Source organism: Pseudomonas sp. TE12234 (assembly GCF_054061835.1).
This window is the reverse complement of record NZ_JBSSEP010000006.1, coordinates 56,350-169,469: the sequence shown is the minus strand read 5'-3', so window position 1 is coordinate 169,469 and position 113,120 is coordinate 56,350. Positions and strand designations below refer to the sequence as shown.

Annotated in this window: 107 protein-coding genes (1 of these 107 running past the window's edge); 55 read left to right on the top strand and 52 right to left on the bottom strand. The window is 59.6% G+C overall.

The window, feature by feature from the left end; genetic code table 11:
• Positions 1-122: 122 nt before the first annotated feature.
• Complete coding sequence (locus ACVWYU_RS12205) at positions 123-512, top strand: hypothetical protein (RefSeq protein WP_457372773.1); 390 nt, start codon at positions 123-125, stop codon at positions 510-512.
• Here ACVWYU_RS12205 and ACVWYU_RS12200 read toward each other — a convergent pair whose 3' ends face one another.
• Both ACVWYU_RS12200 and cra read right to left on the bottom strand, forming a co-directional pair.
• Positions 513-1,289, bottom strand: a complete 777-nt coding sequence (locus tag ACVWYU_RS12200) for a TatD family hydrolase (protein WP_247257596.1) — start codon at positions 1,287-1,289, stop codon at positions 513-515.
• Positions 1,290-1,292: 3 nt separating this feature from the next.
• Positions 1,293-2,288: a catabolite repressor/activator gene (gene cra / locus ACVWYU_RS12195; protein WP_247257595.1), complete on the bottom strand. Its 996-nt coding sequence runs from the start codon at positions 2,286-2,288 to the stop codon at positions 1,293-1,295.
• A 293-nt stretch (positions 2,289-2,581) separates the two neighbouring features.
• On the opposite strand from cra, the gene ptsP reads away from it, so the two are divergent.
• From ptsP to ACVWYU_RS12180, 3 genes are read left to right on the top strand one after another with little or no spacing between them, the layout of a single operon-like run.
• Complete coding sequence (gene ptsP / locus ACVWYU_RS12190) at positions 2,582-5,443, top strand: phosphoenolpyruvate--protein phosphotransferase (protein ID WP_457372772.1); 2,862 nt, start codon at positions 2,582-2,584, stop codon at positions 5,441-5,443.
• On the top strand, positions 5,443-6,384 hold the full coding sequence (gene pfkB, locus ACVWYU_RS12185; protein ID WP_090315981.1) for a 1-phosphofructokinase: 942 nt from the start codon (positions 5,443-5,445) through the stop codon (positions 6,382-6,384). The genes ptsP and pfkB overlap by 1 nt, the downstream gene beginning before the upstream one ends.
• A gap of 11 nt (positions 6,385-6,395) precedes the next feature.
• Positions 6,396-8,135: a PTS fructose-like transporter subunit IIB gene (locus ACVWYU_RS12180; RefSeq protein ID WP_090315984.1), complete on the top strand. Its 1,740-nt coding sequence runs from the start codon at positions 6,396-6,398 to the stop codon at positions 8,133-8,135.
• A 123-nt stretch (positions 8,136-8,258) separates the two neighbouring features.
• Here the strand turns inward: ACVWYU_RS12180 and ACVWYU_RS12175 are convergent, their stop codons facing one another.
• Both ACVWYU_RS12175 and ACVWYU_RS12170 read right to left on the bottom strand, forming a co-directional pair.
• Complete coding sequence (locus ACVWYU_RS12175; RefSeq protein WP_457372771.1) at positions 8,259-10,787, bottom strand: PepSY domain-containing protein; 2,529 nt, start codon at positions 10,785-10,787, stop codon at positions 8,259-8,261.
• Positions 10,788-11,046: 259 nt separating this feature from the next.
• Entirely contained in the window at positions 11,047-13,365 is a 2,319-nt protein-coding gene (locus ACVWYU_RS12170) for a TonB-dependent receptor (RefSeq protein ID WP_457372770.1), read from the bottom strand.
• Between the two features lie 207 nt (positions 13,366-13,572).
• Here ACVWYU_RS12170 and ACVWYU_RS12165 point away from each other — a divergent pair, with 207 nt between their 5' ends.
• Complete coding sequence (locus ACVWYU_RS12165; protein ID WP_248914318.1) at positions 13,573-14,253, top strand: Fe2+-dependent dioxygenase; 681 nt, start codon at positions 13,573-13,575, stop codon at positions 14,251-14,253.
• A gap of 57 nt (positions 14,254-14,310) precedes the next feature.
• A complete protein-coding gene (locus ACVWYU_RS12160) occupies positions 14,311-15,009 on the top strand; it encodes a tetratricopeptide repeat protein (protein WP_457372838.1) in 699 nt (232 codons plus the stop codon).
• Between the two features lie 206 nt (positions 15,010-15,215).
• On the opposite strand, the gene ACVWYU_RS12155 is transcribed toward ACVWYU_RS12160, so the two are convergent.
• Positions 15,216-16,379, bottom strand: a complete 1,164-nt coding sequence (locus tag ACVWYU_RS12155; protein ID WP_090315995.1) for a type III PLP-dependent enzyme — start codon at positions 16,377-16,379, stop codon at positions 15,216-15,218.
• On the opposite strand from ACVWYU_RS12155, the gene ACVWYU_RS12150 reads away from it, so the two are divergent.
• Positions 16,378-16,941, top strand: coding sequence for a hypothetical protein (locus ACVWYU_RS12150; protein WP_139213639.1), 564 nt, complete (start codon positions 16,378-16,380; stop codon positions 16,939-16,941). The genes ACVWYU_RS12155 and ACVWYU_RS12150 overlap by 2 nt on opposite strands.
• An 88-nt stretch (positions 16,942-17,029) precedes the next feature.
• Here ACVWYU_RS12150 and ACVWYU_RS12145 read toward each other — a convergent pair whose 3' ends face one another.
• Genes ACVWYU_RS12145 through ACVWYU_RS12130 form a run of 4 tightly spaced genes read right to left on the bottom strand, consistent with a single transcriptional unit; the run spans position 17,030 to position 20,481 of the window.
• Positions 17,030-18,187, bottom strand: coding sequence for an osmoprotectant ABC transporter ATP-binding protein OsmV (locus ACVWYU_RS12145; protein WP_248914320.1), 1,158 nt, complete (start codon positions 18,185-18,187; stop codon positions 17,030-17,032).
• Positions 18,184-18,837, bottom strand: coding sequence for an ABC transporter permease (locus tag ACVWYU_RS12140; protein ID WP_090316001.1), 654 nt, complete (start codon positions 18,835-18,837; stop codon positions 18,184-18,186). The genes ACVWYU_RS12145 and ACVWYU_RS12140 overlap by 4 nt, the downstream gene beginning before the upstream one ends.
• 13 nt (positions 18,838-18,850) lie before the next feature.
• On the bottom strand, positions 18,851-19,744 hold the full coding sequence (locus ACVWYU_RS12135) for a glycine betaine ABC transporter substrate-binding protein (RefSeq protein WP_390958707.1): 894 nt from the start codon (positions 19,742-19,744) through the stop codon (positions 18,851-18,853).
• A gap of 20 nt (positions 19,745-19,764) precedes the next feature.
• A complete protein-coding gene (locus tag ACVWYU_RS12130) occupies positions 19,765-20,481 on the bottom strand; it encodes an ABC transporter permease (protein WP_457372769.1) in 717 nt (238 codons plus the stop codon).
• Between the two features lie 469 nt (positions 20,482-20,950).
• On the opposite strand from ACVWYU_RS12130, the gene ACVWYU_RS12125 reads away from it, so the two are divergent.
• Positions 20,951-22,534: a peptide chain release factor 3 gene (locus ACVWYU_RS12125; protein WP_090316009.1), complete on the top strand. Its 1,584-nt coding sequence runs from the start codon at positions 20,951-20,953 to the stop codon at positions 22,532-22,534.
• A 180-nt stretch (positions 22,535-22,714) separates the two neighbouring features.
• Here ACVWYU_RS12125 and ACVWYU_RS12120 read toward each other — a convergent pair whose 3' ends face one another.
• Positions 22,715-23,080 (bottom strand): nuclear transport factor 2 family protein, encoded by a 366-nt coding sequence (locus ACVWYU_RS12120; RefSeq protein WP_457372768.1) that lies wholly within the window; start codon positions 23,078-23,080, stop codon positions 22,715-22,717.
• A gap of 229 nt (positions 23,081-23,309) precedes the next feature.
• On the opposite strand from ACVWYU_RS12120, the gene ACVWYU_RS12115 reads away from it, so the two are divergent.
• Positions 23,310-23,567, top strand: a complete 258-nt coding sequence (locus ACVWYU_RS12115) for a hypothetical protein (RefSeq protein ID WP_090316014.1) — start codon at positions 23,310-23,312, stop codon at positions 23,565-23,567.
• A 189-nt stretch (positions 23,568-23,756) separates the two neighbouring features.
• On the opposite strand, the gene ACVWYU_RS12110 is transcribed toward ACVWYU_RS12115, so the two are convergent.
• From ACVWYU_RS12110 to ACVWYU_RS12070, 9 genes are all read right to left on the bottom strand, one after another.
• Positions 23,757-24,737 carry a peptide ABC transporter ATP-binding protein gene (locus ACVWYU_RS12110; RefSeq protein ID WP_247256019.1) on the bottom strand — a complete coding sequence of 327 codons (981 nt, stop codon included), beginning with the start codon at positions 24,735-24,737 and terminating at the stop codon, positions 23,757-23,759.
• A complete protein-coding gene (locus tag ACVWYU_RS12105) occupies positions 24,737-25,705 on the bottom strand; it encodes an ABC transporter ATP-binding protein (protein WP_047537600.1) in 969 nt (322 codons plus the stop codon). The genes ACVWYU_RS12110 and ACVWYU_RS12105 overlap by 1 nt, the downstream gene beginning before the upstream one ends.
• A gap of 10 nt (positions 25,706-25,715) precedes the next feature.
• Positions 25,716-26,642 carry an ABC transporter permease subunit gene (locus tag ACVWYU_RS12100; protein WP_090316022.1) on the bottom strand — a complete coding sequence of 309 codons (927 nt, stop codon included), beginning with the start codon at positions 26,640-26,642 and terminating at the stop codon, positions 25,716-25,718.
• 11 nt (positions 26,643-26,653) lie between these two features.
• A complete protein-coding gene (locus ACVWYU_RS12095) occupies positions 26,654-27,664 on the bottom strand; it encodes an ABC transporter permease subunit (protein ID WP_090316025.1) in 1,011 nt (336 codons plus the stop codon).
• Positions 27,665-27,737: 73 nt separating this feature from the next.
• Entirely contained in the window at positions 27,738-29,333 is a 1,596-nt protein-coding gene (locus ACVWYU_RS12090; RefSeq protein ID WP_457372767.1) for an ABC transporter substrate-binding protein, read from the bottom strand.
• A 77-nt stretch (positions 29,334-29,410) separates the two neighbouring features.
• Positions 29,411-30,844 (bottom strand): OprD family porin, encoded by a 1,434-nt coding sequence (locus tag ACVWYU_RS12085; protein WP_457372766.1) that lies wholly within the window; start codon positions 30,842-30,844, stop codon positions 29,411-29,413.
• Between the two features lie 172 nt (positions 30,845-31,016).
• A complete protein-coding gene (locus tag ACVWYU_RS12080) occupies positions 31,017-32,618 on the bottom strand; it encodes an ABC transporter substrate-binding protein (protein ID WP_457372765.1) in 1,602 nt (533 codons plus the stop codon).
• A gap of 304 nt (positions 32,619-32,922) precedes the next feature.
• Positions 32,923-34,548 carry an ABC transporter substrate-binding protein gene (locus ACVWYU_RS12075; protein WP_090316037.1) on the bottom strand — a complete coding sequence of 542 codons (1,626 nt, stop codon included), beginning with the start codon at positions 34,546-34,548 and terminating at the stop codon, positions 32,923-32,925.
• A gap of 471 nt (positions 34,549-35,019) precedes the next feature.
• The gene (locus ACVWYU_RS12070; RefSeq protein ID WP_247256015.1) at positions 35,020-35,736 is read right to left on the bottom strand and encodes an SIMPL domain-containing protein; all 717 of its coding nucleotides are present in this window, start codon (positions 35,734-35,736) and stop codon (positions 35,020-35,022) included.
• A 305-nt stretch (positions 35,737-36,041) separates the two neighbouring features.
• On the opposite strand from ACVWYU_RS12070, the gene ACVWYU_RS12065 reads away from it, so the two are divergent.
• The 9 genes from ACVWYU_RS12065 (at position 36,042) to ACVWYU_RS12025 (ending at position 47,617) form a co-directional block, all read left to right on the top strand.
• Positions 36,042-37,304, top strand: coding sequence for an ATP-binding protein (locus tag ACVWYU_RS12065; protein WP_090316043.1), 1,263 nt, complete (start codon positions 36,042-36,044; stop codon positions 37,302-37,304).
• Positions 37,297-37,857 (top strand): response regulator transcription factor, encoded by a 561-nt coding sequence (locus ACVWYU_RS12060; protein WP_047537624.1) that lies wholly within the window; start codon positions 37,297-37,299, stop codon positions 37,855-37,857. The genes ACVWYU_RS12065 and ACVWYU_RS12060 overlap by 8 nt, the downstream gene beginning before the upstream one ends.
• Before the next feature lie 97 nt (positions 37,858-37,954).
• Positions 37,955-39,682 (top strand): ABC transporter ATP-binding protein/permease, encoded by a 1,728-nt coding sequence (locus tag ACVWYU_RS12055; RefSeq protein WP_090316046.1) that lies wholly within the window; start codon positions 37,955-37,957, stop codon positions 39,680-39,682.
• 118 nt (positions 39,683-39,800) lie between these two features.
• The gene (locus ACVWYU_RS12050) at positions 39,801-40,550 is read left to right on the top strand and encodes a FadR/GntR family transcriptional regulator (RefSeq protein ID WP_174552465.1); all 750 of its coding nucleotides are present in this window, start codon (positions 39,801-39,803) and stop codon (positions 40,548-40,550) included.
• Between the two features lie 409 nt (positions 40,551-40,959).
• The gene (gene kdgD, locus ACVWYU_RS12045) at positions 40,960-41,871 is read left to right on the top strand and encodes a 5-dehydro-4-deoxyglucarate dehydratase (RefSeq protein WP_247256014.1); all 912 of its coding nucleotides are present in this window, start codon (positions 40,960-40,962) and stop codon (positions 41,869-41,871) included.
• Between the two features lie 75 nt (positions 41,872-41,946).
• On the top strand, positions 41,947-43,392 hold the full coding sequence (locus ACVWYU_RS12040) for an aldehyde dehydrogenase family protein (RefSeq protein ID WP_457372764.1): 1,446 nt from the start codon (positions 41,947-41,949) through the stop codon (positions 43,390-43,392).
• A gap of 165 nt (positions 43,393-43,557) precedes the next feature.
• Positions 43,558-44,925 carry an MFS transporter gene (locus ACVWYU_RS12035; protein ID WP_248914328.1) on the top strand — a complete coding sequence of 456 codons (1,368 nt, stop codon included), beginning with the start codon at positions 43,558-43,560 and terminating at the stop codon, positions 44,923-44,925.
• Between the two features lie 11 nt (positions 44,926-44,936).
• On the top strand, positions 44,937-46,490 hold the full coding sequence (garD, locus tag ACVWYU_RS12030; RefSeq protein WP_090316055.1) for a galactarate dehydratase: 1,554 nt from the start codon (positions 44,937-44,939) through the stop codon (positions 46,488-46,490).
• 185 nt (positions 46,491-46,675) lie between these two features.
• On the top strand, positions 46,676-47,617 hold the full coding sequence (locus tag ACVWYU_RS12025) for an AEC family transporter (protein WP_248914330.1): 942 nt from the start codon (positions 46,676-46,678) through the stop codon (positions 47,615-47,617).
• Between the two features lie 127 nt (positions 47,618-47,744).
• Here ACVWYU_RS12025 and ACVWYU_RS12020 read toward each other — a convergent pair whose 3' ends face one another.
• The 6 genes from ACVWYU_RS12020 to gatC form a co-directional block, all read right to left on the bottom strand.
• Positions 47,745-48,125: a carboxymuconolactone decarboxylase family protein gene (locus ACVWYU_RS12020; RefSeq protein WP_047537646.1), complete on the bottom strand. Its 381-nt coding sequence runs from the start codon at positions 48,123-48,125 to the stop codon at positions 47,745-47,747.
• A complete protein-coding gene (locus ACVWYU_RS12015) occupies positions 48,122-49,183 on the bottom strand; it encodes a calcium/sodium antiporter (RefSeq protein ID WP_457372763.1) in 1,062 nt (353 codons plus the stop codon). The genes ACVWYU_RS12020 and ACVWYU_RS12015 overlap by 4 nt, the downstream gene beginning before the upstream one ends.
• A 50-nt stretch (positions 49,184-49,233) precedes the next feature.
• The gene (locus tag ACVWYU_RS12010) at positions 49,234-49,608 is read right to left on the bottom strand and encodes a septal ring lytic transglycosylase RlpA family protein (RefSeq protein ID WP_090316063.1); all 375 of its coding nucleotides are present in this window, start codon (positions 49,606-49,608) and stop codon (positions 49,234-49,236) included.
• A gap of 191 nt (positions 49,609-49,799) precedes the next feature.
• Positions 49,800-51,245, bottom strand: coding sequence for an Asp-tRNA(Asn)/Glu-tRNA(Gln) amidotransferase subunit GatB (gene gatB / locus ACVWYU_RS12005; RefSeq protein ID WP_090467156.1), 1,446 nt, complete (start codon positions 51,243-51,245; stop codon positions 49,800-49,802).
• 10 nt (positions 51,246-51,255) lie between these two features.
• Positions 51,256-52,707: an Asp-tRNA(Asn)/Glu-tRNA(Gln) amidotransferase subunit GatA gene (gatA, locus tag ACVWYU_RS12000; protein WP_457372762.1), complete on the bottom strand. Its 1,452-nt coding sequence runs from the start codon at positions 52,705-52,707 to the stop codon at positions 51,256-51,258.
• 16 nt (positions 52,708-52,723) lie between these two features.
• Complete coding sequence (gatC, locus tag ACVWYU_RS11995) at positions 52,724-53,011, bottom strand: Asp-tRNA(Asn)/Glu-tRNA(Gln) amidotransferase subunit GatC (RefSeq protein WP_047537661.1); 288 nt, start codon at positions 53,009-53,011, stop codon at positions 52,724-52,726.
• Positions 53,012-53,222: 211 nt separating this feature from the next.
• Here gatC and mreB point away from each other — a divergent pair, with 211 nt between their 5' ends.
• The 8 genes from mreB to tldD all read left to right on the top strand — a co-directional run bounded on the left by mreB (position 53,223) and on the right by tldD (position 64,439).
• Positions 53,223-54,260, top strand: a complete 1,038-nt coding sequence (gene mreB, locus ACVWYU_RS11990; RefSeq protein WP_002555108.1) for a rod shape-determining protein MreB — start codon at positions 53,223-53,225, stop codon at positions 54,258-54,260.
• Between the two features lie 142 nt (positions 54,261-54,402).
• Positions 54,403-55,533 carry a rod shape-determining protein MreC gene (gene mreC, locus ACVWYU_RS11985; RefSeq protein ID WP_090316069.1) on the top strand — a complete coding sequence of 377 codons (1,131 nt, stop codon included), beginning with the start codon at positions 54,403-54,405 and terminating at the stop codon, positions 55,531-55,533.
• Complete coding sequence (gene mreD, locus ACVWYU_RS11980) at positions 55,533-56,024, top strand: rod shape-determining protein MreD (protein ID WP_090316072.1); 492 nt, start codon at positions 55,533-55,535, stop codon at positions 56,022-56,024. Before mreC ends, mreD begins: the two co-directional genes overlap by 1 nt.
• 44 nt (positions 56,025-56,068) lie before the next feature.
• A complete protein-coding gene (locus ACVWYU_RS11975) occupies positions 56,069-56,665 on the top strand; it encodes a Maf family protein (protein WP_457372761.1) in 597 nt (198 codons plus the stop codon).
• Positions 56,666-56,722: 57 nt separating this feature from the next.
• Positions 56,723-58,180, top strand: a complete 1,458-nt coding sequence (gene rng / locus ACVWYU_RS11970; protein ID WP_047537689.1) for a ribonuclease G — start codon at positions 56,723-56,725, stop codon at positions 58,178-58,180.
• Positions 58,181-58,255: 75 nt separating this feature from the next.
• Positions 58,256-62,059, top strand: a complete 3,804-nt coding sequence (locus tag ACVWYU_RS11965; RefSeq protein ID WP_457372760.1) for a YhdP family protein — start codon at positions 58,256-58,258, stop codon at positions 62,057-62,059.
• Between the two features lie 70 nt (positions 62,060-62,129).
• On the top strand, positions 62,130-62,984 hold the full coding sequence (locus ACVWYU_RS11960; protein ID WP_457372759.1) for a carbon-nitrogen hydrolase family protein: 855 nt from the start codon (positions 62,130-62,132) through the stop codon (positions 62,982-62,984).
• A 12-nt stretch (positions 62,985-62,996) separates the two neighbouring features.
• Positions 62,997-64,439: a metalloprotease TldD gene (tldD, locus tag ACVWYU_RS11955; protein WP_247256003.1), complete on the top strand. Its 1,443-nt coding sequence runs from the start codon at positions 62,997-62,999 to the stop codon at positions 64,437-64,439.
• A gap of 48 nt (positions 64,440-64,487) precedes the next feature.
• Here tldD and yjgA read toward each other — a convergent pair whose 3' ends face one another.
• Positions 64,488-65,012: a ribosome biogenesis factor YjgA gene (gene yjgA / locus ACVWYU_RS11950; protein WP_090316091.1), complete on the bottom strand. Its 525-nt coding sequence runs from the start codon at positions 65,010-65,012 to the stop codon at positions 64,488-64,490.
• 108 nt (positions 65,013-65,120) lie between these two features.
• Here yjgA and pmbA point away from each other — a divergent pair, with 108 nt between their 5' ends.
• Positions 65,121-66,467, top strand: coding sequence for a metalloprotease PmbA (pmbA, locus tag ACVWYU_RS11945; RefSeq protein WP_090316094.1), 1,347 nt, complete (start codon positions 65,121-65,123; stop codon positions 66,465-66,467).
• An 89-nt stretch (positions 66,468-66,556) separates the two neighbouring features.
• On the opposite strand, the gene ACVWYU_RS11940 is transcribed toward pmbA, so the two are convergent.
• From ACVWYU_RS11940 to ACVWYU_RS11895, 10 genes are all read right to left on the bottom strand, one after another.
• Complete coding sequence (locus tag ACVWYU_RS11940) at positions 66,557-66,832, bottom strand: HPr family phosphocarrier protein (protein ID WP_248914335.1); 276 nt, start codon at positions 66,830-66,832, stop codon at positions 66,557-66,559.
• Between the two features lie 15 nt (positions 66,833-66,847).
• Positions 66,848-67,705 carry an RNase adapter RapZ gene (gene rapZ / locus ACVWYU_RS11935; protein WP_457372758.1) on the bottom strand — a complete coding sequence of 286 codons (858 nt, stop codon included), beginning with the start codon at positions 67,703-67,705 and terminating at the stop codon, positions 66,848-66,850.
• Positions 67,706-67,707: 2 nt separating this feature from the next.
• Positions 67,708-68,172: a PTS IIA-like nitrogen regulatory protein PtsN gene (ptsN, locus tag ACVWYU_RS11930; protein WP_090316100.1), complete on the bottom strand. Its 465-nt coding sequence runs from the start codon at positions 68,170-68,172 to the stop codon at positions 67,708-67,710.
• Positions 68,173-68,184: 12 nt separating this feature from the next.
• A complete protein-coding gene (gene hpf, locus ACVWYU_RS11925; RefSeq protein WP_007941242.1) occupies positions 68,185-68,493 on the bottom strand; it encodes a ribosome hibernation-promoting factor, HPF/YfiA family in 309 nt (102 codons plus the stop codon).
• Positions 68,494-68,567: 74 nt separating this feature from the next.
• A complete protein-coding gene (locus ACVWYU_RS11920; RefSeq protein ID WP_090316103.1) occupies positions 68,568-70,061 on the bottom strand; it encodes an RNA polymerase factor sigma-54 in 1,494 nt (497 codons plus the stop codon).
• Between the two features lie 183 nt (positions 70,062-70,244).
• Positions 70,245-70,970 (bottom strand): LPS export ABC transporter ATP-binding protein, encoded by a 726-nt coding sequence (gene lptB / locus ACVWYU_RS11915; protein WP_090316106.1) that lies wholly within the window; start codon positions 70,968-70,970, stop codon positions 70,245-70,247.
• Positions 70,970-71,518 (bottom strand): lipopolysaccharide transport periplasmic protein LptA, encoded by a 549-nt coding sequence (gene lptA, locus ACVWYU_RS11910; RefSeq protein ID WP_390958741.1) that lies wholly within the window; start codon positions 71,516-71,518, stop codon positions 70,970-70,972. Before lptA ends, lptB begins: the two co-directional genes overlap by 1 nt.
• The gene (gene lptC / locus ACVWYU_RS11905; protein WP_457372757.1) at positions 71,505-72,077 is read right to left on the bottom strand and encodes an LPS export ABC transporter periplasmic protein LptC; all 573 of its coding nucleotides are present in this window, start codon (positions 72,075-72,077) and stop codon (positions 71,505-71,507) included. Before lptC ends, lptA begins: the two co-directional genes overlap by 14 nt.
• 7 nt (positions 72,078-72,084) lie before the next feature.
• Positions 72,085-72,609: a KdsC family phosphatase gene (locus tag ACVWYU_RS11900; RefSeq protein WP_457372756.1), complete on the bottom strand. Its 525-nt coding sequence runs from the start codon at positions 72,607-72,609 to the stop codon at positions 72,085-72,087.
• Positions 72,609-73,583 carry a KpsF/GutQ family sugar-phosphate isomerase gene (locus ACVWYU_RS11895; RefSeq protein ID WP_390958743.1) on the bottom strand — a complete coding sequence of 325 codons (975 nt, stop codon included), beginning with the start codon at positions 73,581-73,583 and terminating at the stop codon, positions 72,609-72,611. The genes ACVWYU_RS11900 and ACVWYU_RS11895 overlap by 1 nt, the downstream gene beginning before the upstream one ends.
• A 273-nt stretch (positions 73,584-73,856) precedes the next feature.
• Between ACVWYU_RS11895 and ACVWYU_RS11890 the strand changes: the two genes are divergently transcribed.
• The 10 genes from ACVWYU_RS11890 to hisC all read left to right on the top strand — a co-directional run bounded on the left by ACVWYU_RS11890 (position 73,857) and on the right by hisC (position 81,807).
• A complete protein-coding gene (locus ACVWYU_RS11890) occupies positions 73,857-74,666 on the top strand; it encodes an ATP-binding cassette domain-containing protein (RefSeq protein WP_090316124.1) in 810 nt (269 codons plus the stop codon).
• Positions 74,666-75,463, top strand: a complete 798-nt coding sequence (gene mlaE, locus ACVWYU_RS11885) for a lipid asymmetry maintenance ABC transporter permease subunit MlaE (RefSeq protein ID WP_090316126.1) — start codon at positions 74,666-74,668, stop codon at positions 75,461-75,463. Before ACVWYU_RS11890 ends, mlaE begins: the two co-directional genes overlap by 1 nt.
• The gene (gene mlaD, locus ACVWYU_RS11880; protein ID WP_247255999.1) at positions 75,463-75,930 is read left to right on the top strand and encodes an outer membrane lipid asymmetry maintenance protein MlaD; all 468 of its coding nucleotides are present in this window, start codon (positions 75,463-75,465) and stop codon (positions 75,928-75,930) included. Before mlaE ends, mlaD begins: the two co-directional genes overlap by 1 nt.
• An 11-nt stretch (positions 75,931-75,941) precedes the next feature.
• The gene (locus ACVWYU_RS11875; protein WP_247255998.1) at positions 75,942-76,595 is read left to right on the top strand and encodes an MlaC/ttg2D family ABC transporter substrate-binding protein; all 654 of its coding nucleotides are present in this window, start codon (positions 75,942-75,944) and stop codon (positions 76,593-76,595) included.
• Positions 76,592-76,897 carry an STAS domain-containing protein gene (locus tag ACVWYU_RS11870; RefSeq protein WP_090316136.1) on the top strand — a complete coding sequence of 102 codons (306 nt, stop codon included), beginning with the start codon at positions 76,592-76,594 and terminating at the stop codon, positions 76,895-76,897. Before ACVWYU_RS11875 ends, ACVWYU_RS11870 begins: the two co-directional genes overlap by 4 nt.
• Before the next feature lie 114 nt (positions 76,898-77,011).
• Complete coding sequence (locus ACVWYU_RS11865; RefSeq protein WP_047537750.1) at positions 77,012-77,251, top strand: BolA family protein; 240 nt, start codon at positions 77,012-77,014, stop codon at positions 77,249-77,251.
• Between the two features lie 22 nt (positions 77,252-77,273).
• Positions 77,274-78,539 (top strand): UDP-N-acetylglucosamine 1-carboxyvinyltransferase, encoded by a 1,266-nt coding sequence (murA, locus tag ACVWYU_RS11860; protein ID WP_090316138.1) that lies wholly within the window; start codon positions 77,274-77,276, stop codon positions 78,537-78,539.
• A gap of 126 nt (positions 78,540-78,665) precedes the next feature.
• Positions 78,666-79,301, top strand: coding sequence for an ATP phosphoribosyltransferase (gene hisG / locus ACVWYU_RS11855; protein ID WP_008018703.1), 636 nt, complete (start codon positions 78,666-78,668; stop codon positions 79,299-79,301).
• 125 nt (positions 79,302-79,426) lie between these two features.
• Positions 79,427-80,752, top strand: a complete 1,326-nt coding sequence (gene hisD, locus ACVWYU_RS11850) for a histidinol dehydrogenase (protein WP_090316141.1) — start codon at positions 79,427-79,429, stop codon at positions 80,750-80,752.
• Positions 80,753-80,754: 2 nt separating this feature from the next.
• Positions 80,755-81,807, top strand: coding sequence for a histidinol-phosphate transaminase (gene hisC, locus ACVWYU_RS11845; RefSeq protein WP_457372755.1), 1,053 nt, complete (start codon positions 80,755-80,757; stop codon positions 81,805-81,807).
• Positions 81,808-81,919: 112 nt separating this feature from the next.
• Here hisC and algW read toward each other — a convergent pair whose 3' ends face one another.
• Positions 81,920-83,080: a Do family serine endopeptidase AlgW gene (algW, locus tag ACVWYU_RS11840; protein WP_247255995.1), complete on the bottom strand. Its 1,161-nt coding sequence runs from the start codon at positions 83,078-83,080 to the stop codon at positions 81,920-81,922.
• Positions 83,081-83,183: 103 nt separating this feature from the next.
• On the opposite strand from algW, the gene ACVWYU_RS11835 reads away from it, so the two are divergent.
• From ACVWYU_RS11835 to ACVWYU_RS11805, 7 genes are all read left to right on the top strand, one after another.
• A complete protein-coding gene (locus tag ACVWYU_RS11835) occupies positions 83,184-83,942 on the top strand; it encodes a Nif3-like dinuclear metal center hexameric protein (protein WP_090316150.1) in 759 nt (252 codons plus the stop codon).
• A 163-nt stretch (positions 83,943-84,105) separates the two neighbouring features.
• Positions 84,106-85,023: a sulfate adenylyltransferase subunit CysD gene (gene cysD / locus ACVWYU_RS11830; protein ID WP_090316153.1), complete on the top strand. Its 918-nt coding sequence runs from the start codon at positions 84,106-84,108 to the stop codon at positions 85,021-85,023.
• A gap of 9 nt (positions 85,024-85,032) precedes the next feature.
• Positions 85,033-86,931: a sulfate adenylyltransferase subunit CysN gene (gene cysN / locus ACVWYU_RS11825; RefSeq protein WP_457372754.1), complete on the top strand. Its 1,899-nt coding sequence runs from the start codon at positions 85,033-85,035 to the stop codon at positions 86,929-86,931.
• A 396-nt stretch (positions 86,932-87,327) separates the two neighbouring features.
• Positions 87,328-87,870, top strand: coding sequence for a hypothetical protein (locus ACVWYU_RS11820; RefSeq protein WP_457372753.1), 543 nt, complete (start codon positions 87,328-87,330; stop codon positions 87,868-87,870).
• Complete coding sequence (locus tag ACVWYU_RS11815) at positions 87,860-88,414, top strand: 2OG-Fe(II) oxygenase (protein ID WP_457372752.1); 555 nt, start codon at positions 87,860-87,862, stop codon at positions 88,412-88,414. Before ACVWYU_RS11820 ends, ACVWYU_RS11815 begins: the two co-directional genes overlap by 11 nt.
• A gap of 8 nt (positions 88,415-88,422) precedes the next feature.
• Entirely contained in the window at positions 88,423-88,710 is a 288-nt protein-coding gene (locus ACVWYU_RS11810) for a hypothetical protein (protein WP_457372751.1), read from the top strand.
• Between the two features lie 98 nt (positions 88,711-88,808).
• Positions 88,809-89,063, top strand: a complete 255-nt coding sequence (locus ACVWYU_RS11805) for a hypothetical protein (RefSeq protein ID WP_457372750.1) — start codon at positions 88,809-88,811, stop codon at positions 89,061-89,063.
• Between the two features lie 329 nt (positions 89,064-89,392).
• On the opposite strand, the gene ACVWYU_RS11800 is transcribed toward ACVWYU_RS11805, so the two are convergent.
• From ACVWYU_RS11800 to ACVWYU_RS11790, 3 genes are all read right to left on the bottom strand, one after another.
• A complete protein-coding gene (locus ACVWYU_RS11800) occupies positions 89,393-90,298 on the bottom strand; it encodes an acyltransferase (protein WP_457372749.1) in 906 nt (301 codons plus the stop codon).
• Entirely contained in the window at positions 90,299-92,398 is a 2,100-nt protein-coding gene (pta, locus tag ACVWYU_RS11795; protein ID WP_247255989.1) for a phosphate acetyltransferase, read from the bottom strand. It abuts the gene before it with no gap.
• Positions 92,399-92,492: 94 nt separating this feature from the next.
• Positions 92,493-92,819: a DUF3565 domain-containing protein gene (locus tag ACVWYU_RS11790; RefSeq protein WP_090316176.1), complete on the bottom strand. Its 327-nt coding sequence runs from the start codon at positions 92,817-92,819 to the stop codon at positions 92,493-92,495.
• Between ACVWYU_RS11790 and ACVWYU_RS11785 the strand changes: the two genes are divergently transcribed.
• The 3 genes from ACVWYU_RS11785 to ACVWYU_RS11775 all read left to right on the top strand — a co-directional run bounded on the left by ACVWYU_RS11785 (position 92,788) and on the right by ACVWYU_RS11775 (position 95,203).
• Positions 92,788-93,273, top strand: coding sequence for an FKBP-type peptidyl-prolyl cis-trans isomerase (locus ACVWYU_RS11785; protein ID WP_008054392.1), 486 nt, complete (start codon positions 92,788-92,790; stop codon positions 93,271-93,273). The genes ACVWYU_RS11790 and ACVWYU_RS11785 overlap by 32 nt on opposite strands.
• 123 nt (positions 93,274-93,396) lie before the next feature.
• Positions 93,397-93,879 carry a glutathione peroxidase gene (locus ACVWYU_RS11780; protein ID WP_090316182.1) on the top strand — a complete coding sequence of 161 codons (483 nt, stop codon included), beginning with the start codon at positions 93,397-93,399 and terminating at the stop codon, positions 93,877-93,879.
• A gap of 220 nt (positions 93,880-94,099) precedes the next feature.
• Entirely contained in the window at positions 94,100-95,203 is a 1,104-nt protein-coding gene (locus ACVWYU_RS11775) for an NADH:flavin oxidoreductase (protein WP_248914344.1), read from the top strand.
• 68 nt (positions 95,204-95,271) lie between these two features.
• On the opposite strand, the gene ACVWYU_RS11770 is transcribed toward ACVWYU_RS11775, so the two are convergent.
• Together ACVWYU_RS11770 and cysZ are read right to left on the bottom strand one after the other, a co-directional pair.
• Positions 95,272-96,471, bottom strand: a complete 1,200-nt coding sequence (locus ACVWYU_RS11770) for a glycosyltransferase family 4 protein (protein WP_457372748.1) — start codon at positions 96,469-96,471, stop codon at positions 95,272-95,274.
• Between the two features lie 40 nt (positions 96,472-96,511).
• Complete coding sequence (gene cysZ, locus ACVWYU_RS11765) at positions 96,512-97,264, bottom strand: sulfate transporter CysZ (RefSeq protein WP_457372747.1); 753 nt, start codon at positions 97,262-97,264, stop codon at positions 96,512-96,514.
• 315 nt (positions 97,265-97,579) lie between these two features.
• Here cysZ and trxB point away from each other — a divergent pair, with 315 nt between their 5' ends.
• Positions 97,580-98,536 (top strand): thioredoxin-disulfide reductase, encoded by a 957-nt coding sequence (gene trxB / locus ACVWYU_RS11760; RefSeq protein WP_390958769.1) that lies wholly within the window; start codon positions 97,580-97,582, stop codon positions 98,534-98,536.
• Positions 98,537-98,714: 178 nt separating this feature from the next.
• On the opposite strand, the gene ACVWYU_RS11755 is transcribed toward trxB, so the two are convergent.
• The 7 genes from ACVWYU_RS11755 to ACVWYU_RS11725 form a co-directional block, all read right to left on the bottom strand.
• Positions 98,715-99,965 carry a 2-aminoadipate transaminase gene (locus tag ACVWYU_RS11755; RefSeq protein WP_457372746.1) on the bottom strand — a complete coding sequence of 417 codons (1,251 nt, stop codon included), beginning with the start codon at positions 99,963-99,965 and terminating at the stop codon, positions 98,715-98,717.
• 252 nt (positions 99,966-100,217) lie between these two features.
• The gene (locus ACVWYU_RS11750) at positions 100,218-100,556 is read right to left on the bottom strand and encodes a HopJ type III effector protein (RefSeq protein ID WP_090316202.1); all 339 of its coding nucleotides are present in this window, start codon (positions 100,554-100,556) and stop codon (positions 100,218-100,220) included.
• Complete coding sequence (locus tag ACVWYU_RS11745) at positions 100,549-100,845, bottom strand: DUF1244 domain-containing protein (RefSeq protein ID WP_047537806.1); 297 nt, start codon at positions 100,843-100,845, stop codon at positions 100,549-100,551. The genes ACVWYU_RS11750 and ACVWYU_RS11745 overlap by 8 nt, the downstream gene beginning before the upstream one ends.
• A 69-nt stretch (positions 100,846-100,914) precedes the next feature.
• Positions 100,915-101,286, bottom strand: a complete 372-nt coding sequence (gene folX, locus ACVWYU_RS11740) for a dihydroneopterin triphosphate 2'-epimerase (RefSeq protein WP_008026970.1) — start codon at positions 101,284-101,286, stop codon at positions 100,915-100,917.
• 2 nt (positions 101,287-101,288) lie between these two features.
• Positions 101,289-101,864: a GTP cyclohydrolase I FolE gene (gene folE, locus ACVWYU_RS11735; protein WP_090316205.1), complete on the bottom strand. Its 576-nt coding sequence runs from the start codon at positions 101,862-101,864 to the stop codon at positions 101,289-101,291.
• Between the two features lie 20 nt (positions 101,865-101,884).
• Positions 101,885-102,595, bottom strand: a complete 711-nt coding sequence (gene folM / locus ACVWYU_RS11730) for a dihydromonapterin reductase (protein WP_390958774.1) — start codon at positions 102,593-102,595, stop codon at positions 101,885-101,887.
• Positions 102,596-102,777: 182 nt separating this feature from the next.
• Positions 102,778-103,347 carry an antibiotic biosynthesis monooxygenase gene (locus ACVWYU_RS11725; protein WP_457372745.1) on the bottom strand — a complete coding sequence of 190 codons (570 nt, stop codon included), beginning with the start codon at positions 103,345-103,347 and terminating at the stop codon, positions 102,778-102,780.
• Between the two features lie 212 nt (positions 103,348-103,559).
• On the opposite strand from ACVWYU_RS11725, the gene ACVWYU_RS11720 reads away from it, so the two are divergent.
• Entirely contained in the window at positions 103,560-104,519 is a 960-nt protein-coding gene (locus ACVWYU_RS11720; RefSeq protein WP_457372837.1) for a MerR family transcriptional regulator, read from the top strand.
• 2 nt (positions 104,520-104,521) lie between these two features.
• On the opposite strand, the gene ACVWYU_RS11715 is transcribed toward ACVWYU_RS11720, so the two are convergent.
• Positions 104,522-105,127 carry a hypothetical protein gene (locus ACVWYU_RS11715; RefSeq protein ID WP_090316218.1) on the bottom strand — a complete coding sequence of 202 codons (606 nt, stop codon included), beginning with the start codon at positions 105,125-105,127 and terminating at the stop codon, positions 104,522-104,524.
• Positions 105,128-105,199: 72 nt separating this feature from the next.
• A complete protein-coding gene (locus ACVWYU_RS11710; RefSeq protein ID WP_090316220.1) occupies positions 105,200-105,658 on the bottom strand; it encodes a PAS domain-containing protein in 459 nt (152 codons plus the stop codon).
• Between the two features lie 101 nt (positions 105,659-105,759).
• Between ACVWYU_RS11710 and ACVWYU_RS11705 the strand changes: the two genes are divergently transcribed.
• The 4 genes from ACVWYU_RS11705 (at position 105,760) to ACVWYU_RS11690 (ending at position 109,231) form a co-directional block, all read left to right on the top strand.
• Positions 105,760-106,215, top strand: a complete 456-nt coding sequence (locus tag ACVWYU_RS11705) for a flavodoxin (protein ID WP_247255983.1) — start codon at positions 105,760-105,762, stop codon at positions 106,213-106,215.
• Between the two features lie 233 nt (positions 106,216-106,448).
• Positions 106,449-107,231 carry a class II aldolase/adducin family protein gene (locus tag ACVWYU_RS11700; protein WP_090316226.1) on the top strand — a complete coding sequence of 261 codons (783 nt, stop codon included), beginning with the start codon at positions 106,449-106,451 and terminating at the stop codon, positions 107,229-107,231.
• The gene (locus tag ACVWYU_RS11695; protein WP_247255981.1) at positions 107,231-108,133 is read left to right on the top strand and encodes an alpha/beta fold hydrolase; all 903 of its coding nucleotides are present in this window, start codon (positions 107,231-107,233) and stop codon (positions 108,131-108,133) included. The genes ACVWYU_RS11700 and ACVWYU_RS11695 overlap by 1 nt, the downstream gene beginning before the upstream one ends.
• A gap of 186 nt (positions 108,134-108,319) precedes the next feature.
• Positions 108,320-109,231, top strand: coding sequence for an SDR family oxidoreductase (locus tag ACVWYU_RS11690; RefSeq protein ID WP_457372744.1), 912 nt, complete (start codon positions 108,320-108,322; stop codon positions 109,229-109,231).
• A gap of 49 nt (positions 109,232-109,280) precedes the next feature.
• Here ACVWYU_RS11690 and ACVWYU_RS11685 read toward each other — a convergent pair whose 3' ends face one another.
• The gene (locus ACVWYU_RS11685; protein WP_457372743.1) at positions 109,281-110,051 is read right to left on the bottom strand and encodes an N-acetylmuramoyl-L-alanine amidase; all 771 of its coding nucleotides are present in this window, start codon (positions 110,049-110,051) and stop codon (positions 109,281-109,283) included.
• An 839-nt stretch (positions 110,052-110,890) separates the two neighbouring features.
• Between ACVWYU_RS11685 and ACVWYU_RS11680 the strand changes: the two genes are divergently transcribed.
• Entirely contained in the window at positions 110,891-112,684 is a 1,794-nt protein-coding gene (locus ACVWYU_RS11680; RefSeq protein WP_457372742.1) for a DUF1302 domain-containing protein, read from the top strand.
• 23 nt (positions 112,685-112,707) lie between these two features.
• Positions 112,708-113,120, top strand: partial view of a DUF1329 domain-containing protein gene (locus ACVWYU_RS11675; protein ID WP_247255977.1) — the 5' end (the start) only. 955 nt of this gene lie beyond the right edge of the window; the window shows 413 of its 1,368 coding nt (coding positions 1-413); it begins with the start codon at positions 112,708-112,710; the stop codon falls past the right edge of the window.

Below are 113,120 nucleotides of genomic sequence, written 5' to 3'. Positions count from 1 at the left end.
TGAAAACGCTGTAATACCTTTCCCAAATTTCGTCAGGAACCTGCTGTTTTTCAGCATGTTCCTGTTTTTCATCTTCAATGAACGGAGTTTCATTTCAGTGCCCACATGGAGGAGGCCTTTCTATGTCTGTTGCAACACTTGGAATCCAGGGACGCTGCGCCCATTGCCAGCGCACGCTGCTACTTGAGTGCTGGCAGATCAACGCCATCGCAATCAACGAAGCCTTCAGCTGCACACACTGCCGAAAAGCCTTGCAACTGAACGACCCGAAACAGATCAAGCGCTTCAGGTCGCTTGATTCCCTGGCCATGTTGAAGGCCAGTCTGTTGATCATGGTTTGCACCGTATTGATGGTGGCGTTGTTGTTGGAGTGGCTGGGCAGGATCAGCGTTTGGGAGCAGCTCAACTGCTCGCTGCTGGCGATTTTCGTCTACTTCATCTCCGTCCGCTTTGCCCGTCAGCGTCAGCACATGACGTTGACGCTTGAGGCCGCCAAGGCTCACGCCGACTGATTACCAGTTGAACAACTCGCAGGCATTGGCCGTGCTGACAGCCGCCAGTTGCTCGGGGCTGATCGCCATGATGCCAGCCAGTGCTGCACAAATGGCAGGCAGGTGCGCCGGGCTGTTGCGTTGGCCGGGATACATGGCCGGTGCCATGTCGGGCGAGTCGGTCTCCAGGACCACCGATTCGAGCGGCAGCTCGGCGAGGACCCGGTGCATGCGCAATGCCTGGGGCCAGGTGGCGGCACCGCCCAGGCCGAGCTTGAAACCGAGCTTGATGTATTCACGCGCCTCTTCCTTGCTGCCGGCGAAGGCATGGATGATGCCGGCGCGTGGCAGGCGAAAGCGTTTGAGCGTGGCAATGACCGCCGCATGACTGCGTCGCACATGGATCAGCGCCGGCAGATTGAAATCCGCGGCCAGTTGCAGCTGTGCGTCGAACAACACTTGCTGGCGTTCGCGGTCGAGTGTTTCGATGAAGTAATCCAGGCCGATCTCGCCCACTGCGCACAACTGTCGGTGACCGGCCAGACGGCTCAGCCACTCACCGAGCTCGCGTAGATCCTCGGGCCGATGATCGTCCAGATACACGGGATGCAGGCCGAACGCGGCATGCAGGTCGGGATCGCTTTGCACCAGATCCCAGACGCGCTGCCAATTACCCTGATAAACCCCCAGCACCACCATCCTTCGTACCCCGAGGGCGCGGCTTTCGGCCAGCAGCGCCTGACGATCCTGGTCGAAATCGGGAAAGTCCAGATGGGTGTGGCTGTCGATCAGCTCCACGGTTCAGTCCTGGCGGATACGCTGCTTGAAGGTGCGCGGGATGGCCTGCACGCCGGGTTCGTAATCGGACTGCTCGATGGCAGCCAGGGCCAGTGCGAGGGCCTTGTCGGCAATCAGCTGATGTTGCTGGGCCATGGCATTGACCGGCAGAGGCAGGAAGTCCAGCAACTGAGTGTCGCCGAACGTGCCGAGGCGCAACGGGCGGTTTTTCAGCGGGAAGTCGTGCAGGGCATCGAACACGCCCTGCAACAGCACATAAGACGTGGTTACCAGCGCTTCGGGTAAATGCCCCACACGCTGGAGTAACTCTTCCATCAGTTGTTTGCCGCATTCGCGGCTGAACGACTCGCCCTGTTCGATCAGCACCTCGCCGTTAAAGCCCTTCAAGGCCTCTTTGAAACCGGCGGCGCGTTCCTGGCTGATGCTCAGTTCCGGGCGGGCACCGATCAAGGCGATCTGCTTGGGCAGCGGGTCCAGCAGGCTGCGGGTCAATTGCAAACTGGCTTCGCGGTCGTCGCTGATCACCGAACAGAAGTGCTCAGGCTCCATGACCCGGTCGATCGCGATGATGGGAATGCCCTTGGCTTGCAACTGGCGATAGCTGTCATCGCCCGGCGGCAGGCAACTGGCAACGATCAGGGCATCGCAGCGGCGGGCGCGGAACAGTTTCAGCAATTGCCGTTCGCTGTCCGGCGCGTCGTCGGAACTGGCGATCAGCAACTGATAGCCGCGAGCGCGTGCGCCTTGTTCCAGCAGTTTGGCGATTCGTGCGTAACTGGGGTTTTCCAGATCCGGCAAAATGAACCCCAGGGTGCGGGTGTGCCGGCTGCGCAGCCCGGCGGCCTGGGGATTGGGCGTGAAGCCATGTTGTTCGACGACTGCACGTACGCGTTCTACGGTGGCGCTACTGATGCGCTGTTGTTCGGCCTTGCCATTGATGACGTAGCTGGCGGTGGTAACGGACACACCGGCCAACTGGGCAATATCACTGAGTTTCAACCCGGGATTTCCTTGTTTTTTCGAGCTTGCCTCGACATTTTTTGCCAATCCTAACCGATTCGCGCAGGCGATCCCGCCTTCACGCAGCCGACAAGTTGGACTTCAAGGATGGGCCATTATCGAGTAACGTGCCAATCAATCTAGATTAAACGTTTCAGCAAGCGTATTTTCTACGTTATGGGTGCCTTTGGCCGGTTCTGCCACGAAACCGCTGAAGACTGTCGCAGGACAAGCGCCTAAGCTGAATCAATCAAAACAATACCTGGTGCCAACAGGTGCCAAAAGGAGAAAGCATGCTCGAGCTCACCATAGAGCAGATATCCATGGGCCAGTCGGCTGTGGATAAGTCCGCAGCCTTGCAGTTGCTGGCCCGGCATCTGGTTACCGATGGTCTGGTTGCCGATGGTTATCTCGCGGGCTTGCAGGCGCGCGAAGCCCAGGGCTCGACCTTTCTCGGTCAAGGTATCGCCATCCCCCACGGCACCCCGGAGACCCGCGATCAGGTGTTCACCACGGGTGTGCGCCTGATGCAGTTTCCCGATGGCGTTGACTGGGGCGACGGGCAGATCGTCTACCTGGCCATTGGCATCGCCGCCAAATCCGATGAACACCTGCGCCTGCTGCAATTGCTGACCCGCGCCCTCGGCGAGACCGATCTGGGCCAGGCCCTGCGCCGCGCCAGTTCCGCCGAGGCGCTGCTGAAACTGCTGCAAGGCGCGCCGCAGGAATTGGCGTTGGATGCGCAGATGATTGGCCTGGGTGTGGCGGCCGAAGATTTCGAAGAGCTGGTCTGGCGCGGTGCGCGTTTGTTGCGTCAGGCCGACTGCGTCAGCAACGGTTTCTCCGCCGTGTTGCAACAGGTCGAGGCGTTGCCCCTGGGCGATGGGCTGTGGTGGCTGCACAGTGAGCAAACAGTCAAGCGCCCCGGTCTGGCGTTCGTGACCCCGGACAAACCGCTGCGCTACCTCGGTCAGCCGCTGCACGGGTTGTTCTGTCTGGCCAGCCTGGGTGAGGCCCATCAAGCCTTGCTGGAACGACTGTGCGCGTTATTGATTGAAGGTCGCGGCCACGAATTGGGCCGTGCCACCAGTTGCCGCGCGGTGCTTGAAGTCCTCGGCGGTGAACTGCCGGCGGACTGGCCGAATGCTCGGATCGCCCTGGCCAATGCCCACGGTTTGCATGCGCGGCCGGCGAAGATCCTCGCGCAACTGGCAAAGAGTTTTGAAGGTGAAATTCGCATCCGCATCGTCGATGGTCAGGACAGCGCAGTATCGGTCAAGAGCCTGAGCAAGTTGCTCAGCCTCGGCGCCCGTCGTGGTCAGGTGCTGGAAATCATCGCCGAGCCGAGCATCGCCGCCGATGCCCTGCCCGCGTTGTTGGCTGCCATCGAAGAAGGCCTCGGTGAAGAAATCGAGCCGCTGCCACCCGTCAGCCAGCCGCGCGAAGAGTTTGTCGAGACCGCCCAGGTGCTGCTCGCCCCGGCGTCCGGTAGCGTGATTCAAGCCATCGCCGCCGCACCGGGTATCGCCATCGGCCCGGCGCATATTCAAGTGCTGCAAGCCATCGACTACCCGCTGCGAGGTGAGTCCGCCGCCATCGAACGTGATCGTCTCAAGCAGGCGCTGGCAGATGTGCGGCGCGACATCGGTGGTTTGATCGAGCGCAGCAAGGCCAAGGCCATTCGCGAGATTTTCGTCACCCATCAGGAAATGCTCGACGACCCGGAATTGACCGATGAAGTCGACACCCGTCTCAAGCAGGGCGAAAGCGCGGAAGCGGCCTGGATGTCGGTGATCGAAGCGGCGGCCCGGCAGCAGGAAGCGCTGCAGGACGCCTTGTTGGCCGAACGCGCTGCCGATTTGCGTGATATCGGTCGTCGGGTGTTGGCGACGCTCTGCGGGATCGAAACCCCGAGCGAACCCGAGCAACCGTACATTCTGGTGATGGACGAAGTCGGTCCATCCGACGTTGCGCGTCTGGACCCGACTCGCGTGGCAGGCATCCTCACCGCTCGCGGTGGCGCTACTGCCCACAGTGCGATCGTTGCCCGGGCGCTCGGTATTCCGGCATTGGTCGGTGCCGGTCCGGCCGTGTTGCTGCTGGCGCCGGGCACGCCGTTGCTGATCGATGGCCAACGCGGTCGCCTGCATGTGGACGCCGATAGCGCAACGCTGCAACGGGCCACTGAAGAACGCGACACCCGTGAACAACGATTGAAGGTGGCCGCTGAACAGCGCCATCAACCGGCCTTGACCCGCGACGGCCATGCGGTCGAAGTGTTTGCCAACATCGGTGAAAGCGCTGGCGTGACCGGTGCGGTGGAGCAGGGGGCCGAAGGCATTGGCCTGTTGCGCACCGAACTGATTTTCATGGCGCACTCGCAAGCCCCGGACGAGGCGACCCAGGAGGTCGAATACCGGCGTGTCCTCGATGGCCTGGCGGGTCGACCCCTGGTGGTGCGCACCCTTGATGTCGGCGGCGACAAACCGCTGCCCTATTGGCCGATCGCCAAGGAAGAAAACCCGTTCCTCGGTGTTCGTGGCATTCGCCTGACCCTGCAACGGCCGCACATCATGGAAGCGCAGTTGCGCGCCTTGCTGCGAGCAGCGGACAACCGTCCGCTGCGGATCATGTTCCCGATGGTCGGCAGCGTCGATGAGTGGCGCCAGGCCCGGGACATGACCGAACGCCTGCGCCTGGAAATTCCGGTCGCGGACCTGCAACTGGGGATCATGATCGAAGTGCCGTCGGCGGCATTGCTGGCGCCGGTGCTGGCCAAAGAGGTGGACTTCTTCAGCGTCGGCACCAACGACCTGACGCAATACACCCTGGCCATCGACCGTGGACATCCGACCTTGTCGGCCCAGGCCGATGGCCTGCATCCGGCGGTGTTGCAACTGATCGACATCACCGTGCGCGCCGCCCATGCCCATGGCAAGTGGGTCGGTGTCTGCGGCGAACTGGCGGCCGACCCGCTGGCGGTGCCGGTGCTGGTCGGGCTCGGTGTGGACGAGTTGAGCGTATCGGGGCGCAGCATTCCCGAGGTCAAGGCGCGGATCCGTGAACTCAGCCTGAGCCAGACGAAAACCCTTGCCCAAGCGGCGCTCGCCGTGGGCAGCGCCAACGAAGTGCGCGCATTAGTGGAGGCCCTGTAATGGCCAGGATATTAACCCTGACCCTCAACCCGGCGCTGGACCTCACCGTCCAGTTACCGCGTCTGGAACCGGGTCAGGTCAATCGCAGCGATGCGATGCACACCCACGCCGCAGGCAAAGGGTTGAACGTGGCGCAGGTATTGGCAGACCTTGGGCATCAACTCACGGTCAGCGGATTTCTCGGCGAAGACAACCTCCAGGCCTTCGAAACCCTGTTCGCCAAACGCGGCTTTGTCGACGCGTTCATCCGCGTGCCGGGCGAGACCCGCAGCAATATCAAACTGGCGGAAAGCGATGGCCGCATCACCGACATCAATGGCCCGGGGCCTCAGGTCAGTGCGAGCGCACAGCAGGCCTTGCTGGATCGTCTTGACCGGATCGCTCCGGGGCATGACGCCGTCGTCGTCGCCGGCAGCCTGCCACAGGGCGTTAGCCCGCAATGGTTGCAGGCGTTGATTCTGCGCTTGAAAAAACTCGGTTTGAAGGTCGCGCTCGACACCAGCGGCGATGCCTTGCGCGCCGCGCTCAAGGCCGGTCCATGGCTGATCAAGCCGAACACCGAAGAACTGGCTGAAGTGCTGGGTTGCGAGGTGGTTTCTGTCACCGCCCAGGCCGAAGCGGCGAACCGCCTGCACGCGCAGGGTATCGAGCATGTGGTGATTTCCCACGGAGCCGATGGCGTGAACTGGTTCAGTGTCGGTTCGGCGCTGCATGCCACGCCACCTAAAGTCAGCGTCGCCAGTACGGTGGGCGCTGGGGACTCGTTGCTGGCGGGGATGCTCCACGGCCTGGTCAGCGCCGATCTGCCCGAGCAGACCTTGCGCAGCGCCACGGCAATTGCTGCGATGGCCGTCACCCAGATCGGTTTCGGTATCAGCGATGCAGCGCAATTGGCGCGGCTCGAACAGGGTGTGCGCGTGCGCCCCCTGACAGAACAATAAGAGGGTTGGTCATGAAATTAGCCATTGTTACTGCCTGCCCGAACGGCATGGTCACCAGTGTGCTGTGCGCCCGTCTGCTGGATGCAGCGGCCCAGCGTCAGGGCTGGAGCACCAGTGTCGAAGTGAACGATGCGGCGCATCCTGAACGGCAATTGTCGGCGGCGACGATCGCGGCTGCCGAATGGGTATTGCTGGTGACCAGCGCCCCGGTGGACATGTCGCGATTCGTCGGCAAGCGAGTATTCCAGAGTACCCCGGCGCAAGCCCTGCAGGACGTCGAGGCGGTGTTGCGCCGTGGCGCCGAAGAGGCCCGGGTGTACGTCGCGCCTGAAGCCGTCGCAGAACCTGTTGCGGTAAGCAAAAACGCACCGCGCCTGGTCGCGATCACCGCTTGCCCGACCGGCGTCGCCCACACCTTCATGGCTGCCGAAGCCTTGCAGCAAGCAGCCAAGCGCCTGGGGTATGAGCTGCAAGTGGAAACCCAGGGTTCCGTCGGCGCGCGTAATCCGCTGAGTGCGCAAGCGATTGCCGAGGCTGATGTGGTGCTGCTGGCGTGCGATATCGAAGTCGCCACCGAGCGTTTCGCCGGCAAGAGAATTTATCGCTGCGGCACCGGCATTGCCCTCAAGCAGGCCGAAGCCACGCTGAACAAAGCGCTGGCCGAAGGCTCGCAGGAAAGCGTCGCGAGCGGTGCCAGCGGCCCGGTCAAGGCCGAGAAGACCGGCATCTACAAACACCTGCTCACCGGTGTCTCGTTCATGTTGCCGATGGTGGTGGCGGGCGGTCTGATGATTGCCTTGTCGTTTGTATTTGGCATCACTGCGTTCAAGGAGCCCGGCACGTTGGCGGCGGCGTTGATGCAGATCGGCGGCGAGACCGCGTTCAAGTTGATGGTGCCATTGCTGGCGGGCTATATCGCTTACTCCATCGCCGACCGTCCGGGTCTGGCGCCGGGGATGATCGGCGGGCTGCTGGCGAGCTCCCTCGGCGCCGGTTTTATCGGCGGGATCATTGCCGGTTTCCTTGCCGGCTACGCCGCCCAGGCGATCAATCGTTATGCGCGTTTGCCGCAAAGCCTTGAGGCGCTCAAGCCGATCCTGATCATCCCGTTGCTGGCCAGTCTGTTCACGGGCCTGGTGATGATCTACGTGGTCGGCAAACCCGTGGCCGGGATGCTCGAAGGGCTCACGCATTTCCTCGACAGCATGGGCACCACCAATGCGATCCTGCTTGGCGTGTTGCTGGGCGGAATGATGTGCGTCGACCTCGGCGGGCCGATCAACAAGGCCGCTTATGCGTTCTCGGTCGGGCTGCTGGCGTCGCAGAGTTATGCACCGATGGCCGCGACCATGGCGGCCGGCATGGTGCCGCCGATCGGCCTCGGCATCGCCACGTTCATCGCCCGGCGCAAGTTTGCCCAGACTGAACGCGAGGCCGGTAAAGCGGCGCTGGTGTTGGGGTTATGCTTCATCTCCGAAGGGGCGATTCCGTTTGCCGCCAAGGACCCGCTACGGGTGATTCCGGCGAGCATCGCCGGCGGTGCGCTGACCGGTGCGCTGTCGATGTATTTCGGCTGCAAGCTGATGGCGCCCCACGGTGGATTGTTCGTGCTGGCCATCCCGAATGCGATCAACCATGCATTGCTGTATTTGCTGGCGATTGTGGCGGGGAGTTTGTTGACGGCGGTGGTGTATGCGCTGGTCAAGCGGCCTGAGGTGACGGAGTTGGCGATCGAGCCCGTCAGCGCCTGATCCCCCCTGTAGGAGCGAGCCTGCTCGCGATGGACTCAACGGCGCCGCGGGCTATCAGGTGCCCCGCGTTATCGTTGACCACCCTCGCGAGCAGGCTCGCTCCTACAAGGGAAATCTGAGGTGTCAGTAAACGTCGCGGCGGTAGCGGCCCTGTTCGATCAGACGTTCCACTTCGGCGGTGCCGAGCACATCGTTGAGCACTTGATCGACGCCCGAAGCCATGCCCTGCAAGCTGCCGCAGATGTAAATCACGGCCCCTTCGGCCAGCCACTTCTTCAGTTCCTCGGCTGATTCGCGCAGGCGATCCTGAACGTAGACTTTCTCCGCCTGATCCCGCGAGAACGCCAGATCCAGGCGCTGCAGATCACCCGAAATCAACCACTCTTCCAGCTCGTCGCGACATAGATAGTCGTGTTCCCGATTGCGCTCGCCGAACAGCAGCCAGTGACGTTGTTGACCGTCGGCAATCCGCGCCTTGAGCAAGCTGCGCAGTCCGGCCAGCCCGGTGCCGTTACCCAGCAGGATCATCGGCACGGGGTTCGACGGCAGATGGAAACCGCTGTTGCGGCGCACACGCAGACTGATGGTGCTGCCCACCGGCGCATGTTCGGTAAGCCAGCCGGAGCCGACGCCGAGGCTGCCATCGGGGTGCAGTTCCTGGCGAACGATCAGCTCCAGCACGCCGTCGGCGGCAATCGAGGCGATGGAGTATTCGCGCATGGCCAGAGGCACCAGCGCATCCACCAGCGCCTGGGCATGCAGACCGACCAGATGCGCCCGATTCGTCGGCAGCTGGCGGCTGGCGAGTGCTTGCTCGAGCGGCTGCGCCCGGCCATCGAGTTCAATCGTGGCGCGACCGTCAATCCCCAGGCCGTCGAGGAAATGCTCGATTGCCCAGGAGCCATTGCGTGGCAACACTTCCACCAGGTCGCCTGCCAGCCAACTGCTGGTGGTGGGCGGTTTGAGGCCCAGCAAGTACACGGGCGAGCCGCTGCTGTCCGGGTTGAGCAACTCGCGACGAATCAGCGGCCAGTGGTCGTAGCTCGGCGCTTGCCAGGTGTCGACCGGTGCTTGCCCGGTCAGCATGCCCAGTTGTTGCTGCCAGTGACGCAACGCGTAAGGGTCGCCGCTGTCGACTTCCACCGGGGCGAACAGGGGCTTGCCGCCGTGTTCGCCCAGCCAGGTGTGCAAGCGTCGGGCAAAACCGCAGAAGTGTTGATACTGCCGGTCACCGAGACCGAGCACGGCGTAGTTCAAACGCTCCAGGCTCGACGCCCGGCCCAGCACCTTGCATTCAAAACCACGGGCGCCGTCCGGCGCCTGGCCGTCGCCGAAGGTGCTGACCACGAACAGTGCGTTGCTCGAGTTACGCAGGTCCTGCTCGCTGACGGTCGCCAGCGGTTGCACCTTCACCGGCAGGCCGGCCGCCTGTAATTGACCGGCGGTCTGCCAGGCCAGTTGCTCGGCAAAGCCACTCTGGCTGGCGAAGCTGATGAGCCACGCCGGCGCGTCGCTGGCGGGTTGGGCGAGGTCCTTGCGGGCATCCTTGATCTGGCGTTTTTTGCGTCGGCGATCGAGGTACAGCAACCAGCCGGTGACGAAAAACAGCGGCATGCTCAGCGCGGTGATCGTCAGAATGATCCGCCCGACGATGCCGAAGTAGCTGCCGACATGCAGCGCATAGAGACTGGTCAGCAGTTGCGCCTTGAAGCTCTTGTCGCTGTAGCGCTCATGCCGTTTGATATCGCCGGTGACCGGATCGAGGGTGATCTGGTTCAGCGCGCGGTCGTGAGGGGAGTTTTTCAAGAGGTAGAACACGGTCGCCGGTTGACCGGCCACGGGCGGCATGCGCGTGTTGTAGAAGCTCAGGCCGGGGCCGGCGGCGCTATAGATGCTCAGCCACATGGCCGAGTAATCGGCCGTCGGCGCCGGACCATCGGGCGTCGGGCCACGACCACCGCGTACACGCTCGTTCTGCGGTGAGTCGGAGAGCAAACGGGTCAGGCCCTTGTTGTACCACTCGTAGGACCAGGACAACCCGGTCAAGGCGGCAAGGAGGTAAAACACCAGGCACCAGGTGCCGGCGACCGAGTGCAGGTCCCAGTTGAAGCTGCGACCTTTTTTCTTCCAGTCGAGGGTCAGCCAGGCACGCCAGCTTTTCCACTGGCGGGGCCAGCGCAAGTACAGGCCGGAGAGGCAGAAGAACACCAGGATCAGGGTACAGGCACCAGTGATCTGCCGACCGGTATCGCCCATGGCGAGGAAACGGTGCAATTGCAGCATCAGGCCGAAGAAATCCTGGCCAGTGGCGTCGCCCAGCAGCTCGGCGGTGTAAGGATCGAAGTAACGCATCGGTCCGCGCCGCTCGCCCGGTGGCGGGGTGAAAAACACTTTTGCGGCGATTCCGCTGTCGATGTCGACCGAAAGCCCCGTCACTTTTTTGCCCGTGGCCGTTTCGATTTTCTCCACCAGTTCGGCGGGCGGCAGCACACCGGCGGACTGCTTCTGGACCTGAAGCACAGAGGGGTTCAGTGCGTACAGGATTTCATCCTGAAACGATACCGTCGCCCCGGTGATGCCCATCAGGGCCAGGACGAGTCCGGCGCTGATGCCAAAAAACCAGTGCAACTGGAACAGGGTTTTCTTCAACACGTCGCTCGCCTTGTTCGTTCAAAAGTCATCATCACGGCGCGCATTATGCCGTGGGTTGTCGAGAAGCATTCTTTTTTACACGCAAAAACCCCGTTCATCTGGATGAACGGGGCATGGCCCTGTTTCGGCCTTCACCCTTCTGTAGGAGCGAGCCTGCTCGCGATGGTCGTCAACGATAACGCGTAAATCCTGGAACCCCGCGTCGTTCTCAAGTCCATCGCGAGCTCGCTCCTATAGAGGTTGCGATTTCACGTTTCCATCAGAAGTGGAAGTTGGTGCTCAGCAACGCAGTACGCCCCGCCGCCTGGTTGGCGAAGTGAGTCGAGAAGGCCTTGTCGTAGTAGGTTTCATCGGTCAGGTTTTGCACGTTCAGTTGCAGGTCGATGTTTTTGGTCAGCTTGTAGGCCGCCATGGCATCGTAACGAACGTAGGAATCGACCATGGTGGTGTTGGCCACGCTGCCGAACACGTCATCGACATAGAACGCGCCGCCACCGATGGTCAGCTTCGGCGTGACCTGATAGGTCGTCCAGAGGCTGGCGCTGTTTTTCGGCGTGTTCGGCAGCTCGTTGCCGTCGTTGACCGCGCCCAGCGGGCCGCCATCGACCTGTTCGCTGTCCATGTAGGCGTAACCGGCGAAGACCTGCCATTTGTCGGTGATGCGGCCGGTCGCCGACAGTTCGACACCTTGAACGCGGGTTTTGCCGACGTTTTCATAGGACGTGGTGTTGGTCTGTACCCGAGCATTTTCTTTCTCGGTACGGAAGATATCGGCGGTCAACGACAGGCGATCGTTCATCAGGTCCCACTTGGTGCCGATTTCGTAGTTCTTGGTGGTTTCCGGCTCCATGTCGCTGCTCAGCAGATTGCCGTTGCGATCAGGCGTGCCGCCCAGCGGGTTGCCTTCCTGACCGTCGCCGAGGGTATTACCCGGTGGCGTGGCGGAAGTCGCGTACGACGCATAGATGCTGCCGTTCTCCGCCGGTTTGTAGACCACACCGAACTGACCGGTCACGAACTCACTGACGTCGTCACCCTTGGACGTGGTGGCGCCGGCGGCGGTGTAGGTCTTGTAGCGAGTGTCGAAATGGTCGTAACGCAGGCCCATGTTCACCAGCCATTGTTCGGACAGCTCAAGCGTGTCGAACACGTACAAGGCATAGGTATCGGCCTTGGTGTCGGTGCCGGCGTAGTTGCGCGAGATCGCTCCGTTCCACGGATCGCTTGGGGTCGGGTTGGACAACGAGGTGCAGTTGTAGCCGCTCGCCGCGCCGATCAGACCCGGGTTGCAGTTGGTGGTCACCGCCGCTGTCCCCGGGGTGGTGTCGGTGTTGACGTTGTACGAGGATTTTTGATTTTCCTCGTGGGTGAACTCGATACCGGTGGCGAAACTGTTCTTGAAGCCTGCGAGATGGAAATCGCCAAACAGGTCGGTCTGGTTCGTGGTCGTCTCGGTGTTGCTGACGCGGGTGTTGGCACGACGCCAGACGCTGCCGTTGTTGACGTTGCCCTTGCTGTCGTCCGGCTGGGTCAGGATGTAGTCCTGCATGCTGGTGCCGTGGCGCAGGGTGTTCTTGACCGTCAGCGAGTCGTTCAGGTCGTGCTCGATGGCGAAGGTCGCGGTGTCGGTGCGGCCCTTGCGGAAATCGCGGTTATCCAGGCCATAGAAATTGCTGCTGTCGCCGCCGTCGTTCGGCTTGTCCGGGTTGGCCTTGGTACGGGCAGCCGAGCCGGCAGCCGGGATGGAGTAGGGGATACCCGAATCCGGGGTGTCGTTGCTTTCCAGATGGTAGTAATCGAGGTTGACCCGGGTATCGGTGCCCAGGCCAAAGGCCAGCGAAGGAGCGACGCCCCAGCGATCGTAATCGACGCTGTCGCGGCCGGCGACGTTGCTTTCATGGCTCATCAGGTTCAGACGGCCGGCGGCGGTGTCGGAGAACTGATAGTTGCCGTCCATGGTGTAGCGCTGGGTTTGGTCGGAACCCCAGGTAAAGCCGCCGTCGAACGAGTCACCCAGGTGCGCCTTTTTGCTCACCAGGTTGATGCTGCCGCCCGCCGCGCCACGGCCACCGATGGCCGAGTTCGGGCCTTTGCTGACTTCGATCGATTCAACGGCAAAGATCTCGCGGCTCTGCGAACCGGTGTCGCGCACGCCGTCCAGGTAAGTATCGCCCTGGGCATCGAAGCCACGAATGAATGGACGGTCGCCCTGTGGGTTGCCGCCTTCACCGGCACCGAAGGTGATGCCTGGAACGGTGCGCAGGGCGTCCTGCATGTTCAGGGCGCCGGTGTCCTTGAGCACTTGCTGCGGGATCACGGTGATCGAGCGCGGTGTGTCTACCAGCGGCGCGGTGTACTTGGGCGAGGAGGCTTTTTCGACATTGTAGGAAGTCTGGTCCTGTGCTTCGCCAGTGATGGCGGTCGCGCCCAGGGAAATGGTGTTGCCCGGCGCTTTTTCATCGGTCTTTTCAGCCGCGAAAACCATGTGGCCCGCGGAGCCGGCGGTGATCGCCACGCCAATTGCAGAAGCGAGTAAACGCGGTGAGCTGACAGGTAATTGTGGTTGCTGGCGTGACATTTTTATTCCCCTCCCCAAGGATTTGAGGCGGCGGAATATAGGGTAAATAAGTATTCGTATCAATTGCGAAATATTGCTATTCGCACCGAATTTACATTCTTTACAATTTACCCTTACGGTTTTTACCGACTTGTTCGTCTAGCGGGTTTTACATTGTCAATAAGAATCAATACCATTAGCGCCCTTTCTATTTCTGGTGCCATGCCCATGTTGCTGCACATCCCCGGCTTGTTCGAAAAAGAAGAAGTGCGGCGCATTCGCGAGGCTCTGGAGCAGGCCGATTGGGCGGACGGCAAGATCACTGCCGGTTATCAGTCGGCCAGGGCCAAGCACAATCTGCAATTGCCCGAAGGCCATCCGCTGGCCAAGGAGATCGGCGCGGCGATGCTGGAGCGTCTGTGGAAAAATCCGCAGTTCATGTCCGCTGCATTGCCGCACAAGGTCTTTCCTCCGTTGCTGAACTGTTACACGGCCGGTGGCAGTTTTGACTTCCATATCGACAACGCAGTGCGTCAGCCCAAGGGCAGCATTGAACGGGTGCGCACTGATCTGTCGGCAACGCTGTTTTTCAGCGAGCCTGCGGATTACGACGGCGGCGAACTGGAAATCCAGGACACCTACGGCACCCAGCGCGTGAAGCTGCCGGCCGGTGACATGGTGCTGTACCCGGGCACCAGTCTGCACAAGGTCAACGCGGTCACTCGCGGGGCCCGCTACGCCTCTTTTTTCTGGACCCAAAGCCTGGTGCGCGAAGACAGCCAGCGCGCCTTGCTGTTTGAAATGGACGGCGCGATTCGTCAATTGACCCAGGACGTGCCGGACCACCCTTCGCTGATCCGCCTGACCGGCACCTATCACAACCTGTTGCGCCGCTGGGTCGAGGTGTAAGTGGCGGATTTTCGATTGCGCCGCGAAGAAGTCCTCGACGGTGATCGGCTAAAAGCCATGCTCGACGAAAGCCCTGCGCGTGCGGCCCAGGCGATTCTGATGGCCGCCGGCGAAGGCATCCTCGATGCGCAGGCATTGCTCGGGCAGATACTGCTGGACGGGCAGGGCATCGCCCGGGATCAGCTGTTGGCGGTGCGCTGGTTTGAGATCGCTGCACGACGTGGGCATTTGATGGCGCGCAACATGCTCGGTCGCTGCCATGAACATGGTTGGGGTTGCGCTGCCGATGCTGCGGTTGCCGCGCGGCATTATCGAATTGCAGCCGAAGCCGGGCTGGATTGGGCGATGTACAACTACGCCAACCTCCTGGCGACCGGGCGTGGGGTCGTCGAGAATCAAGTGCAGGCTCTGAAGCTTTATCAGGACGCCGCCGAACTTGGACACGCCAAATCGATGAACCTGCTGGGACGTTATCTGGAAGAGGGGCGGGTTTGCCCGAGGGACCTGGTGGCCGCTCGCGACTGGTATCGACGTTCGGCCGAAGGCGGGGACTTTCGCGGACAATTCAGCTTTGCGGCGGTGTTGACCGAAGAGGGAAATATCGACGACGCATTGGTCTGGCTGCGCAAGGCGCTGGCCGGGGGGAATCCGAATTTCCTGCGGGTGGCGAGTGAAGCATTGTCGGCATCGGCCGACCCAAGGGTTCGCGTGCTGGTGGCTGAATATCAGCAGCGAACTCAAGAGTTGAGCCCGTAATAAATGGATCAGCACGGCAACTGTGGCGAGGGAGCTTGCTCCCGCTGGGTCGCGCAGCGGCCCCCAAAAACGGGACTGCTGCGCAGTCCAGCGGGAGCAAACACCCTCGCCACAAGGGGGAGTCGCGGATTGTGGCTCTAAGTTGAATTCCAGGCACAAAAAAGCCCATGACGCGTCATGGGCTTTTTGCTTTCTGCGTGACGTACTTACACGTAGAACGATTTCAGCGGCGGGAAGCCATTGAACTCAACGGCGCTGTAGCTGGTGGTGTAGGCACCGGTCGACAGCCAGTACAGGCGATCGCCGATGGCCAGGTTCAGCGGCAGGCCGTACTTGTAGTTTTCGTACATGATGTCGGCGCTGTCGCAGGTTGGACCAGCGATGACGACTTCTTCCATCTCGCCTTTCTTTTCGGTCCAGATCGGGAACTTGATGGCTTCGTCCATGGTTTCGATCAGGCCGGAGAACTTGCCCACATCCGTGTACACCCAACGCTCTACAGCGGTACGGGATTTACGCGCGACCAATACCACTTCGCTGACCAGGATGCCGGCGTTGGCGATCAGCGAACGGCCTGGTTCCAGGATGATTTCCGGCAGGTCGTCACCGAAGTCTTCCTTGAGGAAGCGGATGATTTCTTCCGCGTAGGTTTCCAGGCTGTTGGTGCGGGTGATGTAGTTGGCCGGGAAGCCACCGCCCATGTTGATCAGCTTCAGTTGAATGCCGTCTTCTTCTTTCAGGCGCTCGAAGATCACTTTGACCTTGGCGATTGCCGCGTCCCAGACGCTGATATCGCGCTGTTGCGAGCCGACGTGGAAGGAGATGCCGTAAGGCACCAGGCCCAGGTCGCGAGCGAGGATCAGCAGGTCCATGGCCATGTCGGTCTGGCAGCCGAATTTACGGGACAGTGGCCAGTCGGCGGTGGTCGAGCCTTCGGTCAGGATGCGCACATAGACTTTCGAACCCGGTGCGGCCTTGGCGATGTTGCGCAGGTCCGCTTCGGAATCGGTTGCGTAAAGACGCACGCCCTTCTCGTAGAAGTAGCGGATGTCCTTGGATTTCTTGATGGTGTTGCCGTAGCTGATCTGGTCGGCGCTGACGCCACGGCTCAGCACTTTGTCCAGCTCATAGATCGAGGCGATGTCGAAGCTCGAGCCTTTTTCCTTGAGCAGGTCGATGATTTCCACGGCCGGGTTGGCCTTGACCGCGTAGTAGACCTTGGCGAATTCGAAACCGGCGCGCAGGTCGTCATAGGCCTGGCTGATCATTGCGGTGTCGATCACCACGAACGGGGTTTCTTGCTTGTCGGCGAACGCTTTCATTTTTTGAAAGGTTTCGCGCGCGAAATAGTCTTCGACCTGGATCGACATGCTGGGAACTCCTACTGGCAAACTAAAATTATCAATGGGTGCAAATGAACGTCCTCCGTATCCCCACTTTGGTTCGCCTACTTCCCAAGGCATGTCGCCGAAAGCAAAAAGGCCATGGGTAGCGTTGCTTCCCTTGGCCTTGCTGTCTCGTCGTCAGTACTTGAGCCGGATGGATCGTTTCCAGCATGGACGTTCGGCGCGAACTTTAGGGCGTGAGGGGCTTGAGATCAACAAAAAATGTCGCGTTTTTGCACTCGTCTGTCGCACGGCAACGGCACAGTCCTTTTTAACTGACACAGATGACAGCCGGATGTTCCGGATGATTTATGAAGTGTTAAAAATACCTGCACGTTCGACGCTTTTGTGCGCCAAGTCGCTAGAAAGTGCAATGTCGTCAACTTCGGCGACGTTGGCTGCGAGAATCTGGACTGAGAGGGAATTTGATTATTTAAGTGTGTGTTTGTGGATGGCTTTTGCAGGCTCTACTGTTGATATTTTTTTCCGGCCTGTGAATCACTCAAAAATCGCACAGAACCTGTGGGAGCCAGCCTGCTGGCGATGACAATTTCATCATCAAAACAGTGTTGACTGGTATTCCCCAATCGCTGGCAGGCTAGCTCCCACAGAGATTTGTGTTTTTTACTCGATTATCAGGCAACCACTGCCTCAGCCGGCGAGACGATATTGGTCTTCATCCCGCGCGAACGCCCCGAACTCAGGTACGCCGCAATCGACTCCTGTGTCACCTCACCCAAGAACACCCGCTCGGCATCCATCACCGGCAACCACGAACGGTTGAACTCGTACATCCGCGACAACAGGATGCGAAGATGTTCGTCGTACGCCGCAGTGGCGTTGAACTCGCGCAAGTATTGCCCGCAGGTGCCGGCCTGACGGTGAAGGTCGCGACGACGAACATAGCCCAGCGCCTTGTTCTCGCCGTCGGTGACCACCACGTAACGCCGGTCATGCTCATCCATCAGTTCCAGCGCGTCGGCCACCGGGGTGTGCGGGCTGACCGACGGCGCGTTGTCCGCCGCATCTTCCGCTTTCACCAACAACAGGCGCTTGAGGGTGCTGTCCTGGCCGACGAAGTTGCTGACAAAGTCATCCACCGGATGGGCGAGCAGGGTGTCCGGGTGGTCGATCTGCAACAGCTTGCCGGCCCGGAAAATCGCGATCTTGTCGCCCAGCTTGATGGCTTCGTCGATGTCGTGGCTGACCATGATCACGGTCTTGTTCAGCGCCCGCTGCATCTCGAAAAACTCGTTCTGGATCATTTCCCGGTTGATCGGGTCGACCGCGCCGAACGGTTCATCCATCAGCAGCAGCGGAGCATCGGCCGCCAGGGCGCGAATCACCCCGATGCGTTGCTGCTGGCCACCGGACAATTCCCGAGGGTAACGATGCAGATACTGCTTGGGCTCAAGCTTGATCATGCTCATCAGTTCACGAGCGCGGTCGTGACATTTCTGTTTGTCCCAACCCAACAGGCGCGGGACCACGGTGATGTTTTCCTCGATGGTCATGTTCGGGAACAGACCGATCTGCTGGATCACATAGCCGATATTGCGGCGCAGGGTCACTTCGTCGAGGGCCGTCGTGTCTTCGCCGTTGATCAGGATCTTGCCCGAGGTCGGTTTGATCAGGCGGTTGATCATTTTCAACGTGGTGCTTTTGCCGCAACCCGACGGCCCGAGGAACACGCAGATTTCGCCTTCATTGACGGTCAGGCTCACCGAATCCACGGCTTTCACATCTTTGCCGTTGCTTTGGAAGGTCTTGCTGAGGTTTTGAAGTTCGATCATTTGAGTAATCCTTTTGGGGTCAGCGAACGTTGCAGCCATTGCAGAAGCAGGTCGGCGAAGATGGCCAGCAGGCTGACCAGCACGGCGCCGACGATCAGCATCGACATGTCGCTGCGGCTGATGGAAGCGAGGATGAGCACGCCGAGGCCGCCGGCGCCGATGGTCGCGGCGATGGTCATGACACCGATGTTCATGACCACGGCAGTGCGTACGCCGGCGAGGATCACCGGCACGGCGATGGGCAGTTCGACCATGCGCAGGCGCTGGCCGAAGGTCATGCCGATACCGCGCGCGGCTTCGCGAATGCCCGGTTCGACGCCGGTCAGGGCCAGGTAGGTGTTACGCATGATCGGCAGCAGCGAGTAGAGAAACACGGCGGTGATCGCCGGCATCGGGCCCAGGCCCTGGCCGAATCTGGAATAGAAGGGCAGCAGCAGGCCGAACAGGGCAATCGACGGCACGGTCAGCAGGACCGTGGCGCTGGCTTGCAAGGGACCGGCCAGCGTCGGGAAGCGGGTCATCAGGATGCCCAGTGGTACGCCCACCAGTATCGCCAGGGTCACGGCGATGCCGACCAGGGTGATGTGCTGCCAGGTCAGGTGCAAAACCTGCGGCCAATCGAGATGGGAAAAGGCGTTCAAGAATTCCATGGCTTTTCCTCGTTCAGTTCAATGGATGCTGGCGCAGGAAATCGGCGGCCACGGCGGAAGGGCTTTCGTGGTCGACATCAACGCGCGCGTTGAGCTGGCGCATGGTGTTGTCGTCGAACAGTTCGGCCAGTGGCTTGAGTTGCTCAGCCAGTTGCGGGTGCGCGTCGAGATACGCCTGACGCACTACCGGGGCGGCGGTGTAGTCGGGGAAGTAGTGCTTGTCGTCTTCGAGCAATTTGAGTTTGAAGGCGTTCAAGCGCCCGTCGGTGGTGTAGACCAGACCGGCAAATACCTGACCGTTGCGCAGCGCGGTGTAAACCAGGCCCGCGTCCATCTGGCGGATGTTTGTACGGGTCAGGTTCATGCCGTACAGCTTGACCATGCCATCGAGGCCGTCGGAACGGTTGGCGAACTCGGTGTCCAAAGCCACCAGGTGGTTGGTCTTGGCCTCGTCCCGCAGCACCCTGTTGAGATCACTGATGGTGGTGATCTGCGGGTACTCATCGGCGACGTTCTTCGGCAGCGCCAGGGCATAGGTATTGCTGAATTTCGACGGTGTCAGCCAGACTAGGCCTTTTTTTCCGTCGAGTTCTTTCACCCGGGCGTAGGACTGTTCGCTGTCGAGTTTTTCAGTCACATGGTTGTAGGCCACCAGCGACACGCCGGTGTATTCCCAGAGCATGTCCAGTTGACCGCTTTCGTGGGCGCTGCGGGCCAGATTACTGCCCAGGCCGCCGGTGACTTGCACGTCATAACCCTTGGTGCGCAGGTATTGGGAGGTGATTTCCGCCAGCAGGGTCTGTTCGGTGAACACGCGGGCGCCGATGCGGATCAGCGGTTTGTCCGCCGCTTGGGCAAATCCTGCGCACAGCAGGACGCAGCCTAATAAAAAGCTTGATGTCTTCATGAGAGTTCCTTTGCCGAGACTTAAGACGGGCGCAAGCCGCGTTCGAGCCAGGTTCGGCTGGCCAGCGTCACCAGACCGTCGAGCAGCAGGGCCAGCAGGGCCGTGCAGGCCGCGCCCAGTAGCAATTGCGGCTGATTGTTCAGGGCGATGCCGGGGAAAATCAGGCTGCCGAGACTGTTGGCGCCGATCAGGAACGCCAGTGGCGCCGTGCCGACATTGATGGCCAGTGCCACGCGCACGCCACCGATGATGATCGGCACGGCGTTGGGCAATTCGACTTTCCACAGCACCTGGCGCGGGGTCATGCCGATGCCGACGGCCGCCTCCTTGAGCGAACCCTGGACGTTTTTCAGGCCTTCATAGGTGTTGCGCACGATCGGCAGCAGCGAGGCGAGGAACAGGGCGAAGATCGCGGGACCGCTGCCTATGCCGAGGATGCCCAGGGCGATGGCCAGCACGGCGAGGGGCGGGACGGTGTTGCCGATGTTGAAGACCTGCATGAAGCGTTCGGCGCGGCCGACCATGGTCGGGCGGCTGAGGTAGATGCCGGCGGGGATGCCCACGACGAGGGCGGCCAGCATGGAAGCGAGGACGAGAATCAGATGAGCTTGCAGGTAAAACAGCAAATCGTCGCGGTAGTGTTCGATCGTGTTGATGCCGATCCAGTGGATCAGCAGGGCCAGAAGGGCGATGACCAGCGCGCCTCCTGTCAGCCCTTTGCCATAGCGAATAGCCACAGGCGGACTCCTTTTTTCAGTCGGCGAACGCAGTCCCGTGTGGCATGCCATTCCTGGCTGCCGGGAAATCAACGTTCGCGAGAAGCAGCTCATGCCGGGCGCATTCCACTGCAGGAGCGAGCTCGCGAAAAACGTCCAGACAACGCGTACATTCAGGTACCCCGCGTTATCGTTGACGTCCATCGCGAGCAGGCTCGCTCCTACAGGCGGAACGCGTACGGCTTATCGAGCCATAAGCGCAGCCTCGTCAGGCTAACTTGCTGATTTTTCAGCCCCTGACGAAAGCCGTAACAGGGGAGTGGACGCCTCCACCTTTTAAAAGGTTCCATAATTGGCAGCCTCTGGCCACCTTTAGTGTCCTGCAGGGATCTGTTGGTCACCGCAGTCGACGGGCCGAGCGGTGGTCTGTGATGGACGGTTTGCGCTATACTCGTCGCCCTTTTTTGAATCACCTGCCAGGCGATTTCCCATGACCAAACAGGCCGCCGAAGTCGCGAAACGCCGCACTTTCGCCATTATTTCCCACCCCGATGCCGGTAAAACCACCATCACCGAGAAGCTCTTGCTGATGGGCAAGGCGATTGCGGTAGCCGGCACGGTGAAATCTCGCAAATCCGACCGCCATGCCACCTCCGACTGGATGGAAATGGAAAAGCAGCGGGGTATCTCGATTACCACGTCGGTCATGCAGTTCCCGTATCGCGAGCACATGATCAACCTGCTCGACACCCCGGGCCACGAAGACTTCTCCGAAGATACCTACCGTACCCTGACCGCGGTCGACTCGGCGTTGATGGTCCTCGACGGCGGTAAGGGTGTAGAGCCACGCACCATCGCCCTGATGGACGTCTGCCGCCTGCGTGACACGCCGATCGTCAGTTTCATCAACAAACTCGACCGTGACATCCGTGACCCGATCGAACTGCTCGACGAAATCGAAGCCGTCCTCAAGATCAAGGCCGCGCCTATCACCTGGCCGATCGGTTGCTACCGCGATTTCAAAGGCGTGTATCACCTCGCCGACGACTACATCATCGTCTACACCGCCGGTCACGGCCACGAGCGCACCGAAACCAAGATCATCGAGAAACTCGATTCCGACGAAGCCCGCGCCCACCTGGGTGACGAGTACGAGCGCTTCATCGAGCAGCTGGAACTGGTGCAGGGCGCCTGCCACGAGTTCAACCAGCAGGAATTCCTCGACGGTCAGCTGACCCCGGTGTTCTTCGGTACGGCGCTGGGCAACTTCGGTGTCGACCATGTACTCGACGCCGTGGTCGACTGGGCCCCGCGTCCGCTGGCACGTGTGGCCAACGAGCGCACCGTGGAGCCGGTGGAAGAGAAGTTTTCCGGCTTCATCTTCAAGATCCAGGCGAACATGGACCCGAAACACCGCGACCGCATCGCCTTCATGCGCATCTGCTCCGGCAAGTACGAAAAAGGCATGAAGATGCGCCACGTGCGTACTGGCAAAGACGTGCGGATCGGCGACGCGCTGACCTTCTTCTCCTCCGAACGTGAGCAACTGGAAGAAGCCTACGCCGGCGACATCATCGGTTTGCACAACCACGGCACCATCCAGATCGGTGACACCTTCAGCGAAGGCGAAACCCTGGGCTTCACCGGCATTCCGCACTTCGCCCCGGAACTGTTCCGTCGCGTACGCCTGAAGGACCCGCTGAAATCCAAGCAACTGCGCCAGGGCCTGCAACAACTGGCCGAAGAAGGCGCGACCCAGGTGTTCTTCCCGGAACGCAGCAACGACATCATCCTCGGCGCCGTCGGTGTGCTGCAGTTTGATGTGGTCGCCAGCCGCCTGAAGGAGGAATACAAGGTCGAGTGTTCCTATGAGCCGATCACCGTTTACTCGGCGCGTTGGGTCGAGTGCAGTGACAAGAAGAAGTTCGAGGAATTCTCCAACAAGGCTGTGGAAAACCTGGCCCTGGACGGCGGCGGTCACCTGACCTACCTCGCACCTACGCGGGTCAACCTGGCGCTGATGGAAGAGCGCTGGCCGGACGTGAAATTCCGTGCGACGCGTGAGCATCACTAAGCGCTGAGTTGAAACACCCAAAACCCCGTTGCGAGAGCTGCGGGGTTTTTTGTTACCTGTTGCATTCCCTGTAGGCGCGAGCCTGCTCGCGATGATTCCAGCCGCGCCGCGTTTAGTCAGGAGGTGCGCATCATCGTTAACCTCCATCGCGAGCAAGCTCGCTCCTACACAGAATGAGGGTTACCGCTGCGACAAAAGTGTTCCCTGATGGAAAACCATCTGCCATTGCTCATCCTGCTTTCGCCAGATCGAACTGCGCAAACTGCCGATGGAGCGTTGCTGGCCAAGGGTTTCGACGTGGCAGTGGTAAGTCACCAAGGCGGTGTGCTCTGACAGTGGTTTAACGGCAAACTGGCTGATGGTCCGTTGTGTGAAGTGCTCTTGGGGCAACTGCTCGACCACGTCGGCCTTGTTCCAGATGTTGCCGCTGACGCCGAACTCGATGAAGTCGGCGGCGAGCAGGTGGGAGAGCTCTTCGCCATTGCATCGCGCTGCTGGTGAAAGGAGACGTTGTTCGAGTTGCAGAAGTGTTTGAGACAGATCCATGGCCCTGGTCCTTTTTTGAGCATTGAAGATCACAACCTTCGATAGTTTGCCGAGTGCAGTGTTCTTACGATTTTTTCGGCATAACCTTTATCGCAAACCAATCTCCACGCCTATGGCATTTCCGCCGAGTCGATACCCTCCAGTCTGGAGAACCCGGCTGATCGGAACTAGATTTTACTCAGCGCCAGCCAGGCACTTGAGTTTCACCTGCGAAAGGATGGAATCGGCTATGAACAGGTTGCTACGCGTTGTATTGCTGTTGAAGGTTTTCGTGATGCTGTCCCTCGGCAGTGCGGCGGTCTGGGCCGAGTGTGAGAACCACGCTACCCAGGCGATGAGCGGGCAGGGCGGAGACAGTGGAATGATGCTCGCCAAGTCCGAATCGGAGGCGGGTGATAAGGGCCAGGGCGGCGCGGATAACGGTGATGACTCGACCACCGACGAACCGGATTCCAGTGACGACGAGGAAGGCGATAGCCAGTCGTAAGTTGCAGACAAAAGAAAACCCCTTCCACTTGACTGATGCGCAGTCGAGGCGGAAGGGGTTGGGATAACGCTCAATTGCTTGAGTTACTCAATCCCTGTGGGAGCGAGCCTGCTCGCGATAGCGGTGTATCAGTCGATAAAAATACTGACTGAAAGGCCGTCATCGCGAGCAGGCTCGCGCCTACAGTTTTTATGCCGCGCCGTCGAGGAATTGCTCGGCGTAGTGGCAAGCCACTTGACGACTGTCCAGCAGGCGCAGGGCCGGCTCTTCAGTTTTGCAACGCTCGGTGGCGTATGGGCAACGCTTGTGGAACGCGCAGCCGGGCGGCGGGTTCAGCGGGTTGGGCAGTTCGCCGACGATCTTGATCTTCGGCTTGTCCGGATCCGGGTGAATGGTTGGCGTCGCCGACAATAGCGCCTGGGTGTAGGGATGCAGAGGACGGGTGTAGATGTCCTCTTTCGGGCCCATTTCCACTGGACGACCGAGGTACATCACCATCACGTGATCGGCGACGTGGCGCACCACCGCCAGGTTGTGGGAGATGAACACGTAGGCGGTGTTGAACTCTTGCTGCAGGTCCATGAACAGGTTCAGCACCTGGGCCTGGATCGATACGTCCAGCGCCGAGGTCGGTTCGTCCGCCACCAGCACTTTCGGTTGCAGCATCATGGCGCGGGCGAGGGCGATCCGCTGGCGCTGACCGCCGGAGAACATGTGCGGATAGCGCTGGTAGTGCTCGGGGCGCAAACCCACCTGCTTCATCATCGCCTGGACTTTCTCGCGACGTTCGGTGGCCGACAAGTTGGTGTTGATCAGCAGCGGCTCGGCCAGTTGATCACCGATTTTCTGCCGTGGGTTCAGCGAGGCGTACGGGCTCTGGAAGACCATCTGCACGTCTTTGCGCAGTTGCTTGCGCTGGGCCTTGTCGGCGCCGGCCACTTCCTGGCCGGCGATTTTCAGGGAGCCCGAGGACGGCTCTTCGATCAGTGTCAGGGCACGGGCCAGGGTGGATTTGCCGCAACCGGACTCGCCCACGACGGCGAGGGTCTTGCCGGCTTCCAGCTCGAACGACACACCATTGAGGGCGCGAACGGTGGCGTGACCCTTGAACAGGCCACGGGACACTTCGTAGTGACGGGTCAGGTCGCGGGCGGTAAGAACGACGGCCATTACGCCACCTCCTGGTTCAGCGGGTAGAAGCAGCGGGCGAGGCTGTTGCTTTTCGGGTCAAGGGTCGGACGCTGCGCACGGCAGTTGTCCTGCACATACGGGCAGCGCGGCGACAGCAGGCAGCCCTGCGGACGGTCATAACGACCGGGCACGATGCCCGGCAGGGTCGACAGGCGCGAGGCCCCCAGGCTGTGTTCCGGGATCGCCTTGAGCAGCGCTTCGCTGTACGGGTGCGCCGGGATGTCGAACAACTGGGGCACCTGGCCGACTTCGACCGCTTGACCGGCGTACATCACGCACACGCGCTGAGCGGTTTCGGCCACGACCGCGAGGTCGTGGGTGATCAGTACCAGGCCCATGTTCTGCTCTTTCTGCAACGCCAGCAGCAGGTCCATGATCTGCGCCTGAATCGTTACGTCCAAGGCTGTGGTCGGTTCGTCGGCGATCAGCAGTTTCGGTTCGCCGGCAATGGCCATGGCGATGGCAACACGCTGGCTCATACCGCCGGACAGTTGATGCGGATAGGCGTCCATACGACTGGCGGCACCCGGGATTTCAACTTTTTCCAGCAGTTCGATGGCACGCTTGCGCGCGGCCTTGCCGGACATTTTCAGGTGCAGGCGCAGCACTTCTTCGATCTGGAAGCCGACGGTGTAGCTAGGGTTCAGCGCGGTCATCGGGTCCTGGAAGACCATGGCCAGGTCTTTGCCGACGATTTGCCGACGCTGACGGTTGCTGAGCTTGAGCATGTTTTTGCCATCGAAATTCAGGGCGTCGGCGGTGACGATCCCCGGATGCTCGATCAGGCCCATCAGCGCCATCATGGTCACGGACTTGCCGGAACCCGATTCGCCAACGATGGCCAGGACTTCGCCCTTGTCCACTTTCAGGTCGAGGCCATCGACCACGGGAACGGCGTTCTTGTCGCCAAAGCGAACGTTGAGATTCTTGATTTCTAACAGGGACATTGGAATCTCCTCAGGCGGCGTTCTTGAGTTTCGGGTCCAGCGCATCGCGCAGGCCGTCACCCATCAAGTTGATTGCCAGCACGCTGAGCAAAATGGTCAAACCAGGCAGGCTGACGACCCACCAGGCGCGTTCGATGTAGTCGCGGGCCGAGGCCAGCATGGTGCCCCACTCAGGGGTTGGCGGTTGTACGCCAAGGCCGAGGAAGCCCAGTGCGGCGGCATCGAGAATCGCCGAGGAGAAGCTCAGGGTCGCCTGAACGATCAGTGGCGCCATGCAGTTGGGCAGCACGGTCACGAACATCAGGCGCGGCAGGCCGGCACCGGCCAGGCGCGCGGCGGTCACGTAGTCGCGGTTCAGTTCGCCCATCACCGCAGCACGGGTCAGACGAACGTAGGACGGCAGGGACACCACGGCGATGGCGATCACGGTGTTGATCAGGCCTGGGCCGAGGATGGCGACGATCGCCACGGCCAGCAGCAGGGACGGCAGGGCCAGCATGATGTCCATCAGACGCATGATGGTCGGGCCGACCACGCGCGGGAAGAACCCGGCGAACAGACCCAGCAGGATCCCGGGGATCAGCGACATGACCACCGACGACAGGCCGATCAGCAAGGACAGGCGCGAACCCTGGATCAGGCGCGACAGCAGGTCACGACCCAGTTCATCGGTACCGAGCAGGAACTGCATCTGCCCACCTTCCAGCCAGGCTGGCGGGGTCAGCAGGAAGTCGCGATATTGCTCGCTCGGGTTATGCGGCGCGACCCACGGGGCGAAGATGGCGCAGAAAATCACCAGCAGCATGAACAGCAGGCCGGCAACGGCACCTTTGTTCTTGGAAAACGCTTGCCAGAATTCTTTGTACGGCGACGGGTACAGCAGGCTTTGATCCGCGGCGGAGGCGGTGGCGGCTACTGAGGAAGTTGGAGTGCTCATGGGTATTGACCTCAGCGCTGATGACGGATGCGTGGGTTGGCAAAGCCGTAGAGGATGTCCACTACGAAGTTGACCAGAATCACCAGGCAGGCGATTAACAGGATGCCGTTTTGCACAACCGGGTAGTCCCGGGCGCCAATGGCTTCGATCAGCCATTTACCGATGCCCGGCCAGGAGAAGATGGTTTCAGTCAGGACCGCACCGGCCAACAGGGTGCCGACTTGCAGGCCGACCACGGTCAGCACCGGAATCAGCGCGTTACGCAGACCGTGCACGAACACCACGCGCGATGGCGACAGGCCTTTGGCGCGGGCGGTACGGATGTAGTCCTCACGCAGTACTTCGAGCATCGACGAGCGGGTCATCCGCGCGATCACCGCCAGCGGGATCGTGCCGAGCACGATGGCCGGCAGAATCAGGTGATGCAGGGCGTCGAAGAAGGCGCTGACGTCATCGGCCAGCAAGGTATCGATGAGCATGAAACCGGTGCGCGGCTCGATGTCGTACAGCAGGTCGATCCGCCCGGATACCGGGGTCCAGCCCAGGGATACCGAGAAGAACATGATCAGGATCAGGCCCCACCAGAAGATCGGCATCGAGTATCCCGCGAGCGAGACACCCATGACCCCATGATCGAACAGGGACCCTCGCTTGAGTGCCGCGATCACCCCGGCCAGAAGGCCCAGGATGCCGGCGAACAACAGGGCGGCCATGGACAGCTCCAGGGTCGCGGGGAAGAGAGAGGTGAACTCGGTCCAGACGCTTTCACGGGTACGCAGGGATTCCCCGAGATCGCCGTGAGCCAGTTTGCCGATGTAATCCAGGTACTGGGCATACAGGGGTTTGTTCAGACCTAGGCGTTCCATTGCCTGAGCGTGCATTTCCGGGTCGACTCTGCGTTCGCCCATCATGACTTCCACGGGGTCGCCAGGGATCATGCGAATCAACGCGAAAGTCAGCAAGGTGATGCCGAAGAACGTGGGGATCAGTAACCCCAGTCGGCGGGCAATAAAACTAAACATCGTGTGGTGTACCTCATCAGCCGGTTAGGCGTGCCCGGCATGCCTGGGTTCAGGAATGCCGGGAGTTTCTTATCTACTTCACCTGGGTGGTGGCGAAGTTATTCGTGGTGAGCGGGCTAATGTGATAACCCTCTACGTTGTTGCGCATTGCTGTGAACATTCTAGTGTGCGCCATGCTGATCCATGGCTGGTCCTGATTAAAAATAACCTGAGCCTGTTCGTACAAGGCTGCACGCTCGGCCGGGTCGGTCTTTTCTCGGGCCCGGTCAATCAGTGCCTGGAACTTGTCATTGCACCAGCGGGCGTAGTTTTCGCCGTTCTTCGCGGCTTCGCAACTGAGCATAGGCGTCAGGAAGTTATCCGGGTCGCCGTTATCGCCCGCCCATCCGGCGGAAACCATGTCGTGTTCGCCGTTTTTGGCGCGCTTGAGCATTTCCCCCCATTCCATCACGCGGATGTCGATCTTGATCCCGACCTTGGCCAGGTCAGCCTGCATCATCTGCGCGCCGAGCATCGGGTTCGGGTTGGTCGGGCCGCCACCGTTGCGGGTGAACAGGGTGAACGTCGTGCCTTCCGGTACGCCGGCTTCCTTGAGCAGGGCGCGAGCCTTGTCCAGATCGTGGGCCGGGTTCTTCAGGCTGTGGTTGTAGCCCAGCAGGGTGTCCGGGTAAGGGTTGACCGCCGCTGTCGCATTGCCTTTGCCGAACAGGGCGTTGACATAGGCTTCCTTGTCGAAGGCAATGTCGATGGCTTTACGTACGCGCACGTCACTCAGGTATTTGTGCGTGGTGTTCATGGCGACGTACGAAACGGTCATGGCGTTCAGTTCGTCGACTTTCAGGTTCGGGTCTTTCTTGATGCTCGGAATGTCATCCGGCTTCGGATACAGCGCGACCTGACACTCGTTGGCCTTGAGTTTCTGCAGGCGTACGTTGTTGTCGGTGGCGATGGCCAGGATCAGCGCCTCGGCTGGCGGCTTGCCACGGAAGTAGTCCGGGTTGGCCTTGAAGCGAACCTGGGCGTCCTTGTTGTAGCGCTGGAAGACGAACGGGCCGGTGCCCACCGGTTTGTTGTTCAGGTCGCCGGTCTTGTTGGCCTTGAGCAACTGGTCGGCGTACTCGGAGGAGTAGATCGACGAGAAGGCCATGGCGATGTCGGCCAGGAACGGCGCTTCACGGCGGGTCAGGGTGAACTTGACCGTGTTGTCGTCGATTTTTTCGACGCTTTTGAGCAGTTCCTTGAAGCCCATGCTCTCAAAGTACGGGAAGCCCACGCTCGACAGTTTGTGCCATGGGTGATTCGGGTCCAGTTGACGCTGGAAGCTCCAGACCACGTCGTCGGCATTCATGTCGCGGGTCGGCTTGAAGTATTCGGTGGTGTGAAACTTGACGCCTTTGCGCAGGTGGAACGTGTAGCTCAGGCCGTCTTCACTGATGTCCCAGGATTCGGCCAGTGCCGGAATCACTTCGGTGGTGCCAGGCTTGAAGTCAGCCAGGCGATTGAAGATGGTTTCGGCCACTGCGTCGGCGGTGACTGCAGTTGTGTACTGGACCATGTCGAAGCCTTCGGGGCTGGCTTCGGTGCAGACGACCAGGGGTTTGGCCGACACGCCAACCGCGACACTCAGCAACGCGGCCGCGATGGCCGCACGTAGGGGAAGCATTTTCATCAAGAACCCTCTGCAATCGGTTGATCAGGAAAACCCGATGGCCGGCTCCTCACGAGCCAGCCGTCGGGTAGGCGTGTTTACAGAATGTTGAACGGAACGGTGGTCACGAGACGGAACTCGTTGATGCTGCCGTCAGCCTGGTTTTCGCTGGCACGGTGAGCGGTGTAGGTCGCGCGTACGGTGGTGGCCTTCAGCGGACCGCTTTGTACGGCGTAGGAAGCACCGATGCCGTATTCGTAATGGGTTTCGCCGTCCATCGACTGAATGCCGTCGTAACCTTTGCCCGCTACACCACCGTTGCCGGTGTAGTGAGTGCCGTCGATGCCCCAGCCGCGAGCCTGGTAGATGTTGAACTTCAGGCCTGGCACGCCGTATTCGGCCATGTTCAGACCGTAGGCAATCTGGAACGATTTTTCGTTCGGGCCGTTGAAGTCCGACAGCAGGGAGTTGGCCAGGTAGATGCCGTTGGTTTCGTGCAGGTAGTCGAAGTACTCGTTACCGTTCACTTCCTGATACGAGAAGGTCAGGCTATGGGCCTGGTGGGTCAGACCCAGCGACAGGGAGTAGGTGTCGTTGTCGATTTTGCCGATCAACGCCTTACCTTCTTCCTTGGTCTTGTAGTAGTTCAGGCCGGTGGTCAGGCTCAGGTCCTGGCTATCGCCCAGCACGTGGGTGGCGCCGAAGTAGTACTGGTTCCAGATGTCTTCGGCCTGGGTGGCCCAGAGGCTGGTGGTCAGGCTGGCAAACGGGGAGTAGGTGAGACCGCCGGTGTAGACGTGGTCGGTTTCAACGATGCCGTTGGCGTATTCGGTGCGGAATTTACGCTGGCTTTCTTCGGTACGCGGTGAGTTGCGATCGAACGTGGCCAAGTCGAAAGTCAGGTTTTTCAGCTCTTCGCTGTGAATCGCCACACCTTCGAAACTCGAAGGCAGCGCACGGTTGCCGATTACGTCGACCATCGGGCTGCTGAAGTTCATGCGGCCAGCGGTCAGGGTGGTGTTGGAGACACGGGCCTTGACGTTGGCCAGGCCCATTTTGCTCCACTGGCCTTGAGCGTCGCCGCCTTCGGTGGTCAGGGTGCGGTTGTTACCCGCGCCTGGACGAGTGCCCGGTGCGCCGCCGTTGTTGGAGGCGAGGTCCTTGCGGTCACGATCCAGTGCGATGGCGTTGTAGGCCGCCACTTCAGTGCTGAAACCGACAGTGCCTTCGGTGAAGCCCGAGTTGTACTTGACGATGGTGCCCTGAACCCAGTTGATCCGGCGGTCGGTCGGGGTCGAAACGCCATCCTTCTTATACTGGAACTTGCCACCGCGTTGCAGTTGCTCGTTGGCGTACCAGTTACGGGTAGTGCCGCTAATCGACTGGCCTTCAACAAAACCAGTGGCTTCGCTTTGAGCACTTTTCTCATTCACAGTAACCGGGGTGTACGCCTGGCTCTGGGTTTCTGCGTAAGCCGTGGCGGTTACGCTGCTGATGGCCAAGGCCAGTATCGCGGTGCTGCTCAGTTTCATGGGTAAAGCTCCTTACTTTCTTTTTTTATGCCGTTCTTTTTTGATGAATCGGCTATTGCTTTGGAACTCATTGCACGCATCGCAAACGTTTGCTGTACGCCTTATGGGCGAATTACGGCAACACGCTGGCGTGAGGGCGCCATGCGCCCCCGGCGTTTTCAACTACACGGTTTTATTTATCGATGCTGACACCCGAGAATACGTTGCGACCGAACGGGCTCACCTTGAACCCTTCGATTTTGGCGCTCAACGGCTGGTTGACCGTCGAGTGAGCGACAGGCGTGATCGGCACTTGCTGCTTGAGCAACTGCTGCGCCTGTTTGTAAAGCACGGTGCGCTGGCCTTGATCGGTCACGACCTTGGCCTGCTTGATCAGCTTGTCGTAAGCCGGATCGCACCACATGGAATAGTTGTTGCCGCCAATGGCATCGCAGCTGTACAGCGTGCCCAGCCAGTTGTCCGGGTCACCGTTGTCACCCGTCCAGCCGATCAGGCTGATGTCGTGCTCGCCATTCTTGGTGCGCTTGATGTACTCGCCCCACTCATAGCTGACGATCTTGACCTTGAGACCGATCTTCGCCCAGTCAGCCTGGAGCATTTCGGCCATCAACTTGGCGTTGGGGTTGTACGGACGCTGGACCGGCATGGCCCAGAGGGTGATTTCGGTGCCTTCTTTCACACCGGCAGCCTTGAGCAATTCCTTGGCTTTTTCCGGGTTGTAGGCGACGTCCTTGATGGTGTCGTCGTAGGACCATTGGGTCGGCGGCATGGCGTTGACCGCCAGTTGCCCTGCGCCCTGGTAAACGGCGTTGAGAATGCCTTGCTTGTTGACCGCCATGTCCAGCGCCTGGCGCACTTCAAGCTGGTCGAACGGTTTGTGGCGCACGTTGTAGGCGATGTAGCCGAGGTTGAAGCCAGGCTTCTCGATCAGTTGCAGCTTCGGATCGTTTTTCAGCGCGGCGACGTCGGCAGGGCGCGGGTGCAAGGTGATCTGGCACTCGTTGGCCTTGAGCTTCTGCACGCGTACCGACGCATCGGTGTTGATGGCGAAAATCAGGTTGTCGAGCTTGACCCGGCTCGGGTCCCAGTAGTGCTTGTTGCCGGTGTAGCGGATGTTCGAGTCTTTCTGGTAGCTCTTGAACACGAACGGCCCGGTGCCGATCGGCTTCTGGTTGATGTCGCTCGGCTTGCCTTCGGCCAGCAGCTTGTCGGCGTACTCGGCGGAGAGAATAGAGGCAAAACTCATCGCGATGTTCTGGATGAACGCGGCGTCGACGCTGTTGAGCGTCATGACCACGGTCAGGGGCCCGGTCTTTTCGACCTTGGCAATGTTCTTGTTCAGGCTCATGCCGTTGAAATAAGGAAATTCGGTCGGGTAAGCCTTACGGAAAGGGTGTTGCGGATCGAGCATTCGATTGAATGTGAACAACACGTCATCAGCGTTGAAGTCACGAGTCGGTGTGAAGTACTTGGTTGTATGAAATTTCACACCAGGACGAAGGTGGAATGTGTATTTGAGGCCGTCCTCGGAAATATCCCAACTGGTGGCCAGGCCCGGTACGACATTGGTCGCGCCTTTTTCAAACTCTGCCAGACGGTTGTACAGCGGCTCGGCGGCGTCATTATCGGTCGCGGTCGTGTACTGCGCGGTATCGAAGCCAGCGGGGCTGCCTTCGGAGCAGAACACCAGGCTGTTGTTGGCCGCCTGGCTCATGGAAGTGGCGGCCAACAGGCCGGTGCCCAGCAAGGCGGATAAAACCAAGGTATGGCGCATAACGCTCCCTCTCGTTCAGTGTTTTGACAATGAGCCTTCGTCCCGTCCGGGGACGTGGAGGCGTCACTGATTTCAAGCCATGACGTGCAGCCGAAAACCGATGGCCCACGCATGAACTGGTCAGATCCCGACGGTATGGGCCGTGGGTCTGGCAGTAAATGCGTAGAGCCTGAAAGACTCGTAGGAAAAGACGACGCGTCCTAACGGACTGCTGTAGTCAGCAGACGATTTGGATGTAGGCAGATTCCTGCTTTCTCGGAAGATAAAGCGATGGCGACGTCAAAAACGTCGCCATCGCCGAACCTTATTTGCTGACGCTGACACCGTAGAAGGAGTTCAAGCCAAACGGGCTGATCTTGAAGTCCTGCACTTCGGCGCGCATGGGTTGGAACACCGTCGAGTGAGCGATAGGTGTCATTGGAGTCTGATCTTTGAGGATGTGTTGCGCCTGTTTGTACAGTTCGGTGCGCTTGGCCTGATCCGAGGTGCGCTTGGCTTGCTTGACGATGTCGTCAAACGGCTTGTAGCACCACTTGGAGAAGTTGTTGCCTTCCAGCGAGTCGCAACCGAACAGCACGTTCAGCCAGTTGTCCGGATCACCATTGTCACCGCTCCAGCCAATCAGCATTGCCTGGTTCTCGCCACCTTTGGAGCGCTTGATGTACTCGCCCCACTCGTAGCTCTGGATCTTGACCTTGAGGCCGATCTTGGACCAGTCGGACTGCAGCATTTCTGCCATCAGTTTGGCGTTCGGGTTGTATGGACGCTGTACCGGCATCGCCCAGAGCACGATTTCGGTGCCCTCTTTGACGCCCGCTTCCTTGAGCAGCTCTTTGGCTTTCTCGGGGTTGTACGGTGCGTCCTTGATGGTGGTGTCGTAGGACCATTGGGTCGGCGGCATGGCGTTGACGGCCAATTGACCGGCACCCTGGTACACGGAGTCGATGATCTGTTGCTTGTTGACCGCCATGTCCAGTGCTTGACGCACTTTCAGTTGAGCCAGCGGGTTTGGCTGATCACTGCCCTTGATCTTGTCCATGACGTTGTAGGCGATGTAACCCAGGTTGAAACCCGCCTGGTCAGGCAGCTTCAGGGTCTTGTCTTCGCGCAGCGCCTTCAGGTCGGCCGGACGCGGGAACAGAGTGACCTGGCACTCGTTCTTCTTCAGCTTCTGAATGCGTACCGACGGGTCGGTGGTGATGGCGAAGATCAGGTTGTCGATCTTGACGTCTTCAGGCTTCCAGTAGTCCTTGTTCCCGGTGTAGCGGATGTTGGAGTCTTTCTGGTAGCTCTTGAACACGAACGGACCAGTGCCGACCGGCTTCTGGTTGATGTCGGCGGCCTTGCCTTCCTTGAGCAGCTGGGCAGCGTACTCGGCGGACTGGATCGAGGCGAAGCTCATGGCCATGTTCTGGATGAACGCGGCATCGACGTCTTTGAGGGTGAACTTGACGGTGTGGTCGTCGACTTTATCGATCTTGGTGATGTTGGTATCCATCCCCATGTCGGTGAAGTACGGGAATTCGGTCGGGTACGCTTTGCGGAACGGGTCATCCTTGTTAATCATGCGATTAAAGGTGAACAGCACGTCGTCGGCGTTGAACTCACGAGTCGGCTTGAAGTACGGGGTTGTATGGAACTTGACACCTTCACGCAGGTGGAAGGTGTAAGTCAGGCCGTCTTCGGAGACATCCCACTTGGTCGCCAGCCCAGGAACTACGGCGGTGCCGCCGCGCTCGAACTGGGTCAGACGGTTAAACATGGTTTCTGCAGAGGCGTCGAAGTCGGTTCCGGTGGTGTATTGACCCGGATCGAAACCGGCCGGGCTCCCTTCGGAGCAGAACACCAGGTTAGTCGCAGCTTGGGCGAAAGGTGCGGCAGCGAGTAAGCCGGCACCTAATAGAAACGGAATGACCGCGTGTTTAAGCATGGTGGCCTCATGATTTGTTGTCATTTTTTGATTTTGAGGACGACCTCGTGAGTCGTGCCTGCGGATACTTATGCAGGGGCCATACCCAATGCAAGATCCAGAGCGACTACAGGCGTTAAACAGTGGCACGAACGTACCTTAATGTCGCATTGGTATAAATTTTGACGCATTTGACCGTTTGCGCAGTATTTTTACCTCACAAACCGTGCCCTTTTTCGGTGCATTTTAAATCTCTGAATGCTCCCGGTTGGGGCGGGTGTTACTTATATATACCCCGGACCTGGGGTGGGTATGGCCCAAGTGCGACTGGTTATAGTTACTCCAACGTTAGCGGATGATCTTGAGTTGTACCTCGGTGCAACCAGCGATGTCGCGCTGTTTGCCTATTCATTTATAGCTCACTTGTAAAAGCTGTCCGAAAAAAAACGGCGATCACCGAAGTGGTCGCCGTTTTGCGTGCCGTTTATCGAATCAAGGCATCAGCACTTCAATCGAGCCATCGGCGGTCATGCTGACCTGGCTGGTTCCGGCTTCAACATCCGGCGTCACCGGCGCCGCATCCATGGCTGCCGCTTTCATCATCATCGGGGCGCGCATATAGGGTTGCGGGTAGCCGTTGCTGTTGAGGTTCAGGTTGACGATTTTGTAGCCTTTGCCACCCAGCGCGTCGGTGGCCAATTGGGCGCGGGCCTTGAACGCAGTCACGGCTTCCTTGAGCAGGGCGTCTTCACTGGCCTTGCGGGTTGGCGTGGCGATGGCGAAGTCCATGCCGCCCATTTTCAAATCGGTGAGCAGTTCGCCGGTGAGTTTCGACAGTGCGGCGAAGTCCGAGCTTTCCAGGCGCAGCTCGGCGCGTTCACGCCAGCCCGTGATTTTTTGACCCTTGGTGTCATAAATCGGGTAGCTGTTGCGGCTGCCCTGGCGCAGGGTAATGTCTTTGACCTGCTTGGCCTGGGCCAGCGCCTTGTTCATGGTGGTGCTGACGTCGGCGGCGAGTTTGGCCGGGTCGCTGTTTTGTTCTTCGGTGTAGAGCGTCACGATCATCAGGTCGCGAGCCACTTCCTGACTGACTTCGGCGCGCAGGGAAATCTGGTTGTAATGAAGCTCGTCGGCCGCCAGGGCCGGGAGGCTGGCGATCGTGCCAATGCTCAGGGCGAGAAGGGCGGCGCTGCGGCGGAATGTGTGCATGAAAGCTCCTTGGGTGATGCGCAGGGGTGTGTTCCGGGCCTGCGTGAAACCATCAGACTCTAGCCGCTACGATCCGGTTCGCACAGTTACAACTTCTATACAGATACACACGCCCCCTGTAGGAGCGAGCCTGCTCGCGATGAACCTGAGAGCACCGAGGGGTGCCAGGTTTCCAGCGTCATCGTTGACGAGCATCGCGAGCAGGCTCGCTCCTGCATGTGGCCGTTTGCCGCACTTTTGCCTGTCAGCCCCCGCGCTTGGTTATACTCCCTGCGATCCGCCTGGAGCGCTCATCAGGAGAGCTCATGCTCGCCCCCGTTCAAATCACCTCCGCAACTCGCCAGAATCTCTGGCGGCTGACGTTCATCCGCACTTTGGTGCTGGCCGCCCAAGCCGGCTCGGTGGGCCTGGCCTACTGGCTTCAATTGCTGCCGCTGCCCTGGTTCCAGCTGGCGGCGACCCTCGGTTGCTCAATGTTGCTGTGTACGTTCACGGCGATTCGCCTGCGTACCTCATGGCCGGTGACAGAGCTCGAATACGCCGTGCAACTGGCCTGCGACCTGTTTATCCACAGTGCCTTGCTGTACTTCTCGGGTGGCTCGACCAACCCGTTCGTGTCCTATTACCTGGTGCCACTGACCATCGCGGCGGTGACCTTGCCGTGGCGTTATTCGGTGATCCTGTCCGGTATCGCGTTGACCATGTACACCCTGTTGCTGGCGCGCTTTTATCCGTTGCAAACCTTCCCGATCGCTCGGGAAAACCTGCAGGTGTACGGGATGTGGCTGAGTTTTGCCCTCGCCGCGGCGGTGATCACTTTCTTCGCCGCGCGCATGGCCGAAGAATTGCGTCGCCAGGAAGAACTGCGCGCCATTCGCCGCGAAGAAGGGCTGCGCGATCAGCAATTGCTGGCCGTGGCCACCCAGGCAGCCGGTGCCGCCCATGAACTGGGCACCCCACTGGCGACCATGAGCGTGTTGCTCAAGGAGATGCGTCAAGACCACCACGACCCGATGTTGCAGGACGACCTCAGCGTGTTGCAGGATCAGGTCAAGCTGTGCAAGGAAACCTTGCAGCAGCTTGTTCGGGCGGCGGAAGCCAATCGCCGCCTGGCGGTGGAAATGCAGGACGTGACCGACTGGCTCGACGAGGCGCTCAATCGCTGGCATCTGATGCGTCCCGAGGCCAGCTATCGCTTCCAGCGCCTGGGTCAGGGCGAAGTGCCGCGCATGGCGCCCCCCCCGGACCTGACCCAGGCCCTGCTGAATTTGCTCAACAATGCAGCGGATGCCTGCCCCGAAGGCCTGCAAGTGACGCTGGACTGGGATGCGGAAAACCTGACGATCAGCATCCGCGACCACGGCGCCGGGGTGCCGCTGGCCATTGCCGAGCAGATCGGCAAGCCGTTTTTTACCACCAAGGGCAAAGGCTTCGGCCTGGGCCTGTTTTTGAGCAAGGCCAGCGTGACACGCGCGGGCGGCTCAGTGAAACTCTACAGTCATGAGGAAGGCGGCACGCTCACCGAGCTGCGCCTGCCCCGTGTCGCCCGAGGAGACCAACATGAGTGACGAAATCCAAGTCGAAGGCGAAGAGCTGCCGCATTTGCTGCTGGTCGATGACGATGCAACATTTACCCGCGTCATGGCCCGCGCCATGGCTCGCCGTGGTTTTCGCGTCAGCACCGCCGGTTCCGCCGAAGAAGGCCTCGCGATGGCCCAGGCCGATCTGCCGGATTACGCCGCTCTGGACCTGAAAATGGACGGTGACTCGGGCCTGGTGCTGTTGCCCAAGTTGCTGGAAATGGACCCGGAAATGCGCGTGGTGATCCTCACCGGTTACTCGAGCATCGCCACCGCCGTCGAGGCGATCAAGCGCGGCGCCTGCAACTACCTGTGCAAACCGGCGGATGCCGATGACGTATTGGCGGCGCTGCTGTCCGAACACGCCGACCTCGACAGCCTGGTGCCGGAGAACCCGATGTCGGTCGACCGTCTGCAATGGGAGCACATCCAGCGCGTGTTGACCGAACACGAAGGCAACATTTCCGCCACGGCCCGCGCCCTTGGCATGCACCGTCGCACGCTGCAGCGCAAATTGCAGAAGCGCCCCGTTCGTCGCTGAACCTGTGCTGAATGAATGCCGGCCGCTCCTCGCGACAAATCGAACCGATCATCTATGATCGGTTCGAGCATGTTCTTTTCTTTATCGAGCCTTTTCCATGAATCAGAACGCTGAATATTCCGCGGTCAACGATGCGGTGCGCGGGCAGTTTTTTCGCAAAGTGTGGGCGATGACCACGCCTTACTGGCGTAGCGAGGAGAAGGGCAAGGCCTGGACGTTGCTGATCGCCGTGATTGCACTCTCGCTGATCAGCGTCGGGATCTCGGTGTGGTTCAACACCTGGTACAAGGATTTCTATAACGCCCTGCAGAAGAAGGATGAGGCGTCGTTCTGGACCCTGATTCTGTATTTCTGCGCCATTGCCGCCGTGGCGATCATCGGTGCGGTGTACCGTCTTTACCTGACCCAGATGCTGACCATTCGCTGGCGGGCCTGGCTCACCGAAAAGTATTTCGCCCGCTGGCTCGGCGACAAAAATTACTATCGGCTGGAGCAGGGCGGTTACACCGATAACCCGGACCAGCGGATATCGGAAGACCTCAATAACTTCACCTCAAACACCCTGAGCCTGGGCCTAGGGCTAATTCGTAACATCGTCAGCCTGGTGTCGTTTTCGATCATTCTGTGGGGCGTATCGGGCAGCATTGAAGTGCTCGGTTTCACCATTCCCGGCTACATGTTCTGGTGTGTGCTGGTGTATGCCGCGGTCGGCAGTTGGCTGACGCATTTGATCGGTCGTCGTTTGATCGGCCTGAACAACCAACAACAACGCTTCGAAGCCGACCTGCGTTTCTCCATGGTCCGGGTTCGTGAAAATGCCGAAAGCATTGCGTTATACAACGGCGAACCCAACGAAAACCGCCGCCTGAGCGGTCGTTTCGGGATGGTCTGGCATAACTTCTGGGACATCATGAAGGTGTCCAAGCGCCTGACGTTCTTCACTTCCGGTTACACCCAGATAGCGATCATCTTTCCGTTCATGGTTGCCGCGCCGCGTTACTTCTCCGGCAAGATCGAGCTCGGTGAACTGATGCAAATCAGCTCGGCTTTCGGCAACGTTCAGGAGAGTTTCAGCTGGTTTATCAGTGCGTACCAGGACCTCGCCTCATGGCGCGCCACCTGTGATCGTTTGTTGAGCTTCCGTCAGGCCATGGCCGACAACGAAGAGCGTGTCCCGGCCATCGACGTGCAGAATCAAGGGGACGCATTGCGGGTGCATAACCTCGGCCTTGATCTTGCTGACGGTCGCCACCTGCTGACCAATGCCGAGATGAATGTGGAGGAGGGCGAGCGTGTGATGCTCAGCGGTCGCTCCGGCAGCGGCAAGTCGACCTTGCTGCGGGCGATGGGGCATTTGTGGCCGGCGGGCCACGGCAGTATCCGCCTGCCGGCGGCGCGTTACCTGTTCCTGCCGCAAAAACCCTACCTGCCGATTGGCACGTTGCGTGAGGCGCTGAGTTATCCACAGGCCGGCGATACCTACCCGAACGAGCGCTACGTGCACGTACTGGAAACTTGTCGCCTGCCCCATCTGGTCGCTCGTCTTGATGAAGCCAATCACTGGCAGCGCCTGCTGTCGCCCGGTGAGCAGCAGCGCCTGGCCTTTGCCCGCGCCCTGATTTATGCGCCGCAATGGTTGTACATGGACGAAGCGACCTCGGCGATGGATGAAGAGGATGAAGCATCGCTGTATCAGGCTCTGATCGACGAGTTGCCGGGACTGAGCATCATCAGCGTCGGCCATCGCAGCAGTCTCAAGCGTTTCCATCCACGGCACATTCGTATCGAGAATGGCCACCTGGTGGACCAGGCCGTGACCGCATAAACACCACACGTCCTGCAGGAGCGAGCCTGCTCGCTCCTGCACAGGGGGATGGGTGATCGTACAACCGCGTTGAGCTATGATGCGGTTTCAACCGAATTTTTCGAGACAGATGTTCACCATGGAAAACCCGAACGACGCACCACGCCTCCCTCGCAAGCGCCGCAGTCTCGCGCAGGAGCTGGTGACGGTGCTGTCCGAGCAGATCCGCGACGGTCACCTCAAGCGTGGTGACAAGTTACCCACCGAGTCGGCGATCATGGATGCCCATGGCGTCAGCCGCACCGTGGTGCGCGAGGCGATTTCCCGTCTGCAGGCGGCGGGGCAGGTGGAAACCCGTCACGGTATCGGCACCTTCGTCCTCGATACCCCGAGCCCGAGCGGTTTTCGCATTGATCCGGCGACAGTAGTGACCTTGCGTGATGTGCTGGCCATTCTGGAGCTGCGAATCAGTCTGGAGGTGGAGTCCGCCGGGCTGGCAGCACAGCGCCGTACCCCCGAGCAGTTGGCGTTGATGCGCGCGGCACTGGATGCCTTGAATGAAAGCGTCTCCCACGCCGGCGATGCGGTGGCCTCGGACTTCCAGTTCCACCTGCAAATTGCTCTGTCGACCGGCAACCGCTACTTCACGGACATCATGACCCACCTGGGCACCAGCATCATTCCGCGCACCCGCCTCAATTCCGCGCGACTGGCCCATGACGACCAGCAGCACTACATGAATCGCCTGAGCCGCGAGCACGAAGAAATCTACGATGCGATTGCCCGCCAGGATTCCGATGCGGCCCGTGCCGCCATGCGTCTGCACCTGACCAACAGCCGTGAACGGTTGCGTCATGCCCATGAAGAGGCTGAGGCGCAGAGGGGGTAGTCTTACTGCTTCGGGCGACTCATCCGTCTGGTGAGCCGTCATCGCGAGCAGGCTCGCTCCCACAGTTGATTGCGAGTGTTCACCGATTTTTGTGTGCGCAGGCGATCCCCTGTGGGAGCGAGCCTGCTCGCGATTGGGTCGCAAGCACGCCGCATTTTTTAGCCAGTCGCTGACGAATCTTCCGACAACATATCTCCTATGCTGTGAGTCGGTCGCGCATTCCATTTCTCCTCTTAACGCCGAAAGGCCCTTAAACGTGGGCTTGTTACCCTTCTTGTCGAACAATTTTCACCCGCAGCGATGAAATGCAGTTGACGGTTATTTTTTAAGTTGTACGATGACCTACAACTCGGCTAAAGCTGAACGGTTTTCCTCACACACAAACGTCGTTACCCAGGGTGTTCGAATAATGAATCCACAAGAACTGAAGTCCATCCTCTCCTCCGGCCTGTTGTCTTTCCCGGTCACCGATTTCAATGCTCAGGGCGACTTCCATCGCGCTGGCTACATCAAACGTCTTGAATGGCTGGCCCCATACGGCGCCTCGGCTCTGTTCGCCGCAGGCGGCACCGGTGAGTTCTTCTCTCTGGCGGCCAGCGAGTATTCGGAAATCATCAAGACGGCCGTCGACACCTGCGCCTCCAGCGTACCGATCCTGGCCGGTGTTGGCGGTTCGACCCGTCAAGCCATCGAATACGCACAAGAAGCCGAGCGCCTGGGTGCCAAAGGCTTGTTGCTGCTGCCGCACTACCTGACCGAAGCCAGCCAGGACGGCGTTGCCGCTCACGTTGAAGCCGTGTGCAAATCGGTCAACATCGGTGTCGTGGTTTACAACCGCAACGTTTGCCGCCTGAACGCGCCGTTGCTGGAACGTCTGGCCGAGCGCTGCCCGAACCTGATCGGCTACAAGGACGGCCTGGGTGATATCGAGTTGATGGTGTCGATCCGTCGCCGCCTCGGTGACCGTTTCAGCTACCTGGGCGGCTTGCCGACCGCCGAAGTCTACGCCGCTGCCTACAAGGCTTTGGGCGTGCCGGTCTACTCCTCGGCGGTGTTCAACTTCATCCCGAAAACCGCGATGGACTTCTACCACGCGATCGCTCGTGACGATCACGCCACCGTTGGCAAGATCATCGACGACTTCTTCCTGCCGTACCTGGACATCCGTAACCGCAAGGCCGGATACGCCGTGAGCATCGTCAAGGCCGGGGCAAAAATTGCCGGGTACGACGCAGGTCCGGTGCGTGCGCCGCTGACCGATCTGACGGGCGAAGAGTTCGAAATGCTCGCCGCGCTGATCGACAAGCAGGGCGCGCAGTAACACATCTGATTTAACGGGGCCGCTGAGCATTCAGCGGCCTTTTGCGTGAGATCTTTTTGTTTCGAGGGCAGTCCCGTGGCAAATGCAAAGCGTTTCGACAACTACATCAACGGCGAATGGGTCGCGGCCAGCGATTACTCGACCAACATCAACCCGTCCGAGCTGAGCGATGCCATCGGCGACTACGCCAAGGCTGACCTGGCCCAGGTCCATGCCGCCATCGATGCTGCCCGTGCCGCGTTCCCGTCGTGGTCCACTTCCGGCATTCAGGCGCGTCACGATTCCCTGGATAAAGTCGGCACGGAAATTCTCGCTCGTCGCGAAGAGCTCGGCACCCTGCTGGCTCGGGAAGAGGGCAAGACCCTGCCCGAAGCCATTGGCGAAGTGACCCGCGCCGGCAACATTTTCAAGTTCTTCGCCGGTGAATGCCTGCGCCTGTCGGGCGACTACCTGCCGTCGGTGCGTCCGGGCGTCAACGTTGAAGTCACTCGCGAAGCACTGGGTGTGGTCGGCCTGATCACCCCGTGGAACTTCCCGATTGCCATCCCGTCGTGGAAAATCGCCCCGGCCCTGGCCTACGGCAACTGCGTTGTGCTCAAGCCTGCGGACCTGGTGCCCGGTTGCGCCTGGGCCCTGGCGGAAATCATCTCCCGTGCAGGCTTCCCCGCTGGCGTGTTCAACCTGGTGATGGGCAGCGGCCGCGTAGTCGGCGATGCACTGGTCCACAGCCCGAAAGTCGACGGCATCAGCTTCACCGGTTCCGTGGGTGTCGGTCGTCAAATCGCTGTCAGCTGCGTATCGCGCCAGGCCAAGGTCCAGCTGGAAATGGGCGGCAAGAACCCGCAGATCATTCTCGACGACGCCGACCTCAAGCAAGCGGTCGAGCTGTCGGTGCAGAGCGCGTTCTACTCCACCGGCCAGCGTTGCACTGCATCGAGCCGCTTCATCGTCACCGCCGGTATCCACGACAAGTTCGTCGAAGCCATGGCCGAGCGCATGAAGTCGATCAAGGTCGGCCACGCCTTGAAATCGGGAACCGACATTGGTCCGGTGGTTTCGCAAGCCCAGCTTGAACAGGACATGAAGTACATCGACATCGGCCAGTCCGAAGGTGCGCGTCTGGTCAGCGGCGGTGGTTTGGTGACCTGCGACACCGAGGGCTACTACCTCGCGCCAACCCTGTTTGCCGACAGCGAAGCTGCGATGCGCATCAGCCGTGAAGAAATCTTCGGCCCGGTAGCCAACGTGGTTCGCGTCGCTGATTATGAGGCGGCACTGGCCATGGCCAACGACACCGAATTCGGTCTGTCGGCGGGCATCGCCACCACTTCGTTGAAGTACGCCAACCACTTCAAGCGCCACTCTCAGGCCGGGATGGTGATGGTCAACCTGCCGACCGCTGGCGTGGATTACCACGTTCCGTTCGGTGGGCGTAAAGGTTCGTCCTATGGCTCCCGCGAGCAAGGCCGCTATGCGCAAGAGTTCTACACGGTCGTTAAGACCAGCTACATCGGCTCATAACGCAATACCCCTGTAGGAGCGAGCTTGCTCGCGATGGTCTCCAGGACGCGACGCACAACCTGATACCCCGCGTCATCGTTGACCACCATCGCGAGCAGGCACGCTCCTACAGGGACCGTACCCGTTTCACCCGCGCATAAAAATAATCAGTGGGAGTACATCTACATGCAATCGACCAAGCCGACTCACGTCCGCTATTTGATCTTGCTCATGCTGTTCCTGGTGACCACGATCAACTACGCCGACCGCGCTACCATCGCCATTGCCGGCTCGAGTCTGCAAAAAGACCTCGGCATCGACGCGGTCACCCTCGGCTATATCTTCTCTGCATTCGGTTGGGCCTACGTGGCCGGGCAAATTCCCGGTGGCTGGTTGCTGGACCGATTCGGCTCGAAAAAAATCTATGCCTTGAGCATCTTCACCTGGTCGCTGTTCACCGTCCTGCAGGGCTATGTCGGTGAGTTCGGCATGTCCTCGGCGATCGTGGCGCTGTTCATGCTGCGCTTCCTGGTGGGCCTGGCCGAAGCGCCATCCTTCCCTGGCAACGCTCGCATCGTGGCGGCCTGGTTCCCGACCGCTGAACGCGGTACGGCATCGGCGATCTTCAACTCCGCGCAATACTTCGCCACGGTGCTGTTCGCGCCGCTCATGGGCTGGATCGTCTACACCTTTGGCTGGCAGCACGTGTTTGTCGTGATGGGCAGCATCGGCATTGTGTTCTCGCTGATCTGGCTGAAAGTTATCCACAGCCCGCGCCAGCACCCGATGATCAACGACGCCGAGTTCAAGCACATTGCCGAGAACGGCGGCATGGTCGACATGGATCAGGACAAAGGCAAAGGCAAAAAGGTCGACGGGCCGAAGTGGGACTACATTCGCCAGCTGTTGACCAACCGCATGATGCTCGGTGTTTACCTGGGGCAATACTGCATCAATGGCATCACTTACTTCTTCCTGACCTGGTTCCCGGTGTACCTGGTGCAGGAGCGCGGCATGACCATCCTCAAGGCCGGTTTCATTGCCTCGTTGCCGGCGATCTGTGGCTTCATCGGTGGCGTGCTCGGCGGGGTGATTTCCGATTACCTGCTGCGCAAGGGTCACTCCCTGACGTTCGCCCGCAAGGCGCCGATCATTGCCGGTCTGCTCGTTTCCAGCAGTATCGTGGCGTGTAACTACGTCGACATCGAATGGATGGTCGTAGGCTTCATGGCACTGGCGTTCTTCGGCAAGGGCGTGGGCGCGCTGGGCTGGGCGGTGGTCTCCGATACTTCACCGAAACAGATCGCCGGTTTGAGCGGTGGCCTGTTCAACATGTTTGGCAACCTCGCCTCGATCACTACTCCGATCGTGATCGGTTACCTCATCAGTTCGACCGGATCGTTCAAGTGGGCATTGGTGTTTGTCGGTTGCAACGCATTGGTCGCGGTGTTCAGCTATCTGGTCATCGTCGGTCCGATTAAACGCGTGGTGCTCAAAGAACCACCGATGGGCGGTCCTGAAATGAATAACAAATTGTCTCAAGCGCATTCCTGAGGAGCGGCGTCATGCAGTTGATTGAACATTCCGACTCGCCGCGCTACATCCGCCTGCACGAGCGGGACAACGTAGTGATCGTGGTCAACGATCAGGGCGTGCCGGCCGGCACCGAGTTTGCCGATGGCCTGGTCACCGTGGATTTCGTGCCACAGAGCCACAAGGTCACGCTGGTTGACATACCCGAGGGTGGCCAGGTGATTCGTTACGGCCAGACCATTGGCTATGCCTTGCAGCCGATCCCGCGCGGCAGCTGGGTCAAGGAAGACCAACTGCGCATGCCCACCGCGCCGCCGCTGGACAGCCTGCCGCTGTCCACCGAAGTGCCGGCCGCGCAAGCGCCGCTGGAGGGGTTTACCTTCGAGGGTTATCGCAATGCCGACGGTACGGTTGGCACGCGTAACATTCTCGGCATCACGACCACGGTGCAGTGCGTCACCGGCGTGCTGGACCATGCGGTCAAGCGCATCAAGGACGAACTGCTGCCCAAGTACCCGAACGTCGATGACGTGGTGGCACTGACCCACAGCTATGGCTGTGGCGTGGCAATCACCGCCACCGATGCCTACATCCCGATTCGCACCGTGCGCAATCTGGCGCGCAACCCGAACCTGGGTGGCGAGGCGTTGGTGATCAGCCTGGGCTGCGAGAAGTTGCAGGCCGGGCAGGTGATGCACGAGAACGACAGTTCGGTGGATTTGAGCGAGCCCTGGTTGTATCGCCTGCAGGACTCCAGCCACGGTTTTACCGAGATGATCGAGCAGATCATGGCGCTGGCCGAAACCCGTTTGAAGAAGCTCGATCAGCGCCGTCGTGAAACGGTGCCGGCGTCCGAGCTGATCCTGGGCATGCAATGCGGCGGCAGTGATGCGTTCTCCGGGATCACCGCTAACCCGGCCCTGGGCTACGCCTCGGACTTGTTGCTGCGTGCGGGGGCGACGGTGATGTTCTCCGAAGTCACCGAAGTGCGCGACGCGATCTACTTGCTGACCTCGCGCGCGCAAACCAGGGAAGTCGCTCAGGAACTGGTTCGGGAAATGGACTGGTATGACCGTTACCTGGCCAAGGGGGAAGCGGATCGCAGCGCCAACACCACGCCGGGCAACAAGAAGGGCGGTTTGTCGAACATTGTCGAGAAATCCCTGGGCTCGATCGTCAAGTCCGGCAGCAGCGCGATTACTGGGGTGCTCGGCCCTGGCGAGCGTTTCAAGGACAAAGGCCTGATCTTCTGCGCAACGCCGGCCAGCGACTTTGTCTGCGGGACGTTGCAGCTGGCGGCGGGTATGAACCTGCACGTGTTCACCACCGGTCGTGGCACACCTTATGGATTGGCCATGGCGCCCGTGGTCAAGGTATCGACCCGGACTGAACTGGCACAGCGCTGGCCAGACCTGATCGACATCGACGCCGGGCGAATCGCTACCGGACGCGCCTCCATCGAAGAGCTGGGCTGGGAGTTGTTCCACTACTACCTGGACGTGGCCAGTGGCAAGAAGCAGACGTGGGCCGAAAAGCACAAGCTGCATAACGACATCACCTTGTTCAACCCGGCGCCGATTACCTGAGATCGCGTTGCCTGCATCGCTGGCAAGCCAGCTCCCACAGGAATCTTCTGCGTTGCATAAAACGTATGAACACCGAGGAACCTGTGGGAACTGGCTTGCCAGCGATAGCGTTCTACCAGACGCCGAGGGACTTGCTGGCTTATCATTAGCCCCCTAACGACGCCCACCTCAAGGTCCACTCCGGCATGCTGGCCATTTTCCTAGAAACCCTGAATATCACCGCCCCGGTGTTCGCCATGCTGTTTCTGGGGGTGCTGCTCAAGCGCATCAATTGGATCAACGATAACTTCATCCACACTGCGTCGGCGCTGGTGTTCAACGTCAGCATGCCGGCGTTGCTGTTTCTCGGCATCCTGCATGCCGACCTGCACGCCGCGCTGCAGCCGGCGCTGCTCATCTACTTCTCCCTCGCCACCCTGGTGGGCTTTGCCATCGCCTGGGGCTGGGCGATATTCAAGTGCCCGCGCGAAGACCGCGGGATCTACACCCAGGGTGCTTTTCGCGGTAACAACGGGGTCATTGGCCTGGCGCTGGCGGCGAGCATGTACGGCGATTACGGCATTTCCCTGGGGGCGATTCTCGCGGCGCTGGTGATCCTGTTCTACAACACGCTGTCGACCATCGTGCTGGCAGTCTATAGCCCGGTGATCAAGTCCGATCCTTGGAGCATTTGCAAAAGCGTGTTCAGCAATCCGCTGATCATCAGCGTGATCTCGGCGGCACCTTTTGCCTACTTCAAGATCGGTTTGCCGGGATGGCTGGAAACCTCCGGCCAGTACCTGGCGCAGACCACCCTGCCGTTGGCGTTGATCTGCATTGGCGGCACGCTGTCGCTGGCGGCAATGCGCAAGAGCGGTTCGATGGCGCTGAGTTCAAGCCTGGTGAAGATGCTCGGCCTGCCGATACTGGCGACATTCGGCGCGTGGCTCTGGGGTTTTCGTGGCGCCGAGCTGGGGATTCTGTTCCTGTACTTCGGCAGCCCGACGGCGGCGGCCAGTTTTGTCATGGCCCGTGCGGCCAATGGCAATCATGAACTGGCGGCGGCGATCATCGTCATCACTACGCTGATGGCGGCGGTCACCACCAACATCGGGATCTTTCTGTTGCAGTGGGGTGGGTGGATCTAGTCGCTGAAGAGGCAGTGCTCTTCAGGGGCTCATCGCGAGCAGACTCGCACACATTTGGAATGCATCCCCCTGTGGGAGCAGGCCTGCTCGCGATAACGGTCGATCAATCACCGCATTGTTCGCGGTTTCATTCCGGCTTCTGGTACGTATCAATCACTTCCTGCGCAGCCCGGAACGCATCGATCGCCGCCGGCACGCCGGCATACACCGCGCAATGCAGCAGCGCTTCGCGAATTTCTTCCACGGTGCAGCCGTTGTTCAGCGCACCGCGCACATGGCCTTTCAATTCCTGCGGGCACTTCAGTGCAGTCAGGGCGGCGAGGGTAATCAGGCTGCGGGTTTTAAGCGGCAAGCCTTCGCGACTCCAGACACTGCCCCAGGCGTGTTCGTTGACGAAATCCTGCAGTGGCTGGGTGAACTCGGTGGCATTGCCCAGCGCGCGGTCGACGAAGGCGTCGCCCATCACTTGGCGGCGTACTTCAACGCCAGTCTTTTTATTCTCGGTCATGGCAATTCCCTCTTGTGGTGTTGGCGACGCCAGGCGCGCAGCGACGTGAACAGCAAAAACGCCACCAGCGCCGGCAGGACGAAAAACAGCATCAGGTGTTCAAGCGTGCCCGCCAATGGCATGCCCGTGGTGAACGACACTACGTGCAGCCCGTAAGCCAGGTACAAACCCAAAAACAGCAGGCCTTCGGCGCGGGTCACCCGGTAGCCGGAATAGAACACCGGAAGACACAGCGCGGCGACGCCGAGCATCACCGGCAAGTCAAAATCCATGGCATTGGGCGATACCGACAGCGGTGTCGGCGCAATCAATGCCGTAAAGCCCAGGACGCCCAACAGGTTGAACAGGTTGCTGCCAATGACGTTGCCCACGGCAATTTCCCGTTCACCCCGCAACGCGGCGATCAGCGAGGTCGCGAGCTCTGGCAGGGACGTGCTGATGGCAACGATGGTCAGGCCGATGATCCGCTCCGACAGTCCCAGATCTGTGGCGACCGCTACGGCTGCACCCAAGAGCAAATGACCGGCGTAGATCAGCATCGCCAGACCGCCACCGATCATCAGCAGGCTTTTCAACCATGGCGCTTGGCCAGGGTGCTCATGAGTCGACTGCGGACGCGCCGAGTGCTTTGACTGACGCAGCAACAGGCCCAGATATAACAGCAGTGCTGTCAGCAGGATGACGCCATCGGCGCGGGTCAGCTCTTCATTCCAGGCCAGTACGAACACCAGCAGGCTGGCGCCGATCATCAGCGGAATATCCAGGCGCACCAGTTGCCGTGAGACCCGCAGCGGGATGATCAGCGCCGACAGGCCGAGGGTTACGAGGATATTGAAAATGCTGCTGCCGATCACGCTGCCGACGGCGATGTCGGCGTTATGGGCCAGGGTGGCTTGCAGGCTGATGGCCATCTGCGGTGCGCTGCTGCCAAGGGCGACGATGGTCAGGCCGATGATCAGCGGTCGCACATGCAGGCCCGCGGCCAGGCGCACGGCGGCACGTACCATCAGTTCGGCGCCGGCAATCAACAGCACCAGCCCGCTGAGCAATTCGATCACGCTGATCAGGGGTAAATCGGCTAATCCGAAGATGGTTGGTGCTCCGTTTGTCAGTCGTCGAGGGCTTGCACGCGAACCCGTGCGGTGCCGCTCTTGAGCATGCCCAGGCGTTCGGCGGCCTCGTGGGACAGGTCAATCAGGCGCCCACGGGTATGCGGCCCGCGATCGTTGATGCGGACCACGCAGGATTTGTCGTTATTCAGGTTGGTGACCTTCACCCGCGTGCCGAACGGCAGTTGGCGATGGGCGGCGGTCAGGGAGTTCTTGTCGAAACGCTCGCCGCTGGCGGTGCGTTTACCCTGGTGTTTGGCGCCGTAGTACGAGGCCATGCCGGTCTTGTCGTAGCCGTGTGGGTCGACGATATCGTTGCTGGCGCAGCCGGCGAGGAGGGAAAGGAGGGCGCAGGCGCCGAGCAAACGTTTCATTTCAAAGGCTTCCAAAATAGTTGTGGCGAGGGAGCTTGCTCCCGCTCGGCCGCGAAGCGGTCGCAAAATCAGCCAATGCACTCTTGTCGAAAAAATGCGCTTACCGATCTGGGCCTGCTTCGCAGGCCAACGGGAGCAAGCTCCCTCGCCACAGGACGCGGAGCCAGTAAAAAATGCTGGCTCCATTTCTATCAGCCTTCGAGTTTGCTTTTCAGCAATTCGTTCACCTGTTGCGGGTTGGCCTTACCTTTGGAGGCTTTCATGGCCTGGCCAACGAAGAAGCCGAACATCTTGCCGCGCTTGGCTTCGTCTGCCGCACGGTACTGCTCGACCTGTTCGGCGTTGGCCGCGAGCATTTCGTCCAGCACTGCCGAGATTGCGCCGGTGTCGGTCACTTGCTTCAGGCCGCGCTTGTCGATGATCTCGTCCGCGCTGCCTTCGCCGTTGGCCATGGCTTCAAACACCACCTTGGCGATCTTGCCCGAGATGGTGTTGTCCTTGATACGCAGCAGCATGCCGCCCAGTTGTTCGGCGGAAACCGGTGACGCTTCGATGTCCAGGCCTTGTTTGTTGAGCAGGCTGCCCAATTCGACCATCACCCAGTTGGCGGCCAGCTTGGCGTCGCCGCTGATGCTTGCGACTTGTTCGAAGTAGTCCGCCTGCTCGCGGCTGGTGGCCAGCACGTTGGCGTCGTATACCGATAGACCGAACTGCTCCTGGAAACGCTCGCGTTTCTGTGGGGGCAATTCCGGCAGGGTGGCGCGCACGTCGTCGAGGAACGCGTTTTCAATCACGACCGGCAGCAGGTCCGGATCGGGGAAGTAACGGTAGTCGTTGGCTTCCTCTTTGCTGCGCATCGGACGGGTCTCGTCCTTGTTCGGATCGTACAGGCGGGTTTGCTGGATCACTTTGCCGCCGTCTTCGATCAATTCGATCTGACGCTGGATTTCGCTGTTGATCGCCTTCTCGATGAAGCGGAACGAGTTGACGTTCTTGATCTCGCAGCGAGTACCGAACTCGGCCTGGCCTTTCGGACGGATCGACACGTTGCAGTCGCAACGCAGCGAGCCTTCGGCCATGTTGCCGTCGCAGATGCCCAGGTAACGCACCAGTGCGTGGATCGCCTTGACGTAGGCCACGGCTTCCTTGGCGCTGCGCATGTCCGGCTCGGAAACGATTTCCAGCAGCGGCGTGCCGGCACGGTTCAGGTCGATGCCGGTGGCACCATTGAACTCTTCGTGCAGGCTCTTGCCGGCGTCTTCTTCCAGGTGCGCGCGGGTGATGCCGACACGTTTGACCGTGCCGTCTTCCAGGGCGATGTCCAGGTGGCCCTTGCCGACGATCGGCAGCTCCATCTGGCTGATCTGGTAGCCCTTGGGCAGGTCCGGGTAAAAGTAGTTCTTGCGGGCGAACACGTTGTGCTGGCCGATCTCGGCGTCAATCGCCAGGCCGAACATCACCGCCATGCGCACCGCTTCCTGGTTCAGCACCGGCAGTACGCCGGGCATGCCCAGGTCAATCAGGCTGGCCTGGGTGTTCGGCTCGGAGCCGAACGTGGTGGAACTACCGGAAAAGATTTTCGACCGGGTGGTGAGCTGGGTATGAATCTCCAGCCCGATCACGACTTCCCATTGCATGTGTGTCTCCTCAGAAGCCGGTTGGGGTGCGGGTGTGCCAGTCAGTGTGTAGCTGATACTGGTGGGCAACGTTCAACAGGCGACCTTCCTGGAAGTACGGAGCGAGCAATTGCACGCCGACCGGCAGGCCATCGACAAAACCGGCAGGCATGGACAAGCCCGGCAGGCCAGCGAGGTTGGCGGTGATGGTGTAGACGTCTTCCAGGTACGCAGCGACCGGGTCGCTGTTCTTGGCGCCAAGCTTCCAGGCCGGGTTCGGCGTGGTTGGGCCGAGGATGATGTCGACCTCGTTGAAGGCCGCCATGAAGTCGTTCTTGATCAAGCGACGGATCTTCTGCGCTTTCAAGTAATAGGCGTCGTAGTAACCGGCCGACAGTGCGTAGGCGCCGACCATGATCCGGCGCTGCACTTCCGGACCGAAGCCTTCGCCACGGGAGCGTTTGTACAGGTCCATCAGGTTGACCGGGTTTTCGCAGCGGTAGCCGAAGCGCACGCCGTCGAAACGCGACAGGTTGGAAGAAGCTTCCGCCGGGGCGATCACGTAGTACGCAGGGATCGCGTGCTGCATGTTCGGCAGGCTGATTTCCTTGACCACGGCACCGAGCTTTTCCAGCTCCTTGACGCTGTTGTGGATCAGATCGGCGATGCGCGGGTCGAGGCCAGCGCCGAAATACTCTTTAGGCACGCCAATGCGCAGGCCTTGCAGCGAGCCGTTGAGGCTGGCGCTGTAGTCCGGCACGGGCTCGTCGATGCTGGTCGAGTCGTTCGGGTCGAAACCGGCCATGCCTTGCAGCAAAATTGCGCAGTCTTCGGCAGTGCGCGCCAACGGGCCACCCTGATCGAGGCTTGAGGCGTAGGCGATCATGCCCCAGCGCGAAACGCGACCGTACGTCGGTTTCAGGCCGGTAAGGTTGGTCAATGCGGCGGGCTGACGAATGGAGCCGCCGGTGTCGGTGCCGGTGGCTGCCGGCAACAGACGAGCGGCAACGGCCGCGGCCGAACCGCCGGACGAGCCGCCAGGCACGTATTCGAGGTTCCACGGGTTTTTCACGGCGCCGTAGTAGCTCGACTCGTTGGCCGAACCCATGGCGAATTCGTCCATGTTGGTCTTGCCCAGGGTCACGGCCCCGGCGGCGGCCAGCCTGGCGACGACGGTGGCGTCGTACGGTGCTTTAAAGTTGTCGAGCATCTTCGAGCCGCAGCTGGTGCGGATGCCCTGGGTGCAGAACAGGTCTTTGTGGGCGATCGGCGCGCCGAGCAGGGCACCGCTCTCACCATTGGCCCGGCGGGCGTCAGCGGCTTTCGCCTGCGTGAGCGCCAGGTCCTCGGTGAGGCTGATGAAACTGTTGAGCTGTGGATCAAGCTGGGCGATGCGCGCCAGCAGGACTTTGGTCAGCTCTTCGGAAGAAAACTTTTTATCGGCGAGTCCGCGGGCGATCTCGGCCAGAGTCAATTGATGCATTGCAGGCTCTTTCCCTTTAGTCGATGACTTTCGGAACCAGGTACAGGCCGTTTTCGACCGCTGGTGCGATGGACTGGTAAGCCTCGCGATGATTGGTCTCGGTCACGACGTCTGCACGCAGGCGCTGGCTGGCTTCCAGTGGGTGGGCGAGCGGTTCGATACCGTCGGTATTGACCGCCTGCATTTCGTCGACCAGCCCGAGAATACTGTTGAGGGCCGAAGTGATGTGTGGAAGATCGGCTTCATTGAGGCCCAGACAGGCCAGATGAGCGATTTTTTCCACGTCGGAGCGTTCAAGCGCCATTGGGATTCTCCAGTGGAAAACAGAACGGACGGCGTCCGTGTGTTAGATTGTCGGAACACTACCGCACTTCTACGGTCATAAGGCCGCGATTGTGGGGCTTGGTGCACAGAAAAGCGGCCAATTTAACATATTGGCGCCTTGCCCAAAATCCCTGTCGTTGTTAGAGTTTGCCGCACTTTTTTACCCACGCGTTGCCTAGGGTCCCTTTCCCATGTTCAAGAAACTGCGTGGCATGTTTTCCAGCGATCTTTCCATTGACCTGGGCACTGCCAACACCCTTATTTACGTGCGCGAGCGCGGTATCGTCCTGAATGAGCCCTCCGTTGTGGCTATTCGGACACACGGTAACCAGAAAAGTGTCGTTGCTGTCGGCACCGAAGCGAAGCGCATGTTGGGCCGTACGCCGGGCAACATTGCTGCCATTCGTCCGATGAAAGACGGCGTGATCGCCGACTTCAGCGTCTGCGAAAAGATGCTGCAGTACTTCATCAACAAGGTTCACGAAAACAGCTTCCTGCAGCCCAGCCCTCGTGTTTTGATCTGCGTTCCGTGCAAATCCACCCAGGTTGAGCGTCGTGCCATCCGTGAATCGGCCCTCGGTGCCGGTGCCCGTGAAGTATTTCTGATCGAAGAGCCAATGGCCGCTGCGATCGGTGCCGGCCTGCCGGTTGAAGAAGCTCGCGGTTCGATGGTCGTGGATATCGGTGGTGGTACCACTGAAATCGCCCTGATCTCCCTGAACGGTGTGGTGTATGCCGAATCCGTGCGTGTGGGCGGCGACCGCTTCGACGAAGCGATCATCACTTACGTGCGTCGCAACTACGGCAGCCTGATCGGTGAATCGACTGCCGAGCGCATCAAGCAGGAAATCGGTACGGCCTACCCGGGCGGCGAAGTGCGTGAAGTCGACGTACGTGGCCGTAACCTGGCTGAAGGCGTTCCGCGTGCATTCACCCTGAACTCCAACGAAGTGCTGGAAGCTCTGCAAGAGTCCCTGGCCACCATCGTTCAGGCCGTGAAGAGCGCGCTGGAGCAATCGCCTCCGGAACTGGCTTCCGACATCGCCGAGCGTGGCCTGGTCCTGACCGGTGGTGGCGCCTTGCTGCGTGACCTCGACAAGTTGCTGGCCCAGGAAACCGGTCTGCCGGTGATCGTCGCCGAAGACCCGCTGACCTGCGTTGCTCGCGGCGGTGGCCGTGCCCTGGAAATGATGGATAAACACACCATGGACCTGCTCTCCAGCGAATAAGTCGCCGGATTGCCTCTATGCTGTTGAGCGCGCAGGCGGCACTTTGCAGTGCTGCCTGTTCGCGTTTATCTTCTGTCGTCTGCATCCAGGCCGGTTTGATGCCGTATGAGTAAAGAGAACATTTGCCTGGGAGGAGCGGCTTATTAAACCGCTTTTCTCCAAAGGTCCCTCACTGGGCGTGCGCGTGTTGGTGCTGGTCGTGCTTTCGATCGCGCTGATGGTGGTCGATGCCCGCTTCACACTGCTCAAGCCAGTGCGTAGCCAGATGTCGCTGGTGTTGATGCAGTCCTACTGGATCACCGACCTGCCGCAGCGGCTATGGCAAGGCGTGGCCAGCCAGTTTGGCAGCCGGACCGAACTCGTCGCCGAAAACGAAAAACTCAAGACCGAGAACCTGCTGTTGCAGGGGCGCATGCAAAAGCTTGCCGCCCTGACCGAGCAGAACGTTCGGCTGCGCGAGTTGCTCAATTCTTCGGCGCTGGTGAACGAGAAGGTCGAGGTGGCCGAGCTGATCGGCATGGACCCCAATCCCTTTACCCATCGGATCATCATCAACAAGGGCGAGCGTGACGGCGTGGTCCTCGGCCAGCCGGTGCTCGATGCCCGCGGCCTGATGGGGCAAGTGGTCGAGTTGATGCCGTACACCTCCCGCGTCCTGTTGCTGACCGACTCCACCCACAGCATTCCGGTGCAGGTCAACCGCAACGGCCTGCGGGCGATCGCCAGCGGCACCGGCAATCCGGAGCGCCTGGAGCTGCGTCATGTGGCTGATACCGCTGACATCAAGGAAGGTGATCTGCTGGTCAGCTCCGGCCTTGGCCAGCGCTTCCCGGCCGGTTACCCGGTCGCAACGGTCAAGGAAGTGATTCACGACTCCGGCCAGCCGTTCGCCATTGTTCGCGCCGTGCCGACGGCTGCGCTGAACCGCAGCCGTTACCTGCTGCTGGTGTTCAGCGACACCCGTACCCCGGAAGAGCGTGCCAACGACGCTGCCCAGGCGCAGGAATCCCTGGATGCGCAGGGCGGTGGGCCGATCATTCCGGCGACCGTGCCCAAACCGGCCATCGTTCCGGCTCCGGCTGCCCCGGCGACCCCGGCAGCGCCAGCCACCGCGCCGGCGGCCACAGCCCCGGCCAAACCTGGGGTTAAACATCCGAAGCCGTCCGCGACGGCACCGGCGCCATCCAAGCCGCCGACGGCTCAACCCGCCGTGGTGAAGCCTGCGGCCAAACCGGCTGTCTCCGCGCCGGCTACCCCTGGGGGACGAGAATAATGGCTGGTGTCAAAGCCTCCCGAAACGGCTGGATCGTCTGGCTGACCTTCGCCATCGGCTTGCTGCTCAGCGTATCGCCGCTGCCGCAATTCATGGAAATCCTCCGTCCTCTTTGGCTGGCCTTGCTGCTGGCGTTCTGGGCATTGACCCTGCCGCAGAAAGTCGGGATGGTCACCGCGTGGTGCCTGGGCCTGACCGAGGATGTGCTCTATGGCACGCTGCTGGGGCAGAATGCCTTGATCCTGACGTTAATCACCTACCTGGTGCTGGCGCTGCAACAACGCTTGCGGATGTTCCCGATGTGGCAACAAAGCCTGGTTATCCTGGTGATCTTCGGCCTCGCACAGCTGGTTCAGCTATGGCTCAGTGCCCTGACCGGCAATCGCCAACCCACGCTGGCACTGGTGTTGCCGGCACTGGTCAGCGCCTTGCTCTGGCCTTGGGTCAGCTACGGTTTGCGCGGATTGCGTCGACGCTACAAAATCAACTGATTCGGTCAGGCATTTGCCCACACCATGACAAGGGAGATGTCTTGATGAAGCCGCTGTACCTCGCCTCTGGCTCACCGCGTCGACGTGAACTGCTTACGCAGATCGGCGTCCCCTTTTCCGCCGTCAGTGCGGACATCGACGAAACGCCATTACCCCACGAATCCCCATCGGCCTATGTCGAGCGCCTGGCGCGCGGCAAGGCTGCGGCCGGGCGCGCTGTCGTGCAGTCCAACCTTCCGTTCTGCGTGCTGGGGGCTGATACCGCCGTGGTGCTGGACGGGAAAATTCTTGGCAAGCCGGTTGATGAAGCTGACGCTTGCGCCATGCTAATGATGTTGTCCGGGTGTGAGCATGAAGTCCTGACGGCGATCGCTTTGCTCGACGGTGAGCGTTGCGAGTCACGGGTGGTGCGTAGCGTGGTGCGCTTTCGTCCGATAGGCAGCGATGAGGCGGCGGCCTACTGGGCCAGCGGCGAGCCGAGGGACAAGGCCGGTGGTTATGGAATTCAAGGACTGGGAGCGGTGTTTGTCGCCGGGCTCAATGGAAGTTACTCAGCGGTGGTTGGCTTGCCGCTGTGCGAAACCGCAGAACTGCTGGGCCATTTCGGCATAACCTGTTGGCAAACCTATAACGCGCGTTGAGCGTCGTACTGACCAGATGTGGCCATTACCGTGAACATGCCTGAACGAGACCCTGCCATGAGTGAAGAGATCCTGATCAACATCACGCCGATGGAATCGCGCGTGGCGGTGGTTGAAAACGGTGTCCTGCAAGAGGTCCACGTCGAACGTACGCAAAAGCGCGGCATCGTTGGCAATATCTATAAAGGCAAGGTCGTACGGGTATTACCCGGTATGCAGGCCGCTTTCGTCGACATTGGCCTGGATCGTGCCGCGTTCATTCATGCTTCGGAAATTTCCCTGCGCGAAGGCCCGGCGGTCGAGAGCATCAGCGCCCTGGTTCATGAAGGCCAGAGCCTGGTGGTGCAAGTCACCAAGGACCCGATCGGCTCCAAAGGCGCGCGATTGACCACCCAACTGTCGATTCCTTCGCGCTATCTGGTCTACATGCCGCGCACGGCTCATGTCGGCATTTCACTGAAAATCGAAGATGAAGCCGAGCGTGAGCGTCTCAAGCAGGTGGTCTCCGATTGCGTCGCCAAAGAAGGCATCAAGGAGGCGGGCGGTTTCATCCTGCGTACCGCGGCGGAAGGCGCTGGTGCCGATGAAATCCTCATGGACATCCGCTACCTGCGCCGGCTTTGGGATCAGATCAATGCGCAGATCAAAACCATCAGCGCACCGAGTGTGATTTACGAAGATCTCGGCTTGGCGTTGCGTACCTTGCGTGACCTGGTGAGCCCGAAGATCGAAAAAATTCGCATCGACTCCCGGGAAACCTTCCAGAAAACCACGCAGTTCGTCGCCGAACTGATGCCGGAGATTGCCGATCGTCTGGAACATTACCCCGGCGAGCGGCCGATTTTTGACCTGTACGGCGTCGAAGACGAAATCCAGAAAGCACTGGAACGCAAAGTCCCGCTGAAGTCCGGCGGTTATCTGGTGGTCGACCCGGCGGAAGCCATGAGCACCATCGACGTCAACACCGGGGCATTCGTCGGTCATCGCAATCTGGAAGAAACCATCTTCAAGACCAATCTCGAGGCCGCGACCGCGATTGCTCGGCAATTGCGCCTGCGTAATCTGGGCGGGATCATCATCATCGACTTCATCGACATGGAAGATGAAGAGCACCAGCGTCAAGTGCTGCGCACACTCGAGAAACAATTGGAGCGTGACCACGCCAAGACCAACATTATCGGCATCACCGAGTTGGGCCTGGTGCAGATGACCCGTAAACGCACCCGTGAAAGCCTCGAGCAGGTCTTGTGCGAGCCGTGCAGCAGTTGCCAGGGCCGCGGCAAGTTGAAGACCCCGGAAACCGTTTGCTACGAAATCTTCCGGGAAATTCTCCGAGAGGCTCGCGCCTATCAGGCGGAAGGCTATCGTGTATTGGCGAACCAGAAAGTTGTCGATCGACTGCTCGATGAGGAGTCAGGCAATGTCGCCGAACTTGAAGGGTTTATCGGCCGCACGATTCGGTTCCAGGTGGAAACCATGTATTCCCAGGAACAATACGACGTGGTGCTGCTCTGAACTGCTGTGTTTTAACTTTTCCTGAACGGCTGGCCTCAGCTTTTTGCAAAACTTTTGCCATGGGAGCCAACTGACATGGAGCGTCTGACACGCATTTTGGCCGCACTGACCCGCTGGGGTCTTGGCCTGTGCGCGTTGGCTTTGGTGTTGATGGCGTTGTACGTCAGTCTTGGCCGTGAGCTGGCGCCACTGGTAGCCGAGTACCGCGGCGAGGTTCAGGCCAGGGCCAGCGACGCCTTGGGCATGCCGCTGCAGATTGGCGAACTCGAAGGCAACTGGAGCGGCTTCGCACCCATATTGTCGGCCCATGATGTGACGGTCGGCGAGGGTGCGAATGCGCTGCACCTGGACAAAGTGCGGGCGGTGCCCGACCTCTGGGCCAGTCTGCTGGCGCGCGAAGTGCGTATTGCCCACCTGGAACTCAATGGCCTGAAGATCAGCCTCAAACAAGGCAATGATGGTCAGTGGGCGCTGGAAGGTTTGCCGGTAAAAAACGATCAGCCCCTCGACCCGGAGCAGTTGCTCAATGGCCTGCAAATGGTCCAGCAGTTGTCGGTGCTCGACAGTCAGATCACGTTGCAGCCCTGGGGTGAGTCCCCGCTGAGCCTGACTTACGTTGGTCTGAATCTGAAAACCGGTGCATACCGCCAGCGGCTCGATGTCCGCTTGACCCTGCCCGATGGTCAGCCAGTGGCGATGAGCCTGCGTACCCGCATTCAGGCCAGTCAATGGAAGGAAGGTGAGGCGGACGTCTACCTGAGCCTGCCGCAAAGTGACTGGTCTAAATGGCTGCCCGAAAGCGTTTCCCAGCAATGGAATTTCTCGCAGATCAAGGCCGGTGGCGAGCTGTGGGCGACCTGGGGCCAAGGAACCTTGCAAAGCGCCGCTATTCGGTTGAATGCGCCTCAAATCAAAGGGGCCTATGCCGAGCGCAAGCCGGTCCAGATCAATAATCTGGCGCTCAACGGCTATTTTCAGCGCAGCAACGAAGGCATGTTGGTCACCCTGGATTCTCTGGCCATGAACCTGGGCGAGACTCGCTGGGAATCACGCTTGCAGCTCAAGCAAATCGCGGCCACCGACAAGGCGCAAGAGGCTTGGCACCTGCAAGCCGACCGCCTCGAGCTCACTCCGCTCACGCCGTTGCTCAATGCCCTGGCGCCATTACCTGAAGGCTTTGCCACGGTGGTCGAGCGACTCAAGGTGATCGGTGGCTTGCGCAACGTTCTGATTGATGTGCGGCCCAATGCCACTGACGACAGCAAGTTCAGCTTTGCCGCCAACCTCGATCGGGTAGGTTTCGATGCCTATCACGGCGCTCCGGCGGCACGGAATGTCAGCGGCAGTATCAGCGGCGACCTGGGCCACGGCGAGCTGCGTATGGACAGCAAGGATTTCATGCTCCACCTGGACCCGATTTTCGCCAAGCCCTGGCAATACATCCAGGCCAATGCCCGGTTGACCTGGAAGCTCGATAAAGAAGGTTTCACCCTGATCGCGCCGTACCTGAAGGTATTGGGCGAGGAAGGCAAGATTGCCGGTGACTTCCTGATCCGGCTGCATTTCGACCACAACCAGGAAGACTACATGGACCTGCGGGTCGGCATGGTCGACGGGGATGGACGCTATACCGCCAAGTATTTACCAGCCGTCCTCAGCCCGGCACTCGACGAATGGCTGCGTACAGCGATTCTCAAGGGGGCAGTCGATCAGGGTTTCTTCCAGTACCAAGGGTCGCTGAACCACGGCGCCGAAGATGCCGCCCGCAGCATCAGTCTGTTTTTCAAGGTGCACGATGCCGAGTTGGCGTTTCAACCGGGCTGGCCGCATGTCAGCAAGGTCACGGGGGACGTGTTCGTCGAGGACAGCGGCGTGCGGATTCTGGCCAGCAAGGGGCAGTTGCTCGACACCCAGGTCAGCGATATTTACGTCAACATTCCTCATGTTCCGGAAGGGCAGAGTATTCATCTGTTCCTCGACGGCGGGTTTGCCGGCGGCTTGGGTGATGGCCTGAAAATTCTTAAGGAAGCGCCGATCGGCACTGCCGATACTTTTGCCGGCTGGGAAGGTGAGGGTGATCTGCAAGGCAAACTTAAGCTGGATATTCCGTTGGTCAAAGGCGAGCAGCCGAAGATCATTGTCGATTTCAAAACGGCAAAGGCCCGTTTGAAATTGCCCGAGCCTCCTCTTGAACTGACTCAGCTCAAAGGTGATTTTCGTTTCGACAGCAGCAAAGGGTTGAGCGGCCAGAACATCACGGCAAAGGCGTTCGACAAACCGGTGAGTGCACAGATATTTGCCGATGGTCGTGAGGGCAAGCTCAATACCCGTGTCACGGCCTCGGGGCAGGTCGAAGTCAAGAAACTTGCGAACTGGCTGAGCGTCACTCAGCCGTTGCCGGCGAGCGGCGTGATCCCCTATCAATTGCAACTGACCCTCAATGGCGGCGATAGCCAGTTGATGGTCAACTCCAATCTCAAAGGTGTCGCCGTCGATTTGCCGGCTCCCTTCGGCATGTCAGTCGAAACCGGGCGTGACACGACGTTCCGCATGACCTTGCAAGGGGCAGAGCGACGCTACTGGGTGAATTACGGCGAATTGGCGAACTTCACCTTTGCCGCACCTCCCGGAAATTTTGCCGAGGGTCGCGGTGAGTTGTTCCTCGGTAATGGCAATGCCGTATTGCCTGGTGCAAAGGGCTTGCGAGTGCGCGGCGTGTTGTCGGAGCTGGATGTCGGCCCCTGGCAGGATCTGGTGAACAAATACGCCGGGCAAGACCCGGGGGGCAGTGCCAAGCAATTGCTCAGCAGTGCCGATTTCAAGGTCGGCAAGCTCAGCGCATTGGGAACGACCCTGGATCAGGCATCCGTGCAGTTAACGCGCAAACCGGCCGCCTGGGCTTTGCAGCTCGACAGTCAGCAGGTCAAGGGCACCGCCAGCATTCCCGATGCGAAAGCCGCGCCGATGGTCATTAATCTGCAGTACGTGCGTTTGCCGGCACCCGATCCGAAGGTCCTTGCCGACGAAAACTCGCCGGACCCGCTGGCCTCCGTGGACCCGACGAAGATCCCGGCGCTGGATATCACCATCAACCAACTGTTCCAGGGCAATGATCTGGTCGGTGCCTGGTCGCTCAAGGTTCGTCCGACTGCCAAGGGGATCGCCCTCAACTCACTGGATATGGGCCTCAAGGGCATCCTGTTGCAAGGCAGTGGTGGCTGGGAAGGCGCGCCCGGTTCCAGCACAAGCTGGTACAAGGGGCGGATCAGCGGCAAGAACCTGGCGGATGTGCTCAAGGGATGGGGCTTTGCACCGAGCGTGACCAGCCAGGAGTTCCGTATGGATGTCGATGGTCGCTGGCCCGGTTCGCCGGCCTGGCTGGCCAGCAAGCGTTTCTCCGGGACCCTCAATGCCTCAATGAGTGAGGGCCAGTTTGTTGAAGTCGAAGGAGGCGCCCAGGCATTGCGGGTGTTCGGCCTGCTCAACTTCAACTCCATTGGCCGGCGGCTGCGCCTGGATTTTTCCGACCTGTTCGGCAAAGGCTTGAGCTATGACCGGGTCAAGGGTCTGTTGGTGGCGACCAACGGCGTCTACGTGACCCGTGAGCCCATCCAGATGACCGGTCCGTCGAGCAATGTTGAACTCGACGGCACCCTGAACCTGGTGGGTGATCAGATCGACGCCAAGCTGATGGTGACGTTGCCGGTGACCAACAACCTGCCGATTGCCGCCCTGATCGTGGGCGCGCCTGCCGTCGGTGGCGCTCTGTTCCTGATCGACAAGTTGATCGGTGACCGCGTGGCCCGCTTTGCCAGTGTGAAGTACACCGTCAAGGGGCCATGGAAAGAGCCGAAAATCACCTATGACAAGCCTTTTTGACGCTCTTTTTCAGAACCCACACTCCAAGCCTATGGAGTAGCATGGACGCCTATCCATTCAGGAGCGCGCCATGTCTGTAGCGGTGATTCAAATGGTCAGTCAGAGCGATGTGCTGGCCAACCTGGCCCAGGCCCGTCAATTGCTCGAGCAAGCGGCGGCCGGCGGTGCGGCGCTTGCCGTGCTGCCGGAAAACTTCGCGGCCATGGGTCGGCGTGACATTGCCGACATCGGCCGCGCCGAGGCGCTGGGCGAAGGCCCGATCCTGCCCTGGTTGAAACAGACCGCTCGCGACCTCAAGTTATGGATAGTGGCCGGCACCTTGCCGTTACCGCCCGTGGATCAGCCGACGGCCAAGGTGCATGCTTGTTCGTTGCTGGTCGATGATCAGGGTGAGACGGTCGCGCGTTATGACAAGCTGCATTTGTTCGATGTGGACGTGGCAGACAATCGCGGCCGTTATCGCGAATCCGATGACTATGCTTATGGCAGTGGCGTCGTGGTCGCCGACACACCGGTGGGGCGAGTCGGCCTGACGGTCTGCTATGACCTGCGCTTCCCGGAGCTGTACAGCGAATTGCGTGCTGCCGGCGCGGAGCTGATTACCGCGCCGTCCGCCTTTACTGCGGTGACCGGCGCCGCGCACTGGGACGTGTTGATTCGCGCGCGGGCCATCGAAACCCAGTGTTATGTGCTCGCGGCCGCCCAGGGCGGAACCCATCCGGGACCGCGGGAAACCTGGGGGCATGCCGCCATCATCGATCCATGGGGGCGTGTGCTGGCACAAAAGGATCAGGGTGAGGCCGTGCTGCTGGCTGAACGAGACTGCAGTGAACAGGCGTCCATCAGGGCGCGGATGCCGGTGTCCAGTCACCGGCGCTTTTTCTCGCAGGGCGCTGAGCGACCTGCATCAGAACGACGAATTTAAGGCGTAAAGCATATGAGCGAGTTGTTGTCCTCAGTCAGTGATCATCTCCTGGCACCCGGTGGCGTGACGATCGAGAGCCTGCAGGGTGTGCTCGGCGACTTGGCCGGCCCGGGTATCGATGCCGCCGACCTGTATTTTCAAGGGCAGATTTCCGAGTCCTGGGCGTTGGAAGACGGCATCGTCAAGGAAGGCAGCTTCAACCTTGACCAGGGTGTGGGCGTGCGGGCGCAATCGGGTGAAAAGACCGGTTTTGCCTACAGCAACGCCATCACGCTGGAAGCCTTGGGTGCGGCGGCCCGTGCCGCCCGTTCGATCTCCCGTGCCGGGCAAAACGGCACTGTGCAGGCATTCACCACTCAGGACGTCGCGCAACTCTACGGGCCAGACAATCCTCTGGAAGTGCTGACCCGCGCCGAGAAAGTCGATCTGCTCAAGCGTATCGATGCCGCGACCCGCGCGCTCGATCCCCGCATCCAGCAAGTTACCGTGAGCATGGCCGGTGTCTGGGAGCGGATTCTGGTGGCGTCCACCGATGGCGGTCTGGCAGCAGATGTTCGTCCGCTGGTGCGTTTCAACGTCAGCGTGATCGTTGAGCAGAACGGCCGTCGTGAGCGCGGTGGTCACGGCGGTGGCGGCCGCACCGATTACCGTTATTTCCTCGCTGAAGATCGCGCCATGGGCTATGCCCGTGAAGCGCTGCGACAGGCGCTGGTCAATCTGGAAGCCATTCCGGCTCCGGCCGGTACATTGCCGGTGGTGCTGGGTTCCGGTTGGTCGGGTGTGCTGCTGCACGAAGCGGTTGGCCACGGTCTGGAGGGCGACTTCAACCGTAAGGGCAGTTCGGCCTACAGCGGACGCATGGGCGAGATGGTTGCATCCAAACTCTGCACCATTGTCGATGATGGCACGCTGGCCGGACGCCGTGGCTCCTTGAGCGTTGACGATGAAGGTACGCCGACCGAGTGCACGACACTGATCGAAAACGGCGTACTCAAAGGCTACATGCAGGACAAGCTCAACGCGCGCCTGATGGGCGTTGCCCGCACGGGTAACGGCCGTCGTGAATCCTATGCGCACCTGCCAATGCCGCGCATGACCAACACCTACATGCTCGCCGGTGAAAGCGATCCGGCGGAAATCATCGCCTCGGTGAAGCGCGGTATCTATTGCGCCAACCTTGGCGGCGGCCAGGTGGACATTACCAGCGGCAAGTTCGTGTTCTCCACCAGCGAGGCGTACCTGATCGAAGACGGCAAGATCACCGCTCCGGTCAAGGGCGCGACCCTGATCGGTAACGGGCCGGAAGCCATGAGCAAAGTGTCGATGGTCGGTAACGATCTGTCGCTGGATAGCGGTGTGGGGACATGCGGCAAGGATGGGCAGTCGGTGCCGGTGGGTGTCGGCCAGCCAACGCTGAAGATTGATGCGATCACCGTGGGTGGCACGGGCGCGTAAGGCGTGGAGCTGCGGGTGAGCCGCCAGGCGACTCACCCGATCAGAGTCTCAGCGCAGACCGCGTTGAGTCTCGTCCAGCTCACGGATGTACTTGAAGATTTTACGGCTCGATGCCGGTGGCTTGTTGGTCGCCAATTCGTGCTGGGCCTGACGGATCAGGGAGCGCAATTGCTGGCGATCAGCCTCCGGGTAGTCGATGACGAACTTCTCCAGGACTGCGTCGTCGCCGGCGATCAGGCGATCACGCCAGCGCTCCAGGTTGTGGAAGCGTTCGTTGTATTGGCGAGTGGAGGCATCGAGTTGATCGAGCAAAACCAGAATGGCGTCAGTGTCCTGATCGCGCATCAGTTTGCCGATGAACTGAAGGTGCCGTTTACGCGCGATGTTCGCAACGTGCTTGGGCGCATCGGCCAAGGCCCGGCGCAACGCGTCGGTCAAGGGCAGTTTTGCCAGCAAGTCAGGCTTGAGTGTTGTAAGGCGCTCGCCAAGGTCAACCAGAGCATGCAGCTCGCGTTTGACCTGGGATTTGCTTTTTTCTCCCGTATCGAGGGAGTCGTCGTAAGAATCAACCATGGTGGCCGTCCGCAAAGAAACGCCGCCATGATAACCAGTCGGGGGCCGCTTGTCCGGCCCGGTCGCTCGATGACCTATACCGAAAGCAGAATTTGAGTGGAGAACAGCATGAGTGCAGTTGAAAGCGTCGGCCCACAAGCGTTGCCGGCACTGCAAGAACAAGTCGAGCAAATCATCGCTGAAGCCAAGCGTCAGGGGGCCAGTGCCTGTGAAGTGGCGGTGTCCCTGGAGCAGGGCCTGTCGACCACGGTGCGCCAGCGCGAAGTTGAAACCGTCGAATTCAACCGTGATCAGGGTTTTGGCATCACCTTGTACGTTGGCCAGCGCAAGGGTTCGGCCAGCACCTCGGCCAGCGGTCCTGAGGCGATTCGTGAAACCGTGGCCGCCGCCTTGGCCATTGCCAAACACACCTCTGAAGACGAAGCGTCGGGCCTGGCGGATGCCGCTTTGATGGCTCGTGACATTCAGGATTTCGACCTGTTCCACCAATGGGATATCACGCCAGAGCAGGCAATCGAGCAGGCCCTGGCCTGTGAAGCGGCCGCGTTTGCTGCCGACAGCCGGATCAAGAATGCCGACGGCACTACGCTGAGCACCCACCAAGGTTGCCGTGTTTACGGTAACAGCCACGGGTTTGTTGGCGGTTACGCTTCGACCCGACACAGCCTGAGCTGTGTAATGATCGCCGAGGCCGATGGCCAGATGCAGCGCGATTACTGGTATGACGTGAACCGTCAGGGCAATTTGCTGGCTGATCCGGTGAGCATCGGACAGCGTGCCGCGCAACGTGCAGCGAGTCGTCTTGGGGCGCGTCCGGTGCCGACCTGCGAAGTGCCAGTGCTGTTTTCCGCTGAGTTGGCCGGTGGTTTGTTCGGTAGCTTCCTGTCGGCGATTTCCGGCGGCAGTCTTTATCGCAAATCATCGTTCCTCGAAGGCACCCTGGGGCAAAAGCTGTTTCCGGAATGGCTGACCATCGACGAGCGGCCACACTTGATGCGAGCCATGGGCAGCGCGGCGTTCGATGGTGATGGACTGGCGACCTACGCCAAGCCGTTCGTCGAAAAGGGCGAGCTGGTCTCTTACATCCTCGGTACTTACTCCGGTCGCAAACTCGGCATGCCGAGCACCGCGAATGCCGGCGGGGTGCACAATCTGTTCGTTACCCATGGCGACGAGGATCAGGCAGCCTTGTTGCGTCGTATGGGACGCGGCTTGCTGGTCACGGAGTTGATGGGCCAGGGCTTGAACATGGTGACTGGCGATTACTCCCGTGGCGCGGCGGGTTACTGGGTAGAGAACGGCGAAATCCAGTTTGCCGTCCAGGAAGTCACCATCGCCGGCAACATGCGCGACATGTTCAAGCAGATCGTTGCCGTGGGTAATGACCTGGAACTGCGCAGCAACATTCGTACGGGTTCTGTGCTGATCGAGCGAATGACGGTGGCGGGCAGCTAAACCCGTTCGTCACAAAAAAGGCGCGCCACCTGATCTGGTGGTGCGCCTTTTTTATTGGGCTACAGAGCAGCTTTAGCCTGGATTGGCGTCTACTCGCCTTCGTCGAAATAGCGGTTGATCAAGTCTTTCAACGCATCCAGTGCCCTTTGCGCGTCTTCGCCTTCGGTGTTGATATAGATTTTGGTTCCCTTGCCCGCAGCGAGCATCATCATGGCCATGATGCTTTTGCCGTCGACCGTGGATTCCGGAGTGCGTCCTACTCTGATCGTGCAATCCTTGAACTCACCGGCGACCCCGACGAATTTTGCAGAAGCACGGGCATGCAAGCCGAGTTTGTTGATGATTTCGATTTCCAGAGCAGGCATCGCGGTGTGAATCCTTTAGCTGAGGTCGCGGTGGCGAACCTGGACGTTCTTCAGGGATTGTTGCAGCGTCTTGCCCAGGCGTTCGGTCAGGTAGACAGATCGGTGGTGCCCGCCGGTGCAGCCAATGGCAATAGTGACATAGGCGCGGTTGCTGGCGGCAAAGCGGGGCAACCATTTGAGCAGATATGTAGAAATATCCTGGAACATTTCTTCCACATCCGGCTGGGCAGCAAGGTACTCGGCAACGGGTTGATCAAGCCCGGACAGCGCCCGAAGCTCGGGTTTCCAGTAGGGATTGGGCAGGCAGCGCACGTCGAACACCAGATCGGCGTCCACCGGCATGCCACGCTTGAAGCCAAAGGATTCCACCAGAAACGCCGTACCGGGTTCCGGCTGGTTCAGCAGGCGCAGCTTGATCGTATCGCGCAACTGATACAGGTTAAGGTTGGTGGTATTGACCTTGAGGTCGGCGAGGTCGGCAATGGGGCCGAGCAAGCTGGTTTCATCGTTGATCGCCTCGGCCAGCGAGCGATTGGCACTGCTCAGTGGATGACGGCGACGGGTTTCGGAAAAGCGTTTAAGCAGGGTTTCTTCATCAGCGTCCAGGTACAGCACATCGCACTGGATATGCCGGCTGCGGACTTCTTCCAGCAGCTCGGGAAACCGCGACAGGTGGCTCGGCAGGTTGCGTGCATCGATGGAGACAGCAACGAGTGGCTGTACCAGCTCGGTGTGAATCAACGAGCGTTCGGCAAGTTCCGGCAGCAACCCGGCAGGCAGGTTGTCGATGCAGTAGTAGCCGTTGTCCTCAAGCACATCGAGGGCGGTACTTTTACCCGAGCCGGAACGGCCGCTGACGATGATCAAACGCATGATTACTGACCGTTTTGCTCGTTCAGGACAACCTGATACAAGGCTTCATTGCTCGGGGCACTGCGCAGTTTTTCGCGCACTTCCTTGCGGTCGAGCATGCTGGCGATCTGGCGCAAAAGCTCCAGGTGCGCATCGGTAGCAGCTTCCGGGACCAACAGAACGAACAACAGGTCAACCGGTGCGCCATCGATGGCGTCGAAATCTATGGGGGCGTCAAGGTGCATCAAAGCGCTGATGGGCGAGGTACAACCCTTCAGGCGACAGTGGGGAATGGCGATACCGTTGCCAAAACCGGTCGAGCCGAGTTTTTCGCGGGCAATCAAAGCCTCGAAGACATCTTGCATCTCCAGATCCGGCACTTCCCGGGCGATCAGGTTGGCAATTTGCTCGAGGGCTTTCTTTTTACTGCCGCCCGGCACGTTCACCAGGGAACGGCCGGGGGTCAGGATGCTTTCAAGTCGGATCATGGGTTGGGAGTGTTAACGACCCGTAGCGCCCTGAAGGAGGCTCTGGGTCTTTTCCTTATGCTTTTTGAGTTGTTTGTCCAGCTTGTCGGTCAGTGCGTCGATCGCCGCGTACATGTCGGTATGTTCCGCGTTGGCGACCACTTCATTGCCGGGAATATGCAGCGTGGCTTCGATTTTCTGCTTCAACTTTTCGACGGTCATCGTGACCTGAACGTTGGTGATCTTGTCGAAATGCCTCTCTAATCGTTCGAGTTTTTCGCCGATGTAGGTGCGAAGAGGTTCGGTCACTTCCAGTTGGTGTCCACTGATGTTGACTTGCATACAGCTTCTCCTTCGTTGCCAGTGCATAAAGCGGTAGATCAGATGATCTACCACTGGAACGCTGTGGCGTGGCTCTACATCAACCGCTTGCGTTCGCTCGAAGGCGCGATCCCCAGGGATTCGCGGTACTTGGCGACGGTGCGGCGAGCCACCTGAATGCCTTGTGCCTCCAGTAAACCAGCGATCTTGCTGTCACTCAACGGCTTTTTCTGATTTTCCGCAGCAACCAGTTTTTTGATGATCGCGCGGATCGCCGTGGACGAGCATTCGCCACCTTCGGAGGTGCTGACATGGCTGGAGAAAAAGTATTTCAGTTCATATATGCCCCGAGGGGTATGCATGAATTTCTGTGTGGTCACGCGTGAAATCGTCGATTCGTGCATGCCGACCGCCTCGGCGATGTCATGCAGAACCAGCGGCTTCATGGCTTCGTCGCCGTACTCCAGGAAGCCGCGTTGATGCTCGACGATCTGGGTGGCTACTTTCATCAGGGTTTCGTTGCGGCTTTGCAGGCTTTTGATGAACCAGCGGGCTTCCTGCAACTGATTGCGCATGAAGGTGTTGTCGGCGCTGGTGTCGGCGCGACGCACGAAACCGGCGTACTGGGCGTTGACCCGAAGACGTGGAACCGACTCCTGATTGAGCTCCACCAGCCAGCGTTCGTTGTCCTTGCGCACGATCACGTCGGGAACGACGTATTCGGCTTCAGTGGACTCGATCTGCGAGCCTGGGCGTGGGTTAAGGCTCTGAACCAGTTCGATCACCTGGCGCAGTTCGTCTTCCTTGAGCTTCATGCGGCGCATCAGTTGACTGTAATCGCGGCTGCCGAGCAGGTCGATGAAATCGGTGACCAGGCGCTTGGCTTCGTTCAGCCAAGGGGTTTTGGCCGGCAACTGACGTAATTGCAGCAGCAGGCATTCGCCCAGGTTGCGGGCACCAATACCGGCGGGTTCGAATTGCTGGATGCGGTGCAGAACAGCTTCGATTTCGTCCAGTTCGATGTCCAGTTCCGGATCGAAGGCTTCGAGGATTTCCTCGAGCGTCTCGTCCAGATAGCCCTGATTGTTGATGCAATCAATCAGGGTCACGGCGATCAGGCGATCGGTGTCGGACATTGGCGCCAGGTTCAATTGCCACAACAGGTGGCTTTGCAGGCTTTCGCCGGCCGATGTGCGGGTGGTGAAATCCCACTCGTCGTCATCGTTGCTCGGCAGGCTGCTGGCACTGGTCTGGTAGACGTCTTCCCAGGCGGTGTCGACGGGCAGTTCATTGGGAATGCGCTCGTTCCAGTCGCCTTCCTCGAGGTTATCAACCGTCGGTGCGCTTTCCTGGTAGGAGGGTTCCTGAATGTCGGGGTTGGGCTTCTGTTCGACGTTGTCGGCCAGGGGGTCGGTGTTATCGAAGTCGTCGCCGTCTTCCTGGCGTTCGAGCATCGGATTGGACTCCAGGGCCTCCTGGATTTCCTGTTGCAGGTCCAGGGTCGACAATTGGAGCAGGCGGATGGCCTGTTGCAGCTGCGGTGTCATCGTCAGCTGCTGGCCCATTCTCAAGACTAGCGATGGTTTCATGGCAGGGGCTTAACACCTTATTCGCCGGCGCACATGCGCCATCCACTACAGGGCGCCGGAGCGCCAAACATAAGCAAATTATATGCCCGAAACTGAAGTGTTTGCCTAGAGCGCTGTAACAATAAAAAAATGTTGATTTTTTATCGAGACAAGCGCCCGTCGACTAGCCAGACACCTCAGTGCTTACAGGCGGAACTCATGGCCCAGATACACTTCCTTGACCAGGTCGTTGGCCAGGATGGTTTCAGCGTCGCCCTCGGCGATCAGTTGGCCATCGTTGACGATGTAGGCGGTTTCGCAGATGTCCAGGGTTTCGCGGACATTGTGGTCGGTGATCAGCACGCCAATGCCCTTGGCCTTGAGGTGATGAATGATCTGCTTGATGTCGCCCACCGAAATCGGATCCACGCCGGCGAAGGGTTCGTCGAGCAGGATGAATTTCGGGTTGGTCGCCAGGGCACGGGCGATCTCCACACGGCGGCGTTCGCCACCGGACAGGCTCATGCCGAGGCTGTCACGGATGTGGCTGATGTGGAACTCCTGGAGCAGGCTTTCCAGTTCCTTGCGACGACCGGCCTTGTCGAGTTCCTTGCGGGTCTCGAGGATGGCCATGATGTTGTCGGCGACCGACAGTTTGCGGAAGATCGACGCTTCTTGCGGCAGATAGCCGATACCGGCCTTCGCGCGGCCGTGCATGGGCTGGTGGCTGACGTCCAGATCGTCGATCAGTACGCGACCCTGATCGGCCTGTACCAGGCCTACGATCATGTAGAAGCAGGTGGTCTTGCCGGCGCCGTTAGGGCCCAGCAGGCCGACGATCTGACCGCTGTCGATGGACAGGCTGACATCACGCACGACCTGGCGGCTCTTGTAGCTCTTGGCCAGATGCTGAGCTTTCAGAGTTGCCATTACTGGGCCTTTTGCTCGTCGGTTTTCTTCTTCGGCTGGATCACCATGTCGATGCGCGGACGCGCTTCGGTGACCTTGTTGCCTGTTGCACGGCCAGCGCTCGCAAGCTTCTTGACGGTGTCGTAGACGATTTTCTCGCCCTGGGTGGTGTTGTTGTCCTTGTCGATGACTTTGGCGCGATCGATCAGCACCACGCGGTTTTGCGAGGCGTGGTACTGGATGGTCACACCCCAGCCCTGGACGGGCTTGGTGTCGCCTTGGGTTTGCAGCTGTTCGAAGTAGGCGAGGTTGCCCACCGAAGTCACGACATCGATGTCGCCAGTCGGGGTGCGGGTGATGGTTACGGTGTTGCCCTTAACGATCATCGAGCCCTGGGTGATGATCACATCGCCTTTATAGGTGGCAACGCCATTCTTGTCGTCCAGTTGGGCGTCGTCGGCTTGAATGCGGATAGGCTGCTCTTGATCGTTCGGCAGAGCCCAGGCGCTCACGCTTCCCAGTGCTGCGCCCAGACTGAGCAAAATAGGGAGGGTTTTAACGAGCCTCATACTGTCCTCTTACGTTCGAAAGCAGGTGTATCCTGCTTTCTTTCAAATACGCTTTCATTCCGGTACCAGTCGATACGCCGCCAGCGCCGTCGATTCTAACGGGTTGCTCGGTCTGCGCATATTGCTGCTGCGGGAACACCGTCATGCGGGTGGTGGTGATCAGCGTTCTGCGGTTTTTTTCGTCGAAACGCGTGATGCGTACCGAATCGATCAGTTCAACCTGCGTGCCGTCCGGGTTGACTTCACCCTTTTCGCTCTGGACGTGCCACGGGAACTCGGTGCCGCGGAACATGTTCAGGTCAGGGTTGGTCAGCAACGTCACGTCGGTTGCTTTCAGGTGCTCGACTTTGTCAGACGTCATTTCGTATTGAAGCCTGCCATCGGGCAGGAACTGCACGCTGTGGGCGTTGGTAGCGTAATAGTCGATTTGGCTTTCGTCGACGGGTGCCACTTGCTTGTCGAGGAAGCGTTCCGGGCTGATGTTCCAGTAGCCGACCGCGGCAAAAATCGCGGCGATGCAGCCAAACACCAGGATGTTGCGAATTTTTTTCAACGACATGTTTGGCTCACAGGTACGCGGCGTTTGCCGCATCGAGGCGGCCCTGGGCGCGCAGGATCAATTCGCAGAATTCTCGGGCGGCACCTTCGCCGCCGCGGGCCTGGGTCACGCCATGAGCGTGTTCGCGCACAAAGCTTGCGGCATTGGCCACGGCCATGCCCAGGCCGACGCGCCGAATCACCGGCAGGTCGGGCAGGTCGTCGCCAAGATAGGCAACCTGTTCATAGCTTAGGTTGAGTTGGCCCAGAAGCTCGTCGAGCACCACCAGTTTGTCTTCGCGCCCCTGATAGAGGTGCCCGATGCCGAGGTTTTTTGCTCGTCGCTCTACTACCGGGGTCTTGCGACCGCTGATGATCGCGGTCTGCACACCGGCCGCCATCAGCATCTTGATGCCCTGGCCGTCGAGGGTGTTGAAGGTCTTGAATTCACTACCGTCTTCGAGGAAATACAGGCGGCCGTCGGTCAGGACGCCATCGACATCGAATACGGCCAGTTTGATCTGTTGGCCGCGTTGCAGCAGGTCCGTGCTCATTACATTACTCCCGCACGCAGCAAATCGTGCATGTTCAAGGCGCCAACCGGTCGGTCTTCGCTGTCGACCACGACCAGTGCGTTGATTTTATGGTCTTCCATGATTTTCAGGGCCTCGGCGGCGAGCATCTCCGCGCGGGCGGTCTTGCCGTGGGCGGTCATGACCTGATCAATCGTGGCGCTGTGGATGTCGATACTGCGGTCGAGCGTGCGACGCAAATCACCGTCGGTGAAGATTCCGGCCAGTTTGCCATCGGCTTCGAGAATGACGGTCATGCCCAGGCCCTTGCGGGTCATCTCCATAAGCGCGTCCTTGAGCAGGGTTCCACGCTGGACCTGCGGCAAATCCTGTCCGGCGTGCATGACATTGTCCACCTTCAGTAGCAGGCGTCGGCCCAGTGCGCCGCCCGGGTGGGAAAAGGCGAAGTCTTCGGCGGTAAATCCACGGGCTTCAAGCAGTGCGACGGCCAGGGCGTCACCCATGACCAGCGCGGCGGTGGTGGAAGACGTAGGGGCCAGGTTCAACGGGCAGGCTTCGTGCTCGACGTGAACGTTCAGGTTGACCTCGGCGGCCTTGGCCAGCGGCGAGTTCGGGTTGCCGGTCATGCTGATCAACTGGATGCCCAGACGCTTGATCAGTGGCAACAGGGTGATGATTTCATGGGTGGAGCCGGAGTTCGACAGGGCCAGAATGATGTCGTCGCGGGTGATCATGCCCATGTCGCCATGGCTGGCTTCGGCCGGGTGGACGAAAAACGCCGTGGTGCCGGTGCTGGCCAGGGTAGCGGCGATCTTGTTGCCGATGTGCCCGGACTTGCCCATGCCGACCACGACTACGCGGCCTTTGCTGGCCAGAATCATCTCGCAAGCGCGCACGAAATCCGCGTCGATATGCGGCAGCAAGCCTTGTACGGCTTCGACCTCGAGGCGGATGGTGCGTTGTGCAGATTGAATCAGGTCGCTGGATTGGCTCATGTCGGAATCGTATAGCCTGATGAAAAGCCCGCGATTATAGCGGTTATGATCGAAACCCTCACGCAAGTTCGTCGCGCATTATCATTCCCGGCTCTCCAATCCCTCTAAATAAGCATTCTCACCTGTCATCTTGCTGAATAAGGCCCGGCATTGGCCTTGGGCGCGTGGCCTTTGCAGTGATATAGTTCGCCGCCAGTTCGGCCCGCCCGGGGAGATGTGCTTTTGTCAGAAAGCCAGGCGTCCGAGTGAGAGGCTGCATCGCAAGGAGTTTAGATGAGTGCCGATAACGCCTACGCGGTCGAGCTGAAGGGACTGACCTTCAAGCGCGGTGCGCGCAGCATTTTCAATAACGTCGATATCCGTATTCCCCGCGGCAAGGTCACCGGCATCATGGGGCCTTCCGGGTGTGGCAAGACCACGCTCTTGCGGTTGATGGGCGCGCAATTGCGGCCCACCATCGGCGAAGTCTGGGTCAATGGCCAGAACCTGCCAAAGCTGTCGCGCAGCGATCTGTTCGACGCCCGCAAGCACATGGGCGTGCTGTTTCAGAGCGGCGCACTGTTTACCGATCTCGATGTGTTCGAGAACGTCGCTTTTCCGCTGCGTGTCCACACCGAGCTGCCGGACGAAATGATCCGCGATATCGTCCTGCTCAAATTGCAGGCCGTCGGCCTGCGGGGCGCCATCGACCTGATGCCTGACGAGCTGTCCGGCGGCATGAAGCGCCGTGTCGCGCTGGCCCGGGCGATTGCACTCGATCCGCAAATTCTCATGTATGACGAGCCTTTCGTTGGCCAGGACCCTATCGCCATGGGCGTACTGGTGCGCCTGATCCGCTTGCTCAACGATGCGCTGGGTATCACCAGTATCGTGGTTTCCCATGACCTGGCCGAAACCGCGAGCATTGCCGATTACATCTATGTGGTGGGTGACGGGCAGGTGTTGGGGCAGGGCACGCCTGACGAGCTGATGAACTCTGAGGAGCCGCGTATCCGTCAATTCATGACTGGCGATCCGGACGGTCCGGTTCCCTATCACTTTCCAGCGACGGACTACCGCGCAGATCTTCTGGGGAAGCGTTGATGCGCAAGATTTCATTACTGGAACGAGTGCGCCGATTCGGCCAGGCCGGCATCGACGTGCTGGCGGTGTTCGGACGTTCGGCACTGTTTCTGTTTCACGCGCTTCTGGGGCGAGGCGGCATTGGTGGCGGTTTTGGCCTGTTGGTCAAGCAGCTGCACTCGGTGGGCGTGATGTCCCTGGTGATCATTGTGGTCTCCGGCGTGTTCATCGGCATGGTGCTGGCGCTGCAAGGTTTCAACATTCTGTCCAGCTACGGTTCGGAGCAGGCGGTCGGCCAGATGGTGGCGCTGACGCTGCTGCGCGAACTGGGGCCTGTGGTGACTGCCTTGCTGTTCGCCGGGCGTGCCGGTTCGGCGCTGACGGCGGAAATCGGCAACATGAAATCCACCGAACAGCTGTCCAGTCTGGAAATGATCGGGGTCGACCCGCTCAAGTACATCATTGCCCCGCGCCTTTGGGCCGGCTTCATTTCCCTGCCGGTGCTGGCAATGATTTTCAGCGTGGTGGGCATTTGGGGCGGTTCGTGGGTGGCCGTCGACTGGTTGGGCGTCTATGAAGGCTCCTACTGGTCGAACATGCAAAACAGCGTGACGTTCTCTGATGACGTGCTCAACGGCATCATCAAGAGCATCGTCTTCGCCTTTGTCGTGACCTGGATCGCCGTATTCCAAGGCTACGACTGCGAGCCCACTTCCGAGGGGATCAGTCGTGCCACTACCAAGACCGTGGTGTATGCCTCTTTGGCAGTGCTCGGCCTGGACTTTATTTTGACCGCCTTGATGTTTGGAGATTTCTGATGCAAAACCGCACCCTGGAAATCGGTGTCGGCCTTTTCTTGCTGGCTGGCATCCTGGCTTTGCTGTTGCTGGCGCTGCGGGTCAGTGGGCTGTCGCCAAGCCCGAGCACCGATACCTATAAACTTTATGCATACTTCGACAATATCGCCGGTTTGACGGTCAGAGCCAAAGTGACCATGGCCGGTGTCACCATCGGCAAGGTCACTGCAATTGATCTGGATCGCGACACGTTCACCGGTCGAGTGACCATGCAGGTGGAAAAGCGCGTGGATAACCTGCCGGTCGACTCCACTGCATCCATCCTGACCGCTGGCCTGTTGGGCGAGAAGTACATCGGTATCAGCGTGGGCGGGGAAGAAGCCCTGCTCAAGGATGGCGGGACCATCCATGACACCCAGTCGTCGCTGGTGCTGGAAGACCTGATCGGTAAATTCCTGCTCAATACCGTTAGCAAAGACGCCAAATGAGGAGTTGTTAAATGATCTCTATCTTGCGACGTGGCCTGTTGGTATTGCTCGCGGCGCTGCCGTTGGTAGCTAACGCCGTGGCGGCGCCTTCCGCGCACGATCTGGTACAGGACACCACCAATCGGTTGCTTGCCGACCTGGCGGCCAATAAAGAAAAGTACAAGAAGGACCCGAATGACTTTTATACGGCGCTGAACACCATCGTTGGCCCCGTGGTGGATGCCGAGGGCATCTCCAAGAGCATCATGACGGTCAAGTATTCGCGTAAAGCGACACCTCAACAGATGAAAACCTTTGAAGAAAATTTCAAGAAAGGTCTGTTCCAGTTCTACGGCAATGCGCTGCTGGAGTACAACAACCAGGGGATCGTCGTTGACCCGGCCAAGGATGAGTCCGGCGATCGCACCAGCGTCGGCATGACCGTCAAGGGCAGCAATGGCGCGATTTATCCAGTGCAGTACACGCTCGAGAAGATCAATGGCGAGTGGAAGCTGCGCAACGTCATCATCAACGGCATCAACATCGGCAAGCTGTTCCGCGATCAGTTCGCCGATGCGATGCAGCGCAATGGCAACAACCTGGACAAGACGATCAACGGTTGGGCCGGCGAAGTCGCCAAAGCCAAGGAATCCACCGAGAAATCCTCCGGGCAGCAAGCGCAATGAGTGAGTCGGCAGTCCAGATGGACGAAGCCGGCGAGCTGAAGCTCAGCGGCGTGCTGGATTACCGCACCGGCCCTGACCTGCGCAAGCAGGGGCAGGCGCTGATCAAGTCCAGCAAGGCTGCGGCGTTGGTTGTTGATTGTTCGGCGGTAGAGAAGTCCAGCAGTGTCGGCCTGTCCTTGCTGCTGTGCTTCATGCGTGATGCCCAGGCGGCCGGCAAGGCGCTGAGCATCCGCGGGATGCCCGAAGACATGCGCGAAATTGCCCAGGTCAGTGAGCTGACCGAGCTGTTGGCGCATCCGTAACCCGCATCGATAAAGAAGCCCCCCGTCAGAGTCCTGCTTCGCGGGGTTCGCAGGCGCGGGGCTTTTTTGTATGATGTCCGACCCGCGCGCACAGGGCGCCGATTGAGGTTGAGCATGCAGGCCACCGAAGTGAAGAGCTTCCTTGAAGGAAAGTTGCCAGGAACTCAGGTAGAAGTTGAGGGCGAAGGCTGCAATTTCCAGCTGAACGTGATTAGCGATGAACTGGCGGCATTGAGCCCGGTCAAGCGTCAGCAGCAGATCTATGCCCATTTGAACCCGTGGATCACCGACGGCAGCATCCATGCGGTCACTATGAAATTTTTCAGCAGCGCGGCCTGGGCCGAGCGCACCTGAGCCCAAGGGCGTCGAGATTCTTATGGATAAATTGATTATTACTGGCGGAGCTCGTCTTGACGGCGAAATCCGCATCTCCGGGGCAAAGAACTCTGCCCTGCCGATCCTGGCTGCGACGCTTCTGTGCGATGGCCCTGTGACTGTGGCCAACCTGCCGCACCTGCACGACATCACCACCATGATCGAGCTGTTCGGTCGCATGGGCATCGAGCCGGTCATCGACGAGAAACTGGCTGTCGAAATCGACCCGCGCACCATCAAGACCCTGATCGCTCCGTACGAACTGGTGAAAACCATGCGTGCGTCGATTCTGGTACTGGGCCCGATGGTTGCCCGTTTCGGTGAAGCCGAAGTCGCATTGCCTGGCGGTTGCGCCATCGGTTCGCGTCCGGTGGACCTGCACATCCGTGGCCTCGAAGCCATGGGCGCGGTCATCGACGTCGAAGGCGGCTACATCAAGGCCAAGGCACCGGAAGGCGGCCTGCGTGGCGCGCACTTTTTCTTCGACACCGTCAGCGTGACCGGTACCGAGAACATCATGATGGCCGCCGCTCTGGCTAATGGCCGCAGTGTACTGGCCAACGCCGCACGCGAGCCTGAGGTCGTTGACCTGGCGAACTTCCTGAACGCCATGGGCGCCAAGGTTTCCGGAGCCGGCACCGACACCATCACCATCGATGGCGTCGAGCGTTTGCACCCGACCACTTACAAAGTGATGCCTGACCGTATCGAGACCGGCACCTACCTGGTCGCCGCTGCCGTGACTGGCGGTCGCGTGAAGGTCAAGGACACCGATCCGACCATTCTCGAAGCCGTCCTGGAAAAACTCCGCGAAGCGGGCGCCGAAATCACCTGCGGCGAAGACTGGATCGAGCTGAACATGCACGGCAAGCGGCCGAAAGCCGTCAACGTGCGTACCGCGCCGTATCCGGCGTTCCCGACTGACATGCAAGCGCAGTTCATCTCCCTCAACGCCATTGCCGAAGGCACGGGCGCCGTGATCGAGACGATCTTCGAAAACCGCTTCATGCACGTTTACGAACTGCACCGCATGGGCGCCAAGATCCAGGTCGAGGGCAACACCGCCATCGTGACCGGTACCGAAAAGCTCAAGGGCGCGCCAGTCATGGCGACCGACCTGCGTGCTTCGGCCAGCCTGGTCATCTCGGCGCTGATCGCCGAAGGCGACACCCTGATCGATCGCATCTACCACATCGACCGTGGTTACGAGTGCATCGAAGAGAAACTGCAGATGCTCGGCGCCAAGATCCGCCGCGTACCGGGCTAGTTCCTGCTGCATGGGCATAAGGACATGCCCGTTGAATTGTTGAAGTCGAGCCGGATTCCGGCTCGACGTGTGTCCGGCGCCGTTTGCGACCGGACATGAGTACCTTGATAAGGACTGACGTTTCCCATGTTGACCATTGCACTGTCCAAGGGCCGCATCCTTGACGACACCTTGCCGCTTCTGGCCGAAGCGGGCATCGTGCCGACCGAGAATCCGGACAAGAGCCGCAAGCTGATCATTCCCACGACCCAGGAAGATGTACGCCTGCTGATCGTGCGTGCCACCGACGTGCCGACTTATGTCGAGCATGGGGCCGCCGACCTGGGTGTCGCCGGCAAGGACGTGCTGATGGAATACGGCGGCCAGGGCCTGTACGAGCCACTGGACCTGCAAATTGCCCAGTGCAAGCTGATGACCGCTGGCAAGGTCGGCGCAGTCGAGCCCAAGGGTCGCCTGCGTATCGCCACCAAGTTCGTCAACGTTGCCAAGCGTTACTACGCCGAGCAGGGTCGTCAGGTCGACATCATCAAGCTATACGGTTCGATGGAGCTGGCGCCGCTGATCGGCCTGGCCGACAAGATCATCGACGTGGTCGACACCGGTAACACGCTGCGGGCCAATGGCCTGGAGCCACAGGATTTCATTGCTGCCATCAGCTCTCGGCTGATCGTCAACAAAGCTTCGATGAAGATGCAACACGCCCGTATCCAGGCGTTGATCGACACCCTGCGCAAGGCAGTGGAGTCTCGACACCGCGGCTGATTCACTTGCGCGACCTTGAGTCGCGCCGTCTATCCGCCTCATAGCCAGAATTCTCAGGTGCCCAAGCGGATCGAATGTTAGCTTCGGGCGCCTGAGTTTTTTGCCAATCCTATGAGGCTCTCGCTATGACCGCACCGACTGCAATTCGCCGACTCAACGCTGCTGACCCGGATTTCGCACATCATCTGGATCATCTGCTGAGCTGGGAAAGTGTGTCTGACGATTCGGTCAATCAGCGGGTGCTGGACATCATCAAGGCCGTGCGCGAGCGTGGCGATGCCGCGCTGGTGGAATTCACCCGTCAGTTCGATGGGCTCGATGTCGCCTCCATGGCCGATCTGATTCTGCCGCGCGAACGTCTGGAACTGGCGCTCACCCGCATCACCGTAGCGCAGCGCGAAGCCCTGGAAAAAGCCGCGGCCCGCGTGCGCAGCTACCACGAAAAGCAGAAACAGGACTCCTGGACCTACACCGAAGCCGACGGCACCGTGCTGGGCCAGAAGGTCACGCCGCTGGACCGCGCCGGCCTGTATGTGCCGGGTGGCAAGGCGTCGTACCCGTCGTCAGTATTGATGAACGCCATTCCGGCCAAGGTTGCCGGTGTGACCGAAGTGGTCATGGTGGTGCCGACTCCGCGTGGCGAGATCAATGAGCTGGTGCTGGCCGCCGCCTGCATCGCTGGCGTTGACCGTGTGTTCACCATTGGCGGCGCACAAGCTGTCGCCGCGCTGGCCTACGGCACCGAAAGCGTGCCGAAGGTCGACAAAGTGGTCGGGCCGGGCAATATCTATGTCGCCACAGCCAAGCGCCACGTGTTCGGTCAGGTCGGCATCGACATGATCGCCGGGCCGTCCGAGATCCTCGTGGTATGTGACGGTCAGACCGATCCGGACTGGATCGCCATGGACCTGTTCTCCCAGGCCGAACACGATGAAGACGCCCAGGCGATTCTGGTCAGCCCCGACGCCGAATTTCTCGACAAAGTGGCCGTCAGCATCGCCAAGCTGATGCCGACCATGGAGCGCGCGCAAATCATCGAAACTTCGATCAATGGTCGGGGTGCGTTGATCAAGGTGAGCGATATGGCCCAAGCCATCGAAGTCGCCAACCGTATCGCGCCGGAGCACCTGGAGTTGTCGGTGGCCGATCCGCAAGCCTGGCTGCCGCAGATCCGTCACGCCGGTGCGATCTTCATGGGGCGTCACACCTCTGAAGCCCTGGGCGACTACTGCGCCGGCCCGAACCACGTGCTACCGACTTCCGGCACTGCACGTTTCTCTTCGCCGCTGGGGGTGTATGACTTCCAGAAACGTTCGTCGATCATCTTCTGCTCCGAGCAGGGTGCATCCGAGCTGGGCAAAACAGCTTCCGTGCTGGCCCGTGGCGAGTCGCTGACCGCTCACGCCCGCAGCGCCGAATACCGCATCCTTGTCGACAAGAAGGGGAACTGAGCATGAGTAAATTCTGGAGCCCGTTCGTCAAGAATCTGGTGCCGTACGTACCGGGCGAACAGCCGAAACTGGCAAAACTGGTGAAGCTCAACACCAACGAAAACCCGTACGGTCCATCGCCCAAAGCGCTGGCCGCCATGCAGGCGGAGCTGAACGACAATTTGCGTTTGTACCCGGATCCGAACAGCGATCTGCTCAAGAATGCGGTCGCCAGGTATTACGGCGTGCAGACCAACCAGGTGTTCCTCGGTAACGGTTCCGATGAAGTCCTGGCGCATATTTTCCACGGTTTGCTGCAGCACGATCAGCCGTTGCTGTTCCCGGACATCAGCTACAGCTTCTATCCGGTCTACTGCGGCCTGTACGGCATCCAGTTTGATGCGGTGCCGCTGGACGAACATTTCCAGATCAATCCGGCGGACTACGCCAGACCGAACGGCGGGATCATTTTCCCTAACCCGAACGCGCCAACCGGTTGCCTGTTGGCCCTCGATGCCATTGAACAGATCCTCAAGGCCAGCCCGGATTCGGTGGTCGTGGTGGATGAGGCTTACATCGACTTCGGCGGCGAAACGGCAATCAGCCTGGTAGATCGTTATCCAAACCTGCTGGTGACCCAGACACTGTCCAAGTCCCGTTCACTTGCCGGTCTGCGGGTTGGCCTGGCGGTGGGGCATCCGGACCTGATCGAGGCGCTGGAGCGGATCAAGAACAGCTTCAACTCCTACCCGCTGGACCGGATGGCGAATGTCGGCGCGGCGGCTGCGTTTGAAGATCGTGAGTACTTCGACAAGACCTGCCGGCTGGTCATCGAGAATCGCGAGCAGGTGATTGCACAGTTGCAGGCGAAGGGTTTTGAAGTGTTGCCGTCGGCAGCGAACTTCATTTTCGCCCGTCACCCCAATCACGATGCGGCGGGCCTGGCGGCCAAGCTGCGTGAGCAGGGTGTGATTGTGCGGCACTTCAAGCAGGAGCGGATTGCCCAGTTCCTGCGGATTTCCATCGGTACGCCAGAGCAGAATCAGGCGCTGATCGACGGCTTGGGCGAGCTCTAAACCCCGCGGGAGCGTGGTTTGCCCACGATGGGAACGGCGCGGTGTATGTGGTTCACCGCGTTATTGTTCCTCTTGGGCAAGTCCCGCTCCCGCAGGACTCGCCAGGACAGTATCACTCCTCTTCTTTCTCTTTGACCGGCGCTGGCGGCGGACGCAAGCCGATTTCCGCCGTGAGCTTGAGTTCCTTGCCGTTGCGTATGACCTGAACCACGACCTTGTCGGTCGGTTTGATCCGTGCGACCTGGTTCATCGAGCGACGGCCATCGCTTGCTGGCTCGCCGTCGATGCTGAGAATCACATCGCCCAATTGCAGGCCGGCCTTCTGTGCCGGGCCGTCTCGGAAAATCCCGGCGACCACGATGCCCGGGCGTCCGGACAAACCGAAGGATTCCGCCAGCTCCTGGGTCAACGGTTGCACTTCAATACCCAGCCAGCCACGAATCACCTGGCCATGTTCGATGATCGACTTCATCACTTCCATCGCCAGTTTGATCGGGATCGCGAAGCCGATGCCCTGGGAGCCACCGGACTTGGAGAAAATCGCCGTGTTGATGCCGGTCAGGTTGCCGTTGGCGTCCACCAGCGCACCACCGGAGTTGCCGGGGTTGATCGCGGCGTCGGTCTGGATGAAGTCTTCATAGTTGTTCAGGCCCAACTGGTTGCGCCCGGTCGCACTGATGATGCCCATGGTCACGGTCTGGCCGACACCGAACGGGTTGCCGATGGCCAGGGCCACGTCGCCGATACGAATGCTGTCGGAACGGCCTACGGTGATCGCAGGGAGGTTCTTCAAATCGATCTTCAGCACCGCGAGATCGGTTTCCGGGTCACTGCCGATCACCCGGGCCAGGGTTTCGCGACCGTCCTTGAGCGCGACCACGATCTGGTCGGCACCGCTGGTCACGTGGTTGTTGGTCAGGATGTAGCCTTCCGGGCTCATGATCACGCCCGACCCCAGGCTCGACTCCATGCGTTTCTGCTTGGGCGAGTTGTCGCCGAAGAAACGGCGGAACTGCGGGTCTTCGAACAACGGGTGGCTGGGTTTGTTGATGACTTTGGTGGTGTACAGGTTCACCACGGATGGCGCGGCAATGGTCACCGCGTCAGCGTAGGACACCGGACCTTGCTGCACGCTGGTGGTTTGCGGAGCTTGCTGCAGATTGACGTCGAGGCTTGGCAGCCCGACCCACTGCGGGTAACGCTGGATTATCAAAAGAGCGACAAGCACGCCGGCCAGTAGCGGCCAGCCGGAAAAACGCAGCGCCTTGAGCATTAAGCATGTCCTGAGAGGGTTGCAGGCGGTATCGGACCGCCCATAATGACGCGCATTATACGAGGCCGCGCGTGCCTCTGAACGGGATATTTAGGAGTCTTTTATGGCCGTCGCTCTGAGCACCCTGGTCGAAGAAGCCGACCGTTACCTCAGCAGTTCGAAAATTGCCGATTACTGCCCCAACGGCCTGCAGGTCGAAGGCCGGCCGCAAGTGATGCGCATTGTCAGTGGCGTCACCGCCAGCCAGGCGTTGCTCGATGCTGCCGTGCAAGCCAACGCCGATCTGGTGCTGGTGCATCACGGCTACTTCTGGAAGGGTGAAAATCCGTGCATCACCGGCATGAAGCAACGTCGCTTGAAGACGTTGCTCAAGCACGATATCAGCCTGCTGTCCTATCACCTGCCACTGGATCTGCACCCGGACGTCGGCAACAACGTGCAGTTGGCCCGGCAGCTCGACATCACCGTTGAAGGCCCGCTGGATCCGGACAACCTGAAGATTGTCGGTCTGGTCGGCTCGTTGAGTGAACCGATGATGCCTCGGGATTTTGCCCGCAGGGTCCAGGAAGTCATGGGGCGCGAGCCATTGCTGATTGAGGGCAGCGAGATGATTCGTCGGGTCGGCTGGTGCACGGGGGGCGGTCAAGGGTACATCGATCAGGCCATTCTGGCGGGTGTCGATCTGTACCTGAGCGGCGAGGCTTCCGAGCAAACCTTCCACAGCGCACGGGAAAACGACATCAGCTTCATCGCCGCCGGTCACCATGCCACCGAGCGTTATGGCGTTCAGGCGCTGGGGGATTACCTGGCGCGACGCTTTGCCCTCGAACACATCTTCATCGATTGCCCCAATCCCATCTGACGAAACGCTATCCCTGTAGGAGCGCGTTCTGCCCAAACAGGCGGGCATATTCATATGCTCTTTCGATCTAGTCGGCGTCCTGATTAGAAGAGGACGCTGTGCTAGGATTCCCCGCTCGAACACGGCCCGCTGGCCGTTCATAAGAAAGCTTTCGTGAGTAGCCATGGTCGACAAACTGACGCATCTGAAACAGCTGGAGGCGGAAAGCATCCACATCATCCGCGAGGTGGCCGCCGAGTTCGACAACCCGGTGATGCTGTACTCCATCGGTAAAGACTCCGCCGTGATGCTGCACCTGGCACGCAAGGCATTTTTCCCTGGCAAGCTGCCGTTTCCGGTGATGCACGTCGACACCCGCTGGAAATTCCAGGAGATGTACGCCTTCCGCGACAAGATGGTCGCCGAGCTGGGCCTGGACCTGATCACTCATGTGAACCCGGACGGCGTGGCGCAAGGCATCAACCCGTTTACCCACGGCAGTGCCAAGCACACCGACATCATGAAGACCGAAGGCCTGAAGCAGGCGTTGGACAAATATGGTTTCGACGCCGCTTTCGGTGGTGCCCGTCGCGATGAAGAGAAATCCCGCGCCAAGGAGCGCGTGTACTCGTTCCGCGACAGCAAGCACCGCTGGGATCCGAAAAACCAGCGCCCGGAGCTGTGGAACGTCTACAACGGCAAGGTCAACAAGGGCGAATCCATTCGTGTGTTCCCGTTGTCGAACTGGACCGAACTGGACATCTGGCAGTACATCTACCTTGAAGGCATCCCGATCGTCCCGCTGTACTTCGCCGCCGAGCGTGAAGTCATCGAGAAGAACGGCACGCTGATCATGATCGACGACGAGCGCATCCTCGAACACCTGAGCGATGAAGACAAAGCGCGCATCGTCAAAAAGAAAGTGCGTTTCCGTACCCTTGGCTGCTACCCGTTGACGGGCGCGGTGGAGTCCGAGGCCGAAAGCCTCACGGACATCATTCAGGAAATGCTCCTGACGCGAACTTCCGAGCGCCAGGGCCGTGTCATCGACCACGATGGCGCCGGCTCGATGGAAGACAAGAAACGTCAAGGTTATTTCTAAGGGGCTGTCATGTCGCATCAATCTGATTTGATCAGCGAGGACATCCTCGCCTACCTGGGCCAGCACGAACGTAAAGAGCTGCTGCGCTTTCTGACCTGCGGTAACGTCGACGACGGCAAGAGCACCCTGATCGGGCGCCTGCTGCACGACTCCAAGATGATCTACGAAGATCACCTGGAAGCCATTACCCGCGACTCGAAAAAAGTCGGCACCACCGGCGAAGACATCGACCTGGCATTGCTGGTCGACGGCCTGCAGGCCGAGCGTGAGCAAGGCATCACCATTGATGTCGCGTACCGCTATTTCTCCACCGCCAAGCGCAAGTTCATCATCGCCGACACCCCTGGCCATGAGCAGTACACCCGCAACATGGCCACCGGTGCGTCCACCTGTGACCTGGCGATCATCCTGGTCGACGCCCGTTACGGCGTGCAGACCCAGACCCGTCGCCACAGCTTCATCGCCTCGCTGTTGGGCATCAAGCACATCGTCGTCGCCATCAACAAGATGGACCTCAAGGACTTCGATCAGGGCGTGTTCGAGTCGATCAAGGCCGACTACCTGAAGTTCGCCGAAGGCTTGAAGATGAAGCCGACGAGCATGCACTTCGTGCCAATGTCTGCCCTCAAGGGCGACAACGTGGTGAACAAGTCCGAGCGCTCGCCGTGGTACACCGGCCAGTCGCTGATGGAAATTCTCGAAACCGTGGAAGTGGCGGGCGATCGCAACTTCACCGACCTGCGTTTCCCGGTGCAGTACGTCAACCGTCCGAACCTGAACTTCCGTGGTTTCGCCGGCACCCTGGCCAGCGGCATCGTCAAGAAAGGCGACGAAGTCGTGGTCCTGCCGTCGGGCAAGAGCAGCCGCGTGAAATCCATTGTCACCTTCGAAGGCGAGCTGGAGCACGCCGGTCCTGGTCAAGCGGTGACGCTGACCATGGAAGACGAAATCGACATCTCTCGCGGCGACCTGTTGGTTCACGCCGATAACGTGCCGCCTGTCACCGACAGCTTCGAAGCGATGCTGGTGTGGATGGCGGAAGAGCCGATGCTGCCGGGCAAGAAGTACGACATCAAACGCGCCACCAGTTACGTGCCGGGCTCCATCGCCAGCATCGTCAACAAGGTCGACGTGAACACCCTTGAAGAAGGCCCGGCCAGCGCGTTGCAGCTGAACGAAATCGGCAAGGTCAAGATCGCGCTCGATGCGCCGATTGCCCTCGACGGTTACGACAGCAACCGCACCACCGGCGCGTTCATCATCATCGACCGCCTGACCAACGGCACCGTGGGCGCCGGCATGATCGTCGCCCAGCCTCTGGCACACGGCAGCGCCACGCACCACGGCAAGCTGGCCCACGTCGCCACCGAGGAACGCGCCCAGCGCTTCGGCCAGCAACCGGCCACCGTGTTGTTCAGCGGCTTGTCCGGCGCGGGTAAAAGTACGCTGGCCTACGCCGTCGAGCGCAAGCTGTTCGACATGGGCCGTGCAGTGTTTGTGCTCGATGGCCAGAACCTGCGTCACGACCTGAACAAAGGTCTGCCGCAAGATCGCGCCGGACGTACCGAGAACTGGCGTCGTGCGGCGCACGTGGCGCGTCAGTTCAACGAAGCCGGTTTGCTGACCCTGGCGGCGTTCGTTGCGCCGAGTTCCGAAGGTCGTGAGCAGGCCAAGGAGCTGATCGGCAAGGAGCGTCTGTTGACGGTCTACGTCCAGGCTTCGCCTGCGGTCTGTGCCGAGCGAGATCCACAAGGCCTGTACGCGGCGGCCGGCGATAACATCCCGGGCGAGTCCTTCCCGTACGACGTGCCGCTGGATGCCGATCTGGTGATCGACACCCAATCGCTGTCGCTGGAGGAAAGCGTCAAGCAAGTGCTGGATCTGCTGCGCAAGCGTGGTGCGATCTAAGCTCAAAGCAGCGGCAAGCTTCTAGCTTCACGCTGCAAGAAAAAGCCCGCAGACAGGTAACTGTCTGCGGGCTTTTTTTGTGCTCGGAAAAACGCGTGAATGGCCAGCGTTATTGGTGCTTGGGAAATGGACTACAGGGGTATCGGAAATCGGTAAGTTACATTTGTTTGCATAGGGAGATATTGTTGTTAGCAGATATGAGGTTGATATTTGTTCCGGTTTCTTTTGGGCGAAAAGAAAATACAAAGCGCAGGATTTTTGAATTTTAAGCGCTCTGAAATATTAAAGTTTAAAGAATTGGATTTCTCGGCGAGAAAAATCTGAGTTTCGAGCGGTTCCAATCCCTGTCAGGTGTGAGTGTTTAATGTTGTTTTTGATAGGCGTCTGGAGGTGGGTGTGCGTGCAAAAAATTTATATATCCCTCCTGGATATATTGCCGGGGTCGGTGAGGTTGTTTTTTTACTATTTTTGTTTGTTGTTCTGGTTGTCGCTTCTATTTTTATGTATGGGGAAATACAGGAGATTCCTCCCTTGCCGGAACGGCTGGTTATGGAAAAAGCTTATTTGTATAGAGATGTTTCGCAGTCAAGAGCTACGTCATCTTTATATTTGAGGGTCGGGCTGGGTGAAGATGCCTATAACTACATTGTTGAAGCTTCTGCGAGTGACATTCAGCACCTGAGTTTGAGGAAGGGGAAAAAATTGTGGGTTGCTGTGGATTCAGATCGGACTAAACGGTTTGTTTGGTGGGTCTATGATGTTGATATCAATTTGTTGATCAGTCGTAAAGATATATTGCTTTGGATAAGGTCAAATAACATTGGATGTTATTTTGTATTGATTGGGTGGTCAATTATAATGTCTTACTTGCTGTTGATAATTGTTCGGAATGGAATTTGGAACAGGGTTGTAGCGAAAATGAGAGCGTATGAAAATTGAACGCATTGATAATGGAATATATGTGATTGATGACTTTTTGACGGAAAGCGAAGAAGTCGCCATAAACCTTTTGCTCAAGGGGGGTGTCTGGAGATACAACTGGCCAAATTATGAAGAGCTGCCCTTTGTCAGGCCCTGCTGGCACGTGTTCATTGCGGGTAAAGGTCGCCCTGAGCGGCAGTCCTGCCTGGAAGAATTGAACGGCAATGAATCATGGCGTTTTCTGGTTGGTTTCTGGGAGCGATTTTCAGATTTACATGATTTCAATATGACGTTGTTAGGTGTTTACGCAAACGGACAGACGTTAGGGCAAGACACCATTATTCATCGTGATAACAAAACCCATCCGGGATTGACTGTTATCGTTTTCTGCAACGAGCACTGGCCCACGTCCTGGGGAGGAGAGCTCGTTTTCTATGATGATGCGAAAGAAAATGTCATTAAGGCCGTGCTTCCAAAATCTCGTCGTGTGGTGGTTTTCGATGGGCGAATTCCACATGCGGCGAGATCACCTTCCGTCAAACGGCGCAAACCGGTGCTGTAATAGCGAGCGTGACGTCAGTCACCAAGCTGGCAGGACCTTATGTGCCGATTGTGAGCATTCCAGCCAATATGGTTGCCGGTACTATTACTTTCCTGAAAATTGGAGTGGATGTCAGGGATTGCAAAGGATTTAGTTATGGTGATGTGATCAGTCTTATCGGGAATGTTGCAGGTGTGATTGCTGTCTTTGCTGTTTTAGTCGAAGCACCATTCATAGTCATAGGTACCGCTAGTGTTGTAGGGGCGCCGCTGGTTTGTACTCAATTAGTGACTCAGGCATTTTCAAGGAGGTTTTAAAGAGTGCTGCAGACTTCTTTAGAAATAATGATTTGGATAACTACCTTGATTACGTCTGTGCACCCGATATGAGGATAGTGCACAAGGAAACTCTGAGGGTGGCGTACGGTAATCAGATGCTTTCTTGTAATTGGTTTTCTGCAACCGGCGAATTTTTGCCTTCTGCGATAGCTGTATTCAACGAAAATATCGGGGGAGGGGGTTCTTATGCTCCTGCGCCTTTTGTTCCTCCACCACCGCCACCTGAAAATATCGCAACGGTAACGATCGGGCCACTTGAAATAGGTGGTAACCCTGATGATACCGGTAACGAATATGGGTGCTGTACAAGCGGTAGTGATGGTTATATTTAACAGGCCGCACTGCAAGGCTAGTGGTGTTTAAGCAAACAATCCTTGGTTTTGGATAAAAGCGCGATTGAGTGCGAGTCGATTCAAGTTCGCGTCATACTGGGGCGTGCAGCTCATTACTTATAGAGGCCAGCCTATCCGTTTATCAAGTTCTTGCCATGCAGGCAGTGAGCATTAGCCCGTAATGAAAAACCCGCCGATGAGTGATCATCGGCGGGTTTTTTTCAGATTGATTCGATCAAATGTGCGAGCCTGCTCGCGAATACGGTGTGTCATTCAACATTGATCTAGGCTGATCCGCTGCATTCGCGAGCAGGCTCGCCCACAGGGGATCAGCGTTTGTCTGGATATTCGCGGTGCATCCGCCCCAGCAACGCATCCTTGTCTTCCCAAAGCTGATTGATCCAGCCCTGAAACTGCAGGCGATACTCACCGTCCTGGTCGTAGTTCTTGCCGATGAACTGAGGCGGGATCTTCAGTTCCTGAAAATGCACCACCACGTCTGTAACGTTCCCGCACAGCAAATCCCAAAAACCAGGGCGTCCGGCCGGGTAGTGGATGGTCACGTTGACGATGGATTCCAGCTGCTCACCCATGGCATCCAGCACAAAGGCAATGCCGCCGGCCTTGGGTTTGAGCAGGTATTTGAACGGTGATTGCTGCTGGGCGTGCTTGCCCTCGGTGAAGCGCGTGCCTTCGACGAAGTTGAAAATCCCCACCGGATTATTGCGGAACTTCGCACAGGTCTTGCGGGTGGTTTCCAGGTCTTTGCCTTTCTTTTCCGGGTGTTTCTCCAGATAGGCCTTGGAGTAGCGCTTCATGAACGGAAAGCCAAGGGCCCACCACGCCAGACCGATCACCGGGACCCAGATCAGCTCCTGCTTGAGAAAGAACTTCAGCGGCTGGATGCGGCGGTTGAGCACGTATTGCAGCACCAGGATGTCGACCCAGCTTTGGTGATTGCTGGTGATCAGGTACGAGTGCCGATAGTCCAGGCCTTGCAGCCCGCTGATGTGCCAGCGGGTGCGACGGACCAGGTTCATCCAGCCTTTGTTGATGCTGATCCAGGCTTCGTGGGTATGGCTCATCAACCATCCGGCGATGCGCTGGGTGAAGGCGAAAGGCAGGACCTTGATCAGCGCCACGCAGAACAGGAATGAGCACAGCAGGATTGTATTGAGTGCCAACAGCAATGAAGCAATGACGCCGCGTGCGGCGCCAGGTAGAAAAACCAGCATTTAAACATCCATAGGTCGGTTGGCTGCCTGGATCGCGGTCAACGCGATGGTGTAGACGATGTCATCGACTTGCGCACCGCGCGGCAAGTCATTCACCGGTTTGCGCAGCCCTTGCAGCATCGGACCGAGGCTGACGCAGTCGGCGCTGCGTTGCACGGCCTTGTGAGTGGTGTTGCCGGTATTCAGGTCGGGGAACACAAATACCGTGGCGCGACCGGCGACCTGACTGTTCGGTGCCAGTTGCCGGGCCACGGTTTCGTTGGCGGCGGCATCGTATTGCAACGGGCCGTCGATCAACAGCGAGTTCTGCTGCTCGTGGGCGAGCAAGGTCGCCTCGCGAACCTTTTCGACTTCTTCGCCACTGGCCGATTCACCGCTGGAGTAACTGATCATCGCCACACGGGGCGTGATGCCGAACGCTGCTGCCGAATCGGCGCTTTGCAGGGCGATCTCGGCCAGTTCACTGGCACTTGGGTGCGGGTTCATCACGCAGTCGCCGTAGACCAGCACTTCTTCCGGGAACAGCATGAAGAATACCGACGACACCAGCGTGCAGCCCGGTGCTGTTTTGATCAGCTGCAGGGCCGGGCGAATGGTGTTGGCGGTGGAGTGAATGACCCCCGACACCAGGCCGTCCACCTCATCCAGCGCGAGCATCATGGTGCCGATCACCACGGTGTCTTCCAGTTGTTGTTCGGCCATGGGCGCGTTGAGGCTTTTGCTTTTGCGCAGGGCGACCATCGGCTCGACATAGCGCTCGCGGATCAGGTCCGGGTCGAGGATTTCCAGCCCCGGTGGCAGCTCGATGCCTTGGGCGCGCGCGACGGCTTCAACGTCTGCCGGTTTGGCCAACAACACGCAACGGGCAATGCCACGGGCCTGACAGATCGCTGCGGCCTGAACGGTCAACGGCTCGCTGCCTTCAGGCAGGACGATGCGTTTGTTGGCGTTCTGCGCGCGCTGAATCAACTGATAGCGGAACACGGCCGGCGACAGGCGCATTTCCCGTGGTGTGCCACAACGCTGGTGCAGCCAGTTGGCATCCAGATGGCTGGCGACGAAATCGGTGATGATTTCCGCGCGTTCGCGGTCGTCGATCGGGATTTCCTTGTTTAGACCGTTCAATTGGTTGGCGGTGTCGTAGGAACCGGTGCTCACTGACAACACTGGCAGGCCGGCCTGCAAGGCGCCGCGGCAGAGGTCCATGATCCTTGGGTCGGGCAGGGTGTCGCTGGTCAGCAACAGGCCGGCCAGGGGCACGCCATTTATGGCGGCGAGGCTGACGGCGAGGATGATGTCGTCGCGGTCGCCGGGGGTCACCACCAGTACGCCCGGTTTGAGCAGCTCTACGGTGTTACGCATGGTGCGCGCGCAGATAATGATTTTGGACATGCGCCGGGTTTCGTAGTCGCCGGCGTTGAGCACTTGTGCGCCCATCAGGTCGGCGACGTCGCGGGTGCGCGGGGCGTTCAGTTCCGGCTGAAACGGAATGCAGCCCAGCAGGCGGAAATCACCACTGCGCAACAGCGGCGAATGCTCCTTCAGGCGGGCGGCGAAGGCCTCCATGCTTTCGTCGGTCTTCACCTTGTTGAGGATGACGCCGAGAACTTTCGGATCTTTCGGGCCACCGAACAATTGCGCCTGCAACTCGACGCGACCGGAGAGCTCGGTCAGCACTTCGTTTTCCGGCGCCGACACCAGGATCACTTCGGCGTCGAGGCTCTTGGCCAGGTGCAGGTTGACCCGTGCGGCATAGCTGGCGCTGCGGGTCGGGACCATGCCTTCGACGATCAGCACGTCCTTGCCGATGGCGGCCTGCTGGTAAAGGGTGATGATTTCTTCGAGCAACTCGTCCAGCTGGCCATCGCCCAGCATGCGCTCGACATGGGCCAGACCCAGGGGCTTGGGTGGCTTGAGGCCGTGGGTACGGGCGACCAGTTCGGTGGAACGCTCAGGGCCGGTATCACCGGGATGCGGCTGGGCAATCGGTTTGAAAAAGCCGACTTTGAGACCGGCCCGCTCAAGGGTGCGCACCAGCCCGAGGCTGATGGAGGTCAGACCCACGCCAAAATCGGTGGGCGCAATAAAAAAAGTTTGCATGCGGATTCTCTGAGGGTGCATGTGGGCGGCCGGGGTGGCGCAAAGGCCATACGGGCCGCCAGGCGATCATCTATAACTGACGATTTACCGGAATTCAGTCGCCAAGGTTATCGCTAACCGAGCCTTGTGCGCACCAACCGCAATCAAAGGGCTGGCCTATTTTTTCCTGGCGCTGCGCAGGGTCCGTGACCCAGGCGCGGGATTGCCAGGGCGGCTGGTGCCGCAGGTGCTGTGTGTGGCCGCAGGAAAGCTCGGCCACCCAGTGCCCGTCCTCGTCTTGATGGAAGCCGGTGATCGTCGCAATCCGTCTGTCCGGGTTGTGTTCGCTTTCGGGCGATTGCTTCGCTAAACTTGGTCTTTCAATATTCTTATGCAAAAGGTCTCGCCCCATGCTGATCGCCGCCAATAAGGCTGTCTCCATCGACTATACCCTGACCAACGACGCTGGTGAGGTCATCGACAGCTCCGCCGGCGGCGCGCCGCTGGTCTACCTGCAAGGCGCAGGTAACATCATTCCGGGCCTGGAAAAGGCACTGGAAGGCAAAGCAGTCGGCGACGAGCTGACCGTAGCCGTTGAACCTGAAGATGCCTATGGCGAGTACGCTGCCGAACTGGTCAGCACCCTGAGCCGCAGCATGTTCGAAGGCGTTGACGAGCTGGAAGTGGGCATGCAGTTCCACGCTTCCGCTCCGGACGGCCAGATGCAGATCGTGACCATCCGCGATCTGGACGGCGACGACGTGACTGTCGACGGCAACCATCCGTTGGCCGGCCAGCGCCTGAATTTCCAGGTCAAGATCATCAATATCCGTGACGCCAGCCAGGAAGAAATCGCTCATGGCCACGTCCATGGCGAAGGTGGCCATCACCACTGATTTCTGCGCTAAGCTTTCGAGAACTGGAGAGGCGCCCCGAGGGCGCCTTTTTAGTCTGCGGCTGTCCCAGGCAACACCGATAAGTGGCTGTTTCGAGAAGAACACGAGAATCTGGAGTTCGTCATGAGTGCTTTTCACGACCTAAATTTGACAGCCCTTGATGGTCAGGCGCTACCGTTGGCGCCGTTCAAGGGGCACGTGGTGCTGGTGGTCAACGTGGCCTCCAAATGTGGCCTGACCCCACAGTACGCGGCGCTGGAAAACCTTTACCAGCAATACAAGGGCCAGGGTTTCAGCGTGCTGGGCTTGCCGTGCAACCAGTTTGCCGGACAGGAGCCAGGCTCCGCACAGGAAATCCAGGCGTTTTGCAGCCTCAACTATGGCGTGACCTTTCCATTGTCCAGCAAGCTGGAAGTCAACGGACATGAACGCCACCAGCTGTACAAACTGCTGGCGGGCGAGGGCGCGGAATTCCCGGGTGACATCACCTGGAACTTCGAAAAATTCCTCCTCGGCAAAGACGGACGTGTACTGGCGCGGTTCTCGCCACGGACACCGCCGGACGATCCAAGCGTCATACAAGCGATTGAAAAAGCCCTGAGCTGATCTCCCCCCTGTAGGAGCGAGCCTGCTCGCGATAGTTGTGAACGATAACGCGGGAAACCTGACACCCCGCAGCGTTCTCAAGTCCATCGCGAACAAGCTCGCTCCTACAAGGTTATTCCTAGCCTTTTGCTCCTTAATCACCCAAATCAATAGTGCTATCCAGCGCGTGGGCACCTCCATATTATCGTCGTCATAAAGTCATCCTTCGTGGAGCGTCCCCATGCCTGTCAAAGCCCTGTTCAAACCGTTCCATCTCGGCAATCTCGAACTGCCGACCCGCGTCGTCATGGCACCGATGACCCGTTCGTTTTCTCCGGGTGGTGTACCCAATTCCAAAGTGATCGAGTACTACCGTCGTCGTGCGGCCGCTGGCGTTGGCCTGATCATCACCGAAGGCACCACCGTCGGTCACAAGGCTTCCAACGGCTACCCGAACGTGCCGCACTTCTACGGTGAGGCCGCACTGGCAGGCTGGAAGAAAGTCGTTGACGCCGTACACGCCGAAGGCGGCAAGATCGTTCCGCAACTGTGGCACGTGGGCAGCGTGCGTCGCATCGGCACCGAGCCGGACGCCAGCGTGCCGGGTTATGGGCCATCGGAGAAAGTGAAGGACGGTCAGGTCGTGGTTCACGGCATGACCCGACAAGATATTCAGGACGTGATCGCCGCGTTCGCCCAGGCCGCCAAGGATGCCCGGAGCATCGGCATGGACGGCGTGGAAATCCATGGTGCCCACGGCTACCTCATCGACCAGTTCTTTTGGGAAGGCAGCAACCAGCGTACCGACGAATACGGCGGCAGCCTGGCCAACCGCTCGCGGTTCGCCATCGAGTTGATCCAGGCGGTGCGTGCAGCGGTCGGCGAAGGTTTCCCGATCATCTTCCGTTTTTCGCAGTGGAAACAGCAGGATTACACCGCGCGTCTGGTGCAAACCCCGGAGGCGCTGGGCGAATTTCTCCAGCCGCTGTCCGACGCCGGCGTGGATATTTTCCACTGCTCGACACGCCGTTTCTGGGAGCCGGAATTTGACGGTTCCGAGCTGAACCTGGCGGGCTGGACCCGCAAGCTCACCGGCAAGCCAACCATCACCGTCGGTAGCGTTGGCCTGGATGGCGAGTTCCTTCAGTTCATGGTCAACACCGACAAGGTCGCGCAACCGGCCAGCCTGGAAAAACTGCTGGAGCGTTTGAACAACGACGAGTTCGACCTGGTAGCGGTCGGTCGCGCGCTGTTGGTCGATCCGGACTGGGCGCAGAAAGTTCGCGAAGGTCGTGAACAGGACATCCTGCCGTTTAGCCGCGATGCGTTGATGACGCTGGTCTAACGGCGTCTTCAAAGCCAGCTCCTGTGGGGACTGCACAAATCCTGGAGCTGGCTTGCCGGCGAAGCTTTTCAAGGCAACAGAGCAGCATCCGGCAATGCCTGTCGCTGTACACAAGCCCCGCGTAACTGCCCCTCGAACTGCTCGATGATGGTCGCCCAACCCTGGCGACTGGCATGCTGGCGCGCGTTGAGCCGCACATTGCGCAATGTTTCCCGCTCTTCCAGCAACCACGCTGCCGCATCGCAGAATGCGCTTTCATCCCCCGGCATCGCCAGTACACCGTTGTAGCCATGGCGAATATGCTGGGCTGCCGCCGCCTGATCGTAGGCCACTACCCCTAGCCCCGAGGCCAGCGCCTCGAGCACGACATTGCCGAAGGTTTCAGTCAGGCTCGGAAACAGAAATACATCCCCCGACGCATAGTGACAGGCCAGGGTTTCACCGCGCTGAGTGCCGCAGAAAATCGCCTCGGGCATCTCGCTCTCCAGTTCCTGGCGCTGTGGGCCGTCGCCGACTACGATCAGCTTCAAGGTGCGCTGTGGATAACTGGACTTGAGGGTGTCGAAGGTGCGCTTGAGCAATCCCAGGTTTTTTTCCGGGGCCAGGCGACCGACATGAATGACCGCGATGTCTGCCTCGGTCAATCCCCACTGCTCGCGCAGGGCGTTCAAGCGTTTGGCCGGGTGAAACAATTGACTGTCGACCCCTCGGGAAAGCAAGGCCAGGCGCTCGAAGTGACGCCGTTCCAGTTCCATTCGCTGGCTGACGCTGGGCACGAGCGTCATGGTCGAACGATTGTGGAACCAGCGCAGGTAGTGGGTTAGCAGCCGCGTCAGCAGGCCGAGCCCATATGGGTTGGAGTACTGCTGGAAATTGGTGTGAAAGCCGCTGACCACCGATATCCCCAGGCGCCGTGCCGCTCGCAGTGCCGATAACCCCAATGGCCCCTCGGTGGCGATATACAGCACGTCCGGGCGATGGCGCTTCCAGCGGCGCAACAGCTTGTGCATCGACGACTGACCCCATTGCAGTCCGGGATAGCCCGGCAGCGGCCAGCCCCGGCACAGCATCAATTCATCGTCGCTACCCAGTTGCTGATCGCAGCCCTGACGTGGTCGAACCAATTCCACCTGATGCCCACGCGCGCGCAAACCGTCGCACAAGCGACCAAGGGTATTGGCCACGCCGTTGATTTCGGGAGGGAAGGTTTCGGTGATCAGGGTGATATGCAGAGCTGTCGTCATGACCTCAGTGTCGGCTGAGGCCATGTCGGCGTTATGGCGTTTGCATGATGGATTTGTGACCGTCTCAGCGCTGGGTCACCAGGTTCTCAACCCCACGTTCACGCACCCAGAACAGCGTCGCTCCGGCCACCGCAGCCGGCATCATCAGAATGTTGACCACCGGAATCAGCAGCACCAGATAAACGATGCCGCCGAAACTCATGCACTGCCAGCGCTTCTGTCGCAACCAGGCGAGCATTTCGTTCCAGCCCAGCTTGTGGTTATCCGCCGGGTAGTCGATGTACTGGATCGCCATCATCCAGACCCCGAACAGCAGCCACAATGGCGCGGCGATGATGTTCACCACCGGGATGAACGAAAGAATGAACAGAGCGATCGCCCGTGGCAGGAAGTAACCGAGCTTGCGCATTTCCCGGGCCAGGGTACGGGGGATCATGGCGATCAGCTCGCCCCAGCTGAATGCCGGGAAGTCGTCGGTACCCCGTACCACCACTTCGACTTTTTCCGCCAGAAAGCCGTTGAACGGCGCGGCGATGACGTTGGCGAGCAGGGTGAAGGTGAAGAACACCATCAACACCACCAGCACCACGAACAGCGGCCACAGGACATAACTGAGGAAGCTCAGCCAGTCGGGCAGGGACGGCATCAGGGTGTCGACCCACAGGCTGAATTGATGGCCGGCCAGATAGATCAATCCGACGAACAGCACCAGGTTGATCGCAAGTGGAAGTATTACGAAAAGGCGCAGGCTGGGGCTGAGAACCAGTTTCAGGCCTTCGCGCAGGTATTGCGGGCCGGACAGAACAGGGGCGGGCATAACGTGCTCCGAGCAGAGGGAAAACGCGCCGACCTTACCGGCTTTGCCTGACGGGCGAAAGCGCGGTAGCGGCATCGACATTAACTGTAACAAAGGCGTCCTGATAATCACGGTGATCGGATAGAGACCACCTATGAGCTGGATTGTTAAACCGTATTTCCTTAATCTTCGCCCCCTCGATACGCTGCACCCAATCTTTTTACAGGACTGTCGAGTTCCAGCCTTCCCCAAGGCTTTCAATGGTCCTTTTTTAATTCCCGCCGGCAAGCCGGCGTTCCGCGCCAGGTGTTCCGGGCCGGTCAACAGGAGCAGGTCATGTCTGAAGTCCGTCATTCGCGAGTGATTATTCTCGGTTCCGGCCCTGCCGGTTACAGTGCCGCGGTTTATGCCGCCCGTGCCAACCTCAAGCCGCTGCTGATCACCGGCATGCAGGCCGGCGGTCAACTGACCACCACCACCGAAGTCGACAACTGGCCGGGCGATGTCCACGGCCTGACCGGCCCGGCGCTGATGGAGCGGATGAAAGAGCACGCCGAGCGCTTTGAAACCGAGATCGTTTTCGATCACATCAACGCCGTGGACTTCGCTGCCAAGCCGTACACCCTGACCGGTGACAGCGCGACCTACACCTGCGATGCGCTGATCATCGCCACCGGTGCCAGCGCCCGCTACCTGGGCCTGCCGTCCGAAGAAGCATTCATGGGCAAAGGCGTTTCGGCCTGTGCGACCTGCGACGGTTTCTTCTACCGCAACAAGCCAGTGGCTGTGGTCGGTGGCGGCAACACCGCTGTGGAGGAGGCGCTGTACCTGGCCAACATCGCCAGCACCGTGACCTTGATTCACCGTCGTGAAACCTTCCGCGCCGAGAAAATCCTGATCGACAAGCTCAACGCCCGCGTGGCCGAAGGCAAGATCATTCTGAAACTGAACGCGACCCTGGACGAAGTCCTGGGCGACAACATGGGTGTGACCGGTGCCCGTCTGAAGAACAACGACAGCAGCTTCGACGAAGTGAAAGTCGACGGCGTATTCATCGCCATCGGCCACACCCCGAACACCTCGCTGTTCGAAGGTCAGCTGACGTTGAAAGACGGCTACCTGGTTGTGCAGGGCGGCCGTGATGGCAACGCCACGGCGACCAACCTCGAAGGTATCTTCGCGGCCGGTGACGTGGCTGACCACGTGTACCGTCAGGCCATCACTTCGGCCGGTGCGGGCTGCATGGCGGCACTGGATGCCGAGCGTTACCTGGACAATCTGCAGAACGCTTGATTCTGCGATCGTAAAAGAACCGGCTTCGGCCGGTTTTTTTATTGCCTCGAAGAAATCTCATTCCTGAAGGAGCGAGCACGCTCGCGATGGTGTTCAACGATGACGCTGGCAACCTGACACCCCGCGGTGCCCTGTCGTCCATCGCGAGCAGGCTCGCTCCTACAGGGAAGGGAGGTGTTCAGACCAATTTCTTCAGACAAGCTTCGAGAATATCCAACCCTTCCTCCAGCACCGCTGCCTCCGTGGTCAACGGGGCCAGCAGCCGAATGATGTGGCGCGATTTACCGCTGGGCATCAGCAGCAAACCGGCGTCCCGCGCCAGGGCCAGCAATTGCGTCAACTGCGCCGCTGCCGGCGTGCCATCGGGCTTGATCATTTCGATGCCGCGCATCGCCCCGACGCCCGTCAGTCGTCCCAGGTACGGCGACAGCTTGTTCGTGCGCCAGGATTCGTAGCGGCTGACAATCGCTTCTTCCTGCTGCGAGCCCCAGGCTTGCAGATGGGCATCGGTCATTTCATCCAGGGTCGCCAGTGCGGCAGCACAGGCGATGGGATTGCCCGAGTAGGTGCCGCCGAGTCCGCCCTTGGGCAAGTTGTCGAGCAGTGATTTGCGCCCGACCACCGCACCCAGCGGCACGCCGCCTGCGATGCTTTTGCCCAGCAGGATCAGGTCAGGCTCGATGCCCAGTCGCGAGAAGGCGAAGCGTTGGCCGGTACGGCCGAAACCGGACTGGATTTCATCGGCGATCAGCACAATGCCTTTCTCGTCGCAGAAGCGCCGTAATGCCTGGGCGAACTCAACGTCCATCGCCAGGAAACCGCCCTCGCCCTGCACGGGTTCGACAATGAAACACGCCACGTCTTCGACATCGATCTCGACGCTGAACAGCCGCTCCATCGCCTTCAGGGCCTCGGCGCAGGTCACGCCGTTGTCCTGGCTCGGGAAGGGCAGGTGATACACCGGGCCTGGCAACACACCGACTTTCTGTTTGTAGGGCGCGACTTTGCCGTTGAGGTTGAGGGTGGCCAGCGTACGACCGTGGAAGCCTCCATCGAAGGCGATCACGGCGCTGCGGCCGGTGGCGCCGCGCACGATCTTCAGGGCGTTTTCCGCCGCCTCGGCGCCGCTGTTGGTGAGCATTCCGCTGACAGGGTAATCCACCGGGACAAACGCGCTCAGGCGATCCATCAAGGCGATGTAGGGTTCATGTTGCGCCGCGTTGAACGCGTAATGGGTCAGCCGGGTGGCCTGTTCACGAATGGCTCCGACGATGCGCGGATGGCAGTGGCCGAGGTTGAGTACGCCAATCCCACCGACGAAGTCGATGTAGCGTTTGCCATTGGTGTCCCAGACCTCGGCGTTTTTACCGTGGCTGAGGGTGACAGGGTGAACGACGTTGATCGACTGGCTGATGCTTTCGCTGCTCATGAATGACCGGCTCGGAAGAAGGAGGACTTCCTTTTATCTAAGCCGTGAGCAGCACTGGCGGGCAAACGAAATAAAGTGGCGGGATCAATCTTAAAAGTCAGGACGTGGTTCGGGCGCCTTGAACGCTGAACTTGTAGGCGCGAGCCTGCTCGCGATGGTGGTCAACGATAACGTTGGCAACCTGACACCCCGCGGTGCCCTGTCGTCCATCGCGAGCAATCGAGCGTCGCCCGACTGCTCCTGCAAGTTAAATCAGCGGCGGGTCAGGGGCTGTTGAGCGAACTTCACGCCGGCCAGGCCATGGGCCATCAACGCACGGATATTGCCGTGATCGCTGCCTTCAGGCGTCGCCAGCACCGAACGGTAGTGTTCGCCGAACGCCAGCAGGGCTTCTTCATCGCTCAAGCCTTCCAGCAGTGCCAGGCCCAGCGTCTTGCACGAACCTTCGTTCTGTCCGGCGGCGTTTTCCACACCACCGTTGTTGAACGCCTGTGGCTGGTAGTCGTAACCGGCGGCGATGAACGCCAGGGTATCGGCGAAGGCGTGTTCGCCGCTTTTGAGGCTGGCGCGCAGGGTGTTCAAATCACTCATTGGGTTTTCCTTTGGCAAACGCCGCTTGTTGTTCGGCGCTGGCTTCTTGCTGAAATTGGGCTTTCCAGTCGGCGTACGGCATGCCGTAAACCACTTCGCGGGCTTCGTCGAGGCTGACCTCGATCTGGCGTTCGTCGGCCGCCGCCTTGTACCACTTGGACAGGCAGTTACGGCAGAAACCCGAGAGGTTCATCAGGTCGATGTTCTGGACATCCTTGCGGCTGTCCAGGTGGGCCACCAGCCGGCGGAAGGCGGCGGCTTCGAGTTCCAGGCGTTGTTGATCGTTCATGGCGGGCTCTGTGAAATCCAGTCGTGGCGCGGGATGATAAAAGTCTGGCGGGCAATCCGCCAGACGCACTCAGCGACTCGCCGCCAGGGTGATCGACACCGACTCGGCGAATCGCAGGGCGTGGGGCTTGTCCACTTCGACCTCGGCATACAGTACCGACTCGTTGGCCATGACCAGATCGAGAATCTCCTGGGTCAGGCGTTCAAGCAGGGCGAAGCGATTGCCCTCGACGTGGGCGATGATGGCCTTGGTGATGGTCCGGTAGTTCAGCGCGTGATCGATGTCATTGTCACGCACGGCTTCCTGGGCCGCGTAGAGGATGGTCAGGTTGATCAACACATCCTGCTTGTTGAGGATTTCGTCCTCGTTGATGCCGATGAAGGTGCGCAGGCACAGGTCCTTGACCCGGATGCGTGCCATGCCTGGTTGAAGTTGTGGCATTACTACTTGCTCCGTCCAATCAATTGCAGGAACTCCTGGCGGGTGTTGCTCGATTCTCGGAAGGCGCCGAGCATCACCGAGGTGTTCATGGTCGAATTCTGTTTCTCGACGCCGCGCATCATCATGCACATGTGCTGGGCTTCGATGACCACCGCCACGCCCGCCGCGCCGGTCACTTGCTGCACCGCGTCGGCGATTTGCCGGGTGAGGTTTTCCTGGATTTGCAGGCGTCGGGCGAACATGTCCACCAGCCGTGCGATTTTCGACAGGCCCAGCACCTTGCCCGTGGGAATATAAGCCACATGCGCCTTGCCAATGAAGGGCAGCAGGTGATGTTCACAAAGCGAGTAGAGCTCGATGTTGTCGACGATGACCATTTCATCATTGTCGGACGCGAACAACGCACCGTTGACGATTTCTTCGACACTCTGGTCGTAACCGTGGCAGAGGTATCGCATGGCCTTGGCCGCGCGCACCGGCGTGTCGAGCAGACCTTCGCGGTCGGGGTCTTCACCGAGACCGATGAGGATCTCGCGATAGCTCTGAGACAAAGCGTTCTGAGGCAGGGATAACGTCATGGAAAATCCTCGCGGGACACTTATTTGATGTGCCTTCCGCCGTTGACGGTCAGGGTCGTGCCGGTGACATAAGGGTTGTCGAGCAAATAGCGCAGGCTCTGGTAGATCACTTCGCTGCCGGGTTCGATACCCAGCGCGGATTTGGCCAACGCCTTGGCGCGGTAGGCCGCGTCGTCATCAGGATTGAACAGTAGCAGGGCCGGGGCGATCCCGTTGACCTTGATGCCCGGCGCGTATTTTGCGGCGAATGACAGCGTCAGGCTGTCGAGCCCGGCTTTGCTGGCGCAGTAGCCAATGTGCCTGCTGCTGCCCTTGCGGGTCACGTCATCGCTGATGTGCACGATGTCGGCGGGGCTGGAGCGTTCGAGCAGCTCGGCGCAATGCAGGTTGATCAGGTAGGGCGCCAGCATGTGCACGCTGAACATGCGGGTGAAGGCTTCGCCTTCGGTCTCCGGGGTTTCGGCCAGCCATTCAGAGGCGTTATGCACGATCGCCCGCAGGCTGTCGGTATGGGTTTTCAGTTCGCTGATGAAGGCAAGGATTCCGCCTTCGGTGGCGAAATCGGCGAACAGCGCCGTCGCCCCCAGATCGCGCAGGGTTTGCACGCCGGGGCGCTCGCTGCGGTAGCTGAAAATCACGCGATGGCCGTCTTCGAGCAGGCGCTGCGCGCAATGCAGGCCGACACGTTGGCCGGCGCCGGTGATGAGGATTGGGGCTGCGCAAGAGGTCATGAACGGCTCGCTTTGCGGTAAGAGCAAAACTATAACAGCGCAATGCGGCGTTCACCTACGCCCCCGGTAGGAGCAGCCGGTCGACGCTCGACTGCTCGCGATGAGCCCGAGAACGCTGGGAGCCTGATACCCCGCAGCGTTCTTGGGCTCATCGCGAGCTGGCTCGCTCCTACAGGAGGAGATCAGCGGTTTTGAGGGCTTGGCTCGGCGGACAACCGGCGCACAGGTTTGCTATTGAGCCAACCCGCCAGCAGCCGGGTCGACAGTGGAATGAAGCAGTAGACCATCAACGGCGTCAGGCACAGCGTGCTGACCAATATCCGCGGCAGCAGGCTCATTTCGCCCAACAACGGTCCGAGAGCAAAGTTGAACAGCAGCGACACCGGAAAGAACGCCAGCCAGATCGCCACCGCCTGTTTCCAGCGCGGCGGACGTTGGCCGGCTGCGCCGAACCAGCCTTCGATGCCACTGACCCGATGCTCTGTCGGATGGGCGAACAGGTCGCTGCCGCGCGCCAGCCAGGCAGTCCGCGAGGCGGAGTGCTCCCAGGTGTGCAGGGTCTGTTCGTCGGCGAAGCGGAAAATAATCTGGAATTCGTCATCCTCGGGCGGCGGAGCGAGCACGCCGGAGCCGAGGTAACCGGGGAAGTCGGTGGCCAGTTGTTCGCCTTCGCGCAGCCAGGCAATCAGATCCTGATAGCGCCCATCGGCGACGCGACGCGCCACCATCAGCGTGACGGGTGAGGTAGACATTGTGTATCTCCATTAAGACTTTGCGTCGTTCCGGATAGGAACTTCGCCAAACGCAGTGCCGGGGTAGAGGGCTGCGTATCGGGTCAAGCAAGGATTGTTCCGTATTCTAACTGTTTTCGTATTTGTTGTTTTTCGATCACACATCGCTTGAATGGGGATGGGGAAGGGGAGTTAGAATGAGGTCCGAACCACACATGGACGTCGAACTCCAGATGCCCGTACTCACTGATGTTGCTTCAGGCGTACCGCAGACTGTATCTCTTGAGCAGCAAGAGCTTTTTCCCATTCGCGAAGTGTCGCGCCTGACCGGCGTCAATCCGGTCACGCTACGCGCATGGGAACGCCGCTACGGTCTGATCGTGCCAACGCGCACCGAAAGTGGGCATCGCCTGTATTCGATGACCGATATCGAGCGTGTGCGCAGCATTCTCGGCTGGATCGAACGCGGTGTCGCGGTCAGCAAGATTGGCAAGATTCTGGCCAGGTCCGAGCCGCTGCAGGCGTTGTCCCACATTATCCCCAACGACCTTGTGCAAGCGGATTACGCGCAATGGCAGCAACAGGTCCAGGCCGCCGTCAGTGCGTTTGATGACGTTCAACTCGAACAGGTCTATGGACAGATCTATTCCAGCTACAGCCAGCCGGTCGTGTTTCAGGACATCCTTCTCCCGCTCTGGAAGCAATTGCTGCAACGCCAGGATTCATTCGGCCGGACCAGCGAGTGGCTGTTCCTGGACGGCTTTCTGCGCTCTCGGGTATTGCAGCGGCTGCTGTTGATCCGTGACAAGCAGCCAAGGCGAGTCATCGTCAGCGCCCTGGATGGCCAATGCCGGGAACTGGAATTGCTGGTAGCGGCCTTGTTCCTGAGCAGTGGGCAAACCGGCGTGCGTGTGTTGACCATTGGCCAGCCGTTCGACGAGTTGACCCTGGTGTGCGAAAGGATCAAGCCCCAGGCGCTGGTGCTTTTTTCCAATCACGTACCAGCCCCTGAATTGCCACGGCGCTTGAATCGCCTGGCTATGAGCCTGGAGTGTCCGTTGTTGTTGGCCGGTGATGCGTCCGACCTGGCACAGGAAAGCCTGGCCGGATCGTCGATCGGTTGCCTGGGGAACGAGGGTGTGGTGATGCGCCAGCGTCTGAAACAGTTCCTGGCGGGCGATCTGGATACTTGAGTTCAGAGATGCAGCGCAGGATGAGTCAACCGATGTTGCTGCAGGATGTATTGGCGCAGGCGCTCGGTTTCATCGGTGTCGCTCTGGCTCAACTGATAGGCGTAGAAGCCATTTTCGGTTTCTTTCTCCAAGGTGCCGCGCAGCGCAATTCGCTCGTAGCCTGAAGGGCTGAACCAGAGCGCGAAATGCTTCGGCGCCTTGGTCTTGTTGCGGACCTCCAGCAAAACCCCTTTGAACGAGACTTCGTGCACCCACATCGTGCCGGGTTGTCCCTGGGAGTTCTCCAGCGCCACCGGTTCGTCGAGCACCAGTCGCCAAGGGCGAACCAAGGGGCCGTCCTCATAAATGCTGGGGACGCCAAGACGTAAATGCAACGCATGAAACTCGTCTTCCACCAGGTGCAGCGGGAAAGTTATTTGCTGGTTTTCGAAGTTGGCTTGAATGGTGACTTGTTCGTGTGCGGCAAGGCGCGTGAGCAAGTCACGGATTTGCGAACCGCCATTGACGAGCAGACTCGACGTCGCGTCCCGCACATTGAGCTGCGGGTTGTGTTGCATGGTCTGGATAAAATCCAGCTCATCCTGGGTGAGGAGCGCGTCGCGTTGCATGGCAGGCTCGAAAGAATTAGTTACAAAGCGTTCGGTGATTGTAGTTAAAGACAATTGGTTCGCTGTTTTGTTTTAACCGTTCGTCGCTTTGAGCGCTGCCAGTTCGGCCTGAACCTCGGCCAACTGCGCTTCAAGCTGCACAATCCGCTGCTGGGCCTTGACCTGCACCGTCACGTCTTTTTGCACACCGATGAAATAAACCAGTCCGTTGCTCGGGTTTTTCACCGTCGAAATGGACAGCTCATTCCAGAACGGTGTGCCGTCCTTGCGGTAATTGCGCAGGATTTCCCGGCACGATCCTTCGTTGTTCAATGCATCACGGATCTTCGACAACGCTGGCTGATCGCGGTCGCCCGATTGCAGGAAGCGACAATCCTGATAGAGGATTTCTTCGCTGGTGTAACCGGTCAGGCGTTCGAAGGCAGGGTTGACGTAAATCAGGATCTTGTCTTGATCGCCTTCTTTTTCGGCAATCACGATGCCGTCGTTGGAGGCGTTGATCACCAGTTGCAGCAGTTTCGCGTTGATCATGGGCGGAACCCTTCCTTGTCGGTTGTCCGGGGATTCTAAAAGAACAATAAAGACCGTGCTGTTAAGATCCCGGTCTTTTACTCAGCTTCAGGATCAGATTGATGAAAGTCGCCATCATTTCCGGCTCGGTGTACGGCACGGCTGAAGAGGTTGCCCGTCACGCCGCCAGCCTTTTGCAAGCCGCGGGTTTCGAAACCTTTCACAACGCCCGTGCAAGTCTGGCCGATGTCCAGGCCTTTGGCCCGCAGGCCTTCCTGGCAGTGACCTCGACCACCGGCATGGGTGAGTTACCCGATAACCTGCAACCGCTGTATTTCGCGATCCGTGACCAATTGCCGGCAGCCTGGCGTGGGTTGCCGGGCGCGGTGATCGGCTTGGGCGATGCGAGCTATGGCGATACCTTCTGCGGCGGTGGCGAGCTGATGCGCGAGTTGTTCGGTGAGCTCGGCATTCGCGAAGTCCTGCCAATGTTGCGCCTGGACGCCAGTGAAAGCGTCACGCCGGAAACGGACGCCGAGCCCTGGCTGGCAGAGCTGGTCGGCGCTCTGCGAGGCTGATCAGGCACCGCTCGACGCTTGTAAACATCGATTTTCAGGACGCTGACGGGGCGGCAGACAGGGGCCGCCTCGTCTTCTCTGGCGGCGGTACTTTGACGTGGCTCCCATTTCATGGGGCGACTGACTCGCTCGGCCATCAAGCTGGCTGCTAATGCAACTACGCGAACCTTTGGGGGTGTCTAGACTCGGTAGTCATTGGAAACACTCCATAATAAAAACAGAGGTTCCTTGCCGTGAGCGTAGCCCCCGTCCAATCCTCCAACAGCGTCAAAGACCAGGTCAGTGCCGCCGAGTGGCAGACCCGGGTCGACCTGGCGGCCTGTTACCGCCTGGTTGCCCTGCACGGCTGGGACGATCTGATTTTCACCCACATCTCGGCCAAGGTGCCCGGCACCGAAGACTTCCTGATCAACCCGTTCGGGATGATGTTTCACGAAATCACCGCCTCAAGCCTGGTCAAGGTCGATCAGGCCGGCAACAAGCTGATGGACAGCCCCTACGAGATCAATCCGGCCGGCTATACGATCCACAGCGCGGTGCACGAGGTTCGTCATGATGTCGTCTGCGTGCTGCACACCCACACTGCCTCGGGTGTTGCGGTCTCGGCGCAGAAACAAGGCATTTTGCCGATCAGCCAACAGTCGTTGTTTGTCCTTTCCAGCCTGGCGTATCACGCCTACGAAGGTGTTGCGCTGAACCACGAAGAGAAGGCGCGACTGCAGGCCGACCTCGGGGAAAACAATTTCCTGATGCTGCACAACCACGGGTTGCTGACCTGCGGCAGCACCATCGCCGACACCTTCCTGATGATGTTTACCTTCCAGCGCGCCTGCGATATCCAGGTCATGGCGCAGGGCGGTGGCGCCGAACTGATCGCCATCGAACCGCAGATTCTGGCGGGTGCCAAGGCGATGATCGCCGGTGTCACCAAAAGTGCTCAAGGCATGGGCGGAGCGTTGGCCTGGCCAGCGCTGCTGCGCAAACTCGATAAACAAGACCCGGGTTATAAACTCTAATGGCACTCGCTGAGATTCCGCTGTGTATCTGGCGCAAGCGCAGCCAGACGTTCGTCTTCCGTGGCCAGACCATTCGTTACTGGACGGCAGGGCAGGGTGAGCCGTTGCTGCTCATTCATGGCTTCCCGAGCGCCAGTTGGGATTGGCATTACTTGTGGCAGCCGCTGGCTCAGCGCTATCGGGTGATAGCCTGCGACATGCTCGGTTTCGGAGACTCGGCCAAACCGGTCAACCACTCGTACAGTTTGCTGGAGCAGGCTGATCTGCAACAGGCGCTGCTGGCCCAACTGGGTGTCGAGCAGCCCGTGCACCTGCTGGCGCATGATTACGGCGACAGCGTGGCTCAGGAGTTGCTGGCCCGGCATTATGAAGCCCGTATTCACGTCGCCAGTTGCGTGTTCCTCAACGGCGGCCTGTTCCCGGAAACCCACCGTCCGGTGCTGATGCAAAAACTCCTGCTCAGCCCCTTGGGCTGGATGATTGGTCGCGCGTTCAGTCGTGATGGCCTGGTGAAGAGTTTCCGCCAGATCTTCGGCCCGCAGACCCGTCCCACTGAAAGCCAAATGGATGACTTCTGGAGCCTGATCGACAGCAATCACGGGCCGCGAGTCATGCACAAGCTGATCGGTTACATCCCTGAGCGGCGGGTGCAGCGCGATCGGTGGGTCGCCGCCATGCAGCGCGGTGAAGTGCCGTTGCGAGTGATTGATGGTGAGGTCGATCCGATCTCCGGCGCGCACATGGTCGCGCGCTATCGGGAGCTGATCCCCAACCCGGATGCGGTGCTCCTGACCGACATCGGCCATTACCCGCAGATCGAGGCGCCGTGCGAGGTGCTCAAGCACTATCTGGCGTTTCGCGATCAGCAGGTGCTGCCGCCGCTCAAGGTGGCGTGTTCCTGAGTCCGGCTGAACGCTGAACACCTTGTGGAGAGGGAGCAAGCTCCCTCGCCACAAAGTCCTCGTTGTCTGACGTTCATCATCCCCCAGCCTTATCGCGCACCATTCAGCCTCCCCTCAGTTCATTGTGACCCGCTGCGCCGTGCCTGAAACTCCAAGGCAATGTCCCTGGCCTGTTGGAGTTCTCCCATGAATGAATCTGTGCGCTTCGAAGATAAAGTCGTGATCATCACCGGTGCGGGTGGCGGCCTGGGACGGGCGCACGCGCTGTTGTTCGCTCAACAGGGCGCCAAGGTGCTGGTCAACGACCTCGGCGGTTCGACCCAGGGTGAAGGCGCCAATGCGTCGGCCGCCGACCGTGTGGTCGCGCAAATCTGTGACGCCGGTGGCACCGCCGTGGCCAACCACGACTCGGTCACCGATGGCGACAAGCTCGTGCAACATGCCCTCGACGTCTTCGGTCGTGTCGATGTGGTGGTCAATAACGCCGGCATCCTGCGTGATAAAACCTTCCACAAAATGGAAGACGCCGACTGGGACCTGGTGTACCGCGTCCACGTCGAAGGCGCCTATAAAGTCACCCGAGCGGCCTGGCCGCACATGCGCGAGCAAAACTATGGCCGGGTGATTTTCACGGCGTCCACCTCGGGCATCTACGGCAACTTCGGCCAATCCAACTACGGCATGGCCAAGCTCGGCCTCTACGGCCTGACCCGTACCCTGGCCATCGAAGGCCGCAAGAACAACATCCTGGTCAACGCCATCGCCCCCACCGGCGGTACGCGCATGACCGAAGGCTTGATCCCGCCGCAAGTGTTCGAACAACTCAAACCGGAACTGGTCAGCCCGCTGGTGGTGTACCTGGCCAGCGAAAACTGCCAGGAAACTTCCGGCCTGTTCGAAGTCGGCGGCGGCTGGATGGGCAAGGTGCGCTGGGAGCGCAGCCTGGGCGCCGGGTTCGACCCACGGGTGGGTTTCTCCCCGGAGGACGTGGCGGCGCACTGGCAGCAGATTTGTGATTTCGAGGGCGCGGCGCATCCGAAGGACAACATTGAAGCGCTGAAGGAAATGATGGGCAATTTGCAGAAGTATTCGTTGTAACGCAGCAGGCAAGGTCATGCTGAATGACCTTGCCGATTGTGTTTATGGGCTATCGAGGAAAGTACTTGGATACCAGCGCCGCCAGGGTTGCGGCTGTTTGCGCATCCATGACCCCATCGTAACGCTCCGGGCGAAAATGCATCTGAAAGGCCCGGACCAGTTGTTTAAAACCTTGCTCGGTCTCAGCGCCTGAGATGTCATATCCGTAGGACTTGAATAGCGCCAACAACTCGCTGCGCGATGGAATGGCGCTGGCGTTGTATCGCTGCAGAAAGTCGTCCCGGGTGGCCTCATCGAACCAGGCGCCGATGCCTTTGAGGTAAAGCGCATGCCAGGGAAACGCAGGTCCCGGGTCGCTTTTTCGTCCAACCGCGATATCCGAGTGACCTAATACCTGGGTCGGAGTGATGTCCGGGTAGCGCTTGAGGATATTCAGCGCCAGTTCTTCAATGGCAGCGATCTGTTCGGGATGATACGGCGGGAAAGTGAAATCGCCGTTGTTATCCGTCGCAAGATTGATGATTTCAATGCCAATGGAGGTGTCATTCAGATTGCTGCGACTGCCCCACTGGCTGACGCCCGCATGCCAGGCCCGATGGGACTCATCCACCAGGTTGAAGACTTCCTGTGCGGTAAAACCTTCGCTCAGGTAACTTGGATCAGTGATGTCCGGAACCAGGTAGTGGGCGCTGACGCTCGGCCCTGTCAGAATCTTCACCGAGCTGGAGAAGTTGCCGGCTGTGTAGTGGAAGATAAGAAAGCGTATTCGGCTGTTGTAACTTTTACTTGAACGGTATTTGTTGTAGCTGATGGGTTTCATAAAAGCACTCGCAATGAATCGGGAAGAGGTCAGCTGATTGTGGGAAGTGTCTGACCTGCGATTTAGCTTAATCGCTGGAGTGCTCCGGGTAGTTACAAAGTTCTGTAGGTGTTTTCTGAGCTTGATGTAGGTTGAAAGCTGTTTTTTGGCTAGTGCGCGTTTGAGTGTAAGGGGAGGTAATTTAAAAGTTACTAAAGATTAAAATAATAAAGGTGGAAAGTGTGTCGTTCATGTGTAGTTATTAGTGGGGGCGGCGAAATGGTTGTATGAGATATATCTTTGCGTAAAAAGATATTACTTACGCAATATCAGGAAGTCTATCTGTCGACCGTGGTTCAAGTGGATCCAGTCGGCCCTACAAAAACGGCGCCCATAAAAAAGGCCGCTGCAAACGCAGCGGCCAAGGTAAGACGTTGGATCAGGAGCTACAAATCAACGTCAGTGAACACAGGGCGATGAGTCGAAACCGTCAATCTCATCTGAAAACTGTCATGAACGGGATGGTCGGATCACACACCGTTGCTTCGTGCTTCCAGGTGGGTTCCCGTGAAAGCCAGGCCAGAATAAGTGTTTGCTGGCAAAGGAAAAACAGCGATTCGCGACATGCAGTGTTACAGCCCGCGCAACAGTGCCGTTTTTGCCCCTCCCATTCAGCCCCCCCCCGCGATATGCGCATGGATGATGGTCCTGCATCCAGCTCATCCATGCCTCGCGCAAAACGCCCTGCCATGCGGCCTGTCATCCCTTAGAGGTACACCACGAATACCTCCTTGGTGCGCTTATCGCCCCTGGCGGGCGGCAGTAGGGTGAGGCCTTCTGTCACTCACCGGGGAAGACGCATGACAAAAACAACAATGCGCGCCATCTTCACACCGCAGGCGCTGGTCGCTGCGGTGGTCTTGGGTTGCTGCGCCCAGGCGCAGGCCATTTCATTCAACATCGGCGAGATCGAGGGGACGTTTGACTCGTCACTGTCAGTGGGCGCGAGCTGGGGCATGCGCGATGCCGAAGATTCGTTGGTGGGCACGGTCAATGGCGGTTCCGGACAGTCCTCGACCGGCGATGACGGGCGGTTGAACTTCAAGAAGGGCGAGACGTTCTCGAAGATCTTCAAAGGCATCCATGACCTCGAGCTCAAGTACGGCGACACCGGTGTGTTCGTCCGTGGAAAATATTGGTACGACTTCGAACTAAAGGACGAAAACCGCGAGTTCAAGCCCATCAGCGACGAGGGCCGCCAGGAGGGTGCCAAGTCTTCCGGTGGACAGATCCTCGATGCCTTCGTCTATCACAACTACGCCATCGCCGACCTGCCGGGCACGGTGCGTGCAGGCAAGCAGGTGGTCAGTTGGGGTGAAAGCACGTTCATCGGCAACTCGATCAACAGCATCAACCCGGTGGATGTGTCCGCCTTCCGCCGTCCCGGTGCCGAGATCAAGGAAGGCCTGATTCCGGTGAACATGCTGTTCGCTTCCCAGGGCCTGACGGACAAATTGACCGTCGAAGGCTTCTACCAGCTGGAATGGGACCAGACCGTCCTCGATAACTGCGGGACCTTCTTCGGCGTCGATGTGGCAGCGGATGGTTGCAACAAGAACTACACCGTCGCCAATCCGGCGATCGCCCCGTTGCAACCGATAGCTGCCGCGTTTGGCCAGGGGTTTGAAGTCAGCAAGGAGGGCGTGATCGTGCCCCGTGGCAGTGACCGTGATGCCCGCGATTCCGGGCAATGGGGGACGGCGCTGCGCTGGCTTGGCGACGATACCGAGTACGGCCTGTACTTCATGAACTACCACAGTCGCACGCCGACGGTGGGCACCGTCACCGCGGGTGCCAGCACGCTGGCGAGCATTCCGGGGATCGTGGCCACGGCCAACCGGATTGCGCCCGGCAGTGGCTCGGGGCTCGCGCAAAGTGTGATGCTCGGGCGCGGTCAGTACTACCTCGATTACCCGGAAGACATTCGCCTGTACGGCGCAAGTTTCTCCACCACCTTGCCGACCGGTACCGCATGGACCGGCGAGATCAGCTATCGGCCCAACGCGCCGGTGCAGGTCAACACCAACGACCTGACGCTGGCCATGCTCAACCCGATTGCCGGCGGCGCGGCATCGCCCATTGCATCCAGTCCGGGTGCCGATAACAAGGGCTATCGGCGCAAGGAAATCACCCAGGTCCAAAGCACCCTGACGCACTTCGTCGATCAGGTGATGGGCGCTGATCGCCTGACCCTGGTGGGCGAGGCCGCGGTGGTTCACGTCGGTGGCCTGGAAGCCCGCAGCAAGCTGCGCTACGGCCGCGACTCGGTGTACGGGCAGTATGGTTTCGGCGGCGATACCGATGGTTTCGTGACCTCGACCTCCTGGGGTTATCGCGCACGGGCCATCCTCGATTACAACAACCTCATCGCCGGCATCAACATCAAGCCCAACCTGTCGTGGTCCCACGACGTCAGCGGTTACGGCCCCAACGGGCTGTTCAACGAAGGTGCCAAGGCCATCAGCCTCGGCGTCGATGCCGACTATCGCAATACCTACACCGCAAGCCTCAGTTACACCGATTTTTTCGGGGGTGACTACAACACCCTCGAAGACCGCGACTTCGTGGCGTTGAGCTTTGGCGTGAACTTCTGATCTGGCTGAGAAGGATGATTTCCATGCGCAAGATGATTCTGCAATGCGGTGCCCTGGCCCTCGGTCTGCTGGCCGCCAACGTGATGGCGGCGGTGACGCCGGAAGAAGCCAACAAACTCGGCACCAGCCTTACACCGCTCGGTGCGGAGAAGGCCGGCAACGCCGACGGTTCGATTCCACCCTGGACCGGCGGCCTCCCGAAAAACGCTGGTGCGGTGGACAGCAAGGGGTTCCTGGCCGATCCATTTGCCAATGAAAAGCCCTTGTTCGTCATCACGGCCGCGACGGTCGACAAGTACAAGGACAAGCTGTCCGATGGGCAGATAGCGATGTTCAAGCGTTATCCCGAGACCTACAAAATCCCGGTTTATCCGACGCACCGCACCGCGGCCCTGCCACCGGAAATCTATGAGTCGGCCAAGCGCAGCGCGCTCAA

Bases quoted from the DNA above. Each gene is read 5' to 3' on its own strand.
- ACVWYU_RS11865 (WP_047537750.1), top strand. From the start codon at position 77,012: ATGCAGGCCACCGAAGTGAAGAGCTTCCTTGAAGGAAAGTTGCCAGGA.
- ACVWYU_RS12100 (WP_090316022.1), bottom strand. From the start codon at position 26,642: ATGAGCACTCCAACTTCCTCAGTAGCCGCCACCGCCTCCGCCGCGGAT.
- folE (WP_090316205.1), bottom strand. From the start codon at position 101,864: ATGACGTTATCCCTGCCTCAGAACGCTTTGTCTCAGAGCTATCGCGAG.
- ACVWYU_RS11920 (WP_090316103.1), bottom strand. From the start codon at position 70,061: ATGAAACCATCGCTAGTCTTGAGAATGGGCCAGCAGCTGACGATGACA.
- ACVWYU_RS11715 (WP_090316218.1), bottom strand. From the start codon at position 105,127: ATGCAACGCGACGCGCTCCTCACCCAGGATGAGCTGGATTTTATCCAG.
- ACVWYU_RS11960 (WP_457372759.1), top strand. From the start codon at position 62,130: ATGTCTGTAGCGGTGATTCAAATGGTCAGTCAGAGCGATGTGCTGGCC.
- hisG (WP_008018703.1), top strand. From the start codon at position 78,666: ATGTTGACCATTGCACTGTCCAAGGGCCGCATCCTTGACGACACCTTG.
- ACVWYU_RS12095 (WP_090316025.1), bottom strand. From the start codon at position 27,664: ATGTTTAGTTTTATTGCCCGCCGACTGGGGTTACTGATCCCCACGTTC.
- ACVWYU_RS12065 (WP_090316043.1), top strand. From the start codon at position 36,042: ATGCTCGCCCCCGTTCAAATCACCTCCGCAACTCGCCAGAATCTCTGG.
- ACVWYU_RS11965 (WP_457372760.1), top strand. From the start codon at position 58,256: ATGGAGCGTCTGACACGCATTTTGGCCGCACTGACCCGCTGGGGTCTT.
- ACVWYU_RS12050 (WP_174552465.1), top strand. From the start codon at position 39,801: ATGGAAAACCCGAACGACGCACCACGCCTCCCTCGCAAGCGCCGCAGT.
- cysN (WP_457372754.1), top strand. From the start codon at position 85,033: ATGTCGCATCAATCTGATTTGATCAGCGAGGACATCCTCGCCTACCTG.
- ACVWYU_RS11755 (WP_457372746.1), bottom strand. From the start codon at position 99,965: ATGAGCAGCGAAAGCATCAGCCAGTCGATCAACGTCGTTCACCCTGTC.
- ACVWYU_RS12165 (WP_248914318.1), top strand. From the start codon at position 13,573: ATGTTGCTGCACATCCCCGGCTTGTTCGAAAAAGAAGAAGTGCGGCGC.
- ACVWYU_RS11975 (WP_457372761.1), top strand. From the start codon at position 56,069: ATGAAGCCGCTGTACCTCGCCTCTGGCTCACCGCGTCGACGTGAACTG.
- ACVWYU_RS12055 (WP_090316046.1), top strand. From the start codon at position 37,955: ATGAATCAGAACGCTGAATATTCCGCGGTCAACGATGCGGTGCGCGGG.
- folX (WP_008026970.1), bottom strand. From the start codon at position 101,286: ATGCCACAACTTCAACCAGGCATGGCACGCATCCGGGTCAAGGACCTG.
- ACVWYU_RS12025 (WP_248914330.1), top strand. From the start codon at position 46,676: ATGCTGGCCATTTTCCTAGAAACCCTGAATATCACCGCCCCGGTGTTC.
- gatB (WP_090467156.1), bottom strand. From the start codon at position 51,245: ATGCAATGGGAAGTCGTGATCGGGCTGGAGATTCATACCCAGCTCACC.
- hpf (WP_007941242.1), bottom strand. From the start codon at position 68,493: ATGCAAGTCAACATCAGTGGACACCAACTGGAAGTGACCGAACCTCTT.
- ACVWYU_RS12145 (WP_248914320.1), bottom strand. From the start codon at position 18,187: ATGATCGAACTTCAAAACCTCAGCAAGACCTTCCAAAGCAACGGCAAA.
- ACVWYU_RS12090 (WP_457372767.1), bottom strand. From the start codon at position 29,333: ATGAAAATGCTTCCCCTACGTGCGGCCATCGCGGCCGCGTTGCTGAGT.
- ACVWYU_RS11790 (WP_090316176.1), bottom strand. From the start codon at position 92,819: ATGGAGACAGCCTTATTGGCGGCGATCAGCATGGGGCGAGACCTTTTG.
- cysZ (WP_457372747.1), bottom strand. From the start codon at position 97,264: ATGCCCGCCCCTGTTCTGTCCGGCCCGCAATACCTGCGCGAAGGCCTG.
- ACVWYU_RS12070 (WP_247256015.1), bottom strand. From the start codon at position 35,736: ATGCACACATTCCGCCGCAGCGCCGCCCTTCTCGCCCTGAGCATTGGC.
- ACVWYU_RS12150 (WP_139213639.1), top strand. From the start codon at position 16,378: ATGCTGGGAACTCCTACTGGCAAACTAAAATTATCAATGGGTGCAAAT.
- ACVWYU_RS11835 (WP_090316150.1), top strand. From the start codon at position 83,184: ATGGCCGTCGCTCTGAGCACCCTGGTCGAAGAAGCCGACCGTTACCTC.
- ACVWYU_RS11785 (WP_008054392.1), top strand. From the start codon at position 92,788: ATGCTGATCGCCGCCAATAAGGCTGTCTCCATCGACTATACCCTGACC.
- ACVWYU_RS12160 (WP_457372838.1), top strand. From the start codon at position 14,311: ATGCTCGACGAAAGCCCTGCGCGTGCGGCCCAGGCGATTCTGATGGCC.
- ACVWYU_RS12205 (WP_457372773.1), top strand. From the start codon at position 123: ATGTCTGTTGCAACACTTGGAATCCAGGGACGCTGCGCCCATTGCCAG.
- ACVWYU_RS12140 (WP_090316001.1), bottom strand. From the start codon at position 18,837: ATGGAATTCTTGAACGCCTTTTCCCATCTCGATTGGCCGCAGGTTTTG.
- ACVWYU_RS12060 (WP_047537624.1), top strand. From the start codon at position 37,297: ATGAGTGACGAAATCCAAGTCGAAGGCGAAGAGCTGCCGCATTTGCTG.
- rapZ (WP_457372758.1), bottom strand. From the start codon at position 67,705: ATGCGTTTGATCATCGTCAGCGGCCGTTCCGGCTCGGGTAAAAGTACC.
- ACVWYU_RS12155 (WP_090315995.1), bottom strand. From the start codon at position 16,379: ATGTCGATCCAGGTCGAAGACTATTTCGCGCGCGAAACCTTTCAAAAA.
- ACVWYU_RS11695 (WP_247255981.1), top strand. From the start codon at position 107,231: ATGGCACTCGCTGAGATTCCGCTGTGTATCTGGCGCAAGCGCAGCCAG.
- kdgD (WP_247256014.1), top strand. From the start codon at position 40,960: ATGAATCCACAAGAACTGAAGTCCATCCTCTCCTCCGGCCTGTTGTCT.
- ACVWYU_RS11800 (WP_457372749.1), bottom strand. From the start codon at position 90,298: ATGCTGGTTTTTCTACCTGGCGCCGCACGCGGCGTCATTGCTTCATTG.
- ACVWYU_RS11890 (WP_090316124.1), top strand. From the start codon at position 73,857: ATGAGTGCCGATAACGCCTACGCGGTCGAGCTGAAGGGACTGACCTTC.
- ptsN (WP_090316100.1), bottom strand. From the start codon at position 68,172: ATGATCCGACTTGAAAGCATCCTGACCCCCGGCCGTTCCCTGGTGAAC.
- ACVWYU_RS12020 (WP_047537646.1), bottom strand. From the start codon at position 48,125: ATGACCGAGAATAAAAAGACTGGCGTTGAAGTACGCCGCCAAGTGATG.
- ACVWYU_RS11770 (WP_457372748.1), bottom strand. From the start codon at position 96,471: ATGGCCTCAGCCGACACTGAGGTCATGACGACAGCTCTGCATATCACC.
- yjgA (WP_090316091.1), bottom strand. From the start codon at position 65,012: ATGGTTGATTCTTACGACGACTCCCTCGATACGGGAGAAAAAAGCAAA.
- ACVWYU_RS11685 (WP_457372743.1), bottom strand. From the start codon at position 110,051: ATGAAACCCATCAGCTACAACAAATACCGTTCAAGTAAAAGTTACAAC.
- ACVWYU_RS11780 (WP_090316182.1), top strand. From the start codon at position 93,397: ATGAGTGCTTTTCACGACCTAAATTTGACAGCCCTTGATGGTCAGGCG.
- ACVWYU_RS12170 (WP_457372770.1), bottom strand. From the start codon at position 13,365: ATGTCACGCCAGCAACCACAATTACCTGTCAGCTCACCGCGTTTACTC.
- trxB (WP_390958769.1), top strand. From the start codon at position 97,580: ATGTCTGAAGTCCGTCATTCGCGAGTGATTATTCTCGGTTCCGGCCCT.
- gatC (WP_047537661.1), bottom strand. From the start codon at position 53,011: ATGGCGCTTGAACGCTCCGACGTGGAAAAAATCGCTCATCTGGCCTGT.
- ptsP (WP_457372772.1), top strand. From the start codon at position 2,582: ATGCTCGAGCTCACCATAGAGCAGATATCCATGGGCCAGTCGGCTGTG.
- algW (WP_247255995.1), bottom strand. From the start codon at position 83,080: ATGCTCAAGGCGCTGCGTTTTTCCGGCTGGCCGCTACTGGCCGGCGTG.
- ACVWYU_RS11900 (WP_457372756.1), bottom strand. From the start codon at position 72,609: ATGAGCACGGACCTGCTGCAACGCGGCCAACAGATCAAACTGGCCGTA.
- garD (WP_090316055.1), top strand. From the start codon at position 44,937: ATGCAGTTGATTGAACATTCCGACTCGCCGCGCTACATCCGCCTGCAC.
- ACVWYU_RS11690 (WP_457372744.1), top strand. From the start codon at position 108,320: ATGAATGAATCTGTGCGCTTCGAAGATAAAGTCGTGATCATCACCGGT.
- ACVWYU_RS11680 (WP_457372742.1), top strand. From the start codon at position 110,891: ATGACAAAAACAACAATGCGCGCCATCTTCACACCGCAGGCGCTGGTC.
- mreB (WP_002555108.1), top strand. From the start codon at position 53,223: ATGTTCAAGAAACTGCGTGGCATGTTTTCCAGCGATCTTTCCATTGAC.
- ACVWYU_RS11815 (WP_457372752.1), top strand. From the start codon at position 87,860: ATGAAAATTGAACGCATTGATAATGGAATATATGTGATTGATGACTTT.
- ACVWYU_RS11875 (WP_247255998.1), top strand. From the start codon at position 75,942: ATGATCTCTATCTTGCGACGTGGCCTGTTGGTATTGCTCGCGGCGCTG.
- ACVWYU_RS11750 (WP_090316202.1), bottom strand. From the start codon at position 100,556: ATGAGTGATTTGAACACCCTGCGCGCCAGCCTCAAAAGCGGCGAACAC.
- hisC (WP_457372755.1), top strand. From the start codon at position 80,755: ATGAGTAAATTCTGGAGCCCGTTCGTCAAGAATCTGGTGCCGTACGTA.
- cysD (WP_090316153.1), top strand. From the start codon at position 84,106: ATGGTCGACAAACTGACGCATCTGAAACAGCTGGAGGCGGAAAGCATC.
- ACVWYU_RS11870 (WP_090316136.1), top strand. From the start codon at position 76,592: ATGAGTGAGTCGGCAGTCCAGATGGACGAAGCCGGCGAGCTGAAGCTC.
- ACVWYU_RS11895 (WP_390958743.1), bottom strand. From the start codon at position 73,583: ATGAGCCAATCCAGCGACCTGATTCAATCTGCACAACGCACCATCCGC.
- lptB (WP_090316106.1), bottom strand. From the start codon at position 70,970: ATGGCAACTCTGAAAGCTCAGCATCTGGCCAAGAGCTACAAGAGCCGC.
- folM (WP_390958774.1), bottom strand. From the start codon at position 102,595: ATGACCTCTTGCGCAGCCCCAATCCTCATCACCGGCGCCGGCCAACGT.
- ACVWYU_RS12110 (WP_247256019.1), bottom strand. From the start codon at position 24,737: ATGGCCGTCGTTCTTACCGCCCGCGACCTGACCCGTCACTACGAAGTG.
- ACVWYU_RS11745 (WP_047537806.1), bottom strand. From the start codon at position 100,845: ATGAACGATCAACAACGCCTGGAACTCGAAGCCGCCGCCTTCCGCCGG.
- mlaD (WP_247255999.1), top strand. From the start codon at position 75,463: ATGCAAAACCGCACCCTGGAAATCGGTGTCGGCCTTTTCTTGCTGGCT.
- ACVWYU_RS11725 (WP_457372745.1), bottom strand. From the start codon at position 103,347: ATGTCTACCTCACCCGTCACGCTGATGGTGGCGCGTCGCGTCGCCGAT.
- lptA (WP_390958741.1), bottom strand. From the start codon at position 71,518: ATGAGGCTCGTTAAAACCCTCCCTATTTTGCTCAGTCTGGGCGCAGCA.
- murA (WP_090316138.1), top strand. From the start codon at position 77,274: ATGGATAAATTGATTATTACTGGCGGAGCTCGTCTTGACGGCGAAATC.
- tldD (WP_247256003.1), top strand. From the start codon at position 62,997: ATGAGCGAGTTGTTGTCCTCAGTCAGTGATCATCTCCTGGCACCCGGT.
- ACVWYU_RS12180 (WP_090315984.1), top strand. From the start codon at position 6,396: ATGAAATTAGCCATTGTTACTGCCTGCCCGAACGGCATGGTCACCAGT.
- ACVWYU_RS12035 (WP_248914328.1), top strand. From the start codon at position 43,558: ATGCAATCGACCAAGCCGACTCACGTCCGCTATTTGATCTTGCTCATG.
- ACVWYU_RS12125 (WP_090316009.1), top strand. From the start codon at position 20,951: ATGACCAAACAGGCCGCCGAAGTCGCGAAACGCCGCACTTTCGCCATT.
- ACVWYU_RS12115 (WP_090316014.1), top strand. From the start codon at position 23,310: ATGAACAGGTTGCTACGCGTTGTATTGCTGTTGAAGGTTTTCGTGATG.
- ACVWYU_RS12105 (WP_047537600.1), bottom strand. From the start codon at position 25,705: ATGTCCCTGTTAGAAATCAAGAATCTCAACGTTCGCTTTGGCGACAAG.
- pfkB (WP_090315981.1), top strand. From the start codon at position 5,443: ATGGCCAGGATATTAACCCTGACCCTCAACCCGGCGCTGGACCTCACC.
- ACVWYU_RS12010 (WP_090316063.1), bottom strand. From the start codon at position 49,608: ATGAAACGTTTGCTCGGCGCCTGCGCCCTCCTTTCCCTCCTCGCCGGC.
- hisD (WP_090316141.1), top strand. From the start codon at position 79,427: ATGACCGCACCGACTGCAATTCGCCGACTCAACGCTGCTGACCCGGAT.
- ACVWYU_RS12135 (WP_390958707.1), bottom strand. From the start codon at position 19,744: ATGAAGACATCAAGCTTTTTATTAGGCTGCGTCCTGCTGTGCGCAGGA.
- mreD (WP_090316072.1), top strand. From the start codon at position 55,533: ATGGCTGGTGTCAAAGCCTCCCGAAACGGCTGGATCGTCTGGCTGACC.
- ACVWYU_RS11710 (WP_090316220.1), bottom strand. From the start codon at position 105,658: ATGATCAACGCGAAACTGCTGCAACTGGTGATCAACGCCTCCAACGAC.
- ACVWYU_RS11940 (WP_248914335.1), bottom strand. From the start codon at position 66,832: ATGCCTGCTCTGGAAATCGAAATCATCAACAAACTCGGCTTGCATGCC.
- ACVWYU_RS12075 (WP_090316037.1), bottom strand. From the start codon at position 34,548: ATGCTTAAACACGCGGTCATTCCGTTTCTATTAGGTGCCGGCTTACTC.
- gatA (WP_457372762.1), bottom strand. From the start codon at position 52,707: ATGCATCAATTGACTCTGGCCGAGATCGCCCGCGGACTCGCCGATAAA.
- lptC (WP_457372757.1), bottom strand. From the start codon at position 72,077: ATGTCGTTGAAAAAAATTCGCAACATCCTGGTGTTTGGCTGCATCGCC.
- ACVWYU_RS12120 (WP_457372768.1), bottom strand. From the start codon at position 23,080: ATGGATCTGTCTCAAACACTTCTGCAACTCGAACAACGTCTCCTTTCA.
- ACVWYU_RS12080 (WP_457372765.1), bottom strand. From the start codon at position 32,618: ATGCGCCATACCTTGGTTTTATCCGCCTTGCTGGGCACCGGCCTGTTG.
- ACVWYU_RS11775 (WP_248914344.1), top strand. From the start codon at position 94,100: ATGCCTGTCAAAGCCCTGTTCAAACCGTTCCATCTCGGCAATCTCGAA.
- ACVWYU_RS11705 (WP_247255983.1), top strand. From the start codon at position 105,760: ATGAAAGTCGCCATCATTTCCGGCTCGGTGTACGGCACGGCTGAAGAG.
- pta (WP_247255989.1), bottom strand. From the start codon at position 92,398: ATGCAAACTTTTTTTATTGCGCCCACCGATTTTGGCGTGGGTCTGACC.
- ACVWYU_RS12085 (WP_457372766.1), bottom strand. From the start codon at position 30,844: ATGAAACTGAGCAGCACCGCGATACTGGCCTTGGCCATCAGCAGCGTA.
- rng (WP_047537689.1), top strand. From the start codon at position 56,723: ATGAGTGAAGAGATCCTGATCAACATCACGCCGATGGAATCGCGCGTG.
- ACVWYU_RS11720 (WP_457372837.1), top strand. From the start codon at position 103,560: ATGCCCGTACTCACTGATGTTGCTTCAGGCGTACCGCAGACTGTATCT.
- mlaE (WP_090316126.1), top strand. From the start codon at position 74,666: ATGCGCAAGATTTCATTACTGGAACGAGTGCGCCGATTCGGCCAGGCC.
- pmbA (WP_090316094.1), top strand. From the start codon at position 65,121: ATGAGTGCAGTTGAAAGCGTCGGCCCACAAGCGTTGCCGGCACTGCAA.